116 protein-coding genes, 1 tRNA gene and 4 pseudogenes are annotated in these 112,534 nt (G+C 51.4%); 62 read left to right on the top strand and 59 right to left on the bottom strand.

Annotation, left to right across the window (positions count from 1 at the left end):
- Positions 1–15: 15 nt before the first annotated feature.
- The 3 genes from K5E19_RS15545 to K5E19_RS15535 all read right to left on the bottom strand — a co-directional run bounded on the left by K5E19_RS15545 (position 16) and on the right by K5E19_RS15535 (position 2,782).
- Positions 16–375 (bottom strand): copper resistance protein, encoded by a 360-nt coding sequence (locus K5E19_RS15545; RefSeq protein ID WP_221552006.1) that lies wholly within the window; start codon positions 373–375, stop codon positions 16–18.
- A gap of 125 nt (positions 376–500) precedes the next feature.
- On the bottom strand, positions 501–1,934 hold the full coding sequence (bglA, locus tag K5E19_RS15540; RefSeq protein ID WP_221552005.1) for a 6-phospho-beta-glucosidase BglA: 1,434 nt from the start codon (positions 1,932–1,934) through the stop codon (positions 501–503).
- A 116-nt stretch (positions 1,935–2,050) separates the two neighbouring features.
- Entirely contained in the window at positions 2,051–2,782 is a 732-nt protein-coding gene (locus K5E19_RS15535; protein ID WP_221552023.1) for a MurR/RpiR family transcriptional regulator, read from the bottom strand.
- Positions 2,783–3,048: 266 nt separating this feature from the next.
- Between K5E19_RS15535 and trhA the strand changes: the two genes are divergently transcribed.
- Positions 3,049–3,708, top strand: a complete 660-nt coding sequence (gene trhA, locus K5E19_RS15530) for a PAQR family membrane homeostasis protein TrhA (RefSeq protein WP_003863433.1) — start codon at positions 3,049–3,051, stop codon at positions 3,706–3,708.
- An 84-nt stretch (positions 3,709–3,792) separates the two neighbouring features.
- Here trhA and ygfZ read toward each other — a convergent pair whose 3' ends face one another.
- Entirely contained in the window at positions 3,793–4,773 is a 981-nt protein-coding gene (gene ygfZ, locus K5E19_RS15525) for a tRNA-modifying protein YgfZ (RefSeq protein ID WP_221552004.1), read from the bottom strand.
- A gap of 294 nt (positions 4,774–5,067) precedes the next feature.
- On the opposite strand from ygfZ, the gene sdhE reads away from it, so the two are divergent.
- A complete protein-coding gene (gene sdhE, locus K5E19_RS15520) occupies positions 5,068–5,334 on the top strand; it encodes an FAD assembly factor SdhE (RefSeq protein ID WP_010435322.1) in 267 nt (88 codons plus the stop codon).
- Positions 5,315–5,725: a protein YgfX gene (locus K5E19_RS15515; RefSeq protein WP_010435320.1), complete on the top strand. Its 411-nt coding sequence runs from the start codon at positions 5,315–5,317 to the stop codon at positions 5,723–5,725. Before sdhE ends, K5E19_RS15515 begins: the two co-directional genes overlap by 20 nt.
- A 7-nt stretch (positions 5,726–5,732) precedes the next feature.
- On the opposite strand, the gene fldB is transcribed toward K5E19_RS15515, so the two are convergent.
- Positions 5,733–6,254 (bottom strand): flavodoxin FldB, encoded by a 522-nt coding sequence (gene fldB, locus K5E19_RS15510; protein ID WP_042716099.1) that lies wholly within the window; start codon positions 6,252–6,254, stop codon positions 5,733–5,735.
- A 101-nt stretch (positions 6,255–6,355) separates the two neighbouring features.
- Between fldB and xerD the strand changes: the two genes are divergently transcribed.
- From xerD to lysS, 5 genes are all read left to right on the top strand, one after another.
- Entirely contained in the window at positions 6,356–7,252 is an 897-nt protein-coding gene (gene xerD / locus K5E19_RS15505) for a site-specific tyrosine recombinase XerD (RefSeq protein WP_221552003.1), read from the top strand.
- Between the two features lie 28 nt (positions 7,253–7,280).
- Positions 7,281–7,994, top strand: a complete 714-nt coding sequence (gene dsbC, locus K5E19_RS15500) for a bifunctional protein-disulfide isomerase/oxidoreductase DsbC (protein ID WP_010435313.1) — start codon at positions 7,281–7,283, stop codon at positions 7,992–7,994.
- Between the two features lie 5 nt (positions 7,995–7,999).
- The gene (gene recJ / locus K5E19_RS15495; RefSeq protein ID WP_221552001.1) at positions 8,000–9,733 is read left to right on the top strand and encodes a single-stranded-DNA-specific exonuclease RecJ; all 1,734 of its coding nucleotides are present in this window, start codon (positions 8,000–8,002) and stop codon (positions 9,731–9,733) included.
- Between the two features lie 89 nt (positions 9,734–9,822).
- Positions 9,823–10,921 (top strand): peptide chain release factor 2 gene (gene prfB, locus K5E19_RS15490; RefSeq protein WP_100166356.1). Its coding sequence is split into 2 segments (ribosomal slippage): positions 9,823–9,897 and positions 9,899–10,921, totalling 1,098 coding nucleotides; the frame shifts between segments, so codons are not numbered across the junction.
- A 9-nt stretch (positions 10,922–10,930) separates the two neighbouring features.
- Positions 10,931–12,448 carry a lysine--tRNA ligase gene (gene lysS, locus K5E19_RS15485; protein WP_010435299.1) on the top strand — a complete coding sequence of 506 codons (1,518 nt, stop codon included), beginning with the start codon at positions 10,931–10,933 and terminating at the stop codon, positions 12,446–12,448.
- 38 nt (positions 12,449–12,486) lie between these two features.
- Here lysS and idi read toward each other — a convergent pair whose 3' ends face one another.
- Positions 12,487–13,029, bottom strand: coding sequence for an isopentenyl-diphosphate Delta-isomerase (gene idi / locus K5E19_RS15480; protein ID WP_221551999.1), 543 nt, complete (start codon positions 13,027–13,029; stop codon positions 12,487–12,489).
- Positions 13,030–13,189: 160 nt separating this feature from the next.
- Here idi and actS point away from each other — a divergent pair, with 160 nt between their 5' ends.
- The 3 genes from actS to K5E19_RS15465 all read left to right on the top strand — a co-directional run bounded on the left by actS (position 13,190) and on the right by K5E19_RS15465 (position 15,403).
- Positions 13,190–13,915 carry an amidase activator ActS gene (gene actS / locus K5E19_RS15475; protein WP_221551997.1) on the top strand — a complete coding sequence of 242 codons (726 nt, stop codon included), beginning with the start codon at positions 13,190–13,192 and terminating at the stop codon, positions 13,913–13,915.
- An 80-nt stretch (positions 13,916–13,995) separates the two neighbouring features.
- A tRNA-Gly gene (locus tag K5E19_RS15470) sits at positions 13,996–14,069 on the top strand.
- 164 nt (positions 14,070–14,233) lie between these two features.
- Entirely contained in the window at positions 14,234–15,403 is a 1,170-nt protein-coding gene (locus tag K5E19_RS15465) for a phage integrase central domain-containing protein (RefSeq protein ID WP_166465542.1), read from the top strand.
- 111 nt (positions 15,404–15,514) lie between these two features.
- Here K5E19_RS15465 and K5E19_RS15460 read toward each other — a convergent pair whose 3' ends face one another.
- From K5E19_RS15460 to K5E19_RS15440, 5 genes are all read right to left on the bottom strand, one after another.
- Positions 15,515–16,645 carry a hypothetical protein gene (locus tag K5E19_RS15460; RefSeq protein WP_014839501.1) on the bottom strand — a complete coding sequence of 377 codons (1,131 nt, stop codon included), beginning with the start codon at positions 16,643–16,645 and terminating at the stop codon, positions 15,515–15,517.
- Complete coding sequence (locus K5E19_RS15455) at positions 16,635–17,555, bottom strand: hypothetical protein (RefSeq protein WP_221551996.1); 921 nt, start codon at positions 17,553–17,555, stop codon at positions 16,635–16,637. Before K5E19_RS15455 ends, K5E19_RS15460 begins: the two co-directional genes overlap by 11 nt.
- 346 nt (positions 17,556–17,901) lie before the next feature.
- Positions 17,902–18,270: a helix-turn-helix domain-containing protein gene (locus K5E19_RS15450; protein ID WP_166465535.1), complete on the bottom strand. Its 369-nt coding sequence runs from the start codon at positions 18,268–18,270 to the stop codon at positions 17,902–17,904.
- 55 nt (positions 18,271–18,325) lie between these two features.
- Positions 18,326–18,577: a DUF1471 domain-containing protein gene (locus tag K5E19_RS15445; protein ID WP_166465499.1), complete on the bottom strand. Its 252-nt coding sequence runs from the start codon at positions 18,575–18,577 to the stop codon at positions 18,326–18,328.
- A gap of 141 nt (positions 18,578–18,718) precedes the next feature.
- The gene (locus tag K5E19_RS15440) at positions 18,719–19,492 is read right to left on the bottom strand and encodes an SDR family oxidoreductase (protein WP_166465500.1); all 774 of its coding nucleotides are present in this window, start codon (positions 19,490–19,492) and stop codon (positions 18,719–18,721) included.
- Positions 19,493–19,640: 148 nt separating this feature from the next.
- Here K5E19_RS15440 and K5E19_RS15435 point away from each other — a divergent pair, with 148 nt between their 5' ends.
- Positions 19,641–20,534, top strand: a complete 894-nt coding sequence (locus tag K5E19_RS15435; RefSeq protein ID WP_048991850.1) for a LysR family transcriptional regulator — start codon at positions 19,641–19,643, stop codon at positions 20,532–20,534.
- 34 nt (positions 20,535–20,568) lie between these two features.
- Here the strand turns inward: K5E19_RS15435 and K5E19_RS15430 are convergent, their stop codons facing one another.
- Together K5E19_RS15430 and K5E19_RS15425 are read right to left on the bottom strand one after the other, a co-directional pair.
- The gene (locus tag K5E19_RS15430) at positions 20,569–21,558 is read right to left on the bottom strand and encodes an aldo/keto reductase (RefSeq protein ID WP_221551995.1); all 990 of its coding nucleotides are present in this window, start codon (positions 21,556–21,558) and stop codon (positions 20,569–20,571) included.
- Between the two features lie 26 nt (positions 21,559–21,584).
- On the bottom strand, positions 21,585–22,436 hold the full coding sequence (locus K5E19_RS15425; protein ID WP_221551994.1) for an aldo/keto reductase: 852 nt from the start codon (positions 22,434–22,436) through the stop codon (positions 21,585–21,587).
- Between the two features lie 165 nt (positions 22,437–22,601).
- Between K5E19_RS15425 and K5E19_RS15420 the strand changes: the two are divergent.
- A pseudogene (locus K5E19_RS15420) lies at positions 22,602–22,813 on the top strand (hypothetical protein).
- Positions 22,814–23,098: 285 nt separating this feature from the next.
- Here the strand turns inward: K5E19_RS15420 and K5E19_RS15415 are convergent.
- Together K5E19_RS15415 and arsH are read right to left on the bottom strand one after the other, a co-directional pair.
- Positions 23,099–23,317 carry a hypothetical protein gene (locus K5E19_RS15415; protein ID WP_023329307.1) on the bottom strand — a complete coding sequence of 73 codons (219 nt, stop codon included), beginning with the start codon at positions 23,315–23,317 and terminating at the stop codon, positions 23,099–23,101.
- 300 nt (positions 23,318–23,617) lie between these two features.
- Positions 23,618–24,316 carry an arsenical resistance protein ArsH gene (gene arsH / locus K5E19_RS15410; protein ID WP_043017493.1) on the bottom strand — a complete coding sequence of 233 codons (699 nt, stop codon included), beginning with the start codon at positions 24,314–24,316 and terminating at the stop codon, positions 23,618–23,620.
- 85 nt (positions 24,317–24,401) lie between these two features.
- Here arsH and K5E19_RS15405 point away from each other — a divergent pair, with 85 nt between their 5' ends.
- The 3 genes from K5E19_RS15405 to arsC are packed head-to-tail and all read left to right on the top strand — an operon-like array spanning position 24,402 to position 26,493.
- Entirely contained in the window at positions 24,402–24,722 is a 321-nt protein-coding gene (locus K5E19_RS15405; protein ID WP_043017492.1) for a transcriptional regulator, read from the top strand.
- Between the two features lie 43 nt (positions 24,723–24,765).
- The gene (locus K5E19_RS15400; protein WP_023329310.1) at positions 24,766–26,055 is read left to right on the top strand and encodes an arsenic transporter; all 1,290 of its coding nucleotides are present in this window, start codon (positions 24,766–24,768) and stop codon (positions 26,053–26,055) included.
- A 12-nt stretch (positions 26,056–26,067) separates the two neighbouring features.
- Positions 26,068–26,493 (top strand): glutaredoxin-dependent arsenate reductase, encoded by a 426-nt coding sequence (gene arsC / locus K5E19_RS15395; protein WP_023329311.1) that lies wholly within the window; start codon positions 26,068–26,070, stop codon positions 26,491–26,493.
- Between the two features lie 303 nt (positions 26,494–26,796).
- Here the strand turns inward: arsC and K5E19_RS15390 are convergent, their stop codons facing one another.
- The 3 genes from K5E19_RS15390 to K5E19_RS15380 form a co-directional block, all read right to left on the bottom strand.
- Complete coding sequence (locus K5E19_RS15390) at positions 26,797–27,201, bottom strand: H-NS family nucleoid-associated regulatory protein (protein ID WP_043017490.1); 405 nt, start codon at positions 27,199–27,201, stop codon at positions 26,797–26,799.
- 563 nt (positions 27,202–27,764) lie between these two features.
- Entirely contained in the window at positions 27,765–27,992 is a 228-nt protein-coding gene (locus K5E19_RS15385) for a hypothetical protein (protein ID WP_010434226.1), read from the bottom strand.
- Between the two features lie 268 nt (positions 27,993–28,260).
- Positions 28,261–28,479, bottom strand: a complete 219-nt coding sequence (locus K5E19_RS15380) for a cold shock domain-containing protein (RefSeq protein ID WP_012543040.1) — start codon at positions 28,477–28,479, stop codon at positions 28,261–28,263.
- Between the two features lie 278 nt (positions 28,480–28,757).
- Between K5E19_RS15380 and cspF the strand changes: the two are divergent.
- The 3 genes and pseudogenes from cspF (at position 28,758) to K5E19_RS15365 (ending at position 37,954) form a co-directional block, all read left to right on the top strand.
- Positions 28,758–28,970, top strand: a pseudogene (gene cspF, locus K5E19_RS15375) (cold shock-like protein CspF).
- Between the two features lie 75 nt (positions 28,971–29,045).
- Entirely contained in the window at positions 29,046–29,216 is a 171-nt protein-coding gene (locus K5E19_RS15370) for a YnfU family zinc-binding protein (RefSeq protein ID WP_305955329.1), read from the top strand.
- Between the two features lie 155 nt (positions 29,217–29,371).
- Positions 29,372–37,954, top strand: coding sequence for a GH36-type glycosyl hydrolase domain-containing protein (locus K5E19_RS15365; RefSeq protein WP_221551993.1), 8,583 nt, complete (start codon positions 29,372–29,374; stop codon positions 37,952–37,954).
- 19 nt (positions 37,955–37,973) lie between these two features.
- Here the strand turns inward: K5E19_RS15365 and K5E19_RS15360 are convergent, their stop codons facing one another.
- A complete protein-coding gene (locus tag K5E19_RS15360) occupies positions 37,974–38,207 on the bottom strand; it encodes a hypothetical protein (RefSeq protein WP_004132711.1) in 234 nt (77 codons plus the stop codon).
- Positions 38,208–38,300: 93 nt separating this feature from the next.
- Here K5E19_RS15360 and K5E19_RS24400 point away from each other — a divergent pair, with 93 nt between their 5' ends.
- The 3 genes from K5E19_RS24400 to lpxP all read left to right on the top strand — a co-directional run bounded on the left by K5E19_RS24400 (position 38,301) and on the right by lpxP (position 40,000).
- On the top strand, positions 38,301–38,537 hold the full coding sequence (locus K5E19_RS24400) for a YnfU family zinc-binding protein (protein ID WP_350308983.1): 237 nt from the start codon (positions 38,301–38,303) through the stop codon (positions 38,535–38,537).
- 79 nt (positions 38,538–38,616) lie between these two features.
- Positions 38,617–38,889, top strand: coding sequence for a hypothetical protein (locus K5E19_RS15350; RefSeq protein ID WP_016239704.1), 273 nt, complete (start codon positions 38,617–38,619; stop codon positions 38,887–38,889).
- Positions 38,890–39,091: 202 nt separating this feature from the next.
- Positions 39,092–40,000 carry a kdo(2)-lipid IV(A) palmitoleoyltransferase gene (gene lpxP, locus K5E19_RS15345; RefSeq protein WP_043017487.1) on the top strand — a complete coding sequence of 303 codons (909 nt, stop codon included), beginning with the start codon at positions 39,092–39,094 and terminating at the stop codon, positions 39,998–40,000.
- A 253-nt stretch (positions 40,001–40,253) separates the two neighbouring features.
- Here the strand turns inward: lpxP and K5E19_RS15340 are convergent, their stop codons facing one another.
- From K5E19_RS15340 to K5E19_RS15310, 7 genes are all read right to left on the bottom strand, one after another.
- Positions 40,254–41,318 carry an alpha/beta fold hydrolase gene (locus K5E19_RS15340; RefSeq protein WP_221551992.1) on the bottom strand — a complete coding sequence of 355 codons (1,065 nt, stop codon included), beginning with the start codon at positions 41,316–41,318 and terminating at the stop codon, positions 40,254–40,256.
- Positions 41,319–41,425: 107 nt separating this feature from the next.
- On the bottom strand, positions 41,426–42,010 hold the full coding sequence (locus K5E19_RS15335; RefSeq protein WP_221551991.1) for a flavodoxin: 585 nt from the start codon (positions 42,008–42,010) through the stop codon (positions 41,426–41,428).
- A gap of 9 nt (positions 42,011–42,019) precedes the next feature.
- Entirely contained in the window at positions 42,020–42,781 is a 762-nt protein-coding gene (locus K5E19_RS15330) for a carboxymuconolactone decarboxylase family protein (RefSeq protein WP_221551990.1), read from the bottom strand.
- A complete protein-coding gene (locus K5E19_RS15325; RefSeq protein ID WP_221551989.1) occupies positions 42,759–43,238 on the bottom strand; it encodes a cupin domain-containing protein in 480 nt (159 codons plus the stop codon). Before K5E19_RS15325 ends, K5E19_RS15330 begins: the two co-directional genes overlap by 23 nt.
- Before the next feature lie 64 nt (positions 43,239–43,302).
- Positions 43,303–44,760: a heavy metal sensor histidine kinase gene (locus K5E19_RS15320; protein ID WP_221551988.1), complete on the bottom strand. Its 1,458-nt coding sequence runs from the start codon at positions 44,758–44,760 to the stop codon at positions 43,303–43,305.
- A 14-nt stretch (positions 44,761–44,774) separates the two neighbouring features.
- The gene (locus K5E19_RS15315; protein WP_208442691.1) at positions 44,775–45,455 is read right to left on the bottom strand and encodes a heavy metal response regulator transcription factor; all 681 of its coding nucleotides are present in this window, start codon (positions 45,453–45,455) and stop codon (positions 44,775–44,777) included.
- A gap of 14 nt (positions 45,456–45,469) precedes the next feature.
- Entirely contained in the window at positions 45,470–46,636 is a 1,167-nt protein-coding gene (locus K5E19_RS15310; RefSeq protein ID WP_221551986.1) for an aldo/keto reductase, read from the bottom strand.
- 250 nt (positions 46,637–46,886) lie between these two features.
- Between K5E19_RS15310 and K5E19_RS15305 the strand changes: the two genes are divergently transcribed.
- Positions 46,887–47,936, top strand: coding sequence for an alpha/beta hydrolase (locus tag K5E19_RS15305; protein ID WP_221551984.1), 1,050 nt, complete (start codon positions 46,887–46,889; stop codon positions 47,934–47,936).
- A 259-nt stretch (positions 47,937–48,195) separates the two neighbouring features.
- Positions 48,196–48,876, top strand: a complete 681-nt coding sequence (locus K5E19_RS15300) for a nitroreductase (RefSeq protein ID WP_166465514.1) — start codon at positions 48,196–48,198, stop codon at positions 48,874–48,876.
- Positions 48,877–48,883: 7 nt separating this feature from the next.
- On the opposite strand, the gene K5E19_RS15295 is transcribed toward K5E19_RS15300, so the two are convergent.
- The 12 genes from K5E19_RS15295 to K5E19_RS15240 all read right to left on the bottom strand — a co-directional run bounded on the left by K5E19_RS15295 (position 48,884) and on the right by K5E19_RS15240 (position 58,018).
- On the bottom strand, positions 48,884–50,086 hold the full coding sequence (locus K5E19_RS15295) for a multidrug effflux MFS transporter (RefSeq protein ID WP_221551982.1): 1,203 nt from the start codon (positions 50,084–50,086) through the stop codon (positions 48,884–48,886).
- 151 nt (positions 50,087–50,237) lie between these two features.
- Positions 50,238–50,615, bottom strand: coding sequence for a putative zinc ribbon protein (locus tag K5E19_RS15290; RefSeq protein ID WP_409334608.1), 378 nt, complete (start codon positions 50,613–50,615; stop codon positions 50,238–50,240).
- A 245-nt stretch (positions 50,616–50,860) separates the two neighbouring features.
- Positions 50,861–51,082 (bottom strand): hypothetical protein, encoded by a 222-nt coding sequence (locus tag K5E19_RS15285; RefSeq protein WP_221551981.1) that lies wholly within the window; start codon positions 51,080–51,082, stop codon positions 50,861–50,863.
- 64 nt (positions 51,083–51,146) lie between these two features.
- Positions 51,147–51,398, bottom strand: a complete 252-nt coding sequence (locus tag K5E19_RS15280) for a zinc ribbon domain-containing protein (protein ID WP_063444322.1) — start codon at positions 51,396–51,398, stop codon at positions 51,147–51,149.
- Between the two features lie 127 nt (positions 51,399–51,525).
- A complete protein-coding gene (locus K5E19_RS15275) occupies positions 51,526–53,163 on the bottom strand; it encodes a class I SAM-dependent methyltransferase (RefSeq protein WP_166465540.1) in 1,638 nt (545 codons plus the stop codon).
- Positions 53,164–53,173: 10 nt separating this feature from the next.
- Positions 53,174–53,431: a YjhX family toxin gene (locus tag K5E19_RS15270; RefSeq protein ID WP_072420586.1), complete on the bottom strand. Its 258-nt coding sequence runs from the start codon at positions 53,429–53,431 to the stop codon at positions 53,174–53,176.
- A 339-nt stretch (positions 53,432–53,770) separates the two neighbouring features.
- Positions 53,771–54,247, bottom strand: coding sequence for a GNAT family N-acetyltransferase (locus tag K5E19_RS15265; protein ID WP_221551980.1), 477 nt, complete (start codon positions 54,245–54,247; stop codon positions 53,771–53,773).
- A 132-nt stretch (positions 54,248–54,379) separates the two neighbouring features.
- Positions 54,380–54,772 (bottom strand): VOC family protein, encoded by a 393-nt coding sequence (locus K5E19_RS15260; protein ID WP_072420584.1) that lies wholly within the window; start codon positions 54,770–54,772, stop codon positions 54,380–54,382.
- Between the two features lie 24 nt (positions 54,773–54,796).
- A complete protein-coding gene (locus K5E19_RS15255; RefSeq protein WP_221551979.1) occupies positions 54,797–56,053 on the bottom strand; it encodes an MFS transporter in 1,257 nt (418 codons plus the stop codon).
- A gap of 37 nt (positions 56,054–56,090) precedes the next feature.
- Entirely contained in the window at positions 56,091–56,663 is a 573-nt protein-coding gene (locus K5E19_RS15250; protein WP_221552022.1) for a DUF1349 domain-containing protein, read from the bottom strand.
- Positions 56,664–56,703: 40 nt separating this feature from the next.
- The gene (locus K5E19_RS15245) at positions 56,704–57,522 is read right to left on the bottom strand and encodes a GNAT family N-acetyltransferase (RefSeq protein ID WP_221551978.1); all 819 of its coding nucleotides are present in this window, start codon (positions 57,520–57,522) and stop codon (positions 56,704–56,706) included.
- A 61-nt stretch (positions 57,523–57,583) separates the two neighbouring features.
- Positions 57,584–58,018, bottom strand: a complete 435-nt coding sequence (locus K5E19_RS15240) for a VOC family protein (protein ID WP_059356762.1) — start codon at positions 58,016–58,018, stop codon at positions 57,584–57,586.
- Between the two features lie 959 nt (positions 58,019–58,977).
- On the opposite strand from K5E19_RS15240, the gene K5E19_RS15235 reads away from it, so the two are divergent.
- Positions 58,978–59,586 (top strand): DUF1062 domain-containing protein, encoded by a 609-nt coding sequence (locus K5E19_RS15235; RefSeq protein ID WP_221551977.1) that lies wholly within the window; start codon positions 58,978–58,980, stop codon positions 59,584–59,586.
- A 266-nt stretch (positions 59,587–59,852) separates the two neighbouring features.
- Here K5E19_RS15235 and K5E19_RS15230 read toward each other — a convergent pair whose 3' ends face one another.
- A complete protein-coding gene (locus K5E19_RS15230) occupies positions 59,853–60,848 on the bottom strand; it encodes a LacI family DNA-binding transcriptional regulator (protein WP_221551976.1) in 996 nt (331 codons plus the stop codon).
- Between the two features lie 262 nt (positions 60,849–61,110).
- Here K5E19_RS15230 and K5E19_RS15225 point away from each other — a divergent pair, with 262 nt between their 5' ends.
- From K5E19_RS15225 to K5E19_RS15195, 7 genes are all read left to right on the top strand, one after another.
- Positions 61,111–62,352 (top strand): MFS transporter, encoded by a 1,242-nt coding sequence (locus K5E19_RS15225; protein WP_221551975.1) that lies wholly within the window; start codon positions 61,111–61,113, stop codon positions 62,350–62,352.
- 19 nt (positions 62,353–62,371) lie between these two features.
- Positions 62,372–63,808 (top strand): glycoside hydrolase family 32 protein, encoded by a 1,437-nt coding sequence (locus K5E19_RS15220; protein ID WP_059356143.1) that lies wholly within the window; start codon positions 62,372–62,374, stop codon positions 63,806–63,808.
- Positions 63,809–63,904: 96 nt separating this feature from the next.
- On the top strand, positions 63,905–65,182 hold the full coding sequence (locus K5E19_RS15215) for an OmpG porin family protein (RefSeq protein WP_032681795.1): 1,278 nt from the start codon (positions 63,905–63,907) through the stop codon (positions 65,180–65,182).
- A gap of 14 nt (positions 65,183–65,196) precedes the next feature.
- Positions 65,197–66,690 carry a glycoside hydrolase family 32 protein gene (locus K5E19_RS15210; RefSeq protein ID WP_221551973.1) on the top strand — a complete coding sequence of 498 codons (1,494 nt, stop codon included), beginning with the start codon at positions 65,197–65,199 and terminating at the stop codon, positions 66,688–66,690.
- 12 nt (positions 66,691–66,702) lie between these two features.
- Positions 66,703–67,716 (top strand): OmpG porin family protein, encoded by a 1,014-nt coding sequence (locus K5E19_RS15205; protein WP_032681794.1) that lies wholly within the window; start codon positions 66,703–66,705, stop codon positions 67,714–67,716.
- A 115-nt stretch (positions 67,717–67,831) separates the two neighbouring features.
- Positions 67,832–68,782 (top strand): aminoimidazole riboside kinase, encoded by a 951-nt coding sequence (locus K5E19_RS15200; RefSeq protein WP_063444313.1) that lies wholly within the window; start codon positions 67,832–67,834, stop codon positions 68,780–68,782.
- Positions 68,783–68,942: 160 nt separating this feature from the next.
- Positions 68,943–69,245, top strand: coding sequence for a hypothetical protein (locus K5E19_RS15195; RefSeq protein ID WP_040018513.1), 303 nt, complete (start codon positions 68,943–68,945; stop codon positions 69,243–69,245).
- Positions 69,246–69,517: 272 nt separating this feature from the next.
- On the opposite strand, the gene K5E19_RS15190 is transcribed toward K5E19_RS15195, so the two are convergent.
- Complete coding sequence (locus K5E19_RS15190; protein ID WP_226862755.1) at positions 69,518–69,844, bottom strand: GNAT family N-acetyltransferase; 327 nt, start codon at positions 69,842–69,844, stop codon at positions 69,518–69,520.
- 5 nt (positions 69,845–69,849) lie between these two features.
- Here K5E19_RS15190 and K5E19_RS15185 point away from each other — a divergent pair, with 5 nt between their 5' ends.
- Positions 69,850–70,326: an NAD(P)(+) transhydrogenase (Re/Si-specific) subunit beta gene (locus K5E19_RS15185; RefSeq protein ID WP_260411817.1), complete on the top strand. Its 477-nt coding sequence runs from the start codon at positions 69,850–69,852 to the stop codon at positions 70,324–70,326.
- 371 nt (positions 70,327–70,697) lie between these two features.
- Here the strand turns inward: K5E19_RS15185 and K5E19_RS15180 are convergent, their stop codons facing one another.
- Positions 70,698–70,922: an AlpA family transcriptional regulator gene (locus K5E19_RS15180; RefSeq protein ID WP_249418089.1), complete on the bottom strand. Its 225-nt coding sequence runs from the start codon at positions 70,920–70,922 to the stop codon at positions 70,698–70,700.
- Positions 70,923–71,014: 92 nt separating this feature from the next.
- The gene (locus K5E19_RS15175; protein WP_221551972.1) at positions 71,015–71,593 is read right to left on the bottom strand and encodes an inovirus-type Gp2 protein; all 579 of its coding nucleotides are present in this window, start codon (positions 71,591–71,593) and stop codon (positions 71,015–71,017) included.
- A gap of 415 nt (positions 71,594–72,008) precedes the next feature.
- Here K5E19_RS15175 and K5E19_RS15170 point away from each other — a divergent pair, with 415 nt between their 5' ends.
- The 13 genes and pseudogenes from K5E19_RS15170 to K5E19_RS15110 all read left to right on the top strand — a co-directional run bounded on the left by K5E19_RS15170 (position 72,009) and on the right by K5E19_RS15110 (position 82,224).
- The gene (locus tag K5E19_RS15170) at positions 72,009–72,926 is read left to right on the top strand and encodes a hypothetical protein (protein ID WP_221551971.1); all 918 of its coding nucleotides are present in this window, start codon (positions 72,009–72,011) and stop codon (positions 72,924–72,926) included.
- Positions 72,927–73,333: 407 nt separating this feature from the next.
- Positions 73,334–75,313: an alkyl/aryl-sulfatase gene (locus tag K5E19_RS15165; protein WP_180236879.1), complete on the top strand. Its 1,980-nt coding sequence runs from the start codon at positions 73,334–73,336 to the stop codon at positions 75,311–75,313.
- A gap of 51 nt (positions 75,314–75,364) precedes the next feature.
- Positions 75,365–76,156, top strand: a complete 792-nt coding sequence (locus tag K5E19_RS15160; protein ID WP_072420592.1) for a hypothetical protein — start codon at positions 75,365–75,367, stop codon at positions 76,154–76,156.
- Between the two features lie 284 nt (positions 76,157–76,440).
- On the top strand, positions 76,441–77,316 hold the full coding sequence (locus tag K5E19_RS15155; RefSeq protein ID WP_221551970.1) for a GTPase family protein: 876 nt from the start codon (positions 76,441–76,443) through the stop codon (positions 77,314–77,316).
- Positions 77,317–77,559: 243 nt separating this feature from the next.
- Positions 77,560–78,276 carry a YafY family protein gene (locus K5E19_RS15150; RefSeq protein WP_221551969.1) on the top strand — a complete coding sequence of 239 codons (717 nt, stop codon included), beginning with the start codon at positions 77,560–77,562 and terminating at the stop codon, positions 78,274–78,276.
- Between the two features lie 35 nt (positions 78,277–78,311).
- Positions 78,312–78,764, top strand: a complete 453-nt coding sequence (locus K5E19_RS15145; protein ID WP_221551968.1) for a hypothetical protein — start codon at positions 78,312–78,314, stop codon at positions 78,762–78,764.
- 71 nt (positions 78,765–78,835) lie between these two features.
- Positions 78,836–79,309, top strand: coding sequence for a hypothetical protein (locus K5E19_RS15140; protein ID WP_137379968.1), 474 nt, complete (start codon positions 78,836–78,838; stop codon positions 79,307–79,309).
- Positions 79,310–79,428: 119 nt separating this feature from the next.
- The gene (locus tag K5E19_RS15135) at positions 79,429–80,250 is read left to right on the top strand and encodes a DUF932 domain-containing protein (protein WP_021571974.1); all 822 of its coding nucleotides are present in this window, start codon (positions 79,429–79,431) and stop codon (positions 80,248–80,250) included.
- Between the two features lie 30 nt (positions 80,251–80,280).
- Positions 80,281–80,724, top strand: coding sequence for an antirestriction protein (locus tag K5E19_RS15130; protein WP_063444302.1), 444 nt, complete (start codon positions 80,281–80,283; stop codon positions 80,722–80,724).
- A 12-nt stretch (positions 80,725–80,736) separates the two neighbouring features.
- Entirely contained in the window at positions 80,737–81,279 is a 543-nt protein-coding gene (gene radC / locus K5E19_RS15125; protein ID WP_221551967.1) for a RadC family protein, read from the top strand.
- Entirely contained in the window at positions 81,276–81,497 is a 222-nt protein-coding gene (locus tag K5E19_RS15120; RefSeq protein ID WP_221551965.1) for a DUF987 domain-containing protein, read from the top strand. The genes radC and K5E19_RS15120 overlap by 4 nt, the downstream gene beginning before the upstream one ends.
- 25 nt (positions 81,498–81,522) lie before the next feature.
- Positions 81,523–81,880 (top strand): annotated as a pseudogene (locus K5E19_RS15115) (type IV toxin-antitoxin system YeeU family antitoxin).
- A gap of 20 nt (positions 81,881–81,900) precedes the next feature.
- The gene (locus tag K5E19_RS15110) at positions 81,901–82,224 is read left to right on the top strand and encodes a TA system toxin CbtA family protein (RefSeq protein WP_014226745.1); all 324 of its coding nucleotides are present in this window, start codon (positions 81,901–81,903) and stop codon (positions 82,222–82,224) included.
- Positions 82,225–82,875: 651 nt separating this feature from the next.
- On the opposite strand, the gene K5E19_RS15105 is transcribed toward K5E19_RS15110, so the two are convergent.
- Positions 82,876–84,003: a PAAR domain-containing protein gene (locus K5E19_RS15105; RefSeq protein WP_221551964.1), complete on the bottom strand. Its 1,128-nt coding sequence runs from the start codon at positions 84,001–84,003 to the stop codon at positions 82,876–82,878.
- 10 nt (positions 84,004–84,013) lie between these two features.
- Positions 84,014–84,421, bottom strand: coding sequence for a hypothetical protein (locus K5E19_RS15100; protein ID WP_221551963.1), 408 nt, complete (start codon positions 84,419–84,421; stop codon positions 84,014–84,016).
- A gap of 366 nt (positions 84,422–84,787) precedes the next feature.
- Here K5E19_RS15100 and K5E19_RS15095 point away from each other — a divergent pair, with 366 nt between their 5' ends.
- From K5E19_RS15095 to K5E19_RS15085, 3 genes are all read left to right on the top strand, one after another.
- Positions 84,788–85,963 (top strand): OmpP1/FadL family transporter, encoded by a 1,176-nt coding sequence (locus K5E19_RS15095; RefSeq protein ID WP_221551962.1) that lies wholly within the window; start codon positions 84,788–84,790, stop codon positions 85,961–85,963.
- Positions 85,964–86,026: 63 nt separating this feature from the next.
- Positions 86,027–86,656 (top strand): winged helix-turn-helix transcriptional regulator, encoded by a 630-nt coding sequence (locus tag K5E19_RS15090; protein WP_221551961.1) that lies wholly within the window; start codon positions 86,027–86,029, stop codon positions 86,654–86,656.
- A 100-nt stretch (positions 86,657–86,756) separates the two neighbouring features.
- Entirely contained in the window at positions 86,757–87,371 is a 615-nt protein-coding gene (locus K5E19_RS15085) for an outer membrane beta-barrel protein (RefSeq protein ID WP_221551960.1), read from the top strand.
- Positions 87,372–87,433: 62 nt separating this feature from the next.
- Here the strand turns inward: K5E19_RS15085 and K5E19_RS15080 are convergent, their stop codons facing one another.
- The gene (locus K5E19_RS15080; protein ID WP_221551959.1) at positions 87,434–87,832 is read right to left on the bottom strand and encodes a hypothetical protein; all 399 of its coding nucleotides are present in this window, start codon (positions 87,830–87,832) and stop codon (positions 87,434–87,436) included.
- A gap of 171 nt (positions 87,833–88,003) precedes the next feature.
- On the opposite strand from K5E19_RS15080, the gene K5E19_RS15075 reads away from it, so the two are divergent.
- Complete coding sequence (locus tag K5E19_RS15075) at positions 88,004–89,986, top strand: alkyl/aryl-sulfatase (RefSeq protein ID WP_221551958.1); 1,983 nt, start codon at positions 88,004–88,006, stop codon at positions 89,984–89,986.
- 46 nt (positions 89,987–90,032) lie between these two features.
- Here the strand turns inward: K5E19_RS15075 and K5E19_RS15070 are convergent, their stop codons facing one another.
- Positions 90,033–90,917 carry an SDR family oxidoreductase gene (locus K5E19_RS15070; protein ID WP_221551957.1) on the bottom strand — a complete coding sequence of 295 codons (885 nt, stop codon included), beginning with the start codon at positions 90,915–90,917 and terminating at the stop codon, positions 90,033–90,035.
- A gap of 67 nt (positions 90,918–90,984) precedes the next feature.
- Complete coding sequence (locus tag K5E19_RS15065) at positions 90,985–91,374, bottom strand: YdeI family stress tolerance OB fold protein (protein ID WP_042714533.1); 390 nt, start codon at positions 91,372–91,374, stop codon at positions 90,985–90,987.
- Between the two features lie 139 nt (positions 91,375–91,513).
- Here K5E19_RS15065 and K5E19_RS15060 point away from each other — a divergent pair, with 139 nt between their 5' ends.
- Genes K5E19_RS15060 through K5E19_RS15045 form a run of 4 tightly spaced genes read left to right on the top strand, consistent with a single transcriptional unit; the run spans position 91,514 to position 93,997 of the window.
- Complete coding sequence (locus tag K5E19_RS15060) at positions 91,514–92,017, top strand: hypothetical protein (protein ID WP_221551956.1); 504 nt, start codon at positions 91,514–91,516, stop codon at positions 92,015–92,017.
- A gap of 9 nt (positions 92,018–92,026) precedes the next feature.
- Positions 92,027–92,473, top strand: coding sequence for a DUF421 domain-containing protein (locus K5E19_RS15055; RefSeq protein WP_221551955.1), 447 nt, complete (start codon positions 92,027–92,029; stop codon positions 92,471–92,473).
- An 11-nt stretch (positions 92,474–92,484) separates the two neighbouring features.
- Positions 92,485–92,997: a 2-oxo-tetronate isomerase gene (locus K5E19_RS15050; protein ID WP_126815930.1), complete on the top strand. Its 513-nt coding sequence runs from the start codon at positions 92,485–92,487 to the stop codon at positions 92,995–92,997.
- A gap of 13 nt (positions 92,998–93,010) precedes the next feature.
- Entirely contained in the window at positions 93,011–93,997 is a 987-nt protein-coding gene (locus K5E19_RS15045) for an SDR family oxidoreductase (protein ID WP_221551954.1), read from the top strand.
- On the opposite strand, the gene K5E19_RS15040 is transcribed toward K5E19_RS15045, so the two are convergent.
- The 8 genes from K5E19_RS15040 to K5E19_RS15005 all read right to left on the bottom strand — a co-directional run bounded on the left by K5E19_RS15040 (position 93,998) and on the right by K5E19_RS15005 (position 100,535).
- A complete protein-coding gene (locus K5E19_RS15040) occupies positions 93,998–95,623 on the bottom strand; it encodes an alpha-amylase family protein (RefSeq protein WP_221551953.1) in 1,626 nt (541 codons plus the stop codon).
- 8 nt (positions 95,624–95,631) lie between these two features.
- Complete coding sequence (cydB, locus tag K5E19_RS15035) at positions 95,632–96,642, bottom strand: cytochrome d ubiquinol oxidase subunit II (protein ID WP_221551952.1); 1,011 nt, start codon at positions 96,640–96,642, stop codon at positions 95,632–95,634.
- Positions 96,642–98,045, bottom strand: coding sequence for a cytochrome ubiquinol oxidase subunit I (locus K5E19_RS15030; RefSeq protein ID WP_010435240.1), 1,404 nt, complete (start codon positions 98,043–98,045; stop codon positions 96,642–96,644). The genes cydB and K5E19_RS15030 overlap by 1 nt, the downstream gene beginning before the upstream one ends.
- 69 nt (positions 98,046–98,114) lie before the next feature.
- Entirely contained in the window at positions 98,115–98,987 is an 873-nt protein-coding gene (locus K5E19_RS15025; protein WP_221551951.1) for a manganese catalase family protein, read from the bottom strand.
- A 17-nt stretch (positions 98,988–99,004) separates the two neighbouring features.
- Positions 99,005–99,511 carry a ferritin-like domain-containing protein gene (locus tag K5E19_RS15020; RefSeq protein WP_010435238.1) on the bottom strand — a complete coding sequence of 169 codons (507 nt, stop codon included), beginning with the start codon at positions 99,509–99,511 and terminating at the stop codon, positions 99,005–99,007.
- Between the two features lie 25 nt (positions 99,512–99,536).
- Positions 99,537–99,740, bottom strand: a complete 204-nt coding sequence (locus tag K5E19_RS15015) for a hypothetical protein (RefSeq protein WP_221551950.1) — start codon at positions 99,738–99,740, stop codon at positions 99,537–99,539.
- 23 nt (positions 99,741–99,763) lie between these two features.
- Complete coding sequence (locus tag K5E19_RS15010; RefSeq protein WP_221551949.1) at positions 99,764–100,258, bottom strand: ferritin-like domain-containing protein; 495 nt, start codon at positions 100,256–100,258, stop codon at positions 99,764–99,766.
- A 91-nt stretch (positions 100,259–100,349) separates the two neighbouring features.
- Positions 100,350–100,535 (bottom strand): general stress protein, encoded by a 186-nt coding sequence (locus K5E19_RS15005; protein ID WP_004136767.1) that lies wholly within the window; start codon positions 100,533–100,535, stop codon positions 100,350–100,352.
- Between the two features lie 754 nt (positions 100,536–101,289).
- Between K5E19_RS15005 and yjdI the strand changes: the two genes are divergently transcribed.
- Together yjdI and K5E19_RS14995 are read left to right on the top strand one after the other, a co-directional pair.
- Positions 101,290–101,520, top strand: coding sequence for a 4Fe-4S mono-cluster protein YjdI (yjdI, locus tag K5E19_RS15000; RefSeq protein ID WP_221551948.1), 231 nt, complete (start codon positions 101,290–101,292; stop codon positions 101,518–101,520).
- 10 nt (positions 101,521–101,530) lie between these two features.
- Entirely contained in the window at positions 101,531–101,803 is a 273-nt protein-coding gene (locus tag K5E19_RS14995) for a GNAT family N-acetyltransferase (protein WP_010435212.1), read from the top strand.
- Between the two features lie 35 nt (positions 101,804–101,838).
- Here K5E19_RS14995 and K5E19_RS14990 read toward each other — a convergent pair whose 3' ends face one another.
- Together K5E19_RS14990 and K5E19_RS14985 are read right to left on the bottom strand one after the other, a co-directional pair.
- Positions 101,839–103,068 (bottom strand): amino acid permease, encoded by a 1,230-nt coding sequence (locus K5E19_RS14990; protein ID WP_221551947.1) that lies wholly within the window; start codon positions 103,066–103,068, stop codon positions 101,839–101,841.
- A gap of 119 nt (positions 103,069–103,187) precedes the next feature.
- Positions 103,188–103,649 carry a multidrug/biocide efflux PACE transporter gene (locus K5E19_RS14985; RefSeq protein ID WP_042718447.1) on the bottom strand — a complete coding sequence of 154 codons (462 nt, stop codon included), beginning with the start codon at positions 103,647–103,649 and terminating at the stop codon, positions 103,188–103,190.
- A 101-nt stretch (positions 103,650–103,750) separates the two neighbouring features.
- Here K5E19_RS14985 and K5E19_RS14980 point away from each other — a divergent pair, with 101 nt between their 5' ends.
- The 3 genes from K5E19_RS14980 (at position 103,751) to K5E19_RS14970 (ending at position 106,891) form a co-directional block, all read left to right on the top strand.
- Complete coding sequence (locus K5E19_RS14980; RefSeq protein ID WP_221551946.1) at positions 103,751–104,617, top strand: LysR family transcriptional regulator; 867 nt, start codon at positions 103,751–103,753, stop codon at positions 104,615–104,617.
- Between the two features lie 93 nt (positions 104,618–104,710).
- A complete protein-coding gene (locus tag K5E19_RS14975) occupies positions 104,711–105,889 on the top strand; it encodes an acetyl-CoA C-acetyltransferase (RefSeq protein ID WP_089600353.1) in 1,179 nt (392 codons plus the stop codon).
- 318 nt (positions 105,890–106,207) lie between these two features.
- The gene (locus tag K5E19_RS14970) at positions 106,208–106,891 is read left to right on the top strand and encodes an oligogalacturonate-specific porin KdgM family protein (protein ID WP_221551945.1); all 684 of its coding nucleotides are present in this window, start codon (positions 106,208–106,210) and stop codon (positions 106,889–106,891) included.
- Between the two features lie 145 nt (positions 106,892–107,036).
- Here K5E19_RS14970 and K5E19_RS14965 read toward each other — a convergent pair whose 3' ends face one another.
- On the bottom strand, positions 107,037–108,212 hold the full coding sequence (locus K5E19_RS14965; protein ID WP_221551944.1) for an oligogalacturonate lyase family protein: 1,176 nt from the start codon (positions 108,210–108,212) through the stop codon (positions 107,037–107,039).
- A gap of 297 nt (positions 108,213–108,509) precedes the next feature.
- Here K5E19_RS14965 and kduI point away from each other — a divergent pair, with 297 nt between their 5' ends.
- From kduI to K5E19_RS14950, 3 genes are all read left to right on the top strand, one after another.
- A complete protein-coding gene (kduI, locus tag K5E19_RS14960) occupies positions 108,510–109,346 on the top strand; it encodes a 5-dehydro-4-deoxy-D-glucuronate isomerase (protein WP_221551943.1) in 837 nt (278 codons plus the stop codon).
- Between the two features lie 63 nt (positions 109,347–109,409).
- Entirely contained in the window at positions 109,410–110,171 is a 762-nt protein-coding gene (gene kduD, locus K5E19_RS14955; protein WP_221551942.1) for a 2-dehydro-3-deoxy-D-gluconate 5-dehydrogenase KduD, read from the top strand.
- A gap of 313 nt (positions 110,172–110,484) precedes the next feature.
- Entirely contained in the window at positions 110,485–111,900 is a 1,416-nt protein-coding gene (locus K5E19_RS14950; RefSeq protein WP_221551941.1) for a sugar porter family MFS transporter, read from the top strand.
- Between the two features lie 93 nt (positions 111,901–111,993).
- On the opposite strand, the pseudogene K5E19_RS14945 reads toward K5E19_RS14950, so the two are convergent.
- Positions 111,994–112,534, bottom strand: a pseudogene (locus tag K5E19_RS14945) (ABC transporter substrate-binding protein); the annotation flags it as partial.

Below are 112,534 nucleotides of genomic sequence, written 5' to 3'. Positions count from 1 at the left end.
GTGTCAGGCGAATGCTCATTCACGGAAGACGCAGAGTCTTAGATGTACCCGTAATCGGGGCGGGGAGATAACGCGGGGAGGCCACAGCCGCTCGCGGCGCGGCGGATTGGCGGCCAGCAGCGCAAGAAGCAGGGTGACGGCAAAGAGAGCGCCTTCAAACAGTATTGGCGGAACGGCCATCAGCGATTTAGCGCTGAGTTCACAGGGCGTCACCGGTGCGTCGATGCTCTCCTGCCCCTGCTGGACAGACTGGCTTACGGCGGTGACGTTCATGACAAGCGCGTGCATCCCGGCCATCCGCTGAGCGGTGCATATCAGCACCACCAGACAGGCCAGGGCAACAAGCAGGATAGCGTTGCGTTGTCGTTTGATCATCTTTGCCTCAAATATTCACGAGGCTTATCTTATAGGGCGCAGGTTTTTTGGCAACGCTTAAGCTGTAAAGAAGTGTCTGGGGGATAAGAGGTTAGCCCTCTCCTGTGCGAGGAGAGGGCGATGTATTACAGCGTTTCGCCGTTGCTGGCGATAACAGTTTTATACCATTCAAAGCTCTTCTTACGGGAACGGGACATGTCGCCGGTGCCGTCGTCGTGCTTGTTCACGTAGATAAAGCCATAGCGCTTGCTGTACTGACCGGTGGTGAAGGAGACGCAGTCGATGCAGCCCCACGGGGTGTAGCCCATCAGATCCACGCCGTCGTACGTCACGGCCTTCTTCATCTCTTCCACGTGGGCGCGCAGGTAGTCGATGCGGTAGTCGTCGTTGATGCTGCCGTCTTCTTCCACTTTGTCGTAGGCGCCGAAGCCGTTTTCCACGATAAACAGCGGCTTCTGATAGCGCTCGTACAGTTCGCACAGCGCATAGCGCAGGCCAACCGGGTCAATCTGCCAGCCCCAGTCGGAGGCTTTGACGTGCGGGTTCGGCACGCTGCCTTCGAAGCCGGAAATCGCATCGCCGGTGCCGCCTTCCGCTTTGACCGCGTTGGTCATGTAGTAGCTGAACCCTAAATAGTCGCAGGTACCCTCGCGCAGTATCTGTTCGTCGCCTGCTTCCATCTTGATGGCGAAACCGCGGCGCTCCCACTCGTTCAGCACGTAGGACGGGTAATAGCCGCGCAGCTGGACGTCGGTAAAGACGTAGCGCTCGCGCATGGATTCCTGGGCGAACATCACGTCTTCTGGTTTGCAGGAGAACGGATAGAGAGCCACCATCGCCAGCATGCAGCCGACTTTCATCTCCGGGTTGATGCGACGGGCAGCTTTCACCGCCAGCGCGCTGGCCACAAACTGGTGGTGGAGCACCTGGTACATGGTCTCTTCCGGATTGTCGTGTTCGGTATAGACCACGCCGGAGCAGCAGTAGCCGAACAGCGGCGCGCGCCAGTTACGCTGGTTGTTGATTTCGTTGAAGGTCATCCAGTATTTGACCTTATTTTTGTAGCGCTCAAACACGACTTCAGAGAAGCGCACAAAGAAATCGACCACTTTGCGGTTGGTCCAGCCGCCGTACTCCTGCACCAGATGAAGCGGCATTTCGAAGTGGGAGAGGGTGATGACCGGCTCGATGTTGTACTTCAGCAGTTCGTCGAACATGTCGTCGTAGAACTGCAGCCCTTCCTCGTTGGGCTGGGTTTCGTCACCTTTCGGGAAGATGCGCGTCCAGGCGATGGAGGTACGGAAGCACCTGAAGCCCATTTCGGCAAACAGCTTGATGTCTTCTTTGTAGTGGCCGTGAAAATCAACGGCTTCGTGATTTGGGTAGTATTTACCCGGCACCACTTCCTGGGTGATTTCGCGCGGTACGCCGTGGGCGCCGCCGGTCAGCACGTCGCAAATACTCGGCCCTTTGCCGCCTTTATTCCAGCCGCCTTCAACCTGGTGAGCCGCAACCGCGCCGCCCCATAAAAAATCTTTCGGTAAGGTTAGTTTTTTCATCTTTGCTATTCTCAATTCAGGACTCATTGAAATCGAGTCTAGCAAAGCGAAATTAAATGTCACGATATAACAATTTGCGCGTAATGTGATTTGTCACACCAAAAAAACAGGGTGTTTTATTCTGCTAATTTCTTCGCCAGCTTACGCCCAAGTGATTCCAGAATATAGATGACGGGAATTTGGGTGGTAATATCGTACACGCCGGCAATACGCATTTGAGGTACATGCCAGGAGAGGTTAAAGTCCGCCAGCTTTGCCAGGCGAGAATGTTCGTGGCTGGTGATAGAGAGCACCTTGCAATGGTGCAGGCTGAACTGGCTGGCAAAGCGCAGGATCTCCTCGGTTTCACCCGAGACGGAGAGCACGATAGCCAGCGCATTTTTTGCCATATCATTGGTGACGGGAAAATAAGGATCGTCGATATGGTTGCTGAATTTTCCGATATTTGAAAAAAAGCGTGCGCCATATTTTGCCAGTGAACCGGATGTGCCCGCGCCGACAAATATAATGCGTTCCGAAGATAAAATAATATCTACTGCGTCATCTAATAAGGCATCAAACTCTTCATTGTTGACGCTTTTAAAGAAGCTGATAATTTCACTGGCACCAAAATTGGCCTGCTGCGGTTCATTTTGCTCTAAATAGAGCTTAAAGCGCACGCGGAATTCAGAGTAGCCCTCGCAGTTGAGCTTGCGGCAGAAGCGCAGGATAGTGGTGGTGGAGACGCCAGCCGCGTCCGCCAGTTCGCGGATGGTCATGTACATCACCTTGTCACGGTTTTTAATGACGTAGTTGTAGACCATCATCTCAAGATTGTTGAGACTGGCAACGGCGGAATGGGTGAACATACTCACGGTAGCAAAACTCTCATTCAGACAGCATTTTCTCATCATAACATGCCGTCAGACGGCATAACTCTATTTTATGCCCTTGATTCGTAATAACTAATTTTAAATGTGAGCAAATGTTAGGTGAGTTATTGTTTTAAGATGTTGATTTGTGTTGGTATTTTTCAAAACTGTAATTATTTTAGCTAACAGGTGTTCACTGGAATCATTCTCAGTTAGCATAGTCTGGCGATGAATAATCATCTTTTGTTTTCCCGGAGTTAAGTATGGTAAGCAGACCATTAATCGCACAGGGATATTCGCTGGCTGAGGAAGTAGCCAACAGCATAAGCCACGGCATTGGCCTGGTTTTTGGGATTGTCGGTTTAGTATTACTGCTGGTGCAGGCGGTGGACACCAACGCCAGCGCGATGGCGATTACAAGCTACAGCTTGTATGGCGGGAGTATGATCCTGCTCTTCCTGGCCTCGACGCTGTACCACGCTATTCCCCATCAACGGGCTAAGATCTGGCTCAAAAAATTTGACCACTGCGCTATCTACCTTCTTATCGCAGGCACCTACACGCCGTTTTTGCTGGTGGGATTAAACTCGCCGCTGTCGCGTGGCCTGATGATTGTTATCTGGAGCCTGGCCCTGCTGGGGATCCTGTTTAAGCTGACCATCGCACACCGTTTTAAGGTGCTGTCGCTGGTGACCTATCTGACGATGGGCTGGCTGTCGCTGATTGTGGTATATCAATTGGCGATTAAGCTGGCGGTTGGAGGCGTAACGCTTCTGGCGGTGGGCGGTGTGGTCTACTCGCTGGGCGTGATTTTCTACGTCTGCAAGCGCATTCCATATAACCACGCTATCTGGCACGGCTTTGTGCTGGGCGGCAGCGTGTGCCACTTCCTTGCGATTTATTTGTATGTGGGGCAGGTGTAGTTTGTTGTCGGGTGGCGGCTTCGCCCTACCCGACCTACGGGATCAGTAGGCCCGGTAAGCGCAGCGCCACCGGGCGATACAGCATCACTCTTCCAGTGAATACGGCAGCGGTTCAATGCTTAACGTATTGGCATCGTCCCGCACGCGGAACACGCTGTCGGCTTCCATATCGTTATTCATAACGACCTGCACCAGCAGACGACCATCATCCAGCTGAACGGCGGCGAGTACCGTGCCGGTACGGCGCCAGTTTTCACCCATTTTCAACTCTAAATCTTCACCGGCTTCCGGAACGCGGCTGGCGCGGCCCGCCAGAGTCCACAGGGCGCGTTTGTTAGCACCGCGGAATTTTGCACGAGCCACCATCTCCTGACCGGTGTAACAGCCTTTCTTAAAGCTGATTCCACCCAACGCCTGGATGTTTGTCGCCTGCGGAATAAACTGTGCGCTGTTCACCGCGTCAATGACGGGCAAACCCGCTTCGATGTTCAGCGCCAGCCACTGTTGGCTGTTGTTCAACTGCGCTTCACCGCGCAGGGCCTCGGTCACGCGCTCAGCAGTGGCAACATCCGTCACCAGCAGGAAACGCTCGGCAGGATGCTCAAACCATAAAATAGAGGTTTCACCTTCGCTGACCACCTGTTTTTCCGCATCCGGCAGTTCGCTGAACAGATTTTTGAGCGCTGCCCGCGCCTGGAAACCCGCCACACCCAGCAAAACATGCTCGTCGTCAGACGCGATGGTGACTTTGGAAAACACAGCATATTTTTTCAGTTCGGTAAGCTGGGCATCACGCAGGCTGCGGCGTTCAATTAAGGCAAACCCATCCTGGCGGCGGAACAGACGCAGATTGCTCCACATTTTCCCTTTTGGATCGCAGTGCGCCGCCAGCAGGTGCTGGTGTTCAGTCAGCTGCGCAACGTCTGCCGTCACCTGCCCCTGCAGGTATTTTTCGGCGTCGGCACCGGTAAGCGTCGCCAGCGCCCAGTCATCAAGAGTCATTAGCGTCAGCGGCAGACGCGCAGAGGCGGCGGGCTGGCGAGGAGTAAATGGAGTAAATGCCATAGTGATATCCTGAATTGCTTAACGCTTTGATAATGCCTAATGGTAAAAGAGACTACAGCCATTGCAAGCGCTTTCAGCACGCCATTCGTGCCATAACGCGGTTACGCGTAGCGTCACGCAAAATAATGTAATCTACTGTCTTTTGGAGGGTTATTCTGGAATCCGGCTCGGCGATTGCAATATTCCAGTAAAGAAACGGTCAAAAACACGTTACACTAGCATCTGTTCCCGGAAAGAAATAAAGAACACCTAACGGGATCCCGACTGTGCCAAACGTAATGCAGGAAACAGAACATGGATATTAACAACAAGGCCCGTATTCACTGGGCGTGCCGTCGCGGCATGCGCGAACTTGATATCTCCATCATGCCGTTCTTTGAATATGAGTATGACAGCTTAAGCGATGACGATAAGCGGCTGTTTGTTCGCCTTCTTGAGTCTGACGATCCGGATTTATTCAACTGGCTGATGAATCACGGCAAACCCGCCGACACCGAGTTGCAACGGATGGTGCAATTAATTCAAACACGGAATCGGGAACGTGGTCCTGTGGCAATCTGATCTTCGCGTCTCATGGCGCTCGCAGTGGATGTCGTTACTGCTCCACGGCCTGGTTGCGGCCTTTGTTTTGCTGATGCCGTGGCCGCTAAGCTATACGCCTCTGTGGTTATTGCTGCTGTCGTTTGTGGTCTTTGACAGCGTGCGCAGCCAGCGCCGGATCAACGCCCGTCAGGGTGAAATCAAACTGCTGATGGATTCCCGTCTGCGCTGGCAGGGGAAAGAGTGGGAGATCGTCGGTACGCCGTGGATGCTTAGCGTTGGCATGATGCTGAGACTGCGTCAGCCTGAAGGTGGTCGTCGCCAGCATTTGTGGCTGGCTGCCGACAGTATGGATGCTGCGGAGTGGCGAGATCTGCGCCGGATGATGTTACAGCAACCGACGCAGGACTAAGCTCGCGTTAGCTGAACTTCTCGGCCATTTCACCCAGAATCTGCTCGCACCAGTTTTCCAGGCGCTCGTCGCTGAGGTCATACTGGTTGGTTTCATCCAGTGCAAGCCCGACAAACAGCTGGCCATCCGCGATAATCGGTTTTTTGCTGGTGAACTCATAGCCTTCTGTTGGCCAGTAGCCGATAAACGTCGCGCCTTTGGGCGCCAGCTTATCGTGCAGCATGCCGAGCGCATCCAGGAACCACTCGCCGTAGCCTAGCTGGTCGCCCATGCCGTACATCGCAATGATTTTGCCGTCGAGGTTGAGCGAATCGAGCTGATCCCAGATGGCTTCCCAGTCTTCCTGTATTTCGCCAAAGTCCCAGGTCGGGATGCCGAGGATCAGCACGTCGTACTGTTCCATCAGCGCGACGGCGTCATCTTTCAGGTTATGCAACGTCACCAGTTCCGGGCCGATGATGTCGCGAATTTTTTCCGCTGCCATTTCGGTATAGCAGGTGCTGGAACCATAGAAAAGACCAATATTCATCGCGTAACGTTCTCAATTCTTACTATGACTTTGCGCGTAGTGTACCAGAAACCGATGGCAATCAGGCATAATGCCCGGATGGCAGAATCAAAGAGGTTGATGTGGAAAAGGATCTCGCACTCATCGAACAGTTTCTTGACGCGCTGTGGCTGGAGAAAAACCTGGCCGAAAACACGCTCAGTGCCTATCGGCGCGATCTCACCATGCTGGTGGAATGGCTGGCACACCGGGAATTGACGCTTGAGAGTGTCCAACACGATGACCTTCAGGCGCTGCTGGGCGAGCGGATGGACGGCGGCTACAAGGCCACCAGCTCCGCACGCCTGCTTAGCGCAATGCGTCGTCTGTTCCAGCATCTCTACCGTGAGAAGATCCGTGCGGACGATCCCAGTGCGCTGCTGGCATCGCCTAAACTTCCGCAGCGGCTGCCGAAAGATCTCAGTGAAGCGCAAGTTGAGAGATTATTACAGTCACCCGCTGTTGACCTGCCGCTGGAGTTACGCGATAAAGCGATGCTTGAACTATTGTATGCTACCGGCTTGCGCGTTTCAGAACTGGTTGGCTTGACAATGAGCGATATCAGCCTGCGTCAGGGCGTGGTTCGCGTGATAGGTAAAGGGAACAAAGAGCGGCTCGTCCCGCTGGGGGAAGAGGCGGTGTACTGGCTGGAGACGTATCTGGAGCACGGCAGACCGTGGCTTCTGAATGGCGTTTCTATCGATGTGCTGTTCCCAAGCCAGCGCGCGCAGCAGATGACGCGACAAACCTTCTGGCATCGCATCAAGCATTACGCCACACTGGCAGGCATTGACAGCGAAAAACTGTCGCCGCACGTTTTGCGTCATGCTTTCGCGACGCATCTGCTAAACCACGGCGCTGATTTGCGCGTGGTGCAGATGCTGTTGGGACACAGCGATCTCTCAACGACGCAAATTTATACCCATGTCGCGACGGAACGCCTGCGGCAGCTACACCAACAGCACCACCCACGCGCGTGAGTGCCGACGAATTGTTACAGGATTAAATATGAAAAAGTCTTTTGCGCTGTTCACCCTGCTGGCAGCCTCATTTACCGGTTTTGCTCATGCTGACGACGCCGCCATCAAACAGTCACTGACGAAACTGGGCGTCACCAGCAGCGACATTCAGCCCGCGCCCGTTGCGGGCATGAAAACCGTCTTAACCAACAGCGGTGTGCTGTACGTGACCGAAGACGGAAAGCACATCATTCAGGGGCCGATGTATGACGTGAGCGGCGCGCAGCCGGTTAACGTGACCAACCAGCTGCTGATGAAAAACCTGAACGCGCTTGAAAAAGAGATGATCGTTTATAAAGCGGCGCAGGAAAAACACGTGATTACCGTCTTCACCGACATCACCTGCGGCTACTGCCACAAGCTGCATGAAGAGATGAAAGACTACAACGCGCTGGGCATCACCGTGCGTTACCTGGCCTTCCCACGCGCAGGCGTGCAGAGCCAGCCAGAGCAGGACATGAAGGCTATCTGGTGTGCGAAAGACCGCAACAAGGCCTTTGATGATGCCATGAACGGCAAAGGCGTTAAGCCCGCTTCCTGCGACATTGATATCGCGAACCACTACGCGCTGGGCGTGCAGTTTGGCGTGACCGGTACGCCAGCCATCGTGCTGAGCAACGGCTACGTGGTGCCGGGCTATCAGGGACCAAAAGAGATGAAAGAGTTCCTCGACGCGCACCAGAAACAGACTGCGGGTAAATAATCCGCGTGAAAGCTCCGATAAAACTGCGCCGCCGCGAAGCGGCTGACACGGCTGATTTACCTGACGATCTTTCGCCGCTGCTGAAGCGGCTCTATGCCAGCCGCGGCGTGCAAACGGCGGCCGATCTTGAGCGTAGCGTCAAAGGTATGCTGCCCTGGCAGCAGCTGAGCGGCGTCGAAAAGGCCACTGACATGCTCTACAACGCGTTCCGGGAAGGGACGCGGATTGTGGTGGTGGGCGATTTCGATGCCGATGGCGCAACCAGTACCGCACTGAGCGTGCTCAGCCTGCGCGCGCTGGGCTGTGATAACGTTACCTATCTGGTGCCGAACCGCTTTGAAGACGGCTACGGCCTTAGCCCGGAAGTGGTCGATCAGGCTCACGCGCGCGGTGCGCAGATGATCCTGACCGTTGATAACGGGATCTCTTCCCATGCGGGTGTCGATCACGCGCATGCCCTGGGGATCCCGGTGCTGGTTACCGATCACCACCTTCCAGGTGAAACGCTGCCTGCAGCCGAAGCCATCATTAACCCCAACCTGCGCGACTGCGATTTCCCGTCGAAATCCCTTGCCGGTGTCGGCGTGGCGTTTTATCTGATGCTGGCGCTGCGAACGCTGCTGCGCGATAAGGGCTGGTTTGAGTCGCGCGGGATTGCCGTGCCGAACCTGGCGGAATATCTCGATCTGGTGGCGCTGGGTACCGTGGCGGACGTGGTGCCGCTCGATACCAACAACCGTATTTTGACCTGGCAGGGCTTAAGCCGCATTCGGGCGGGCAAGTGCCGCCCGGGAATTAAGGCGCTGCTGGAAATTTCAAACCGCGATCCGCTCAAGCTGGCGGCAAGCGATCTCGGCTTTGCCCTCGGGCCGCGTCTTAACGCTGCCGGAAGGCTGGACGATATGTCCGTCGGCGTCGCGCTGCTGCTGTGCGACAACATCGGCGAGGCGCGCGTGCTGGCGAACGAGCTGGACGCCCTGAACCAGACCCGTAAAGAGATCGAGCAGGGGATGCAGGCAGAAGCGCTGACCCTGTGTGAAAAGCTGGAGCGCAGCGGCGACACGCTGCCGGGCGGCCTGGCGATGTACCATCCCGAGTGGCATCAGGGCGTGGTCGGCATCCTGGCGTCGCGCATCAAAGAGCGCTTCCACCGCCCGGTGATTGCATTTGCCCCCGCGGGCGACGGCACGCTGAAAGGCTCCGGTCGTTCGATTCAGGGGCTGCACATGCGCGATGCGCTGGAGCGCCTGGATACGCTTTATCCGGGTCTGATGATCAAGTTTGGCGGTCACGCAATGGCGGCAGGCCTGTCGCTGGAAGAGGCGAAGTTCGACGAGTTTCAACGGCTCTTTGGCGAACTGGTGACAGACTGGATTGACCCTGCGCTGTTGCAGGGCGAAGTGGTCTCCGACGGTGAACTTTCACCGGCTGAAATGACCATGGAGGTGGCCCAGATGCTGCGTGACGCGGGGCCGTGGGGGCAGATGTTCCCGGAGCCGCTGTTCGACGGCCGCTTCCGCCTGCTGCAACAGCGAATTGTTGGCGAACGTCACCTCAAAGTGATGGTTGAGCCAGCCGGTGGCGGCCCGCTGCTGGACGGCATCGCCTTCAACGTTGATACTTCCATTTGGCCGGACAACGGCGTGCGCGAGGTTGAGCTGGCCTATAAGCTTGATATCAACGAGTTTCGCGGCAACCGCTCCCTTCAGATCATCATCGACAATATCTGGCCAATTTAGCGTCAGTAAAGCTACAAAAAAGGGCGTGGATTCGGTACAATCCCGCTCTTATCACCGCATTTTGACAAGCCCATAAAAGAAAACAGACCATGTTTGAAATTAATCCGGTAAAAAACCGCATTCAGGACCTCACGGAGCGCTCTGACGTTCTTAGGGGGTATCTTTGACTACGATGCCAAGAAAGAGCGTCTTGAAGAAGTAAACGCCGAGCTGGAACAGCCGGACGTCTGGAACGAACCTGAACGCGCGCAGGCGCTGGGTAAAGAGCGTTCCTCTCTCGAAGCGATTGTCGATACCCTGGACCAAATGTCTCAGGGGCTGGAAGATGTCTCTGGTCTGTTGGAACTGGCTGTAGAAGCCGACGACGAAGAAACCTTTAACGAAGCTGTGGCAGAACTCGACGTTCTGGAAGAGAAGCTGGCACAGCTCGAATTCCGTCGTATGTTCTCCGGCGAATACGACAGCGCTGATTGCTACCTTGATATTCAGGCAGGTTCTGGCGGTACGGAAGCGCAGGACTGGGCCAGCATGCTGACGCGTATGTACCTGCGTTGGGCTGAAGCGCGCGGTTTCAAAACTGAAATTATCGAAGAGTCTGAAGGTGAAGTGGCGGGGCTGAAATCCGTGACCATCAAAATCATTGGTGATTACGCCTACGGCTGGCTGCGTACCGAAACCGGCGTTCACCGCCTGGTGCGTAAGAGCCCGTTCGACTCAGGCGGCCGTCGCCACACCTCCTTTAGCTCCGCGTTTGTCTACCCGGAAGTTGACGACGATATCGATATCGAAATTAACCCGGCCGACCTGCGTATTGACGTTTACCGCGCATCCGGCGCGGGTGGTCAGCACGTTAACCGTACGGAATCTGCGGTGCGTATTACCCACATTCCAACCGGGCTGGTAACGCAATGCCAGAACGACCGTTCCCAGCATAAGAACAAAGACCAGGCCATGAAGCAGATGAAAGCGAAGCTTTATGAGCTGGAAATGCAGAAGAAAAATGCTGAGAAACAGGCGATGGAAGACAACAAGTCCGACATCGGCTGGGGCAGCCAGATCCGTTCTTACGTCCTTGATGACTCCCGCATCAAAGACCTGCGTACCGGGGTTGAAACCCGTAACACGCAGGCGGTGCTGGACGGCAGCCTGGACCAATTTATCGAAGCAAGTTTGAAAGCAGGGTTATGAGGAACCAACATGTCTGAACAACAAGCACAGGGCGCTGACGCGGTAGTCGATCTTAACAACGAACTGAAAACCCGCCGCGAGAAGCTGGCAGCGCTGCGTGAGCAGGGCGTGCCGTTCCCGAACGATTTTCGTCGTGACCACACCTCAGACCAACTGCACGCAGACTTCGACGGTAAAGAGAACGAAGAGCTGGAAGCGCTGAACATCGAAGTGTCTGTGGCTGGCCGTATGATGACCCGTCGTATCATGGGTAAAGCGTCCTTCGTGACGCTGCAGGACGTTGGCGGCCGTATTCAGCTGTACGTTTCCCGTGACGACCTGCCGGAAGGCATCTACAACGAGCAGTTCAAGAAGTGGGACCTGGGCGATATCCTGGGCGCGAAAGGTAAGCTGTTCAAAACCAAGACCGGTGAACTCTCTATCCACTGCACCGAGCTGCGTCTGCTGACCAAAGCCCTGCGCCCGCTGCCGGACAAATTCCACGGCCTGCAGGATCAGGAAGCGCGCTACCGTCAGCGTTATCTGGACCTCATCTCTAACGATGAATCCCGCAAGACCTTCAAAATTCGCTCTCAGATCATGGCCGGTATCCGCCAGTTCATGGTCAACCGCGACTTTATGGAAGTAGAAACCCCGATGATGCAGGTGATCCCTGGCGGTGCGTCTGCGCGTCCGTTCATCACCCATCACAACGCCCTGGACCTGGACATGTACCTGCGTATCGCGCCGGAACTGTACCTGAAGCGTCTGGTGGTCGGTGGTTTCGACCGCGTGTTTGAAATCAACCGTAACTTCCGTAACGAAGGCATCTCCGTGCGTCATAACCCAGAGTTCACCATGATGGAACTCTATATGGCGTATGCGGATTACAAAGATCTGATCGAGCTGACCGAATCCCTGTTCCGCACCCTGGCGCAGGACATTCTGGGCACCACCGAAGTGCCTTACGGTGAAGAAGTCTTCGACTTCGGCAAGCCGTTCGTCAAGCTGACCATGCGCGAAGCGATCAAGAAATACCGTCCGGAAACCGAGATGGCCGATCTGGATAACTTCGACTCAGCGAAAGCCATCGCGGAAAGCATCGGTATCAAGGTTGAGAAGAGCTGGGGTCTGGGCCGCATCGTGACCGAGATCTTCGAAGAAGTGGCCGAAGCGCACCTGATTCAGCCGACCTTCATCACCGAATACCCGGCAGAAGTCTCTCCGCTGGCGCGTCGTAATGACGTGAACCCGGAAATCACTGACCGCTTCGAATTCTTTATCGGTGGCCGCGAAATCGGTAACGGCTTTAGCGAGCTGAACGATGCAGAAGATCAGGCGCAGCGCTTCCAGGATCAGGTTGATGCGAAAGCGGCAGGCGATGACGAAGCCATGTTCTTCGACGAAGACTATGTGACCGCGCTGGAACACGGCCTGCCGCCAACAGCAGGTCTGGGCATCGGTATCGACCGTATGGTGATGCTGTTCACCAACAGCCACACCATCCGTGACGTCATCCTGTTCCCGGCGATGCGTCCGGTGAAATAAGACGTTAAGATGTAAAAAAAGCCCCGAAAGGGGCTTTTTTATTGCACCGCGAAGGCTTTGAGTTTATCGCGGGCGGTTGTCGCTTCCATGACCATCCACGGGCTAAAGGCCCAGGGCGTCGCGTCCAGCGCGCGTAATAACGCGTCCAGCTCAACCCACTGATAGTCCATCACTTCATCTTCGTTTATCGTCACGTCATTGGTGATGCGGGCGGCAAATACCGGGCAAATTTCATTTTCCACGATCCCGGACGGGTCGGCTTCCCGATAGCGAAACTCGGGGGCCACGGCGGTGATATCGGCCAGTTCTGCGCCCACTTCAAAGCGGCAGCGGCGGATAATTGCCTGTTCCATCTCTTCGCCTGACTGAGGGTGGCCGCAGACCGAGTTGGTCCAGACGCCGGGCCAGGCTTTTTTGCTTAAGGCGCGTCGGGTAATCAGACATTCGCCGCGGGCATTAAAAAGCCAGGAAGAGAAGGCCAGATGCAGCGGGGTGTGCGAGGTGTGCGCGGCATATTTTTCCTGAGTGCCAATCACCTTTCCCTGGTCATTTACCAAAATAACGTGTTCTTGAATACTCATTGATGCTCCGGTACCAGATCAGCCGGATCATTATACGGCATTCTTATACGAACGGTTTGGCACCCGGAGCGGAAAAGGGCATGACCCCTGTTCGTTTTGGCTGCTATCATAGTGCGCCATTTACGCTGACCGAGGATCTGTTTTGTTTGCAGGAAGCCTGATGAGAAACCCCATCACTGCCATTTTTTGCCTGACGCTGACGCTATTTCTGGCGGGATGCTCGGGAAGCAAATCGTCGGATATGGGCAGCTATTCCGGTGCGGTCTACACCGTTAAGCGCGGGGATACCCTGTATCGCATTTCACGCGCAACGGGAACCAGCGTAAAGGATCTCGCGCGTCTGAATAACATCTCACCCCCCTATACCATTGAGGTGGGGCAGAAACTGAAGGTCAATGGCGGTTCCTCTTCAGCCAAAAAATTCTCCTCAAAAGGCAAAACGGCCAAAGTGACGCCGTCGTACCAGGTTCCGAAATCGTCCTGGCCGCCGGTCGGGCAGCGCTGCTGGATTTGGCCAGCCAGCGGTAAAGTTGTGGTGCCTTATTCACTTTCTGAGGGCGGTAACAAAGGCATTGATATTGCTGCTGCGCGCGGCACGCCGGTCTATGCCTCCGGCGCCGGGAAGGTGGTCTACGTCGGCAACCAGCTGCGTGGGTACGGGAATCTGATCATGATTAAGCACGGCGAAGATTACATCACCGCTTATGCTCACAACGACACGATGCTGGTCAATAACGGACAAAACGTGAAGGCGGGGCAAAAGATAGCCACCATGGGCAATACCGGGACGGACTCGGTGAAGCTGCATTTCCAGATTCGCTATAAGGCGACGGCCATCGATCCGCAGCGCTATCTTCCGGCGCAGGGCAGCAAACCGAAGTGCTAAGTGGTTATTTAATCGCCACTTAGTGGTGATGACACTTGTATGAAAAAGCGTAAGGTCTATAATGCCTTACGCACCTCAAAGCGGGCGTAGTTCAATGGTAGAACGAGAGCTTCCCAAGCTCTATACGAGGGTTCGATTCCCTTCGCCCGCTCCAAACTCAAGTCTCCTGAAGTCTACCAAACTCAATTTTCCCTTGATAAATCAGCAGTTATAGCATTCTATTAGTCTATTGAACTCAATTGTACTCCCCCAGGGTCAAGCTCAATGTGGGGGTATGGATGGGGGTATAATTGTACCCCCTGCTGAGAGGTACCCCCAATGAAGCTGACTGCTCGTCAGGTTGAAACTGCAAAACCTAAAGAGAAGCCCTACAAACTGGCCGATGGTGGTGGTCTTTACCTGCTGGTTAATCCCAACGGCAAAAGATACTGGCGTCTCAAATACCGTTCACTAGGTAAAGAGAAGCTGCTCGCTATTGGCGTTTACCCTGATGTTTCTTTAGCTGAAGCTCGAAGTAAGCGTGAGGATGCAAAAAGGACATTAGCGGCTGGCAACGATCCTTCTCTTGAACGGAAAATCAAGAAACTTAGTCGTCAACAAGACGCAGAAAATTCTTTTGAGGCTATCACGAGGGAGTGGTATCAGCGTCGCTATGACCGCTGGTCTGTCTCCTACCGCGAAGAAATGCTGAGAACCTTTGAAAAGGATGTGTTCCCTTATATCGGTCACCGGCCAATCAAAGATATCAAGCCGATGGAGTTGCTTGCAGTTCTTTCAAAGATAGAAGCTCGAGGGGCAACAGAGAAAGTCCGTAAGGTTCGCCAGCGTTGTGGAGAAGTCTGGAAGTATGCCGTTGTGACTGGCAGGGCCGAGTACAATCCGGCACCTGATCTAGCCAGTGCCGTGACTCCTCATGAAAAAGAGCACTATGCTTTTTTAACCCAGGATGAATTGCCAGAGTTTCTTCGGACTCTGAACACCTATGCCGGTAGTGTGCTTGTTAAGATTGCGATGCAATTACTTATTCTGACAGGAGTAAGGCCTGGGGAGTTGAGGCAAGCGGAGTGGCAGGAATTTGATTTTGAGAAAAAGGTTTGGAATGTACCAGCGGAACGCATGAAAATGCGTCGCCCTCATTTGGTTCCATTATCAAGTCAGGCTATTGACCTGCTTAATCAGCTTAAACCCATGACGGGAGCAGGAGCGTTGCTGTTCCCAGGACGTAATGATCCTAAGAAACCGTTGAGTGACATGGCATTGACTGTGTTGGTCAGGCGTATCGGCTATGCCGGGCGCGTTACAGGGCATGGATTCCGCCACACGATGAGTACCATTTTGCATGAGCAGGGATTCAACTCGGCCTGGATTGAGTTACAGCTGGCTCACGTTGATAAGAACTCAATTCGTGGGACGTATAACCACGCTCAATACCTGGAAGGGAGAAGGGAAATGATGCAGTGGTATAGTGATTATTTAAAACTGTTATGAATAATATTTCTTACTAATGATTCTTTCTGGAACTTTTCATTTAATAAAATACAGCCATTTTTAATATTTATATAACCCCATCTCTGATAAATTAGTGATGGGGTTTCATGATTATGATTTTTTGTACTTACGGAGTAATTCAGCTTTTCTTGTCTCGATTTGTCGCATTATTAAGTCTTGTATTTCATTCAATCTCTCTTGTGAGGCCCCTTTCATTTTTATGTTTACAACAGTAATGCATAATTCTGGATTGAGAGAGTTTTTACGCCCGTAATCGCTAAATTCATATGAGACTTTACAATCGCCCTCATATTTCCCATGTGCAATTGTATAACTAGCTAATACTTTAGTTACTTTAACGTATGGGTGAATATGTTTCCATTTTATTGATATGATTTTATCAAGATCCCCTTTAACTCGATATTGCTCAATATCTTTTTCAAGGAAATTGGTTACTAATTGAGGTTGTGTAGAGTAATCTGCATCTTTATCTGGATTGAAATGAACATCATCAATTTTTTTATAGTAAAATTCATACCCAATATGCTGTTTAGCAAGTTCGCTTAAAAATGATACACGATATTCATTTTCAAAATCGTTAAAGAGTACTTTCCCGCCATGAGGGGAGTCTTTGATGATTTGATCTTTAAGGAGTTTACTTTCAACTAACGACACAATTCGTTCAGATATTTCTTTTGTTTCTGGCGATGTATGATTCAATTTAACATTCATTAATAGTTGGGCACGTTCGCCATCATAATCTTTCTTAATTTCTACAGAACCTCTGAAAAATTTCTCGGTGATATACCAATCATCTAATATATCCTTACGACATAACTCGAACTCCATTATTATAGAATTATTTGATTTACCATCTAATGATGTAAAATCGTTAAAATCAGAAATTTCAATGTTAGTATATTCATTACTTATTAAATCATCAACATCGATACATCCACTAAGTTCTTCTAAAAGTTCAGCGTCATTATCAATCTCAAAATTACGAAAATTAACTTTATCTAATTTTTCTTTTGTTTTAATGCTTTGGAGTAATTCATAGGATTCTTCAGGACTCAAAAAAGAAGTTATTAGATTGGGAACCGTTATGGTCTTTTCTGAAGAAGAGCAGAAAACCCCTCTCTCCCGCAATATGTTATTAATTATTGTGGCTGTGCAATTCATTTGTCCAACTAGATTCTTTAATTCGTCGCCAGATGGAATAAAGTCAATTTTATTTCTCATTTTTGATATTCCTGAAGTTGGAATTATAAGATGAGATTTGTACATCTATGCTCTCTAAGATGTCATCATCTTCATTTATTTGTGACATTTTAACTTCATCTATTACAGGATCATCGGTGAGCGCGTTATATTGTTTAAAGTATATTTCATAGTGACTTGAAAAGTCAGAGCATAGTTTCCTGGCTAAATTGAAAACAAGAATTAGGGACTCTTTGCTAAAATCGAAATCGCAAAGTAAAATAAATCTTCGACCATTTTCAGATGCAACAGATATAGGGATTATTGGTGATGTGATATATTCTACTGGCATGATTTTTGTGTGTGTTTTTGAAGACGCTATATTTAATGTTGTATTGTTGCAAAAAAAATCACAATCTTTATATTTTTTTCTAATGAAGTTTAATGATTCAAATAAGAATTTAGCTCTTGCATTATCAATGACATGAATTGTATTAAATTTTAATGTGTTATCTATTCTGGTATTTGCTATGGTACCTTTAATGTTATCTTTTTCTTCATTCTCATCATTGTTTAAATAAAATAATACACCAATATCTTCTTTTCGAGAGCTGCCTTTAAAGTTTTTTGTAATGTTCCTCTTTAGTTGTGATTTATTGTAGCATTCAATTGTGTTGGCAATATCTTTAAAATGATCTCTAAAGGTTGATTTGACACTGGTGTAAGATGATGCAGAATATTTAGCAGAAACAACAACACTAACTAATGTCTGTTTTTGAAGTAGAGAATCATATACGTATAAAGCATCGACACCATGTGTTATTTTTTCATGTGTTGAAACACAGCAATCTACTTTTTTATTATTGCACATGTTTCGCCAACCAAATAGAGTTAGAAAATCATTGACAATATCTTCGCCTACTTCACCAACGTATTTTGAAAATTCACCCATAATAGTCATCACTAAGTTTGAAATAACAATATTTTACATTAATTGAACAATGAGTGCTATGCATAATTTTCGTGATCTATATCACAATTGATGATTTTTATTCTATGCGATGAGGCACTTACTGACTTGAGTGGCTTATGCGTTAACTTTTTAAGACTTGGGAAATCACAACAAGTGTATCGAAAATAGGGAATTAATGATTAACGTTGATGGAACCTTTGTGTTTTTTATTAATTCAATTAATTTTTTTCTTAAATGGCTGTGTTGAAATTATGTTCTCAATTTTTTATTGGTAATTAGAAAGTATTTCAGTAAATGTAATAAAGGTTATGGTATCTACGTGAATTTATAAAGGTAAAGATTTGGACCTATCTTTAGTAATGATCAATTTATTGATTTTCCGATACATCATGGGTGGAGATTTATAAGTTTTGGAAAAGACCCTCGTAAATGTCTGTTGGGAATCGAATCCATACTTATAAGCGATCTCCATAATTGATTCATTAGTATCAATAAGATCTTTTGCTGCAAGTCTAAGTTTCGTATCTCTTATGTACTTCCCAAGACTAACTTCTTTTACCTGTACAAAAATCCGCTGAAGATGCCACCTGGAGTATCCTGCCCGCGCAGCAACATCCTCTATCTTCAGCGGTTTATGTAAGTTTGAATCAATCCATTGAGTTATCTCGTCGATGATGTCTTCTGTTCTAAACATAGAACGACGCTCACTATAAACGGGCTGTGACACATCTTGTCGGGATGCTAATAATTTACTTATAGATTTCAGCAACACCGTGCAGCCGGTTATTCCCCGTGGTTGACAGAATTTTGAACGATGTTGCTCCTTGCTCATCAGCCTTACGAGAGAGCGCATTCGATAAATCATCAAGCGTATAGGCATTGCTGGTTGAGACTACACCCATCTTTTCTTTCCCATCTGCATGGTTAATTTCCTGAGCTGCAGAGGCGGCATTCACTGATATAAAACCCATGACCAATGAAGTAATAAGTAGTGCTTTCATATTTAATACCTCTTTTAAAATCTATGTTTAAAACTGGATTCGTATCAGGGGAACTATCCCCGTCTGTATATGTAAATATACAGACATAAGCTGACATGAGGCTGACCGCTATATGACAAAATTGTCAGGGTTGTAGATTGGTTAATTTTTTGAATACAAATTCAGCTCGTTAATAATGCACTCAGGTTCTTCACGCAGAGGCATATTGTCTATGTCCATAACCCCATCATTTTTATGTGGATCATCAGCCAGCAGATCTGCAAACAGTGGGGTAAGATCCTGCTGTGCTTCACCTCGTTCAGCCACCAGCTCGAACGTTTTATTTTTTGCCTCGTCGTGGGTCAGGGCACTGACCAGAACCTGGGCGATTTGCTCCCGGGATATCACACCATCTTCCGGTGTTCCTGCATGGCGACGATCTCCCTGAAACATAACGATTCGGTGTTCATCATTATTGTTGTAATCAAACCAGCCGGGCCTGACGATGGAATAGGGATGACCACTGGCCCTGACCAGACGCTCGGCACGCCTTTTCCAGTCATGAACCTCAGTGCGTTGATTCCAGGTGCTGAGCCGTTCAGTTACGCCAATCGTGGTCATTAAGCCGATGCGAACAGGCGTATCCCTGAATATTCGTAAAATATTGCGCACTCCGCCGTAATCTATCGCCCTGGCACCAATACGACCCTGACCATCGGAACCGAGCGTGAAGATGATGGCATCAATATTTTTCGGTAATTCGGTGAGTGTTTCAGGCATTGAAACATCGCCGTAAAAGACATCCGTTCCTCGAGGGAGCAATTTTACTTTGCGTTTATTTCTGACCAGCGCCACGGGCTGATGGCCCATTTCAAAAGCGCTATTCACGACATGAAGACCAATACTTCCTGTTGCCCCTACAACGAGTATTCTCATGATAAACCTACTGATAATTCAGACTTATTTTCGATACAGTCAGAATATCAATTATCATCAATGTCAGTAATGGGGCTAAAATGATTGTGTCTATGAACACCCTTCATGAGTGTGCGATGAAGGGAATGCTTCCATAAGGAAATCGCCGATGCTCAAAGAAAATTTCAACGAACTGCAAATCTTTCTTGTGGTGGCAAGGGAGCGAAGTTTTACCAAAGCGGCGGGTAAACTGGGCGTTTCTCAGTCTGCACTCAGCCACGCGATGAAGGCCCTGGAGGAAAGGCTAAATATCCGCCTCTTGACCCGCACGACCCGAAGCGTTGCCCCTACGGAAGCCGGTGAGAGAATTATTGCCTGCCTTGAACCCCGTATTGCCGATCTTGAGCAGGAGCTGGAATCGTTGGTTCAGCTGAACGGCACTGCCTCCGGCAATATCCGTTTATCTGCCGGGGAGCATGCCGCGCGAAGTCTGGTATGGCCGAAGCTAAAACCCTTCCTCAGGGAATACCCGGAAATTAATCTCGAACTGGTGGTTGATAACGGCTTTGTCGATATTGTTGAGGGGCGTTTTGATGCCGGGATCCGCCTGGGCGAAAGCGTGGATAAGGACATGATTGCGGTAAGAATTGGGCCGGACATGAGAATGGCTGTGGTAGGAGCGCCGTCTTATTTCGCTGCAAATCCTGCACCTGAAACGCCGCACGAGCTACAAAATCATCGGTGTATCAATATGCGCCTGCCGACAGCCGGTGGGCTTTACCACTGGGAGTTTGAGAAGGATGGGAAACCGTTACGGGTCAGAGTGGAAGGGCAGCTAACGTTTAATCTGCAGGCAGAAAGGATTGATGCGGCGTTATCGGGTTTTGGCCTCGCCTGCATACCTGAAGACAGGGTGCAGGATTATATAAAGTCAGGAGAGCTTATTCAGGTTTTGCAGGACTGGTGCCCATCTTTCCCCGGATATTATCTTTACTACCCGAGCCGTAAGCAGCATCCGCCTGCTTTTGCGCTGATGATCGATGCACTTCGCTACCAGGAATAACGGGTCCGCCAATCTCAGCGGACCCGTCCGGATATTAACGGCCTACGCGGGCCTGGTGCTCAGGAGAGTAACGTTCGCCGACGATTTTAATCGTTTCAAGCGCCTGGGTTATCTTTCGCACGTCATCCTGAGAAAGGATGATGTCGGCGGCCCCAAGGTTTTCTTCCAGCCGTTGCAGTTTCGTGGTGCCAGGGATAGGAATAATCCACGGCTTTTTTGCCAGCAGCCATGCCAGTGCGATTTGTGCAGACGTCACGCCTTTCTCTGCCGCCAGTTCACCCAGCAATGAGACCAGCTTTTCATTGGCTTCAATCGCCTGCTCGGCGAAACGCGGCACGGTGCTGCGGTAATCATCCTTCCCAAAAGTAGTTCCTGGCTTAATCGATCCCGTCAGGAAGCCTTTGCCTAATGGGCTGAAGGGAACGAAACCAATACCCAGTTCTTCCAGTAACGGCAGGATCTCCTGCTCAGGCTCGCGCCACCACATAGAGTATTCGCTTTGCAACGCAGTGACCGGTTGTACGGCATGCGCACGACGAATGGTTTGCGCACCCGCTTCGGACAGACCGAAATGTTTAACTTTGCCTTCAGCGATCAGGTCTTTTACCGTACCCGCAACATCTTCAATCGGGACATTCGGATCGACACGGTGTTGATATAGCAGGTCAATGACATCAGTCTTAAGACGGCGTAATGATCCTTCCACCGCTTCACGGATATGCTCCGGACGGCTGTTTAAAATCTGCTGCTTGTTGTCGTCGCCAAAAGTAAAACCAAACTTAGTGGCGATGACCACGCGGTCACGAACTGGTTTTAAGGCTTCGCCAACAACCTCTTCATTGAGGAAGGGTCCATACACTTCAGCGGTATCGAAGAAGGTGACGCCACGTTCAACCGCTGCGCGAATGAGCTCGATAGCCTGTCGGGGCTCGGTCGCCGGGCCGTAGCCGTGGCTTAAGCCCATGCAACCGAGCCCAAGCGCGGAGACTTCGAGTCGGGATTTACCCAGATAACGTTTTTGCATTGAATGAATACCTCTATTATCGCGACTTAAACATCAAGTTTGCGGCCAGTCAGCCATTCCACCATCGCTGGGTCGCGGTGAGAGAAGAAGGCGCTGGTTGCGGTGTCGAGGGCGGCAATTTGCAGCATATCCTCAGCGCTGAGTTCAAAATCGAGAATGTTGATGTTTTCTGCCATGCGTTCTTTGCGCACCGATTTCGCCAGTGAAATGATGCCTCGCTGGAAGGTCCAACGCAGCACAACCTGGCCCACGCTTTTGCCGTACTTCTGACCAACTGCCGTTAACACAGGATGCTGGAACAGGCCATTTTTACCCTCAGCAAAAGGTGCCCAGGCTTCCGGCTGAATGCCATGGCTCTGGTTCCATGGAACCGCATGTAGTTGCTGGTTGAAGGGGTTAACTTCAATCTGGTTCACCGCAGGGGCAACTTTGTTGAAGGCGGTAAGATCGGCCAGACGGTCAGGATGGAAATTGCTGACACCAATGGCGCGAATTTTGCCTGCCTGTTGCAGTTCTTCCATGGCACGCCATGCCCCATGGACATCGCCATAAGGCTGGTGAATCAGATACAGGTCGACGTAATCAAGTTGCAGCCGGTTCAGGGACCGTTCGAACTGTGCTTTAGCGCCTTCGTAATTGGTATCCTGTAGCCACAGTTTGGTCGTTACAAAAAGTTCGTTACGTGCGATACCGGTTTGTTTCAGTGCGTTCCCCACTTGTGTTTCATTCTGGTAAGACGCGGCGGTATCGATTAGGCGGTATCCCGTATCGATGGCATCAATAACGGCTCTTTCGCATTCAGCGGCATCAGACATCTGAAACACACCAAAGCCCAGTAGGGGCATTTCAATACCGTTGTTCAGTTTTACAGTTTGCATGGCGTTATCCTTTAGCTGTTGTGTTGGAAAAGCATAACGCAAAGTGATTTATTCGATTAGGTGGGGTAATTAGCTAGGGTTTATTAGATGTGTTCATTAATTTAAAGGGAGGGCTGAAGGTCGGCTTTGTGCCAGGAGCAGACGTTGTCTTCTCCCTGGTTCGCTATTAAACAGTATACGTGTGACCGGGTTGTCCCCCCGGATTTCGAACTGACAGGGTTAGATACGTTTATAGATAGCCCATCAAAAATGGGGAACGTTTAATGAAGGGGCGCTCGATCTGGGAAACCATTCGTTTTTTGTTAGGTCAACCGCGTAGTTGCCATATAAGTAGCATCTACTTTGAAAGTCCCACTCGCGAAAAACTGGGAGGTTAAGGCTCCATTTGGCGACGTTGAGCAGAGTGTTCAACTTCCATTCCTCGCTCATAGCGGACAGTTTCATCCCTCTGTGCTCCCATTAGCCTTCATTGGCTCATATGTGGCTTTCGAGAGCTCCGCTGGTGCCGGCCTGTCAGCGATACTTGCGCAGCAAACGCGCCGCGCATATACGGTTTGGGCTTACCTTTTATCAAACGCTTAGACTACTATTCGCCTGCGAAATTTTTTGGATAAAAGTCATCATCACCAATGCAACATCGAAAAATGCTTAATTAAAAGTGCTCACGCCTGCATTCCCTTACCCCGTGCCAGGTTAATTCTTTCAACGCATTCCTTAAACGCTTTGAGTTGCTCCGTAGAGAGTTCAGATTCATCGATTTTGACCAGAAGAACGTTGAGAGAGCGTTCAATATCATTTTTAATTAACCGTAAGCAGATAACCTTAACCCAACGTGGAGAGAACTTACTGAGGCCAATTGCTCTTGTGATTTGAAATTTCATGCGATGCCTCTCAAGCGCCAGTGTGCCGGTTTTCAACCTCGGTTATAACACGCAATGGACAGGACGTCTGTAATTCCTTCGCCTAAAATTTAGCATGAAGCGCTTAGCTTGGGTGCAACCAGGATTTCATTAAACATCAAAATTAGTTTCGCATCATGACGCGCAAGCGCCACGTCATAAACAGAGTTACTAGCTCACCTTAAGGTAGTTTTTCATATTCTGACACAGGATGGGATATCTCCTTTATGCCATAGCGGATGTTATTAATCTCATGCAGAATGGATTCATGAAAAACATACGTTAAATTTTGTCCTGATTGACACGGGATGAAAGCTCCTGATAGCTCTCTTTTCTCTCGCTGTAACGATCTGCAAGATAACCAGTTTGTCCCTTAAGCAGCACAGTGATTTTAAACAGCTCCTCGGCTAGATCGACGATACGGTCATACCATGACGAAGGTTTCATTCGGCCGTTTTCGTCGAACTCTTGCCATGCCTTAGCAATGGATGACTGGTTGGGGATAGTGAACATCCTCATCCATCGGCCCAGAATGCGCATTTGGTTCACCGCATTAAAGGACTGCGAACCACCGCAGACCTGCATCACTGCAAGTGTTTTGCCCTGTGAAGGACGAACCGCGCCTTCACTTAAGGGTATCCAGTCGATCTGCGCCTTCATAACTGCGCTCATAGCCCCGTGCCGTTCCGGAGAACTCCACACCATCCCGTCACACCATCTGACCAGACCGCGTAGCTCGGTGACTTTAGGATGCGTGTCCGGAGCATCATCCGGCAGGGGTAAACCGGAGGGGTTAAAGAGTTTTACCTCCGCGCCCATCGCCGTCAGCAGGCGACCAGCTTCTTCCGCGGCAAAGCGGCTGTACGAACGCTCTCTTACTGAGCCATACAGGATTAGAATCCGTGGCGGCTCCTGCAGGTGCAGGCGTTCAGCGATGTGTAGATCAAAGCATTCGGTGTTCAGGGCAGGAAATTGTTCCATTTTTCTCCTTCGGAGAGAACAGATGATTTCAAAGTCAATATATATGATTTAACATATGTATATTCTAAAGGGAATGGAGTGATAAATGCTACAACCTGTTCAGCTTTTCAAAATCCTGTCGGATGAAACACGGCTTGCCATCGTCATGCTTCTCCGGGAGTCCGGTGAACTGTGCGTCTGCGATATCTGCGCGGCCACCTCCCAATCACAGCCCAAAATTTCGCGACATATGGCTATCCTTCGCGAGGCTGAACTGGTTCTTGACCGTCGGGAAGGCAAATGGATCCACTATCGTCTGTCACCCCATATACCGGCGTGGGCAGCAGAGACAATCACGACGACTTGGCAGTGTCTGCGCGAGGACGTACGTGAATGGCTGAACAAATCAGCCTGCACCTCCTGCTGAGACAGTAAACATATTTACATAATCATATATAACGGAGTCTGAGATGCTTTTGGCAGGGAGTATATTTTTACTGACGCTGGTACTGGTGATCTGGCAACCCAGAGGCCTGAGTATTGGCTGGAGCGCGAGTATCGGGGCAGTGCTGGCGCTTGGAACCGGTGTCATCCATATCGCTGATATTCCCGTTGTCTGGAATATCGTCTGGAACGCGACAGCGGCATTTATTGCGGTCATCATCATCAGCCTGCTGCTCGATGAGTCCGGCTTCTTTGAATGGGCCGCACTGCACGTCTCCCGCTGGGGTAACGGACGTGGCCGCCTGCTTTTCACCTGGATAGTCTTGCTCGGTGCCGCTGTTGCTGCGTTGTTTGCCAATGACGGCGCCGCGCTGATCCTGACGCCGATTGTGATTGCGATGCTGCTCGCACTGGGGTTCAGCCAGGGCACGACACTGGCCTTTGTCATGGCTGCAGGGTTTATTGCAGATACGGCCAGCCTGCCGCTCATTGTTTCTAACCTGGTTAATATCGTCTCGGCGGACTTCTTCGGTCTGGGCTTTACGCAGTACGCCTCAGTTATGATCCCCGTGGATGCGGCAGCGATTGCGGCCACGCTGATCATGCTGCATCTCTTCTTCCGCAGGGATATTCCGGCAACGTATGACGTTTCGCTGCTGAAGACGCCTGCAAGTGCGATCAAGGATCCGGCAACCTTCAGGGCGGGCTGGATTGTCCTGTTATTGCTGCTTGTTGGTTTCTTTGTTCTGGAGCCGCAGGGGATCCCGGTCAGTGCGATAGCGGCGGCTGGCGCAGCAGTGCTGTTTGTGGTGGCGAAAAGAGGCCATGCCATCAACACCGGGAAAGTCCTGCGCGGAGCGCCATGGCAGATAGTTATTTTCTCGCTGGGCATGTACCTCGTGGTCTATGGCCTGCGCAATGCAGGGCTCACGGAGTACCTGTCTGGCATGCTGAATCTGCTGGCAGACAAGGGGTTATGGGCAGCGACGTTCGGCACTGGCTTCCTGACGGCATTTCTCTCATCGGTGATGAACAATATGCCGACGGTACTGATTGGCGCGTTGTCGATTGACGGGAGTACGGCGACCGGCGTCGTCAAAGAGGCAATGATTTATGCCAATGTGATTGGCTGCGATTTAGGCCCGAAAATCACCCCGATTGGCAGTCTGGCAACACTGCTGTGGCTGCATGTGCTTGCCCAGAAAAATATTACTATCACCTGGGGATATTACTTCCGTACCGGCGTTGTCATGACTGTACCGGTGCTGTTTGTCACTCTGGCCGCGCTGGCGTGGCGGCTCTCTGTCACTTTGTAATGAGAAACTGATATGAGCAACATTACCATCTATCACAACCCGGCCTGTGGCACCTCACGCAACACGCTGGAGATGATCCGTAACAGCGGCAACGAACCGACGATAATTTATTATCTCGATACGCCACCGACCCGTGATGAGCTAATTAAACTTATTTCAGATATGGGAATTACGGTGCGTGCATTACTGCGTAAGAATGTTGAGCCTTATGAACATCTGGGTCTTGATGAAGAGAAATTTAGTGATGAGCAGTTGATTGATTTCATGCTTCAACATCCGATCCTGATTAATCGGCCGATTGTAGTTACGCCGCTTGGCACTCGTCTTTGCCGTCCTTCAGAAATAGTGCTCGATATTCTACCGGAAGGTCAGAAAGGAGCGTTTACCAAAGAGGATGGCGAGAAGGTCATTGACGAAATGGGGACGCGGGTTAGGTAATCTGTCCACTTCAAGATATCGGACGCCTGTTTAATCTACGAGGGCGTCCGCTTGCCGTTCACTAAAGACCTCCAGCCTACTAACCCCGTCCGCATCATGCTATGAGAGGAAAGACTGTGGTGTTGGCTGCATTACAACTGCGTAATGCCACCATTAACACCTTCTTTATCCAGTTTATAGCGCAACATAAACTCTTCATGAAACACCTTGTTGAAGCCAGTTACGAACCCGCTGCTTCTCGACGATCCTCTAAGGATGGTTGTGGACTATCCGTAAAAAGAACCGGGTATGCCCGGCTCTTTTTTAGCTGATTTCGAAATCTTTTAATTCCCCACCTTCAGCAATCAGATTTGAGATCCGCTTCGGCATTCGCCCCTGACCTGACCATGTTTTTGACTCTCCAGTTTCGTCAGTATACCGATACTTCGCGGGGCGGGGGGAGCGCGTTCTTTTAGCCTTACCCGGAGAGCCAATAGCAGCCATAAGTTCGGATGGGTCGATACCCTCATCAAGCATCATCTGACGAAGTGATTCCAGTTTATCGCGGCGCTGACTTTCATTTGCAAGACGTAATGTCTCTTCTTCTCGTCGTTCTATAAGAATAAGTTTAAACTTTTCCAGAACATCTTCCAGCACATCTAAGGACATTTCACGAGTCTGGGAACGTAAGGTACGGATATTGTTCAACTGCGTGAGAGCATCTGACATAAAGAGACCTCTTAAAATTTCAGCAAATACCAATGTCGACGGTTGCTCATCAACCCGATTTTTTTAATGAGCATTTTAATCCGATTGGTACATATTGTTATTAACGAGGTTTAGACTACTGATATAAATCTCTTATCGCAAGACAAAATTAAGAGGAATGTGCAAGAACTAAATTACAACTCCTAGGAAATGTCCCTGCATTTTTGAAGGTACTTAAAACTATGATGCCAGGAGCCATCCGGAGAGCCTTTTTATACCCTCACAGCTATTGCTTCAGTCATACCTGATGAGCTTTAAATCAGGAGAGGCATTTAGTGAATTAGCGCGGCCACTTAGTAAGATTTTTCACAACTGGCAAGATGGCACGCAGGTGAGAGACACCTGCATTTTGTCAGAGGGTAGCGAATTACTCTCTCTTTATAGAGGTGTTTCTAAAAAAGTGTAATGTTAAAAAAAAGCCTGCTGTTAGCAGGCCATAAATGTTTTTAACTCATTTTTTGTTCGATTCTGATAAATAGGGTAAGCATGCAATTAAACGTGGAGCAGAGAGCATGACAAAAATTCTATAAATATTTCCTGGCCGCATCAAGTATCTCCTGTGACGTTAACTCCCTGTCAGTAGCCACGTAAACAATACCATGATCGCCAGTTAAGGAAGGAAAACCTGCAGACATAATCCGAAGATGTGTTTCTTCACCGTTTGGATATTCCTGCCTGATTGAGGATATACCTTCAAGAACGGTCATGACTTTACAGGATTCAGCATTAAAGAAAACAAGGACTTTAATCATATTCTATTACCCTGTTCTCTCGTGGATATTAACTGGCAGATGCCATTAAGGTCAAAGCCTATACGCACTTCTTATTTAACATGTGGTTAGCTTGTGCTTTTAGACTTTTTATGCAGTAGTACTGCACTTCATCACATCGGTTAGCATACTCATAATTTTGAAAAATATGCTGATCAGATATTAAGAATAAACGACTTTCATCTGATTTAAGTTATGGATCTGTCTACTCAGGAATAATCCTTCATCGTTATCGCAGACCCACAATGATTTATTTATCGCAAAGTGTTACGTTTGCAGCAGCAGGACCCTTGTCTCCGCGGTGAATGGCGAATTCAACTTTCTGACCTTCAAATAAAGTTTTAAAGTTGTCGCCATTAAGTGCAGACAAATGGACAAAGATATCTTTGCTGCCATCAAGAGGAGAGATGAAACCAAAACCTTTGTCTTCATTAAACCATTTAACCAGGCCCATAATTCTAGAGGTCATACTGACTCCGTTATACATGATTGTATTGATAGTAAACGTATAAGATTAAACGTATGTACTCAAAAGAGGGGATATCAACGATAGCGCCTGGTAATGAGAACTGCCCGGAAAATTTCTAACTTTCATTAGTACATCGAACTGATGGGATTCATTAAGGCACAGGGAATCGATATAAGCAAATTATCTTTTAGCCGTCCAGAGGTCCTGTAGGGAAAATAAAAGTGGCTGAATGCCATTTTCAATGTATAGTCTTTAAGTGTTTTCAATAAGGAATTGACTTGTCCCATAAAATGACAGGAATTGTCAAAAGCTTTGATATTCTTAGTGGTAAAGGCCTCATCATCCCATCTGATGGACGAAAAGACGTTCTGCTTCACATTTCAGCCGTTAACTCTCGCTAATCAGAATTACTCATCCCTGGAAGCCGCATAGAGTCTTGCCGGATAAACGGTCTCAGGGGGCCTGTGGCTGCGAACATTTATCTTTCCTGATTTTCAGTATGTCAAAATAGATAGATTAAAACTTAACCACATGTGGTACGGTGAAGCTCATTCATTGAAAGGTTAATGGTTATGTCTGTTATCAATTACGCAATGAAATTCTTCAGCAGTGCGTCTACTGCCACTGCTGCCTGTCCTGTTTGTGGCTTAAAATCAGTACAACCGTTGTCAAAAATCCGGCTCAACCAAACCATGCTTTGCCCCGGATGTAAGGCTCTGTTTATCTCCCGACGCTAGCTCGACCAAAATCGCAGAACAGAGCTCATGTCCTATACTTATGTTAGATTCCGGCAGCTGTTAAATCCCTGATGCCTGACGCCCATCCTGAGAGAACGTTTCTGAACTGATTTCGCAACTGCTCCTGCGCGCTAACGTCGCATCAGAGCAATGCTATGAAAATGATCCCCAGAGCGTGGTTTAACCGCTCCCGTATTCTGATGAATGCTGCCGAAAACATAACGTTTTCGGCGAACGATCCTGCCGGTGAAAGCTCGCCGCGGTCAGAACTCTTTTCGACCGTCCAGATGGAACGCTACGGCCAGAAGCTGGCGCGGACTCATAAAGTATCACCGGATAGGCATCCTTATTATCTTCTGAAACGGCTTGGCGACAATGAGGCCGTCATTACCCAAAACTGCTATGAGCTTAACGCGGGTAAAAAGACCAGTATCATGCCCGCCGGTGAATGGCTGCTGGACAATTATTATCTGATTGAGGAACAAATCCGCACTGTCCGCCAGCATCTGCCGAAAAGCTTTGGCAAAGGTCTTCCGTCGCTTGTATCGCCGTTGAATTGCCCACGAATTTATCATATTGCATCAGAGGCCATTGCTCACGGCGATGGCCGCTGGGATGCCGCCAGCCTGACCAGCTATCTCACTGCCTATCAACAGGTGACGCCGCTGACGCTGGGTGAAGTCTGGGCGTTACCGGGAATGCTGCGCCTTGCGCTGATTGAAAATCTTCGTCGTATCAGTATGGAAGTGATAAAAGCGCAGCAGGACAGAAACCTTGCTGATACGTGGATAACAAGGATTGTCGAATGTGCAGAGAGTGCGCCTGGTGATTTAATCATGGTGGTTGCCGATATGGCGCGCTCCCGACCTCCGTTAACCAGTGCGTTTGTCGCAGAGCTGGTGCGGCGCCTGCAGGGGCATGGCAACGCGCTATCGTTACCTCTAACCTGGGTTGATCAGTGCCTTCGGGAACAGGGGATCACCACTGACGTTCTCATACATAGTTTCAATCAGCAGCTTGCCGCCAGCCAGCTGTCCGTCAGTAACAGCATCGCGGGCCTGCGTTTATTGAGTGAAACGGACTGGGCTGATTTCGCCGAAACGATAAGCGTTGTCGAACAGGCATTACGCAATGATCCTGCCGGCATCTATCCCCGGATGCATTTCAATACCCGGGATCATTACCGGCACGTAGTTGAGGTTCTGGCCAGAGACAGCGGTCTCAGCGAGCCTGAGGTTGCTGAGAAGGCGCTGGCGTTTTCAGAGGAAAAAGCGCCTGATACACCGGAACATCATGTTGGTTATTATCTTGCGGGCGAAGGTCGACAGGCGCTGGATATTCATCTCCTGGCAGACGCCTCAAGGCTCATACGCTTGCGGCACAGTTTCAACAGAATAACCCTGCTGTCATGGCTTGGAAGCCTGGCGTTGCTGACAACCGCAGCGACCGCAGCAATATTGCACGAAACCGCCATGCAGGGCGCAGACTGGCTATTGATCGCGGTGATATTACCTCTGATTATCGCATTAACTCAGTTAATGAGCGATTTGCTCAGTGATGCAACCACCCGTTTTCGCGTTCCTCGACCCTTGCCTGGGATGGATTTTTCAGCCGGTATTCCCGCTGACAGTGCCACCATGTTAGTCATTCCCTGCATGTTGACCAGCCACGAAAGTTTCAGCCAGCTCCTCACCAGTCTTGAAGTCTGCTGGTTGGGGAATGAAAACGAAAATCTCAGGTTCGCGCTGCTCACTGATTTTGCTGATTCTGAAAATGAACCCTCGCCGGAAAGTCACGCACTGCTCAGACAGGCTATCGCCGATACGCAGGCGCTTAATCGCCGCTACCCCTCCGGCCGACCACGTTTTTATCTGTTACATCGCCAGCCTGAATGGAACCCCTCGGAAGGCGCGTGGATGGGCTATGAACGCAAGCGGGGAAAACTGGCGTTACTGAACAGCTGGTTGCGCCATCCCGGAACGCAATTCGTCAGCGTTGCAGAGATGCCTGCCCACCTTTTACCGGGTCACATAAAATACGTCATTACCCTGGACAGCGATACGGTGCTCCCGCGCGATACGGCACACAAACTCGTCGCGACGATGGCGCATCCGCTGAATACGCCTGAGTATGATCCGGTACGCCAGAGGGTTGTCAAAGGATTCGGTATTTTACAGCCCGGTCTTGCGGAGGAGATACCACGCAACGGTCAGGGGCGTTACGCAGCCCTGCGCAGCAGCGTACCGGGCAATAACCCTTATTCGATGATGTCTTCGGATATTTATCAGGATCTCTTTGGGGAAGGCTCGTTTGTGGGCAAAGGGATTTACGATGTTGATATTTTTATGCAGGCCACTACGAACATCTGCCCGGAAAATCTGGTACTCAGCCACGATCTGCTTGAAGGATGCTATGCACGTTCGGGTCTGCTGAGCGAGGTGTTACTGTACGAACAGTACCCTAATAATTATCTGTCGGATGTTGCACGACGTTCACGCTGGATCCGGGGTGACTGGCAACTGCTTAACTGGCTAAAACCACGCGTCAGAAAAGCCGATGGAACCCGGGTCAGGAATCCGCTGACCGCGCTTTCTTACTGGAAATTACTCGATAATCTACGTCGCAGTCTGGTCGCCCCCTCCTTACTGATATTGCTGTTCTTCACTCTGCTTTGGGTACCCAATCAGGTTTACTGGCTGGGCATACTGTTGCTGATATGGTTGTTGCCAGCCATCCTCTGCATTAGCCACGACCTTCTGCATAAACCTCTGCGTCGCCGCGTGAAGTCGCATCTGTTACTGGTGGGGGCGGGCGCGCTAAAGCGTCTGTCAGGTATCAGCCTTAATTTTGCGATACTGCCGCACGAAGCCGGATATTCGCTGAAAGCGATCGCCGTGACGCTATGGCGACTGGGGATAAGCAGGCGTCACCTCAGCCAGTGGGTCAGCCACAGCCAGGACAGCAGTCAGGCCAGACCCACTGTTGCACGTTTTTATCAGGCGATGTGGCTGAACGCTGCCGGTGGCGTGGCGCTGACAATACTGACCGGACAATTTGCCCCACAGCTGCTGGGGATTGCGTTACCGATCGGTTTGGTATGGTGTGTGGCACCGCTGCTGATGAGCTGGCTGAGTCGCCAGCCCGTGCGAAAGGTTTTTTCGCCTAATCAGGAACAAAAACAGCTGTTACGCCAGACAAGCCGTGAAATCTGGGCTTTTTTTGAAACATTTGCCACAGCAAAAGAGAACTGGCTTCCGCCTGATAATTATCAGGAAATACCACAACCGACGGTGGCACACCGAACTTCTCCTACCAATATTGGTCTTTCACTTATGGCTAACCTGACGGCATGGGACTTTGGCTACCTGCCTGGCGGAGAGGTGCTCCGGCGCGTGTCGCTCACGCTCGACACGATGGATAAAATGGAGCACTACCGGGGCCATCTCTACAACTGGTATGACACCCGTACGCTGGTCCCCCTCAGTCCACGCTATATCTCCAGCGTCGACAGCGGCAATATGGCCGGGCATTTATTGACCCTGCGTGCAGGCCTGTCCGCCATGCGTCATCAGCCTGTTTTAAGCAACCAACAGATACTGGCAGGACTGAACGATACGCTGGATATTCTGGAAAAACAGTGGGGTAAGAACCCACCTGACAGCCTGAGACTGCTGCGCAAGCATTGCCTGAACGCGGTGTCGCTCTCTCCGCAGGCGCTTTTCAGCGAACTGAAAAGCATGCGCACCCAGTGCAACCATCTGACCAGCGCATGTCATCAGGGATCTCCTCTTCAGATGCGCTGGGCTGGACATCTGGAGCATCAACTGGTTCAGCTTTGCCATGAGTGGTCTCTGTTGCTTGGCTGGTTGCCTGCATCCTGGAATGAACAGACGCTGCCGACGCTGAGCGAGCTTGCCCGTCCGACATTAACCGGTACAGGAACGCCTCCGGCGTCAGTGGCGGAGCAGGCCCGAATGCGACTCAATATTATCACCGAGCTGGAACAGCGGCTGGATGAGCATGCCCGGATGGATTTCGCATTTCTGTACAGTGAAGCAACCAGTCTGCTCAGCGTCGGTTATAACTGTGACACCAATATGCCTGACAAGAGCCACTACGATCTCCTGCCGTCTGAAATCCGCCTGACCAGTTTTCTTGCCATTGCGACTAATCAGCTGCCTCTTAAAAGCTGGTACGCGCTGGGTCGATTGTTTACCACAATTGATAATGAAACTGCCCTGATGTCATGGAGCGGATCCATGTTTGAATATCTGATGCCGAATCTGGTGATGCCCACCTGGCCCGGCAGCCTGCTCGATGAAATGAGTCAGTCGGCGGTTATGCGCCAGATTCACTGGGGGAAAGAACGCGGGGTACCATGGGGTGTTTCAGAGTCTGGCTATCATGCTTTTGATGTTCAGCATAATTATCAGTATCAGGCATTTGGCGTACCGGGGCTCGGTCTGCGCAGGGGACTTGCCGATGACATGGTTGTCGCTCCTTACGCCACGCTGCTGGCGCTGATGGTTTCCCCGCAGAAAGCTTGTGAGAACCTGTTCAGGCTGCAAAAAAATGGTGCATGCGGAGAATACGGTTTTTATGAAGCGCTGGACTATACCCCCTCACGTCTTGCAACCGGTCAGCTCTATGCGGTGGTACAGTCCTGGATGGCGCATCACCAGGGTATGGCATTTCAGGCGCTGGCTCATGTGCTGCTTGATGCCCCCATGACTGAACGCTTTATGTCCAGTACGGTATTCCGGTCAGCGAGTCTGCTGTTACAGGAGCGCGTGCCGGATGCGGTCGATCTGTACAGTCCGCGCCGTCATTTTGAATCTCATGAGGGCATGGTCAAACCCGTTCGCTATGAACCCCGTATTTTCTATAGCGTGGATACCCCCGCCCCGGATATTCAACTCCTGTCCAACGGCCATTATCATCTGATGTTGACCGCGGGCGGCGGCGGTTACAGTCGCTGGAATGATATTGCACTAACGCGCTGGCGCAGTGATACCACCCGTGATAACTGGGGAGCATTCTGCTACATCCGCGATACCCAGACGGGAGATGTGTGGAGCAATACCTGGCAACCAACAGGCTACACCAGCGGACAAGACGAGGAAGTGTTGTTCACCGATGCGGGGGCAGAATTCAGACGCAGCTTAGGGGGACTCAGCGTCAAAACTCAGGTGGTGATCTCTCCGGAGGATGATGTTGAATTGCGACGGCTCACACTGATTCATCGTGGTCGCAAACCTCGCTCTCTGGAGCTGACAACCTATGCTGAAGTGGTACTGGCACCTGATGTCAGCGATCTGGCACACCCGGCATTCAGCAATTTGTTTATTCAGACTGAGCTGGCTCCTGAGCGTGACGCTATTCTTTGCCACCGGCGCCCGCGCTCACCGGATGAACCGGGCCCTTGCCTGTTTCACATGATGGTGGTGCATGGCGATAACCGACATAACGTGTCGTTTGAAACGGACAGGGCAAGATTTATTGGACGTGGCAGAAACCCTGCGAATGCCCAGGCAATAGAGACGGGAGGGATGCTAAGCAACACGTCGGGCTCGGTGCTGGATCCGATACTGGCAATTCGCAACGCCATCATTCTGCAGCCGGGGCAGCCGGTTACGATTGATATCATTTATGGCATCAGCGAGACCCGTCAGCAGAGCCTGGCGTTGCTGGAGAAATATCGCGATTACCCTATCGCCGATCGCGTCTTTGAACTGGCCTGGTCTCACAGTCTGGTGGTATTGCGCCAGATGAACGCCAGTGAAGATGATGCCACGTTGTTCAATTGTCTCGCCAGCGCTGTGCTTTACCCTGTCCAGGAGCTGCGCGCCGAAGGCCAGGCGATCGGCCGCAACCGGCGTGGCCAGTCCGGACTGTGGGGCTGGGCAATTTCAGGGGATCTGCCGATAGTGCTGCTGAGTATAACCAGCGAGGAAAGTATCACCTCAGTGACCACACTGATTCAGGCACACCGTTACTGGAGACAGAAAGGGCTGAATGTTGATTTGGTTATCCTGAATAACAGCCCCGGCGGCTACCAGCAGGGATTACAAAATCAGATTATGGAGTTAATTTATGCCGGGTCTGAAGCCAGTCTGCTGGATAAAAAGGGCGGGCTTTTTGTCCGCAACGGTGAGCATCTCTCTGCTGAGGATAAGTTGCTTTTGATGAGCGTGGCCTGTCTTTATCTTGATGACCGCGCAGGGGGTATTATTGAGCAGCTTAACCAGCGTATTCATACCCTGAAATCGCCGGCAAGGGCATTCATTCCGCGTGCTGTGCGCGAGCGTAATCAACATACGGACTGGAGCCCTGATACCAGTCAGTTATGCCATTTCAATGGGTACGGTGGATTTTCTCAGGATGGGCGGGAGTATCAGATCGTCCTTCGGGAAAATGCGCTTACACCGGCTCCCTGGTCGAACATACTGGCAAATTCCCGTTTTGGCAGCGTGATCTCAGAGGCAGGGCAGGCCTATACCTGGTATGAGAATGCCCATGAATACCGGTTGACACCGTGGGAGAACGATCCGGTGAGCGATCGCAGCGGCGAGGCATTTTACCTGCGCGATGAAGAGAGTGGGGAGTGCTGGTCGCCGACGGCTTTACCTGTTCGCGGACACGGTGATTACCTGACCCGCCATGGTTTTGGCTACAGCGTTTTTGCCCATCGTGAGAGTGGTATAGACAGCGAGTTGACGGTCCTGGTTGCCGAAGCGGATCCGGTTAAACTGGTGCTCCTGACACTCAGTAACTCTTCGGGACGGACACGTCAACTTTCCGTCACAGGCTATGTAGAGTGGACGCTCGGAGAAACACGAACGCGCTCAGCCCCTCACATTGTGACACATGTGGCCAGAACGCCCGGCGGCTGCGGGGTGCTTGCGAATAACTTTTATGGTGATAATGGTGGCGGCCGAACTGCATTTTTTGCCGTCAGCGGTAATGACTGTTCTCTGACAGGGGACCGCCGGGAGTTTATTGGTCGTAATGGTTCCCTTCACGCCCCTTCGGCCATGAAACTGCAAAAGCTTTCTGGTAAGACGGGGGCCGGTCTGGATCCCTGCGGAGCGGTGCAATCGGCGGTTACATTAATTGACGGGGACCAGAGGACGTTTATTTTTATCCTCGGCACAGAGGAGAATGATGTTTGTGCTCAGGAGACGCTGGCCCGCTACATGAACGAGGATACGGTCCGCCAGGAGCTGAACCGGATTCATAATCACTGGCACAATGTTCTCGATAAAATCGTAGTTAACACCCCCGACACGTCCGTAAATTTACTGGTTAATGGCTGGCTGTTGTATCAGACGGTCGCCTGCCGTCTTATGGCCCGGAGTGGCTACTATCAGTCTGGCGGTGCATTTGGTTTTCGCGATCAGCTGCAGGATACGCTGGCTCTGAGCCACGCTGCTCCGGACCGGATGCGTGAACAGATAATACTCTGTGCATCACGGCAGTTTATCGAGGGGGATGTGCAACACTGGTGGCACCCGCCACACGGCAACGGTGTGCGTACCCGCTGTTCCGATGACTATCTTTGGCTGCCGCTTGCTGTTTGCCACTATGTTGAAACGACGGGGGATATGGATGCACTGGAAATACGCATTCCTTATCTGGAGGGACGCTCGCTTCAGCCTGGTGAAGAGTCTGTCTATGACACGCCGGTCATCAGCGGCACCGAAGAGACACTCTGGTTACACTGCGTCAAAGCTATTCACTATGGACTTCGCTTCGGGGAGCATGGCCTGCCGCTGATGGGGGCTGGTGACTGGAATGACGGGATGAACCGGGTGGGTATCGAAGGCAAAGGTGAAAGCGTCTGGCTGGGCTTCTTCCTGTACGACATTTTGCAGCGGTTTGCAGCGCTGGCGGAGCGCAGGCTGGATGAAAGCGTCGCCGCGATGTGCCGTTCACAGGCTCTGCGCCTGCAAAGTAATCTCGAAGCCCACGCCTGGGATGGGGAATGGTACCGGCGCGGGTATTTTGACGATGGTACTCCCCTGGGATCGAAAACCTCACAGGACTGCCGGATTGATGCGATTGCGCAGAGCTGGTCTGTATTGTCCGGCGCCGCGAGCCCGGGACGGTGCGCAAAGGCCATGCAGGCGCTGGATAAGCACCTTGTGGATAACGAAGGAGGGCTGATCAAACTGTTAACGCCTCCTTTCGACGGACACGGCCCAAATCCGGGCTACATACAGGGGTACCTGCCCGGTGTGCGGGAAAATGGAGGGCAGTATACGCATGGCGCCATCTGGGCAGTAATGGCCTTTGCCCGAATGGGGAATGCCGAACGAGCCTGGCAACTCTGGTCAATGCTCAACCCTATAAATCATACCCTGAATGCGGACTCTGTCGGGATTTATAAAGCTGAGCCTTATGTCATGAGTGCTGATGTCTACAGCGTCGCTCCCCATACCGGACGTGCAGGGTGGAGCTGGTATACCGGTTCCGCAGGCTGGGCCTGGCGTTTACTTACCGAGGAATTACTGGGGATAAAACGTTCCGGCACTGACTTTAGTGTTCATGCCAGGTTACCGGATGAGTGGTCGTCTTTTTCTATGGCATATCAATATGGTGAAAGCCATTATCAGATTAGTGTTTCACGCGGCGATGCAGAATATTGCGTGACGCTGGATGGTGTTCTCCTCCCTGATGACAGAATACCGCTGAAGGATGATGGACAAAACCATACGGTTGAGATCATTCAGAACTGACACTGATCCCGGAGGTGCATTAACGTCTGCCGTTAATGCGCTGATTATCCCTGAGAACATCAATCGCAGTCTGCATGGCGATTTTGTCATCCCGCCTTTTTTGTTTGTCCTGCATGACCTGAAGGTATTCCAGCAAGGTGCGGGTATTAATCGGTCGGCCCTGTTTACCCACAGCCAGCACGGCTTCGCCAAGAATAATTTTCACAGGCGGTAGTTGTGCCGGATACCAGTCAAGGGTGTCTTCTGATTTCATCTTAAATTTCTCACGGAAGGGTAGTGTACCATAAATCAGACGTTCAATTTTCAATATCTGATAACCTCATTCAGACACAACTTAACATAACTTATGCCAGTTATTTTTATATTAAAGCGTATAATAATTACTGTGTTCCTCAGAGAATTATTTATGTCTTATACAAATGGGCTCAGGTATTTTAAAGAAAGACCGGTTCATGTTGCCTGCCCGGTATGCGCACACAGAGCCGATCAGAAAGCAGGTAAACTAAGAAAAGATGCGGTTCTTGAGTGCCCTGCCTGCGGACTGTTGTTCAGACCTTCAGAATGCTGGTGTATCGGCGGCTGATCAGCTTCTGCCACTTAACGTCAGTGATGTCGGAAAATGACAACGTTCCTCGTGTACTGCAGTTGTCGAGGGTATTATAATGAAATCTAAAAAATCTGTTTTTATTGAAGGACATATCCTGTCGAACAGCTGTCACGGACAGGCTGGCCAACCTTTCTGTATTCACCGGGTCAGGTTTAGTAATGGTAAATATGCGATTATTCGGGTGGCATCCGGGATATGTTTCAAACCAGGCGAAATTATTCAACGAAACGATTGTGAGTGGTTTTATAAACTTACCAAAATTCGGCTTCTTTCTTTTGAGTACCTTGATGATGATGAATCAAGAAGACAATTTCTTGAGTATCAATGATAAAACATGAATTTATAACAGAATAACTTTGCTGGCTTACAATTCACTCCTGACTCTTTAAATCCTTTGCCAGTCATTGCAAAAATATTTTTTCCTGAATTTAGATGAATTTAAATTATCTAAAACAAAATGTATCGCTAAAGACGAATTGCCTCATTGTTTTCCTTTTGCGTTATAACCTTCATTAGCATTAAGGAAATTTATGGCACAGACTTTTACTCATAATTTACTTCATCCTCGTCACTGGCTTACCTGGTCTGGTTTGGGTCTGCTGTGGCTTCTCGTTCAACTTCCTTACCCGGTTTTACATATTCTGGGCTCTGGCCTTGGAAAAATATCCAGACCCTTTCTGAAGCGCCGGGAACGGATTGCGATTAGAAATATCGAACTGTGCTTTCCCGAGATGACACCGTTTGCCCGGCGCCAGATGGTCGATAAGAACTTTGTTTCTCTCGGGCTGGGATTGATGGAAACAGGAATGGCCTGGTTCTGGAGCGATGCGAGAGTCAAAAAATGGTTTGATGTCGAAGGGCTTGAAAATCTGACCGGTGCGACAAGGGGAGTAATGGTTGTCGGGATTCATTTTATGTCCCTTGAGTTGTGTGGAAGAGTAATGGGGTTATGCCATCCTATGATGGCAACGTATCGCCCACACAATGATCCATTAATGGAATGGGTACAGACAAAAGGGCGTATGCGTTCAAATAAAGCTATGATTAATCGACGTAATTTATCTGGTTTTGTTCATGCGCTAAAAGCTGGTGAAGCCGTTTGGTTTGCACCAGACCAGGATTATGGGTCTAAAGGAAGCGTTTTCGCACCTTTTTTCTCGGTAAAAAAAGCAGCCACGACGAACGGAACGTATGCTCTGTCAAAACTCGCTGGTGCACCCTTGATCACACTTAGCATGGTTCGACGTAGCGATAAAAAAGGTTATCACATGTATATCAGCAATCCGTTGGCAGGCTATCCTGGGGAAGACAAGGTCGCCGCAGCGGCTTATATGAACAAGATCATCGAGCGTGAAATTCTCCGTGCCCCTGAGCAATACCTGTGGATGCATCGCAGGTTCAAAACGCGTCCTGAAGGCGAAGTCTCTTTATACAAATGAACCACTCTGCTTGTCATGAGCCAGAATCTATCTTTCTTGCCACTGCGTATTTGTAAAAAATTTGATAAGGAATTTCCGATCGGATTCATGTTAACGATGGCTTAACTGACAACCAAGGTTAATCAATTGAACCGGTTCGGATTTGAAGGTCCGCTCTTCGCTCAAAGCCGATCGTCACGTTCCCATTTTATTTTTTTATAAAACTGATGTTTGTTTTGAGCCTTCATTAATGAAGGCTCGCTATTATCTCGTCCTACTGCAGATCTTTTTCCTTCAGGAATTTACTCACCAAATCAGCAATCTGCACATTATTTAAATCAGAGAACGGGAAGTGGGTATTTCCTTTGATTCCCACTTCAGGCAGATGTGTCACCGTCACATCACCGCCATGCTTGTTCACCACGTCACGCCACTCCCGAGCCATTGCCAGGCGTACGCGCCAGCTGTCCTGCGCAGGCATGGTGACAGGCTTATCCGGTATATTATCGCCGTAAATAATCAGAATCGGGATTTTGGTCAGTGCCATAAACTGTTCCATTGGCTCAGGCTCACCCTTCAGCGTGTCAAACGCGCTTGGCATAGGGGCAGGGAGTTCTTTTTCCGGGAAGACAAAGCTGCTGCCTGGCTCGAAGGCGACAATGGCTTTGACCTTGTCATTTTTCATCGCAGTGTACCAGCCTGGTCCGCCCCCCTGAGAGTGGGTGAAGAGGATAGCGGGGCCGGATTTATCCACGACAGCGGACATCGCATCAGAGATCACATTGATATCAAACGGCCCGGTGTTCGGGGTCATCTGACGGAAATACTGGTTCAACGCTTCTTTGTCATGAGAAAACTGAACACCTTTAAAATACTCTGGCCACACGCCAACTCGGAACTGGTTAAACCACATTTGTTCATCCGGTTTAGGCGTAACAGTACCTTCTACAGTCGTGCGCCCGGCGCTGCCCCGGCGTGGTTGATCGACAAGATAAGTTGAGAACCCGCGACGCAGGAATATGTTCTGGAACCCTTCGCGACCATCCGGGGTACTTTCCCAGGTACGGGAGAACTGACCAGCGCCGTGCAGCATGACGATAGGATATTTATGCGGATTCTCCGGGATTTGGTAGAACACAGACGCATGATCGCCATGCCAGGTTTGGCCAGTTGAATCCAGCGGCTTTTTCGCATCAAATGTTCCTGGGGCGGTAATGATGGTGCCACCAGCAGAAAAGCTTCCTTGTTCCTGAATGACCAGCGGCTCGGCATAGACCGACTGAGCCACCAGGCCACCCGCCATTACGCAGATGGCCAGCGTTTTTAAGATTGTCTTCAAGATGACATCCTCTGTTATGTTTGCCGTTCAATCATATCTGAGTTGTCCGCGTTAATTATTTAGCACCCCTGATTGCCCTTATTTGGCAGACTCATGAATGCGGACGATTAACTGCGTATTGTCTCTAACCAGCTGGTGACCGTTTCAGTGGTTCTTCGCTCCTGGTCGCATTCAATGACCAGCGGTTTTTCCCGACGCGCAGTTGGGGCGAGACGGGCAAGGATGTCGTCGCTGTCTCCTTTACCGTAGCCACCGTGAGTAATGAAGGGGATGAGTAATTTGCCCCCAAGGTTGTGGCTGCTGAGAAATGCTTGCACGACAGGCGGCACGCTGGTCCCCCAGATCGGAAAGCCTAAATACACGGTCTCGTAGCGTGAGATATCTGCAACGCTATTTTTTAATGCGGGTTTGACTCCCCGCTCACGCTCATTTTTCGCCTGTTCAACGGTCTGAAAATAGTCTTCCGGATAAGGCGTAGCCGGTTCGACTTCAAACAGATTGGTATTCAGGCTGCGGTGAATGACGCCCGCAATGACTCGTGTATTTCCGCTGCGGGAAAAGTACGCCACCAGAACACGGCTTTTACCCTGCACGTTTGTGGTTTCGGTCGCAGCTGATGCCAAAGAAACGTTCGCCAGCGTCAGCCCGGCAAGTGCGGTGATTAACATTCTGCGGTTGGGATCATGCTCCATAACCCACTCCTAATTGTTTGCGAGCGCCTGCTGCAGCGCCTTTTCAGCTCGCGTTGCGGCATCACTTTCGCCATGTTCACGCAGAACCTGTGCCAGCTGGCGCAGCTGCGACGCCGTCAGGCCGACCCGCATGCTTGCTCGCGTATGCGACAGCAGTTGTGATTCGACGCCCGGCGTGGCCGCTAATGCGCCAACCGTTGCCAGCTCACGGCTTTGCCAGTCGAGGTTATCACGGGCGAAAATGTCGCCGAAAAGGTGCGTTTGCAGGAACTGGTTAATCACCGGGGCAAAATCAAACAGTGGGCCCTGGACGGGAGCGCCTGAGATTTTTGTCTGGTTTGCGGTACCGACACGGCGAAGCTCATCCCCGACAGGGATCGGGGCAATCGGTTCTTTACCCTCAACGTCTTTGATACCACGTTGTTTACGTGCTTCGACGACCTTCATCAGTTCACTAAGCGCATTCAGGCTACGGGGGAAGCCCGTATAGGCATAAAGCTGGACGAGAATCTCTTTGGCTTCGTTTATCGTGAGTCCGGCGTCAAGACCCTGATTCAGGGCTGCATTCAGCTTATCCATCTGGCTGCTGGCCATCGATGCCGCAATCAACGGGATGGCCTGTTGGCGGGCTGACAGCGTATCTGAAACCTTTTGTTCGTGGTTCATTTCTGAGGCTCCTTTATTGACGGGCGCAGCATGTGCCGCGAGACCAAAACCAAAGGTCAGCAGTACCGCTGCCGTTAATGCTTTAATGGGTGTGGTATTGTTCATCTGTCACTTTCTCCATCCAGTTAACGCTTTTGCCATCCACAATCCCGGTTATCGCCAGATGCGTCATCGCGCTGCCGGGGGCCGCCCCGTGCCAGTGTTTGACGCCCGCCGGGCAAGAGACAACGTCACCGGCGCGGATAACCTGCACCGGCTGGCCTTCTTGCTGGGTGAGCCCAACACCCGAGGTCACAATCAGCCGCTGACCTGCCGGATGCGTATGCCAGGCGGAACGAGCGCCGGGTTCAAACGTGACATAAGCCCCGGAAACAGGGATGTCATTATCCGGTTTGAAGAGAGGATCAACCCTGACACGACCGGTAAAGTTCTCGGCTGGCCCGAACACCGCATTCTGACTTCCTGCGGGGGCGATATGGACAGCGGGATTTTGTTCCGCTGCCCAGGATGAAAATGTGAAGAAGGGCAGTAACAGCCCGAGGTAACGTAAATGTCCAATCATGCAAAGCGTCCTTATCAATGAAGAGGGGATTGCCTGCGATGATTTTATCGGGAGGGTAATGACGTCAGGCTGACGCCCCCCTGACAATCCTGTCAGCTAACCCGGGTCCCGGCTCAGCGCCGGATTGAGCATTATCTGCCGCTTTATCCGCTTGTAGCGCAAAGGTGAGGCCAAAAGTATTGATGCCTCCTTCACTACGGGCAAAGACATCTCCCCGGTGCATAATGGCGACGGCACGTACGATCGACAGGCCCAGTCCATGATGGGTATCACTCCTGGCCCGGGAGGTGTCAACGCGATAGAACCGCTCGAAAAGCCGGTGTAAGTGCTCTGGTGCTATTGGATAGCCCGGGTTTGACACTTCAACACAGGCTTGATGACCGGTTTCGCTTAACCGTACCGTAACCGTACTGTTGGAGGGGGAGTGTCTTGCGCTGTTTTCCAGTAAATTGGCCAGTGAACGGTGGAACAGTCGTCGGTCGATGTCCGCGGTGACGTCGCCCTGAACATCGAGAGAGAGCTGTTTTTCAGCAAAAGAGGGTTCCACATACTCCGCTGTTTTTAGGGTTTCTTCGCGCAGGGACACCTGCGTAAGCTGGGATGCATGTTCACCCGCATGGGCATGGGAAAGGAACAGCATGTCGTTAACGATAGACGTCATGCGTTCAAGTTCTTCCAGATTGGAACCCAGTAACTCTTCCAGTTCATCATATGAACGGCGGCGCGAAAGCCCCAGCTGCGTCTGGCCGATCAGGTTAGTCAGCGGAGTCCGGAGTTCATGCGCAACATCGGCATTAAAGCTTTCGAGCTGCCGCCAGGCGACCTCCTGCCGTTCCAACACGCCATTAAAAGATGATGCTAATTGCTGTAATTCGTCAGGTAATGCTTCGGTATTCAGGCGCTGACCATGGTCCCCGGGAGCGAGTTGCCGAGCCTGTTTACTGAGCGCCCCAACGGGACGAAGACCGATCCTTGACACGACGTATCCCAGTAAGGCGACAATCACGACGCCCAGTGCGGTAATGATCAGCAATGTCCGCGTGAACGCATCGAGTGTGCCCATATACGGCGTGGAGTCGATGGCAACCACATAGCGCAGCTCAGGCCTTTCACCGTTGGCGGGGATCGTTTTCACTAACAGAAACAGCGAGCATGCACCTTCTGATGCACCTGGTACTTTATTAAAGCCTTCCTGTAAAGAAGACCACTGAACACCCACCGGTGGTGTTCCCCCCATGCTAAAGCGTGGGTTATCGCTTACTATCCAGTAGCGAACGCGCTCACCTTCAGAATTGGTTAATACGGTAAATTTATTGGCAAGCAGTGACCAGCCGTCAGCCGAGGTTCGTGCGGTGATCCACGGACTCATTAATGATTCCCGGAACAACAGCTCGTTGTGCATCTGCTTTTGCAAAGAGTCATGCAAAGAGCCTCTGAGCAGGATACCGATAACGGAAACAATCAGTAGCGCGGATAAGGCAAACATCAGCGCCAGGTGAACGGAGATGGAACGCTTAAGCATACATATCCCCTTCATTATTCTGACCGGACTTCTAGGACATACCCCATGCCTCGAACGGTATGCAGCAGTTTGATATCGAACGGCGCATCCACTTTGGCCCGAAGTCGTTTAATGGCCACTTCAACCACGTTGGCATCGCTATCAAAATTCATGTCCCATATCTGCTCCGCAATCATCATCTTTGACAGAATCTCCCCCTGATGCCGGGCCAGAAGGCTCAATAGGGAAAACTCTTTCGCGGTCAGCTCCAGCCGTGTTCCGGCACGAAATACGCGGCGAGCCAGCAGGTCGAGATGCAGATCGTGAATTTGCAGTTGGGTGATGTCCGCACCATCCGTAGAACGACGACGTACCAGTGCCTGTATACGCGCCACCAGCTCAATCAGCGAGAAGGGCTTGGGCAGATAATCATCCGCGCCAAGACGAAGCCCTTTAACGCGTTCATCGACCGAGCCGCGAGCCGAAAGCATCAGCACCGGCGTCTGTTTGGCAGCTCGCACACCCTCAAGTACCCGGTAACCATCCATCCCCGGCAGCATCACATCCAGTATTATCGCGTCGTAGTCGAACTCCAGCGCGTAATGAAGACCTTCAGCTCCGTCTGCAGAGACATCTACCGTAAATCCGGACTCACTCAACGCACGGTTGAGATAGGTTGACGTTTTTTCTTCATCTTCGACTAACAACAGACGCATAACGGGACTTCCTCTTAACTTTTCATCGGTGCTTCAACATCGGAATAAACCTGCACGGCATCCGGCAGACGTTGCCCCTGGATAGTGATCGCATCCAGTGAGCGGGTGAGCTCGGTCATCTCAGCAGAAGTCAGCGACACGCCGGTAGCCGCTGTGTTTTGCAGCATATGGTCTTTATTGGTGGTGCCAGGAATGGGAACAATCCAGGGTTTACGGGCCAGGAGCCATGCCAGCGCAATCTGTCCCGGTGCCGCATTTTTTCGTATTGCCCAGGATTTCAGTAGCTCAACCAGCTGTAAGTTGTGTGGCAAGTTTTGAGGCGAGAAACGCGTTTCTGTCGCGCGGAAATCACCGGCAGCGAACCGGGTATTCTCATCAATCCAGCCCGTTAAAAACTGCACGCCGAGTGGGCTCCATGGCACGAACCCAATGCCCAGTTCTTCACATACCGGAAGCACCTGCTTTTCAGGGCCACGCCAGAGCATGGAGTATTCACTTTGTACGGCGGTAACGGGTAATGCTGCATGAGCGCGTCTCAACGTGTTGATGCCCATTTCAGACAGACCCCAGTGCAGGACTTTTCCTTGATCCATTAAATCTTTCACCACACCGGCGACATCTTCGATCGGGATCTGTGGATCAACCCGGTGTTGGTACAGTAAATCGATACGATCGGTACGCAGGCGTTTGAGCATGTTTTCGACGACCTGCCTGATATGCTCCGGCCTGCTGTTAAGGCCCGGCAGACGCTTTCCCGTCTGTTGGTCAATGTTCCAGCCAAACTTGGTGGCGATAACGATTTTGTCCCTGAACGGGGCGACGCCTTCCCCGAGAATTTTTTCGACTTCAAACGGGCCGTAGGCTTCAGCTGCGTCGAAGAACGTTACCCCTTCATCAAATGCCCGACGGATAACATTGATCATCTCAGGACGCCAGGGAACGGAGGTGTCGTATTTGCGACTCATGTTCTGCACGCCCAGACCGACGGCAGAAACTTCCAGCCTCCCGAGTTTACGCTTGCCCTGAGCAGTATTGCGTTGGCTGGGTGGTCTGGATGAATCTACCTGAGAGGATTGGCTCGCCGCCGATACGTGGGGAATCAGCGAGGCGGCGGCAATACCCGCCCCGGCGGCTAATAGCTTGCGTCGCTCTGGCATTGTAGGGTCATTCTGGTTTTTCATTGATCGCTCCTTTTCTCAGAAAACTGAACATGAATCGCATTTAAGCGAGACCATTCTGCCTTCTGATTGCCAACATAAAGCTGACGGTTACCTGACAGCGTTGTCAGAAACACTTATCTATCCCAGCCCGTTCCCTGACAAAAATGTTATTTCCCTGTCACGATGCTGACAGCCCTCTCCGCCTACTCTGAGCCTGCAAATTTGATTCCGCGAGCCTGTATAACCAGGCCAATACTCATCGGGAGAGATCATGAAATTCACGCTTATCAGTGCAATGCTACTCACGGCAATGGCCGGAGTGACCTCAGCCAATGCGGCTGATTACAAAAAAAATCCATTCACACTCGTCTATGACGGTGCCATAACTGAGAATGTCAAAGGTAAGGTCAACATTCATCCGGTGAAATACGATCTGCATGGCATCCAGATTGCTGCGAATGTCTATACCCCTGCTAACTACGATCCCGCCAAAAAATACCCTGCTGTAGTGGTGGCACATCCTAATGGCGGCGTAAAAGAACAGGTCGCCGGGTTGTATGCTCAGCGTCTCGCCGAGCAGGGATACATCACGATTACCGCCGATGCGGCGTATCAGGGCGCTAGCGGTGGGATGCCGCGCAGCGTGGATAAACCTGCTAATCGTATCGAGGACATTCACGGCATGGCTGACTACATCAGTCAGTATCCTGGTGTCGATACCGCCCGCCTTGGTCTGCTGGGTATTTGTGGAGGCGGCGGGTATTCACTTGTTGCGGCTGAAACTGACAAGCGGTTCAAATCGATAGCAACTATCAGCATGTTTAATTCAGGCCTTGTGCGCCGCAACGGTATGCAGGATTCACAGCTGGATACTATCCAGCAGCGTCTTCAGCAGGCTTCTGACGCACGTGCTCAGGAAGCAGCCGGAGGAGAAGTGCTTTACTCCGGCGATGCCAACCTGACTGATGAACAGATTGCTAAATTACCTTTTGCCTTGTATCGCCAGGGCTACGAGTACTACTGGAAAACCCACGCGCACCCGAATTCCACGTTTAAATACACCACCAGCAGTCTTCTGGATTTGATGAGCTTTGACGTAACGGACCATATCAATCTCATCAATAAACCGCTGCTGATGATTGCCGGTACAAAAGCGGATACGCTCTACATGACTGAAGACGCGTTCGCGAAAGCCACCGGTACGAAGGACAAAGAACTTTTCCTGATCGATGGCGCTACCCATATCGAGACGTATTGGGTGCCCAAATACGTTAACCAGGCAATGCAAAAGTTAGACGTCTTCTTCGATAAAAATATTTAGTTAGCCTCCGATGACGCCCCAGCCGCGCAGGCTGGGGTATGTCCATCAGCTGTAGCCATTTTCCGCTTGCGTGTTCACGCGATAGACCCAGATTAACGAAGTTGCGGTTAAAGATAATTACGCTGCTTAAATAGACGCTATGAATGGAATTCATAGACCTAATCTGGAACCGGGAATGAAAACGATGAGCCTGATGTGACAGGATGGTTCGGGAGAGAGTGAATCATTCACTTCAAATTACTTTCAGGCGGAGAAGCAAATGAGTACGCAAGAGCCAACATTTAGTGAGGTAGTAAAAAACAGATACTCGGCTAGAGCCTTTCTTCCATCTCCCATCCCCAGCGATATCCTCAAAGACATTTTGCTCGAAGCGCAATGCGCACCATCCAACTGCAATACTCAACCCTGGACCCTGCATATTGTTGCAGGAGATAAACTTCGTGAATTAAGCCACGCACTGACGGAAGATCTGAGGGCTGGGAACTACAGCCTTGATTTTACGTTTGATAAAGAAGCTTATCCCGAGCCATTCAGGCAACGGGCTTCGGAGCAGGGGCGCTCATACTATCTGGCACTGGGCGTGGCGCGGGGGGATTGCTTAAGTCGCTCAGAAGTGGTCGAGCGTAATGTGAGGTTTTTCGGCGCGCCTCATGTTGCCCTGCTGTTCATTCCTGCTGTAGGGGACAATGTTCGCGTAGCCTCGGATGCCGGTATGTATGCCCAGACATTCCTGCTTTCCCTGGCAGCTCGCGGTTACGCAGGCGTTCCACAGGCAGTGCTGAGTTATTTTGCCCAAACGGTGCGTCGAATATTAAATGTTCCTGAGGGTTTCAGGCTGCTTTACGGTATTTCTTTTGGGATCCCAGATAAAACGCATCCCTCCCTGAGTTACAGGGAAGGGCGGGTATCTCTGGACGAAAGTGTCGTCTGGCATCAATAACGACGTTTTATTTCTTTATCTGAACGGTCAGTGCCATCAGGGCGCTGGCTGCTGTAAACAACGCAATTATCCAGCCCATCGTCCAGGGTGTGCCATCACTGAACAAGGCAAGAAGCAGTGAAGAGATGATGCCGCTGCCGTATTGTAACGCGCCCATTAGCGCCGACGCGGAGCCAGCCACATTAGGCACTGCGTCCAGAGCGCAAGCCGTGGATGTCGCCGCGATGATGCCATTCATAGAGAAGAACACGAACACAGCGCCGACAATCACGATAATCCCACCTACGCCCAGGCCGGTGGTGACCGCCAGCACTATCGCCGCAATAGCGGCGATGAATACGGCATTCCGGAGCAACGCTTCCAGTGGATAGCGGTGAACCAGGCGTCTGTTGACCATGCTCACTGCCATAAGTCCAACAATGTTTACTGCAAACAGCCAACCGTAATGCTGCGGGTCAACCCCGAAGTACGTGATGTACACAAACGGAGAACCGGTGATAAAGGCGTAGGCTGCAACGTAGTAGAACGTCAGGCACAGAGTAAACCGCATGTATCTGGCGTTGGTGAGCAAGGCATAGTAGTTGTGAAAGGCTCTGGTTACGGAGGCTTGCGAGCGTTTTTCAGCAGGTAATGTCTCCGGTAGCCAGAATAAAGACATTAGCATTAATGTTCCGATAATCGCCAGCAGCCAGAAAATGGCATGCCACGAGGTGACTTTAATCATCTGCCCGCCGATCAGGGGCCCGGCAATCGGCGCGATGGCCATGATGATCATCAGAGTCGAAAGCATTTGTGCTGCACGAGTACGGCTAAACAGGTCACGGATCATTGCTCGAGCCAGCATCGGCCCGGTACAGGCACCTAACGCCTGAAAAACGCGCCAGAAGACTATTTGCACGATATCTGTTGATAACGCGCAGCCCACCGAGCCGACGATGAATAGACCTAAACCGATAAACAGCGGCAGTCGACGCCCATAACGATCGCTAATCGGTCCCCATATCAGTTGTGCGATGCAAAAGCCGATAAGAAACCCTGTGATTGTCAGCTCAGCATCACCCTGTAAATCTTTCGCCATGACGGGCATGGCGGGAAGATAGATGTCGGTTGATAAGGAGGTAACAGCCATCAGGGCGCTAAGAATGAGCAAAAATGATAGACCAGTTTTTTTTACTGTAGTTGAGTGAGTTCGTGCCTGTTGATTAAGCATGGTGATCCGTTGAGCATGAAGAGATAGGGGGATGTTAACGGGTTTGTGCTCGCTGATAATCACAGGCAGGAGGATTGGGACTATGAGTGATATTCATTAATCGAAAAGATCAGTGCAGGTTTTGTGAAGTCAACGATAAGCAGTATTCTCATCATGAGGCCTCTTTCGGCATATGGCTCAAGTCGCCAGTACCACATGACACGCAATAACGTTCACCGTGGTAATTGTTGCCGCAGTCGCTACAGTGCCAGTCAGTCCTGAGTATCACGGGTTGAGCATCCGCCACGTAACGGCGCAACTTAAGAATTCGTCTCACTTCCTTTTCCACAGGATTTACATACGGGCAGTGCTGTCGCCCGTTCTCCGTTAGATCGTCGGGCCGGTGTGCAAACCACGGGCGTTCGGTGATGTATTCAGGATGGTATTGCGGCTTACTGCCGCAGAAGTGGCAGGTGTAGCTGTCGTAAGGGGAGCTCTGCGCTGTACGGGAACCGGTTAGACGATCTTTACCATCGGGGCGAAAAAGGATTTGGTAAACATGTTTTCAGTCTTCTGCCAGACAACACGCAGGCTAAGCCGCCCTTGAAGGGCACACAGAAGCCATGTGGTTGAATAATGTAAAGGGGATGAGAGGGGGATAGTGCTGCGGTTGTCATACTATGAAGTTCTGGCATAAAAACAGTCAGACATCTCGGCATTTATCAACTCGTTCAATGCTTCTCTGAAATCTGCAGGATGGGTTCAGTTTTAGATGGGGGCGCGAAGGCCCCCGAATTATCGTTCTAAGAATTGTGCGGTGTAATTTACGGATGCTAGCTTGTTGCCATCGTGGCCTTTGACGTAAGCGCTGTAGAAACCCTCGCCGAAATGCGGACGCAGGCCTAGTGCTCCCTCGTCCGTGCCGCCGCGAGGATATGCCAGCATATCCATCAGCGGATCGTAAAATGTAATGGCGCGTGACAGGTCATTCGTCCCAGGCATAATGTAAGAAAACATCTGCTCTCCTTTATGGAATTAGGGGAGTGAAGATAGCCAGCCTAAATCACTCAGGCTTTGTTTTTCATTCATCTGCTTTATGAGCCCAGGCTGGCATTGCCGTCAGGTAACGTTTTGCTCGCTTCTGTGCTTCTTCCGGGCCGACTTTTTGCCAGGAATCAAGGAAGCTGGCCAGGCCTGATACCGCCTCTTCCCAAGGTTTAAGATTGCCGTTGCTGTCGCTGCAGTACGCGCAATATTGATTACTGGCACTGTGTGCATCGGGTGCGGACATCGGCATTCCGCAAGCCTGACAGAACTGTTCATGTTGTGACATATGATGCTCCTTATGGTGATGTCCTGATTGATAAATATACAGAATATGTATTGTGCAGGTGATGCATCAGATCAAAGCAAAGGCGAAGCCCCCGGTATCTCCGGTCAGAAATACCGGGAACCTGTTGTTACCTGGCGATGAGCGCGAACACGCCCCAGCCAAAGTATTCCCGCGCGTAAGTTACGTGGCGTTTTGGCGCGATGTTTAACTCGGCCCTGACTTCGGCGGCGAAGTCGTCGTCAGGATTGGCCTCCAGCCAGCGGCGCATGGTCAGCCATTTCGCGGCTTCATACCGGTCCCAGCCTTCCTGGTCTGCAAGTACCATTTCCACCACGTCGTAGCCGAGTTCATCGAAAGCACTCACAAGCCCTGGTAGCGTCAGAAAATCGGTCGTCGAGCTGACGCCACAGGCCTTGGCTATCTCGTCCGTTGCGGGGAGCTGACGCCAATAGGGTTCACCGATGAGCATGATCCCACCCGGTTTAAGGCTCTGCGCCAGCAGTTCGACCGTCCCGGCAAAGCCACCGGCAATCCATGTCGCGCCGACGCAGGCTGCCACGTCACATTTCTCATTGGCGACGTAACCGGCCGCATCGTTATGAATAAAATGTACGCGTTCGCTGACGCCGAGTTCTTCCGCGCGTCGCTTTGCCTGCGCGGTGAAGAGCGAACTCATGTCGATGCCAGTCCCCGTAATGCCATGATCCCTGGCCCAGGTGCAGAGCATCTCGCCCGAGCCGCTGCCGAGGTCAAGAATGCGGGTCTCCGGTTTCATGCGCAGCACACGGCCCAGCGTGGCGTACTTCTCTTCGGTGAACGGGTTGTGGATGCGGTGTTCGCTTTCACTGATGGTAAAAATACGTGGGATATCCAATGTGGAATTCCTTTTATTGCGTTGAGTATTAAGAGGACGTTCCTCTGAGGTTTTTGCTTTTTCGGCTAGCAGAGCAAACAGCTTTCCTTCAAATGTCTCGCTGACTGGCCAGTCGTGGCTTTCAGGAGGAGGAAGCAGGGTAAATCCGGCATTGTCGAGCAGGCTGACGTACTCATCATCGCGCCAGGCCGTCATCTGGCTGCCGAAACGGGTGGTTTGACCGTTTGCTTCTATGGCCCAGAACTGCGTTGAGCTGGTTTGTGCTTCTTCATCCCAGCCATGTTCCGTCAGCAGCAGATGAGGGACGCCGAGAAACAGCCCGTCCGGACAGCGTTGCCAGCTCGCTTCCGCCATTCCCTGACGCTTAACTTCGTCGAAAGTATGGACTTCAGCGAGCAGCCTGCCACCCAGCTCCAGCCACAGCGCGCAGCGGCTGACGAGCGAGCGCGCATCTGCCGTGCTGAACACATTCAGTTCCCCGAACGTCATCATGATGAAATCGAACGATTTATCCGGCCAGTATGCGCGGACATCCTGCTGTACATAGTCGATGTTCAAATCAGCATCTTGCGCCTGCTGACGTGCCCAGCTCACAGATGCCGGTGAGAAATCCACGCCGGTGCAGTGAAATCCACGCTCCGCTAAGCGGTGGGTATAAAACCCGGGGCCGCAGCCAAGATCGAGGATATGTGCGCCAGGGGATAACTGACTGGCGATCCACTCGACCTGCTGCTCAATGACCTCCTGCCTGCGGCTGGCCCAGTCGTGATCCTGCGACAAATGGTTCGCCAGCATGCGCTGGCTGAAGGCCGGTTCGTCCCAGGGGATTTTGCTTTCCTCCGCCGACAGCTGGATGTGTCGGGATGCGGAAATAAGGGTGCTGATATCCATCAAGCTCTCCTTAGCGGTTATCAAGCTGTGCGCGAACGTTATTCAGCCCGGTGGTGTTGATGCGGTAGGGCTGACCGTTGACGGACTTGATCAGTTTTTTGGTTTTGAGTTTTTTGAAGGTGGCGAGGGTGCAGTCGGTGAGCAACAGCCCTTCGCGGGTGTAGCATTCAACGGCGGTGACGCGGCCAGACGTATCACGAACGTACTCAATACGACCACCTTTGGCGAGAACGTGTAAGGTACGTTGTTCCTGACGGGATAAATTCATACTGGAAAACCTGTTTAATCATCATGTGCAAAACGTGCAAACACACAGCGGTGTCCGCATTCGATTTCGGCGCATTGATAATCAGTCCGGCCTGAAAAGGTCGGGGAGCTGATTATCGGATGATTACATTCTCCAGCATCAAAGCCTCGGGTAGAGTTGAAAGGTATTTACGGAGCGAATAGTAACACGTAGTTTTAGCAGGGATATGCTTCAGTAGAAAAAGTGTGATGTACTTCGGAAATCGAACGCCAGCCCATTTACTGAAAAAGGCAGATGAAACTGACAAATGCATGTTGAAGTACGCCAGAAATGACCTCATCGGCTTTTCCACTCGGGAGGTTATTCTCCTTTTGTTAAATCCAGAGCATAAATATGCTCCCCCTCTTCGATGCCTGAAAAATTGAAGCCAGCCCTGATAAGTAATTTTATTGAAGGGGTATTTTCCGGATCCACACCGGCTTTGATGAGTGAAAAACCGTTCTCTTTTATCCAGCCGATCGTGGCGGTAATGGCTTCAAATGCATATCCCTGGCGAGCATAAGCGGGGCTAATGGTATAGCCGAGCCAAAATACATCGCATTGCTGACGTAAATAGATATCACCCATCAAAACCAGCGTCCGCTTGTTGACGATGGCCAATTGAATGCCCTGAGTCAGTGTAAGAACGCCCAGCAATGCTGATTCATAGTCCTCTTTTGTTAGCCCCTTAAATCCCTGATATTTCATCCACTCAGCATCATTGCGATACACCATAAAACTATCAATTTCGTGTGGCTGAAATGGTCGAATGATGCATCTTGACGATATTATTTGCATAAGACTTCCTGTTTAATGATTCTCCTGCCCCAGTTTCAGCGACCACAAAAGTCACCGCCAGACGGCTACTCTCTGACTATGTCCGGTGCGTCGCCGCTTTCATACACAACACGAAAACTGTCAGTTTGATGTTCAACCCTCATCGGCATAGAACACAAACGCCAGCTTATTCCCGTCCGGATCGCGTACATAGGCACTATGGAATCCCTGTCCGTATTGTGGCCTGTGCCCCGGTGTACCTTCATCCCTGGCGCCCAGACTGATAGCAAGTTCGTACAACTGCTGGATGTGTTCAAACGAGCGGGTATTCAGTGCGACCATCGTGCCATTACCAACGCCCGCTTGTTGTTGGTTAAAGGGTCTGCCGACGCACAATCCGATGGTATGGTTATTGCTGAACGTCCCCCAGGATGCGCCTTCTTCATTCCGGCCTGCCTTAGGATGCCCAAGCAATTCCATCAACGGATCGTAGAATCGGATGGCACGTGGTAGATCGTTAGTACCCAGCATCACATAAGAAAACATAACCCCTCCTTACTTACATTTGTATTATTGTTCCTGACAGCCTGCCGGTGATACTGACTGGCTTTGATGCTGCCCACGCAATTTAAGCAGGCGGGCAACTGATATGATGACGGCTATACCGGCCAGCAGCGCCGCGCCGTGGATAGCAATCCTGCCGCCGGCATGGAAGTAAACCCAGCGGGTTATTTCAATGCTAAGGGCAATTATGCCGAGCGCCAGAATATTTAGCGTGGCAGAAACGGTGCCCTTTGGCAGGTTATGAGAAAAGAGCGTAAAGCGAAACAGCACCGGATAGAGCAGTCCAATACCCAGGGCATAAAAGCTCGTTCCCAGTACTGACCATAGCCAGACGTGTGGCCATAGCAGGTTGCCGACCAGCAAAGCCAGCAAGCCCGCAAGCTGTATCGGGACTGTACCCCAGATAAAACGCGGTGAAGTCGGGTCTTTGATAAAATTCGCTACGATCGCACTGGCGATAATGATCCCACTAAACACGGGCACCTGTGTCCAGGCATAGGTACCGGGAGACATACCCCCGTGCTCAATCAGGATCACGGGGGAGAGCGCTACCCAGGTGATGATGGGCAGGTTACCAAAAGCGACTGCCAGTGAGCCGGCCAGCACCACTGGATGGCGAAATGCCGCGATGAAATCTGACAGCACTACACCCGGTTTGAATTCTCTTCCCTGAGATATAACTGTTTCCGGCATTTTGAACAGTAGTAAGAACCATGCTACCAGACCAAACACTCCGATGATGGCAAAGAGCAGTTTCCAGTGAATGAACGCCATCAGCGCAGCACCGGCCACCGGCCCGATAACTGGGGCGAGCAGAACAATAGAGGTCAGCGCAGCCATGATCCTGATGGAATCCTTTTCATCAAAGGCCTCCTGTATTGATACATAACCAACGGTGGAGATGAAGCAGATACTGGTTCCCTGTATAAAACGGGCAATAAAGTACTGTTCGATCGAGGTGACAAACAGCATGCTCAGGCATGCCAGGGCAAAGATCAATGCACCAGTGAGCAGGACGGGGCGGCGACCAATTCGGTCGGAGAGAGGACCCAGGAGCCACTGGAGCGCCAGTCCGCCTGCCATATACAAACTGACTGATACTGGAGCCAGCGTAACATCCGCCTGTAACTCATTTATAATGTTAATGACGCCCGGCTGAATAAGGTCCGTTGTCAGGTAGGCTGAAAAATCGTAAATGATCATCGCCAGTGGAAATAATAGCACGCTGCCATACCTGCTAAGGCGTCCCGAAAATGGCTTCATAAACGGATTCTCCGTTTTTTTTATTGAATGGTTATTATCAACTTAGATCGTGCAGTTCCTTATCCATCGCAGGAGTCAGTCTGAGATCAAGAAATTCTACCTCCAACCCCTTGCGCTGAGGTGTACAACACATGATGCCCGTTTTTACTGGGCCCGTGGGAAAATGACATAAGCGAAGTAATGGCCAGTGCTGTCCATCTGAGGAATACTGCAATCGTAACGCATCTTTCTTACGGGTCAGACGCAGCCAGAATTCCTTCGGATCCCCAGGAAAGAGTCCTGTGGCCCAGTCCGAATTTCCCCGCGTGAGTACACTCCCGACTGCAGGTGCTCCATCGTTAAATTCGATGCCAGCTTTGAGCCAGTGCTGTTCGTCAGAGAGCATCATAATTCCGGCCTGGTCATAGAGTGTGGTGAAGTCTGCGCGGATCCTGACCTGAAAAGTAAAATCACCTGTTACATCAGTAGCGTAGATGTGGCCGGTAAAACGCTCAAACCCGTACCAGGTACGGCACCAGAAATCAGTATGCTCATCTGTGATTACCGACAGGGCGTTATTTTCGTAGCACCATACGGCGGGCTCATTGATCCATTCAAACCTGCAACTCATCATTGTTCTCCTGTCATGCGGAACGCAGCATAACGATAGTTTAAAATGTCAGTTCCATTTCAAACTGGCATAACGGTTCAGCCTGATAACCCGCCGCAGTAAATAATGGTGCCAGCGTTTCTGGGATCGCGGCTGATGTACCTATGCCAGGCCATCTGGCATTGATTTTCTTAAGCATTGTTTTAGCCCGTCCCTGGTAACGATACGCCGGTTCCACAAACAAACAGCGGAGCTGAGGTTGCCCCATGAACTCGGCGACAGCACACCATGCATGTTCGTTATCCCTGAGGATGTCGCAGGGAATAGACAAGAGCTGCAGGGGACTGGCCAGCCAGGGAAGATCATCATCTGGTGCAGACCAGACGGTACGCAGGAAGTCATCAACAGACTTGGATTCCATAGCCCCTGAAGATATTTCCAGATGAGACTGTGGATCTCCCCGGTATTTGCACAGATGTCGGCGAACCTGAAAACCGAGCGCGTGATAGAGAGCGATGGCCCGGGTATTTTCGCGCATCACTTCCAGCCTCACGCTGGAAAACTTTTTCTCTTTTAAGGAGGTAAACAAAGGAGTAAGCATCTGTTTTGCCAGTCCCTGGCTCCGGTACTCGGGTAACACACCAAATGCGGCCAGACGCGCTTTGTCCATTCTGCGGGTTACGATGGCTATTGCCGCCGGGTTATCATTGACCAGCCAGACAAACGAGTCTTCAAGACTGAGTCCTTCGGAAATGAAACGTAAGGCAAATATTTCTGGTGGCAACGCAAACGGTGTCAATGATTCACTAAAGCTGTCTGCAAGAATACGGCTCAACTCCGTAATGCTGCATTCAAGGGCTGATACCGGAATAACGGTCATAGATAAAGCTCTCCATTGCGGTTACCGGGAGCTACAGGGGGAAAATATGCTCCCTGTTTTCTCAGACAGTGAAGCTGATTTCTACAGAGCGGGCACTGCGATCGCCCTCACCATGGTAAACAGCTTCGATGTTGTTACCGTCCGGATCCAGAACAAAAGCGGCATAGTATCCGGGATGATAGGTTCGTTCGGCAGGTGCGCCGTTATCACGTCCGCCATGATTTAGTGCTGCATGGTAAAACGCGTTCACTGATTCACGGTCTGTGGCCTGAAAGGCCAGATGGTGCCGTCCTGTAGGCACCCCTCCAGACTCCGAACTTTTTACGGACGAAATGACCAGTTCGTCAGCCCAGATATAATCGTCATCGGTGATAACCACGGGGATCTTAAGTTCCGCCAGAACAGCAGTGTAAAACGCTTTGCTTGCGTCAAAGTTGTTTACCACGAGCTGGATATGGTCGATAAGTCTGCCACGATGTAGCGTATAGTTATCCATGATTCATTTCCTTTTTCAGACTCCGTCAGTCAGGTCTATGCCTGTGAAACTCAACAGATGCACAACTCTACGTAATGCTTGTGTTGTTGAAAAAAAGTACGTTAAGTTTTGTGCGCTGCACCCGACAGGTATCAGAAAATCATTCCAGATTTGGTCTTGTACAGGAATTGCTATTCGCTTATGACCAGGCTCTCAATTGCCAGTTGAAAGATAAATAGCAGGGATGAGATAAGAGCAAGCCATTTTACGGGGCGTAGTTTACGTTCAGGTATAGAGAGCGTGTGGAGTATGGCATGACGCTTCATTTTATTTAGTGGCATGCTGCCTCCTGAAAAAGAGCCGCCTGCTCAGGCTGCTAAACAATGAAAAAAGAATTATTCCACAAACAGGGCACTTATGAGCAAGGTTAGTTGCCATGGAGCTAACGTAACGGTTAAGGCGGTAAGAACAAGCCACAAGCGGCTAAACGTTTTCCTTCCGAGTTGACAGTTTCCTGCTGGGGAGCTGTTCGTTTGTTAGCCAGAACAGGTTAACGAATAAAATCAGTATATCCATATTAAATAAATGGTTGTTTAGCGTTTATTTAAATAATGCCATTCGAATAATACACACTCAAATAATAAACAATGTGGAACTATCCAGTACCGCTAATTGACAGGCGCTCATGAGAACTGGAGAGATAATTGCTTCTGATGAGCCATAAATGCAATTACATCCCGGTCAGGGAATTCCCGGGTTTAAGTAGCGTGATTAACCACCATAAATATTGATTGAACTCATTTACCCGATTAGCGCCATTTTGATAGTCTCGACTTATCTCGTTGACTATCTATAGGATTTTTGCGTTGGAAATCTTTTTTTAACCCACTGAAAAATATCTCTTAAATATTTTTCATACATAAACATTCATGGTCCGTTCAGTACGGATCCGGTTTTGTATGGGTTAAAAAAGGTACGTTATGAAAGTTACATGGACTGTCACGCCTGTGGGGCATCAGCGCATCGCGAAGCGATGCCCTTCATGCAACATTAAACGGGACTTCACGCCATCAGGTGCATTTTGGATTAATTCGCAAAAGAAGGTGCTGGACGTGTGGAGTATCTATAAATGCACACACTGTGATTACACCTGGAATATTTCCCTGTTTTCTCGTCTGCACGTCAGCAAAATTGACCGCCAGCTTTATCATCGGCTGATGAGCAACGATGCCGCCACGGTTCAACATTTTGCCTGTGATATCGCGACGCTGAAGCGGAACAACGCCGAGCTATCGGGTCGGCCTGATTTTACCGTTCAGGAGCGCTGGCCGGTAAGCATCACTGCCCACCAGCGGGTCCGCGTTAGTGTCAGGATTTCCCGTTCATTTCAGGTCAGCTTGTTGTCGATTTTGAAGCAGCAGCTCATGCTGAGCGCTGGTGAAATTCAGAGAAGGGTTGCAGCAGGGCATATAAGTGGCGTTACGCTGAAGTTGCTTAAATCGAGAAAGCTGAAGGCCGCGGAATATAAATTCCAGCTGTCTGCGGAAACGCTGTTCGCACGGCGCAAGATCGTTCTGACGCGTCGTTAAAAATAAGAGTCTCACCCCAGGGTTACCTGCGCCAGTATGGTAACGGCTTAAGGGATTAATGGGCATACCAGGGAAAGGTGAGCCTCTGCTTTTCATGCCCCGAGCCAAGAACCGGCTCGGGCAGGAGTGATAAAAATATCGTGCGGAGGGTATGAGCGTCCGTCTGGCGTGTATTGGAGTGGGGAGCCAAGAGTGAGGCGGCCTGGTTTACCTGGCCGCGGGCATAGGGAGGGAGCAGCGTAAATGACGATTGCTTAACCGCTAGCTCAAAATGATTCTCGCAGCAGCCGGGGACTATCGACCAAAACTTTCTCACGGTGGCTTTCGCCGTTAATAATGTGCAGCGTACTTAAGCGCCCAATCTCATAGTGCGGAAGCTGGACCGTGGATAGCGGAGGTAAAAACAAATTACCGATCCCTACGAGGTTGTCGTACCCAAGAACCGCAATATCCTGTGGGATGCGGATCCCTCGCGTCAACAGCGTCTGATAGACCATAAACGCAATGCGGTCATTACCACAGATCACCGAATCAAACTGCGGCTGCCCCCGCTCCAGATACGCCAGCAAAATGTCAGGAATATCACGGTAGTGCTCATCGCCATACTGCATATAGCAGTGCTCAAGCGTATCGGGATTGATATTGGCTTCCCGGCAGGCGCGGTCCAGCCCCTTACGGCGGCGAAGCGTCGCCAGATGATTGATAGGTAAATGCAGGCAAAGGGGGCGGCGGTATCCCGCCGCTAACAGCGCCTGTACAGCGGTATACTGCCCTTGTTCATCGTCAGGAATATAGCTGGCAACCGGTTCTCCCGTGTTCTCGCAGTTGGCCAGCACGCAGGGGTGCTCCAGTAATCTGGGCGAGATGTTCACCTCGCGCAGTCCCATGGTGGTGAAAATGATCCCCCCGGGCCGGTGCGCGAGCAGCAGGTCGACAATATCGTCAGGATTATCATCGGTAAACATGTTAACCACGAAGCTATTCCAGCCATACGCGCGGGCCGTTTCCTCGATAGACAGCGTTATCTCAACCGAAAACGGGGTAGTGACGGTATCCAGCGCAAGCACGCCAATCGTTTTATTCCTGGAGCCGACGCGACGAACCTGCCGGGCAGAGAGGTCCGGCACATAGTTTAGCTGTAAGATAGCCTCCTGCACCCTGGACAGGGTTTCAGGCTTCACGCGTTTCGGATCGTTAAGCACCCGCGACACGGTCATTAGCGATACGTTGGCCACTCTGGCCACATCTTTTAAAGACGCCATAGCCTTCCATTAATCAAACTAAGTATCCAATCCTGATTTGCACGCAATCCACCGCTTAGCGGGCTGTGAGCACCTGTAAAAATTCTATTCTAGGCGTTGAACCCCGGGGAGTTGCAAGCCACGAAATTAAATTTGATCTTGATCTCAATGCATATATGTTAACGTTAACTTTTGTGATTAACATCGAATATCAACGCGAAATCAAGTGTAGAATAAAAATGTTAACGTTACCATCTCAGCATATCATTCCTCTGAGATTACGTTGATGAAAAAAAGGCCTTCCCAAAGCTATCTGCTGCTTAGCGCTCTGCTGTTCTTTTTCTTTGTGACCTGGTCCTCATCAAGCTCACTCCTTTCCATCTGGCTGCATCAGGAAGTGGGGCTGAAAGCGTCGGAAACCGGCATTATCTTTTCCGTGTTATCCGTATCCGCGCTCTTCGCTCAGGTTTGCTACGGCTTTATTCAGGACCGGCTTGGCCTGCGTAAACATTTGCTCTGGTGCATTACGGGGCTGCTCATTCTCTCCGGCCCCGCCTACCTGCTTTTTAGCTATTTGCTGAGCATTAATATTCTGCTGGGCAGCGTATTCGGCGGCTTGTTTATCGGGCTGACCTTTAACGGCGGCATCGGCGTTCTGGAGTCCTATACCGAGCGCGTTGCGCGGCAGAGTACCTTTGAGTTTGGTCGGGCCCGCATGTGGGGGTCGCTGGGCTGGGCTGTCGCCACGTTTTTTGCCGGGCTGCTGTTTAATATCAACCCTGACCTTAACTTTCTGGTGGCCTCTTGCTCAGGGGGCATCTTCTTCTGCCTGCTGGCCCGCTTAAAGATCGCGGCTCCGGCAAGCATGGAAAAGCTTGAGATAGGCGCTAAAAAGGTCTCCTTGGATGATGCCCTGCGTCTGCTCACTCTGCCGCGCTTCTGGGCGCTAATATTCTTCGTGGTCGGCACCTGTATTTACGGCGTCTACGATCAGCAATTCCCGGTCTACTTCTCTTCACAGTTCCCGACGCTGAAAGAAGGCAACGAGATGTTCGGCTACCTGAACTCCTTCCAGGTCTTTCTGGAGGCCGCGGGCATGTTTTGCGCGCCCTGGCTGGTTAACCGCGTTGGCGCCAAAAATGGCCTGATATTCGCAGGGATGGTAATGGCGCTGCGCATGATCGCTTCCGGGCTGGTGGAAGGGCCACTGCTCATTTCGATTACCAAGCTGCTCCACGCCGTCGAACTGCCGATACTGCTGGTCGCCATTTTTAAATACAACAGCCTGAACTTCGACAAGCGCCTGTCCTCCACCATTTATCTGGTGGGATTCGCCTGCACCAGCTCAATTATTGGCACCGTATTATCCCCGCTGGCGGGCTTTAGCTATGAGAAGTTTGGCTTCGCCCAGTCCTATCTGATCATGGGCATTATGGTGTTCTGCACCACGTTTATTTCCATTTTCCTATTGCGCTCAAATAAGTCCTCATCTGAGCCAACCTTTCTGCAGCAAAAAGCTGTGTAATGTACCGAGAGTAAAGACGATGACATCCTTATTAGAACTGGCTGAACGGACGCTTGAAAAAGCACAATCCGCTATTAATTCGCGCTGGTATCCGCGCTATCACCTTGCCGCTCGCGCAGGCTGGATGAACGATCCTAACGGCCTGGTATGGTTTGACGGTTGGTATCACGCGTTTTATCAACATCACCCTTATTCCCCTGAATGGGGGCCGATGCACTGGGGGCATGCCCGCAGCAAGGATCTGGTGCACTGGGAACATCTGCCGGTCGCGCTGGCTCCCGAAGGCCCGGCGGATAAAGACGGCTGCTTCTCCGGCTCCGCCGTGGTGGACGGCGATACCCTGGCGCTGATTTATACCGGACATAAGTTTCACGGTTCGCCAGACACCGACGACAATCTCTACCAGGTGCAGTGTCTGGCAACCAGCCGTGACGGCATCCATTTTGAACGGCATGGCCTGGTGATTGATACCCCGCCAGGGCTGCACCATTTTCGCGATCCGAAGGTGTGGCGCGAAGGTGAGTTCTGGTACATGGTTGTCGGTTCCCGCGTGGAGAATACCGGCCAGGTGCGCCTGTACCGCTCCACCGATCTCCGCGAATGGCACGACGAAGGCGTGTTTGCCGAGGCCGAAGACGGCAAGGGTTTTATGTGGGAATGCCCGGATTTCTTTACCCTGGGAGGGAAGCGCGTCCTGATGTTCTCCCCACAGGGCATGGCGACGGAAGGGTATCACCATCGCAACCTCTTCCAGAGTGGCTACCTGCTCGGGGAGTGGCAGCCAGGCCAACCGTTTAGCCATAACGGACAGTTTATTGAGCTGGACCACGGCCACGACTTTTATGCTCCGCAAAGTTTCCTGACCCCGGATGGTCGCCGCATCGTCATCGGCTGGCTGGATATGTGGGAATCGCCGATGCCAGAACGGCAGGATGGCTGGGCCGGTATGCTCTCTCTGCCGCGCGAATTAAGCCTTACCGACGATCGTCGTCTGAGGATGAAGCCCGCCGAGGAGGTCACCGCCCTGCGCGGCAGCTATTATCCGATGCCGGTTCGCTGCCTGAATAATCAGCAAGTCCCCGTCGCGGCAGATGCCGAAGCGGTCGAAGTGCAGCTGGTATGGGATCTGAGCGCCTCTACGGCCGAACGGTTTGGCATGGCATTGGGCGACGGGCTGAGAATATATGTCGACGATCAGGCGAGGCGTCTGGTGCTGGAGCGTCGCTATCCGGAGTATTCGCTTGAAGGCACGCGCAGCATTCCGCTGCCAGCGGATAACCTACTGTCACTGCGCATCTTTATTGACCGCTCATCAGTGGAGGTTTTTGTTAACGATGGCGAAGCTTGCTTAAGCAGCCGAATTTATCCGCAGCCGGGCCAGCGCGATATTTCACTGTTTGCCAGTCATGGCGCCGCCTCATTACATGACGCCGGATACTGGTCTCTGGAGAGATAATTTCGCCGGGATCGGCTTTGCTTCTTACCCTATGAGATTTTTATTTCTGCCAGTCTCTGGCTGGCATTTTATTATCTGGAATAATGAGAGAGCGAAATGGATAAAATATTAACGCCTCACTGTCGCATTAAAGCAATAAATAAAAATATATTCGCTTCTGGAAAACAAACGTTGGCATTGATGCTGTCATTATCCGCATTTTCTGCCGTCGCTGAAGAAACCAACGGCCAGCCAGGAAGCTATACGGGCAGCTATCAAAGCTATTTCCAGGATGAACCTGACGTTCAGGAAAAGCCTTCATCGCCTGTAAAAAAGGGAAATGCGCAATCGTCCCTTAGTGCTTCTTCGTCCCCTGTTGCTGCGGGAGCAGCGGCTGAATCTATGAAGTCGACAACGCTACCCGAGGTAACGCAGAGTAAATCGGCCGGGGTAACAAAAAATCGTAAAGCGGATAATCCTGAGGACGTCAGCCTACTGCGCTTAAGGCAGGAAGATCCGCCCGTTCACTGGAACAGTATCGGCCGTAACATGGAGGCTGGCGGCCTGCACGGCAACATCGGCACGCAAATAGAAATTGACGATGTGCGCTGGAGTAATAATAAGAAAAATAGCGGTAAATTCAAACTCGCTACCATTCAGGCATTTTTAAGACACGATGAGCTGCCCAACTGGTATTTTGGCTTCTGGAACGCGAGGGAAGACAGCTATAAAGGTCAATTCAGCAATCAGGACTACGGCGGCACCAATACGATCAATGAGTTTTTTGTTGGCCATATCTTTGAAACCTGGCGGGGTAATATCGGGACGGAAGTTATGGTCGGCTCCGAAACGGCAACTAAACGCTGGAAAAACCGCTTCAAAGTCTGGCAGGACATCCGCCTGACCAACAAATGGAGCCTGGCCGGGTACGCTTACGGCGAATTCCAGCCCCAGGGGAATGAGCCGGGAAATGGCGATCTTGAACAGTACATTTTCGAAATTGAGCCAGCCATTCAATACCGCGTGAATCCGGATCTCGGCCTGTATTTACGACCATATTATTACTATAACCGTCAGGAGCGTCAAAGCTGGGGCGATATTGTTGAAGAAGAATGGAAAATCACCGCTGGGCTGTGGCGCAACTGGTATCCGCTGTTAACCTCCCTGTATTTTGGCGTCGGGCAGGACAAAATAGATAATGCCAGCAATGCCAAAGAAGTTTTTTATGACGGCCGATATAAATTTATTGGCGGCACCCTTAGCTATCCGATTTATGGCGAAGTTCGACTATATGGTGAATTCAAAGCGCAGTTCACTAAAGAAACCGGACTCTGGACATCTACCGGACACTCATGGAATCCCTTTACCGTGGTTGGCGTGAATTATAACTTCTAACATTCAGGTGTATCATGAAAAAATTAACGCTAGCGGCATCGGTCGCTCTGCTGGTGCTTTCGTTTGCAAATATGCCAGCCTGGTCGCAGCCGTCTAAAGAAACATTACAAAATAAAAGCATTAGCCATATTAAAGATTTTTTCCCACGGGTCGAAGGCTCCTTTGTTGGCGACCCGATGCCGGTCTATAACGACGGTGAATTTGATATTTTTTATCTGAACGATATCCGCGGCGGCAGCGACCTCGGGGTACACGCCATACATCTGCTGTCGAGCAGCAACTTATATGATTATCAAAACCATTCGGAAGTGATTCCCTACGTTAACGACGTGGACGATCCTGAACTGCTGCTGGGAACCGGTTCAATGATTAAAGTCGGCGATACCTGGCATGCCTGGTACACCGCACACAATGAAAACGTGTTCCCGGTTGAATCGATAATGCATGCCACCAGTAAAGATCGCCTTCACTGGGTAAAACATCCGCAGAATACTATTCTGCCGGGCGCTAGCTACCGGGGGAATGACTTCCGGGATCCGCATGTCGTTTGGGTTGAAGAAAAGAAAGAATACTGGATGTTAATTACCACCCGCAGCAACGGGCGCGGGGTGATTGCCCGCTACAGCTCAACCGATTTGGAAAACTGGCAGGACCGCGGCATATTTTTTGATAACGACACCATTACCAGCAATGCCAATCTCGAATGCCCGACGCTAGTCTTCTTCAACGGACGCTGGTATCTCAGCTTTAGCGACCAATGGCCGTTGCGCCTGACCCAGTACCGGGTCGCCGACAATCCGGAAGGACCGTGGCAAAAAATGGATAACTATGTGGTCGATGGATCGGGTTTTTACGCGGGAAAACTGGCGCTTAAAAACGATCGCCTGTTTGTCTTCGGCTGGATCCCGACCAAAGCGGGCACCCGCGACGGCGGCAAGATTGACTGGGCAGGAAATCTGGTTGCCCATGAGCTCACCTCAGATAGCAACGGGCGGCTCAACAGCATCCTTCCCCAGGAGCTTCGCACGGTGATCAATAACAACCCTGGTCCGGTAACCCCCTTAACGAGCAGTAAAACGCTAAACATAGCAACGCAGTTCGGCCCGCTGCAGTCATCTGTCTATCCGCCATTGCCCAAAAAAGGAGAGCTAAGCGCGACGATAGACGTTCCCTCTGCCGGAATGGTGATGAGCTTTGGTCTGACCGACGACAGGGTGGCTGACGCAACGCTCAACGTTGTGTTCAACAGGAGCAAGGGGAAGGTTTATTTTTTCAACGCTCCGCTGGCGTCGATTCACCAGGCCAACGCTGAATCCTGGGTGGATGTTCCGCTCGATGAAAAACTTGAGCTACGCGTCCTGATCCAGGACTCGATTGCCGTCTTTTATATCAACGATAAGGCGGCATTCAGCACCCGGATGTATTCCTTGCAGAACAAGCCATGGAGCATTAGCCTGCCTCAAAGCGATAATTTTCACGCGACGCTGAAAATAAAAGAAATGATTTAACGGGATATTATTATGAAAAACCATCATGCCCTGACTGTTATTTTTGCTCTTCTGTTTCCGGCGCTGGCGAATGCAAGTATGAGCATCATGAAGGATTTGTCGGGAAAGGTTGTTGCCGTGGATCCGTGGTCATATCTGGATGAGGATGTGATGTGGACCTCAGCCCGCTCCTCTAATCCTACCGGTGGCCGCGTTCACGGACAGCTGAAAATGAAATATGCCATCGAGGATAATAACTGGCGTAACAGCCATTTCCACAGCGGGAAGGATTCACTGACTTTTGTGCAGGGGGTTATGCATCACGATGCGTTACCCGGCTGGTATCTGGCTTTCTCTGAGGGCAGAACCACCAACTATAACGGGACGTGGGAAGATCAGACTTACCTCAGCCAGAATCAGTGGACCCAGCTGATTATCGGCCATGAATATTTCTACAAACGGCTGCGCTACGGCTGGGATGTTATGGGCGGAAGCTCGTCAATTGAGGACCGCTGGCAGGGGCGCATCAAGCTGTTTACCGATCTGCGCGTCACGGACAGCCTCTCCTTCTTTAACTACCTGTACCAGCAGGTTGACCACCGCCGCAGCGGCGGTTCACAAAATGACCGTGACGTGCGTTCATTTCAGATTGAACCCGGTGTTCAATACATTATCAACAACACCACCGGGGTCTGGTTCCGCCAACAGTTCGCTTCCGCCATTTTAGACCGGGCGCAGTGGGGCGATATCGACGAAAAAAGCTGGAGCACCTCATTCGGCGTCTGGCACAACTGGGGGAGGCTATCCACAACGCTCAGCGGCGGGTACGGGCATTATAAGAAAGATAATGCCCAGCCCGAGGATGGCGAAGTATTCCAGAATACCCGCAATCGCTACCTGAAGGTGTCAGCGAATTATCCTTTGACCTCCCGCTTCACGGTGTCCGGGGAAGTTACCGGCTCGTTGATAAAGCAGAGCGGAAGCTGGGTCACTAACGGCGATGCCATCGCTACCGATTATAAGGTGATGCTGGATTATAACTTTTAACAGATAGGTTTGAATGACCGGCGGGGCATGGATACGGTTAGGCTATAGCGCAAAACCTGACGTGCCCGCAGGTCGTGTATGTATAAAATTAGTTAATTATTATTGAGGAAAAGTCATGAATATCTGGACGCTTGGCGATGCGGTGGTCGATCTTCTACCCCTTTCAGACATGCAGTATCAGGCCTGTGCAGGAGGAGCCCCGTTCAACGTTGCGGTCGGTACCGCACGCTTACGCAGCCAGAGCGGTTTTATCGGCCGGGTCGGTGACGACGACTTTGGTCATTTTTTAAAAACAACGCTGTCTGATTCAGGCGTCTCAACCGCAGGCCTTCAGCTGGATAGCCAGTACAGAACCAGCACGGTGCTGGTCTCGCTCAACGGTGATGGAGAGCGCGGGTTTACGTTTTTAACCAATCCTTCCGCGGATCAGTTTTTAACGCCCGACGGACTTCCAGAATTTAACGACGATATTCTGCACTTTTGCTCGCTGGCGCTGGTCGCCGAAGTTTGCCGCACTACGTTAGCCACCGCTATCGGCAAAGTTAAGCAGCGTGGGGGATTGCTGAGTTTTGATGTGAATTTACGCGAGCAAATGTGGCTCGATAAGCGTCAAATGCTCGATACTGTGCGCCAATTTTCCTCACAGGCCGACATTCTTAAACTCTCGGAGGAAGAATGGTACTGGATGACGGGCACGCACGATTTTACCCGAGCTCTTGACGCCCTTAAGGCATTCCCCGCGCAGCTAAAGTTAGTGACCTACGGCGCGCAGGGTGCCATGGTGCTCTGGCGCGACGGCGTCATCCATTTTAACGGTTATACCGTCGACAGTGTTGATACCACCGGGGCTGGCGACGCTTTTGTCGCCGGTTTGCTGGCCTGGATTGCACAAAACGGGATGCCGGAGAGCTTTGAACAGCTCCACCAGGCCGTTGCTCAGGCCGGTGCCTGCGGTGCCCTCGCGACAACCCGCAAAGGTGCGCTGACCGCTCTGCCGGATACCGACGCGCTTGATGCTTTTATTAGCCAATTTTCTCTGCCCGACTACGAGGTTAAAAACGTCTAAATACCATAGCTGCACGATCTCCATCCAGAAAACAGGGCCGGGCTAAGCTGGAATATTCGGCCTTTTTTCCACTTTATCCTGGGAGCCGCACTCACAGGAAAATCACAGTCCGGCGTCTGCCGATGCATGGTTGTATTTTTCACTGGAAGAGGAAAGGGGAATGATAGTCAGAACAGGACACGGCTGTGTTCCGCTAAAACATGCGCAAGGTTTTGCAAAACACCTTGAGAACACGGGTGTGGAGCACATACCGGGAAACAGAGGTGCATTCGTGCGCAGTGAAACCCAGGGCGACTGGCCGCATTTCTTTCTGGCAAAACGGTGGCAGGATCTGCAGTCGATCAAAGAATTTGCCGGAGAAAACTATCACATGGCGGTGACCTACCCGGACGATGAAGAGTTTGAGCTACTTTCCGAGCCTTACGTCTTTCAACATGTTGTGGAGACCGTTTCACCCCTTTAGGCTTATTTCTTGGGTAATCTCCCGGTTACCCGATTTGCTACAGCATCCTTGTTATCGTAAAGGCTACACTTTCGCTCCCTGCGGTGGGTTTAGCGGGCCGACGCCACGCTATCCATTATCAAGGGGGCATGACGGGCTTCGACCTGAACACTGGGCTAGCGTTTATTCAGATAATTTTGCGCTTCTCTAATCGAACGTCAGCATCATCAATATCCGTTTCATTACCCCAGCCGAGGTGCCTGTAAAACTGCACCGCACGGCTGTTTTTAGCGCTAGGCAATTTGATGATGTTTAAACAGCTCTGTTTCCGCGGCGCTGACCAGCCCACGTCCTATCCCCTTATTCTCATAATCAGGAACTACACATGCGGAAAACAGACAGCCTTCATCCGTTAAAATCATTGAAAACCCAACGATTTTCCCGTTATCAACCGCCACCCAGGCGCAGGGGCCTTGCGCTATCATAGCGGCTATCGTGGCCTCGGTGATCCCCATCTGCTGCATCTCTTTACGGCTGAGATGATTCTCGGTCACCGAGGTTCTGACGTCGAAAATAGCTTCCACGTCTGAGGCATGGGCAAGTCTAAACTGAATTCCCATTAGGTTTGCTTCCTGCAGGATTGAAATGGTGTGTAAGGGCCTACGCGAGTGTATTTTGTCAGCCCCGCTTACAGGAATTGACCAGTCGGCTGATTGCGCTAGGCGTAAAGGTACGATTCGGTATCCATCCAGTAGCCGGGCGTTTACCGGGACATATGAACATGCTGCTGGCGGAAGCAAAAGTCTCCTACGATATAGTGCTGGAGATGGAGGAGATTAATGACGACTTCAGTGATACCGACGTGGTGCTGGTCATCGGCGCCAACGACACCGTTAACCCTGCTGCACAGGAAGATCCCGGAAGCCCCATCGCAGGTATGCCGGTACTGGAAGTGTGGAAAGCACAGCAGGTGGTGGTGTTCAAACGTTCGATGAATACTGGCTGCGCAGGCGTACAGAACCCCCTGTTCTTTAAAGAAAACACCACCATGCTTTTTGGTGATGCAAAAGCGAGCGTAGAGGCGATACTTGCGCAGCTCTAATTAATTGATTAGACGTACCGGATGAATTGCAGAGGGTGATGGAAGAGTACATCACCTCCTGAAATTTTGCTCGAGTCAGAATCAGAGTATTACATTGAGTATCAACACTGTTCGCTCAGCGCAGGATAATTCTGGCACATTGTTAAAAAATAAGAAGCTCACCCCGAGGTAATATATGTCGGTATGACAGATCTTTAACATAGTAATGGATAGGCCAGGGATAAGGTGGGCTCCTGCTTTTCAGATTCTGAACTGAGAGCCGTCGCGATTATGTTATTATAAATAATATCGCGTGAATTATTTTAGGACTGAACTCTACTTTAAACGATGGGGATATTGGGAAAGGAGTAGCTCAGAAAGAGTAGGCTATATCAGTGGCCACGTGAATCGGCAATGCGTTGCTGTAACCATAATTCGACTTCACTTTTCTTCCAGCGGGAACTGCGACCTAGTTTAATGGGCTTTGGGAATTGGCCATCTTTTATAAGCTTGTAAAACCACTTATCTGTCAGCCCTGTAAGCTTCGTGATGAAGCGCATATCCACCAGTTGGTCATCGAGTAAAGAAATATGTTCTGTCATGATGCTGTCTTCCATTGTGGGATTATCCTGAGCTGGTGGGTGATTGCTCGTTACCACCAGCCCTTCCACATCAATGGATTGATACGTAAAAAAGTGCATAAAGTGAGTTACAGCGTGCGAGGACGCCCCAGTCCGCTGGGCGGCGGTACTTCACTGGCTCCGTAGTGATAGTGACCGTGTTTTTGCTCTTCTTTGGCAAGGTAGCTGATGATGTAGCGCAGGTTATGGATGGCTTCGGTATCATCGTAGTTCACTGGCCTATCAATACTGACTTCATAAGTGGACTTGTATTCGCAGCGGTTGTAATAGCCTTCTCGTTGCGTTATTTCCCGCCATATTGTTCCAACTCTCTCAGCTATTGGGTAGGTAGCCTGGTTAAGGTGCCTGTCGAGATAGAACACGATATGGGCATGGCAGCCGTGGTCTATAGAGTTCTCGAGTACCCAGAAATACCCTGACAGATTTGTGTGCTGCAGAGTGCGTTCAACCAGCATGCGTACCTCTTGCTCAGTTTCGTTCCATGAATGACGTTTATAACGCTCTGTACCTTTCTGATAGAACAGGTCGAGTCTGTGTGCCTGTATTCGGGAGTATCGGTTCAGTAGCTGATTCAGATGGTCATTGAGTAGAGACAGTAGAAACCAGTTCATCGTGTATCTGGAATTAAAAGGGTAAGGTGTGTGCATTGATTTATCCTTTGTCAGGTGGAGTACAAAGGATTGGGATGAGATGTAATTTTTAAGAGAAGCAGGGATACGGCAGATACAGGGAACTGCGTATCCAGGGGAATACAGGCAGGGTTGCTTGTTGGGGGAAGGGGCTATGAACATAGTGGTATAGAAACAGGGAGTGCCCCTTAATTATACTAAAAACCCAAATGTTCATATCTGCTGGTGAACGATTCTAATGAGGTGAACAGAGGAGGATCCTAGAGTAAAAATCACAGGAATAACGCAGTAAAACGTCAGAGTATTATCACAATAAAATCAGTAATATATCAGTTAAAAATCAGTCATCCTTCAGGTCTGTGACCCGACTCCACCAACCAAAAAGGTACTCATGCTAATCTGTTTTTGGGAGTCAGAAACAGAGGGAAAGGCGATGTTGCATTACGATATGATCCGCTGCGAGATAATGTACCTAAAAATGTTGGATAGCTTTTTCAATACAGATCACTCGTTACTGTGCAGTACTTATGATACGCCGGATCAGTTTCGACATTTGATCTCTCAGATCCTTGAACGACATTTCCTAGGCGATCAGGACAGGATCAAAGTTGGCCGGAAAACGCTTAAAGAATGGGCTGAGCTGCTACTAATTGATAAAGATTATTTTGATTGTTTCAAAGGTACACCAAGAGCATCGTGGTTTGCTCACCATTATATTTTTGAATATCCAGTATTACCTGCAAGGCTGACACTTGGTGGGTTGGGGAATGACTTCGATTGTTCAGGTGGTTTTAATTCTCTTTTACTGGACGATAATATCTTCACAAATCTTGATTTCGCTAATTTGAATATTGACCTGGGCGATATAGATTGGGATCTGATAACAGATCCACAGGCCACAGCTTCGAAAAAAACGAAACGTGTTTTCTCCCGATTTTATCTGAACGCGGGAGCAAGTACCGATCTGTACAACCCCACTCCGGTAACTGAGCGTGAACTCATCAATGGTGTTATGAGGTACATTGATGAAGCTCCATGCTCACTTGGAGATAAGATCTCTTATTTTAAAAAACTACATGAGCGCTGGCTTGAACAATATGATTTTTTTCTGTCAGACTTTGACTGGATGTCCCGGGATAATGAAACTCAACTAGTATATCTCTGGGACTATCTCAAGGGAAAAGGACGAATAGCGGGCTATCTTCGCCCTTATAATACATCTATACGTTATGACATGATTATTGCGGCTATAGATGTGTGGAACGTCCAACCTGAAGAGAAGTTAGAGTTTATTGAGAAGATGAAACATGCCTGGCAGGCGGCAAAATCTTATCGGCGATCCGCTAAATAGCGTTGTGTTCTCAGTGGTCATTTCATCTGATTTCTCAGTGCTGTTATGAATCTGAATCGAGCAGGGTTCTCTAACTACTCCCTCTTGTCCCGTTACGTACAGAGTACATAGCTGAGGTATGAAAATTAGAACGTTTACTTCTGGCTCGAAGCGTGCAGGCTAGCTGATCTGAAGGTCCGCAATGAGCGAGCAGCGGACGTATTTCACTTGCTAAAAGAGTTAGAAACCTACAGTCGTACAAACATAATTTATTTGTATCCATAAGTGGCGAAATGTAACTCCTTGGTTATATTTAAAAAATGAAAATGGTAAGCGGCCATTTTAATTATTTGAATTAATGAATGATTTCCAGAGGTAATTATTCGAAAAGACTGAGTCGTTAGAAGGTTTACACATGAGGGGTACAAATGAGACTTAAGTTGATCGTCAAAAGTCTTGCACTGGCAGGGTTACTTTCCTCCACTGCACTGACACCTTTGTTCGCGCAGGAAGCACCAAAAGGTGCCACCGCATCAACAAAGCAAGCCAACGATGCACTTTATAACCAGCTTCCTTTTTCTGATAACACCGATTTCACGAATGCTCACAAAGGCTTTATCGCCGCTTTACCTCAGGACGTGATTAAAGGCGAGCAGGGAAATGTTATCTGGAACCCGCAACAGTATGCATTTATCAAAGAAGGGGAAAAATCCCCTGACACTGTAAACCCGAGCCTCTGGCGACAGTCTCAGTTGATCAACATCAGCGGTCTGTTTGAAGTGACTGAGGGCGTTTACCAGATCCGTAACCTCGACTTATCCAACATGACCATCATTGAGGGTAAAGAAGGTATTACCGTCGTTGACCCGCTGGTTTCAGCGGAAACAGCAAAAGTCGGCATGGATTTGTACTTCAAAAATCGCGGCAATAAACCTGTTGTCGCCATCATTTACACTCACAGCCATGTTGACCACTACGGCGGCGTGCGTGGTGTGGTTGATGAAGCGGATGTGAAATCCGGGAAGGTAAAAGTTTATGCGCCAGCAGGCTTCATGGAAGCAGCGGTCGCGGAAAACATTATGGCGGGCAATGTCATGAGCCGCCGTGCCAGCTATATGTATGGCAACCTCCTGAAACCTGAAGCCACCGGCCAGGTCGGCGCGGGTCTGGGCACCACCACCTCAGCGGGTACCGTGACGCTGATTGCCCCCACCAACATCATTGAAAAAGATGGTCAGAAGGAAGTCATTGATGGTCTGACTTATGACTTCATGCTGGCACCGGGTTCAGAAGCCCCGTCTGAAATGCTGTGGTATATCGAAGAGAAGAAACTCATCGAAGCCGCAGAGGATGTGACTCACACTCTGCACAATACTTATTCCCTGCGCGGCGCGAAAATTCGTGAACCGCTGCCCTGGTCGAAATACATCAACGAAGCCATTGTGCGTTGGGGTGACAAAGCCGAAATCATTATGGCTCAGCACCACTGGCCGACCTGGGGTAACGAAAACGTGGTTGGCCTGCTGAAAAGCCAGCGTGACCTGTATCGTTATATCAACGACCAGACCCTGCGCATGGCCAACGAAGGCCTGACACGCGATGAAATTGCAGCCAACTTCAAACTACCGGACAGCCTGGCAAAAACCTGGGCTAACCGCGGCTATTACGGCTCCATCAGCCACGATGTGAAAGCGACCTATGTGCTGTATCTCGGCTGGTACGATGGCAACCCGGCAACGCTTGATGAATTACCACCGGAAGAAGCGGCTAAGAAATTTGTTGAATACATGGGCGGTGCCGATGCGATTCTTCAGAAAGCGAAAACCGACTTTGACCAGGGTAACTACCGTTGGGTTGCTCAGGTGGTAAGTAAGGTGGTGTTTGCCGATCCAAATAACCAGAATGCGCGTAACCTGGAAGCGGACGCACTGGAGCAACTGGGTTATCAGGCTGAGTCCGGCCCATGGCGTAACTTCTACCTGACCGGTGCTCAGGAGCTGCGCAATGGTGTGGTTAAAGGCCCGACGCCGAATACTGCAAGCCCGGATACCGTTCGTGCGATGACGCCTGAAATGTTCTTCGATTTCCTGGCGGTACATATCAACGGTGAAAAAGCCGGTAATGCCAAAGCGGTATTTAATATCGATCTCGGCAGCGACGGCGGCAAGTACAAGCTGGAGCTGGAAAACGGCGTACTGAATCATACGGCGAATGCTGAAGCTAAAGACGCCGATGCCACGATTGCTCTGAACCGTGACACGCTAAATAAAATCATCCTGAAAGAAGAAACTCTGAAGCAGGCTGAAGATAAAGGCGAGGTTAAGGTCACAGGGAATGGTGCGAAGCTCGATGAGATGTTGGGCTATATGGACAAGTTTGAGTTCTGGTTCAATATCGTCACACCATAAATAAATCCCCTGCGGCGTCACGGCTGCAGGGGACTTACTTCAGGTAATCCTATGCGTCTTTCATACTCGATTTTGCCTTCATTTTTATGCCTTGCCTCATCTTATGCCTATGCTGCCCAAGAGCATGCCCCGGATGCGGCGCAGGCAAACAACCCTCTGGCGAATATGACAGCATTCAATATGCAGAACTATTACATCGGAGATGTCAGCGGTACGGATCAGGATGCCAATCAGTTCTGGTTCCGTTATGCGCAACCTTTTTCACTAGGTGACAGCAAATGGCTGCTGCGTGGTTCATTACCAATTAATACCTATCCGGTTGCACCGACCGGGGGGCATAAAACAGGCTTAGGTGATCTGAACTTATTTGCATCATGGCTTATTGATACCGGTAATCCGGCAGTGAGTTTTGGTTTCGGTCCACAAATCACGGCGCCGACTGCTACTGAAGATGCTCTGGGAACAGAAAAATGGTCTGCGGGTCTGGTCAACGTACTCTTCGATGCCAGTTCGCCAAAATTCCAGTACGGTTATCTGGCCTCATGGCAGCATAGCTTTGCCGGAGAAGACAACCGAAACGATGTGAATCTCGGTACTTTTCAGCCATTTTTATTCTATCAGTTGGGTGGCGGCACTTATCTGCGAGCAGCACCTATCTGGGTCTATAACTTCCAGAATGACAGCTACAGCGTTCCGCTGGGTTTAGGTATTGGACAGGTTATCAAGCAGGATAAAACCGTCTACAACTTCTTTGTGGAGCCTCAAGGGTCGGTTGCGGACCGTGGTCCAGGACAACCTCACTGGCAGATTTTCTTTGGGTTAAACCTACAGTTCCTGAATTAAACCGTTTACGGTTAATTCTTTTTTTTCGTACATAATTGGGTCACTGCCAAATGAATGGCGGCGATTCCCGCTGCTAATAGAAAGTGGTGGTGACCTGAGACGCCATATAACTTAGCAACGTCCGCTCCTGGCACTCAGCGGACATCTTTTAGTTCTGCGCTGCACAATTTCCTTTACGTGTTAATCTAAAATTCCAAATAATTTCAGATAGATATTATCTCCGTGAATCCCCCGCTTTCCTGACTGGAAAGCGGTTTTTTTATTTTTCACGCTGAGACTACTGTATGAATAAACCTGACGGCCTTCAGGCCTTTGAACAACCGCTCGCGTCGCTTCCGCGCACGCTTCGCCAGCTTATTCTTGAACGTATCCAGAACCTGACTCATTACGAGCCGGTGATTGGCATCATGGGCAAAAGTGGTGCTGGTAAATCCTCTCTCTGCAACGAACTTTTCCGGGGCGAGGTGTCCCCGGTGAGTGACGTGAACTCCTGTACTCGCGACGTACTGCGCTTCCGATTGCGCAGCGATCGTCACAGTCTGGTGATTGTCGATTTACCGGGGGTAGGTGAAAACGGGCGGCGGGATCATGAATACCGTGCCCTGTACCGTCGAATCCTGCCGGAGTTGGACCTGGTGCTGTGGGTCATTAAGGCCGATGATCGGGCACTGACCGTGGACGAGCAGTTCTGGCACGGTGTGATGCAACCTTACAGGCAAAAGGTACTGTTTGTGATTAACCAGGCCGACAAAATCGAACCCTGTCATGAATGGGATACCCTCACTAGCAAACCTTCACCGCACCAACAGGGAAATCTTAAAGCGAAGCAGGCTGCGATTATGGCGATGTTTAAACCGCATCATCTGGTCTGCGTGGTGTCCGCCTGCACTGGATGGGGCATTGAGGAGATGGTGGCAACCATGATGCGCTGTCTGCCTGACCGCGCCACCAGCCCGGTGGTGACACAACTGCAAGGGAGACTCTGCACAGAGCCGGTAAAGTCGCAGGCCCGTGACAGTTTCGGTGAAGCTGTGGGCCGGGTTTTCGATACCGCAGAATCATCTTCGTTCCTGTCGGCATCGCTGAAAACGGTGATTCGTACCGTGCGTGATGCGGTGGTGTCGGTCGCACGGGCCGTCTGGGACTGGATATTCTTCTGATATCGCAATTTTCTCTGCGAATGATGAACTGGTTGTTAATGATGTGTTGATTGTGGACACGTCCTTTCCACTGCGTTTTATCATCAATTAAATCAGGCGAAGCATCATTATCTGTCAGACGAGCGCCCACAAGGCTGGACTGCTCATAAAAAATAGTTCCGATGTTGTCCATACCCTGTCCACTCCTTCCTTTAAAGTAATCATTATTAATTCAGAGAGTTAACTTCTCAGGAGAAATCTTTCATGACGCTTCAGGAGCGGCGACATGACCGGCTTGCCGTCAGGTTGTCGTTGATTATCAGCCGTCTGGTGTCCGGTGAAACTCTGTTTATTCGCAAACTGGCAACTGAATTCGGGGTGTCAGAGCGCACGTTACGTCGTGACTTTCGGGAACGTCTGATGTATCTCGACCTGGATTATTACCAGGGGCAGTGCAGTTTGCGCTCGGATATTCACAGTACGCGGCAGGAAATAGATATTCTGACCTTTGCTCACCGCACGGGGTTGGCCGGGGTTTTCCCGGGCTTTGACCGGCGACTGGTCAGCAGCCTGCTGGACTGTGATGATCGACCTTGTCTGGTATGGCATCAGGACAGACCTCATCCCCCGGCAGGAAAACTCTGCTTCTACAGGCTGGTCAGAGCTATTTCGGGATGTCAGCGCATCACCGTTCTGACTGAAGGGGAGCGTCATGAGGCCGTTGCACCTTACCGGCTAATCGCTCTGGACGGTTACTGGTATCTGGTCGCTGAACATAACAGGCAATTACGTGTCTTCCGGCTGGATGAGATTCATCTGGTAAGGCCATCCCGGGAAACATTTATTCGCAGTGAGCTTCTCCATCAGCTGTCGGAAGATAAACATTTTATCTCTGCCTTACCTCATTTCCGTTTTATTCAGCAGTCGCTGAATTCATTTTCTCCATCAGAAAGTCGGGGGCAATCCGGACACACTGATTAGAGATTGTCTCCATAATTGAATGTAAGGTTAATGTAATGAAAAAATTGAAATTATTGTCTTTACTGCCAGTCATGTTGTTCCCCTTACTTATCGCAGGTAATGCTTACGCAGCACGTCCTTATAGCGGGTTCCTGCCTGCGGCAGTGAATGATAAGAGTGGGAATATATTCTGGTGTGATGCCCACCGACAGGTCAGAAAACTGTGTACAGCGACGGAAGTGGATTCAATGGGATGGTTTATTGTTGTTCGCTCGAAACCTTCCAGAGATTGTCCGGGTGGCATTTGGGGATGGATTACTCCCAGTAAAGACGATGTGTCAACAGGGTATACCATTACGCCAGGTAAAGAATTCAATCTGACCATGAAGGATATGTGCAGTCCGGATATGAAAGTAACGTTCAGCCCAAATAAAAAGGACCCTCGTTATGACGATCTCATTGGGATTTATGCCGGGAAAGAAGCGTTTCGCTACAAACAAATAAAATAATCCAACTGTTTATTCATTACTTTGTTGTTTTGAATAACAAAAGCTTTATTACATGATTTGAGGACAACATTATGCGATTGCCTTACGTAATATTTACAGCAGCTATACTGGCTTCTGCATCAACAGCACATGCTATTCCCAATATGTGGTCGAGTGGTTTTGGAATGGGGGTGACGGAATACATTATCAGTAGTCCTGAGAAGGTGATTTTTAACCTCAACTGCACTGGTAATCCGGATGAACAGAACATTCTGCAGCATGGCGTATTAGTAACCCTGCCCAATGGTACGATGCTGGATTCTCATGACGACGGGACGGAAATAACGGTCGTCATGGATAACAGTCAGTTCTCATTACCTTCATCCCTCGGCTGGAGGAATGGCGATAATGCCTGGGTGTCATTTATTGACGCACTGGGTCAGTCGTCTAATTTCGATGTTTATGTCAGCGATAAAAAAGTAGGCACTTTCAGTCCGGGTCTGAAGAATACGCAAAAAGAGCTGTCTGACCTCAGTGAGTGCCGGACCACACACTACAGCGATTAGTTACTTACATTTCAGACCTCTCCACCCCGCAACACACCAACACCAGATACCAACAGGCCATGTTCCTTCGGGGACATGGCCTTTTTGTTTTCATTTCATTATCAGATAAGGAGTTAGCTATGCGATTAGCCAGCCGCTTTGGCCGTATAAACCAGATACGCCGTGACCGGCCTCTGACCCACGAAGAGCTGATGAGCCATGTTCCCAGCGTGTTCGGGAGTGACAAGCATGAATCTCGTTCAGACAGGTACACCTACATCCCGACCATCACCATCCTCGAAAGCCTGCAGCGTGAAGGCTTTGAGCCGTTCTTTGCCTGCCAGACGAAGGTCCGGGACCAGAGCAAGCGGGAGCACACCAAGCATATGCTGCGTCTGCGTCGAGCCGGGCAACTTACCGGGCATCAGGTGCCGGAAATCATTCTACTTAACAGCCATGACGGCTCATCAAGCTACCAGATGCTGCCGGGGTTATTTCGCGGCGTCTGTACCAATGGCTTGGTCTGCGGTCAGTCATTCGGAGAAGTGCGGGTACCGCATAAAGGGAATGTTGTTGAGAAGGTGATTGAAGGGGCTTACGAAGTGCTCGGTGTGTTTGACCGGGTGGAGGAGAAGCGCGATGCAATGCAGTCACTGGCACTGCCAGAACCAGCCCGTAACGCCCTGGCGAATGCCGCGCTGAAGTATCGCTTTGGTGAAGACCACCAGCCGGTCACGGTATCGCAGTTGCTGACCCCACGTCGCCGGGAGGACTACAGCGATGACCTGTGGACCGTATACCAGCGCGTGCAGGAGAACCTGATGAAAGGTGGATTGTCAGGGCGAACCGCTCAGGGGAAAAGCAGCCGCACCCGTGCTGTTACCGGTATTGATGGCGATGTGAAGCTCAATCGTGCTCTTTGGGTGATGGCAGAAAACATGCTCGATTTTTTCGGGCGTTAAACAACGGTTCCGGCATAAGGAGATAGTTTAATGAATACACAAAATCATCAGGTTGCGGAGCATACCGCAATTACTGCCTCAGTGGTCCCGGACGAGTTACGCATCGGCTTCTGGCCGCAGCACTTTGGCTCCATCCCACAATGGATAACCCTTGAACCTCGTATTTTCGCCTGGATGGAGCGGCTGTGTGCCGATTACCAAGGTGGTATCTGGCGCTTTTCGACACTCAGCAACGGCGGCGCTTTTATGGCTCCCGAGTCAGATCACGATGAGAAGTGGACATTGTTCAACAGCATGAATGGCAATGGCGCAGAGCTTACCAGTGAAGCTGCAGGGATGGTCGCCTGTCTGATGGCTTACAACCACCACGCCTGTCGCACCGAGTGTGACGCGATGACTGAGCATTATTATCGCTTACGCGACTACGCGCTGAACCATCCAGAGTGCAGCGCCATTATGCATCTCATCGACTGAGGGATACCGAACATGAATACCGCATTATCCCCGCTGTCATCTCAGCCTGAACTCTTTCCACTGGCGATTATGGCCCAGCATGGTTGTTTGCTCCCCGCGACCTCCGGATTAACCCCCTATGCCCAACGCACCATTCGTTGTGCCATCAACCTGCTGGATAAATATCTGCGCCAGCCCGGTATATCCTTTACCTCTAGTACTGCTGCCCGTGATTGGCTCCGGTTACAGCTGGCAGGACAAGAACGGGAAGTGTTTATGGTGCTCTATCTCGATAACCAGCACCGTTTACTGGAGAGTGAAACGCTGTTTGCCGGTTCGATTAACCATTTCCAGGTCCATCCCCGTGAGGTGGTGAAGTCAGCGCTTCGCTTCAATGCTGCTGCTGTTGTGCTGGCACATAACCATCCCTCCGGCGATCCGGAGCCCAGCAAAGCCGATCGCCAGATGACTGACAGGCTAAAGGAGGTACTGGAGCTGGTTGATGTGAAGACGCTCGATCATCTGGTTGTCGGCCAGGATGGCATTGTGTCGTTCGCTGAGCGAGGCTGGATATGAAAATCATCAGTAAGCGCCAGGCCATGGCTCTGTACCGACAGCATCCTGACTCCCGCCTGTTTCGCTTCTGTACCGGCAAATATAAATGGTCAGGCAGTATCTGCCATTATGCTGGCCGGGAAGTTCAGGACATACACGGCTTTCTGGCCGTGTTTGCTGAACGTCGTCAGGACCGCAATGGTCCCTATGTCATTCTTCGAAGCGTTACTCTCAATTAATCCTTCACTTTAATCAGGAACAATAATGAACAATCGCTCAGAATCCGGTGCCATACCGGAGAATCCCGCCTGCCAGCAATGGGGGCTGAAACGTGCTATGACCCCCCTGTTTTGGAGCACGTCTGGTGCAGGAAGGCGACCGCCTGCATTTTCTCGCGGACCGCGCCGGGTTTAACGGTGCTTTCAGCGACGAGCATGCGTTGCGCCTCGACCAGGCCTTTCCGTTGATACTCAAGCAGCTGGAGCTGATACTCACCAGCGGAGAACTCTCCCCCCGCCATCAGCACTGTGTCACCCTCTATCACAACGGACTCACCTGTGAAGCCGATACGCTTGGTAGTTGTGGCTACGTATACATCACCATTTATCCCACTCAACGTTAATTACTATCACGAGAGAAAAAATGAAATTTCTACCTGCAACAAATATGCGGGCGGCGAAGCCATGCCTGTCGCCCGTGACTATCTGGCAAATGCTACTTAGTCGTCTGCTGGAACAGCATTATGGCCTGACACTAAACGATACACCTTTCTGTGATGAAACCGTCATACAGGAACATATCGATGCCGGTATCACTCTCGCTAATGCCATTAACTTTCTAGTGGAAAAGTACGAACTGGTTCGTATCGATCGCAGAGGGTTTAGCTGGCAAGAACAAACGCCATATCTCACGATTATTGATATCATGAGGGCCCGTCGCGATCTGGGTTTAATGAATCGTAATTAGTCTGATGCTAACGGTATCGCTGCTTTCGAGTATGCCTGCCATTTGCTATCATCTCGCTTCCTGTTGATTTATCGACAAAGGTAATTACTTGAATTCAAAGCCTCTGTGCTTTGGGGGTATCTTTGGGGGTATAAGTTAAGATATAACTTGAAAATTCTATATTTTTCAAATTATTGAACAGCTTGTTCTAATCCCTTCGCCCGCTCCAGATTTCCCGGCTTGTGGCAAAACTTCAATAAAGTCGCTTTGTTTTCAAAAGCTATTCAACATAAGCTGTCATTATCGTTCTACCAATGAACGGCAAACTATCACCACAAGATACGCTGTTAGTTATCACAATTGTCTAAAACTAGGGTGAAGGGGAAAGGCTGGGGAGAGCCAGCCTTTGGCGGTCATCTCACTTTCTTGAAAATGAGCAGAATCAATACGGTAGAAATGAAGTAACCGTAGAGCGAAACATCAATCAGCCTGTCGTAGTACTGATCAAATTCAGCAACCACAGCATTACAGGCTTCAATAGTGATCGTCTTTTCGATAAGTATGTCAGTGTATTTTCTCGTTATCCCATAATCTAGTACATTGACCAGAATAGAAGCTATATAGATGAAAGAGATTGTGATTATGCTTCCCCATCGAATGAAGCATTTTGTTCTACTCTTCAAGGTCATATGAGCCCCCCAAGAATCCTCCAACCGTACCGCCAGAATAGCCAGAAGCTGAACCTAATGTGGAGGCTCCCGCTGCAAGGTTTTTCTCCATAGTGTTTTCTTCACCAAGTGTATAATTCTCCATGTTTGGATACTGCTCTTTGAATTCATTAGTGACTTCAGTTACTTGCATTGAGCTTATGCTGCTGCTTTTGCGTATAAGATAATTTTGCAGAGATAAAGGCACTGCAAAATCTTCCTCGCCTTCAATCGGTAATTGCGTTGTAGTCGATGTGTAGCTTGTTTCGAAAATGTTTGATCCAGATTTACGTATTACCTGAACAGTATGAGTTGTACAATTGCTACCAGTCAGATCATAGACGTCTATTACTCTCCCCCTGCGTTTGGTTCTTTCACCCATTTTCTCCGTAGGGATTAGTTTCGCTCCTGAGTTCCAAAGGTTTTCAAACATTGAGCGTGTCTCCAGTATGGATGCATCATCAATCCTGAATACTCGAGCATTAACTTTATAAAGTTCTTCACGGTAGTAGCTACGAGCATCCTCTCCAGTAAAGAAGTTAAGTATTCCATCGCCTGTAAAGTTAGCTGGCCCTCTTCGACCAAAGCGTCCGTAGGTGTAAACATAAATTGAGTTGTTTTCATGTACGGAAACGAAAGCATGTCCTGCGTCTGTGATTTCAGTCCAGATGTAAACGCCATTCAATAACGGGTTATCATCTGGCTGGCAGGTATCAGCAAAGCTGTTTTGCTTCTTCGCTGCCTGTGCATGTTGCACTGGATTTACAGGTGCTGTCGCCCAGGAAGGGGTATAGACTTCAACAGTGTCTGGGGCAATGAGGAAGTTTGTTCCCCTTGGACATCCACAATGAATCTCTGAACCGTCAACTGCCACGCCTTCTTCGTTTGATACGCGATGATCACCGCTGACTATTACCCCCACCTCACCACATTTAGGGCATGGCGTGGTTTCGTCACCGATATAGAGTTTGAGCTTTCCCATGACAGTAAAGCCGGGGCGGGTGGCGATACATTCTGAGCCTGTAGAAGTTTTATCTCCATGTAGGCCAACATTCTTACCGTGAATGATGCAACCTCTGTGTTCCGATGCCATAGTGACCGGCTTATTTCAGAAAGTTTTCTGGCAACGATTCCCCGGCACGAACTGCTCTTCTTACACTTCTCTGAGGGCTAGTGATAATTTCGTCGCCGTTGTCGAGTAAGCTACCGACAAGAATGGCGGAGTCACCAGAGGTATTACCTATTCCAGTGCTGATTTTCGCGGTGGTTCCATAAGGATAACGAGTTTTATCACCCACAATAGATACATTTAGCCGTCTTCCGTCTTCAATTTCGATCTGCTGCCCGTTGTATTCACTGATAACCGTTGCCCCGCCGCGGGTTAAGCTACCCTCTGTAGCGATCAGATTACGGGCTTCTTCGTTCATTTTCTCGAGCTGTTCGGCTGCAAATTGTGACTGGTCAAATGCTGCCAGCATTTCAGGGGTAAGATCGTTGTTGTACTGCTTCATAAGTCCCTCTACTTGTTATGGAAATAATCTTCGTGGTCATTTTACAAACACTCACAACATGCGCAATAAGTACTAGACTTAAGCGAAATTGTTTTTGGTAACAACCAGTAAGGGGGGTACTCCTCCTCGAATGTCCTGCTATATCGGTACTGTTCGGACGGTCTGATCTTCATTGTCTCTATATAATTTGCGTTGCTGTAGGCGCATATTTCGCGTTGTCTGTCTCCTGTTCTTCTGTAGGAGCTAAGGTGAATCGCCACGGATTTAACAAATACCCCAAGTTTAAAATTAAACCCACTTTCTTTTTACGTGTATTGATCCCCCTGTTATACCTGTCGGCAAATTCTTTATTCAACAGGTTCGCAGATGAAAACCCGAATACTCCTCTGCACTGGCTTATTGGCCGCCTCATGCGCCCACGCCAGTGCCCTCTATTTTTATGAAGCAGGCACCGAAGATACCGCGCTGGCTGGCGCAGGGCAGGCAGCCCGCGCGCAGGATGCCTCCACCATAATGACCAACCCGGCAGGCATGACGCGATTACCCGATCATATGATCACCGGTGGGCTACAGGTGATGGACGGCTCCATCGACTACCAGCTGAATAACGATGCGCAGAGAAGCCCCGGCGATGTGATGAAAACCGTTCCCAATGCCAGTGCCTTCTATAGCCAGAAAATGACCGACGATCTCTATGCCGGTATTGGGCTTTACGGCAATTATGGCCTGGGGATCGATTACGGTAACTGGGTGGGCGACCGGCTGATCAAAAAGAGCACCATGGTAGCCATGACGCTCAGTCCGTCCGTGGCGTACAAACTCAACGATCGCCTCTCAATCGGGGCTTCCGCCAACGTTAACTACGGTTATTTTTCATTGACCCGCAATGTGAATGATGACGACCGCCAGCAGCATGACCATGACTGGGCGATGAGCTATCGTCTGGGGCTGTTGATGCAGCTGACTGAACAGACGCGAGCCGGTATCACCTGGAACAGCAAGACGGACTATCACTACAGTATCGACGGCAAAGCACGTTTGCCGAGTGGCGCATACGATCTGCCGGTGACGGCACAGGTGAGCGCGCCGCAGCAAATTATGCTCAGCGTTGTGCACGATGTTAACCAGCAGTGGTCGGTGATGGGCGATCTCGGCTGGCAGGACTGGAGCCAGTTCGGTGCGCCGCAAATCACGGTGAGCGGGCAGACGCTTAATAACGTCAGCCGCATGAAAGATACCTGGCATGGTGCGCTCGGCGTGCAGTATCGCCCAACAGAACAGTGGCGGTTGAATGCAGGTGTTGCCTTTGACAGCACGCCTTATCACAGCCAGAGTGATGTGGCGATGACGTTACCGACCGGCGACGAATGGCGGTTCGGTACGGGGGCGCAGTATCAGATCACGCCGGCCAGCAATATTGGTGTTGCCGTAGAGTATCTTCACATGCAGTCATCGCATGTGAAATCACCGTCTGTCTTTGCGGGAAGCTATGATAGCCCCCATCTTTGGTTTGCCAGCGTAAACTATAGCTATCAGTTTTAATTCGGTAACTGCTTAAATTATATGGTCTATACTGGCAGTTACCCGATGTTATAAGGTTGTGCCATGCATATTTTACCGCCCGTTCGCCCTGAACAATCGATTGAACGACTGACCGCGATCCTTGAGCCGATAGCGGAGAAAATGAAAGTTGTGCCGCGCAAGCGCATGACGTGGAAGCATAAAGGTCGACAGCAAATGTATCTCTTTTTAGAGGGCGGATTGTCTCTGCTGCGCGCTTCCGACGGCCTGCTGCTGGTCACGGTTTACGAACCTCATCTCTTCGGGATTGCAGAAATGATCCAGCCGACGCAGGGGCATATTTTGCGGGTGGAAACCGAGTCGACAATTTTACGTGTGGATGCCGAACGTGCGGCGGAACGTTTCCGCGAGCAGGGCGTGTGGGAAGAGGTGGCTGCACTTCTCTCCTATCATACTGCCTATCTGATTTATCGTGATGCCCAGGTTCTGCAGCAACGGACTTATTCCGTTATTCGCAACCATCTTCAGGAGATGATCTTATTACCTGAGGAAGCACGAATGCGTACGACGATCCTCGAATATATTCAGGACCGCACGCTCTTGTCGCGTAGCAGTATTCTCAACGTATTATCGGCCCTTAAGCAAGGTGAATATATCTCGTTCAAAAGAGGTGGGTATCTCCTTGAAATCAAAAATTTACCGGAGTCGTTTTAATGTAAGTTTAAAATTAAATTAAAAACGAATTAACGATATTCTCGTTTTTGTTTATTGTTTGCTCACCGAAATGAATTTTGACGAAGCAAACAGGATACGTATGAAAAAGACATTGGTAGCTTTAATTCTGGTAAATGCATTTACCGCCACTACCGCTTTTGCTGCCGCAGATGCAGGCACCTGGTATAGCGGGGCGAAATTTGGCTGGTCACATTATTTTGACACCAATACCGGCTCTAAAGCACTCGAGAGTAATAACAGCTCTAACCATTTCGATATCGACCACGATAATGTTGGTGGCGGTATCTATACGGGTTACCAAATTACGCCATGGCTTGCGGTTGAAGGCGGTTATGATTATCTGGGCAATATGCAGATAAAAGGCCAGCATAGCGCGGGTGGACAAATGAAAGCCCAGGGCCTGCAGATGTCTCTGAAAGCCAGCTATGCCGTGACGAACAATTGGGATATCTATGGCCGTGCGGGTGCGATGGGCTACCGTGCTGAATCTGATGTAAGTGGTCACAATCGTTTTGAGACCGGTGTGCGCCCGCTTGCGGCAGTCGGTACGGAATACGCATTCAATAAAAACTGGGCTGGCCGCGTGGAGTACCAGTGGGTCAGCAACGTGGGCAATGCCAACCAGATTGGCGTCAGCAGCGATATTAGCTCCGTTACGGCCGGGTTGACCTACCGCTTTGGTCAACACGATTAGTCTCTGTGTTCTTCTTGACGATAAAAAAGCCCGGCTACTGTGTAGCCGGGCTTTTTTATCGTTTAACCCGTGACTAAGGGCTTAAGGACAAGATTGATATTTCTCAGGCCAGCTTCATTTTTATCTTTCAGGTATTGCTGGTTCACCATATCTAACTGTTCCAGCTTGGTGAGTGAGGCGTAAACGCGTTGTACCGGGCTGTCTTCTTTAAAAATATCTTTCTCTGAGGCATCCTGAAGATACTGTGATTTAAGGCTGTTGGTTAATAAATCAATTTTCTGTTTATTCTCCTGGTAGAGCGACGCAATATGTGACGTTTGTACAGCGGGTGGTTTCTCACCGGGTAAAATTAAAGGAACCTGCAAATGGTTAATCTGTTCGACCTTATCGGGTGGGGCAGAGCGGCAAGCGGTTAAGGTGCTCAGGCTAAATATAACGAAAAAAATCGGCGTTATCTTCATCGGTTATCCTGGAGTGAATAAATGGAGTGAACATTATCCTGACCAGCAATAACGGCGACAGATTAAATTTGTTTATTTTTAAATGTTATTTGAATGGGGAAAGAAATAATTGGCTGGTAACCTTATTTCCTAAACACATATCCGAACGTAATTATGACGTGTGGAGGATTTATGAAACTGAAAACCCTCGTTAACGCAATGACCATTGCCGGTCTGTTATCCACATCGCTGGTGGCTGCGCCTGCCATGGCGCAGTCAACGGCAAAAGAAGCTACCGCCCAAACGAAAGCAAAAAATGATGCGCTGTATGGCCAACTGCCTTTTTTTGATAAAACCGATTTCAGCAACGCCCATAAAGGCTTTATTGCTCCGCTGCCACAGGATGTCATTAAGGGTGAGAAGGGCAATATTATCTGGAACCCGCAGCAATACGCTTTTATCAAAGAAGGGCAAAAAGCGCCGGATACGGTTAACCCAAGTCTGTGGCGTCAGGCGCAGCTGATTAACATCAGCGGCCTGTTCGAAGTGACGGACGGTGTTTACCAGATCCGTAACCTCGACCTGTCAAACATGACCATCATGGAAGGCAAAGAGGGGATCACGGTTATCGATCCGCTGGTCTCTGCCGAAACCGCCAAAGTGGGGATGGATCTCTATTATAAAAACCGCGGTAAACGTCCGGTGGTGGCGGTGATTTATACCCATAGCCACGTTGACCACTATGGCGGCGTGCGCGGCGTGGTCGACGAAGCCGATGTAAAATCGGGAAAAGTGAAAGTCTATGCCCCGGCGGGCTTTATGAAAGAAGCGGTCTCCGAGAACATCATGGCAGGGAATGCAATGAGCCGCCGCGCCAGCTATATGTACGGCAACCTGCTGAAGCCGGACGCAAAAGGCCAGGTTGGCGCGGGTCTTGGGACGACCACGTCTGCCGGGACGGTGACGCTGATCGAGCCGACTCATTACATCACCGAAGATGGTCAGAAAGAGGTTATCGACGGTCTGACGTATGACTTTATGATGGCACCGGGGTCAGAAGCGCCGTCTGAAATGCTGTGGTACGTTGAAGAGAAGAAGATGATTGAAGCGGCGGAAGATGTGACCCACACGCTGCATAACACTTACTCCTTACGCGGGGCGAAGATCCGCGACCCGCTGGCCTGGTCGAAATACATTAACAGCGCCATTGAGCGTTGGGGCGATAAGGCTGAAATCATCATGGCGCAGCACCACTGGCCGACGTGGGGCAACGACAACGTGGTGAAGCTGATGAAAAGCCAGCGCGATATGTACCGTTATATTAATGACCAGACGCTGCGGCTGGCGAACAAAGGGCTGACGCGTGATGAAATCGCGGCCAGCTTTGCGCTGCCGGACGGATTAGCCAAATCCTGGTCGGGCCGCGGCTACTACGGCTCGGTAAGCCATGACGTGAAAGCGACCTATGTGTTTTACCTTGGCTGGTTCAACGGGAATCCGGCAACGCTCGACGAACTCCCGCCCGCCGAGGCCGCGAAGAAATATGTTCACTATATGGGCGGCGCCAGCGCCATCCTCGAAAAAGCCAAAGCCGACTATGCGCAGGGTAACTACCGCTGGGTCGCGCAGGTTGTAAGTCAGGTTGTGTTTGCCGATCCCACAAACAAAGCGGCGCGTAATCTGGAAGCTGACGCGCTCGAACAGCTGGGCTATCAGGCGGAGTCGGGCCCGTGGCGTAACTTCTATCTGACCGGCGCGCAGGAGCTTCGTAACGGCGTTCAGAAGCTGCCGACGCCGAATACCGCCAGCCCGGATACGGTTCGCGCCATGTCCCCGGAGATGTTCTTTGATTTCCTCGGGGTGCACATCAACGGCATGAGAGCGGCGAACGCAAAAGGGGTGTTCAACGTTGACCTGGGTAAAGATGGCGGTCATTACAAGCTGGAGCTTGAGAACGGCGTGCTGAATCACAGCGCGAATGCGGTCGCAAAAGAGGCGGATGCCTCAATCACGCTCAGCCGCGATACGCTGAACAAAATCATCCTCAAGGAGACCACGCTTAAACAGGCGCAGGAGAAGGGGGATGTAACGGTGACGGGCAATCAGGCGAAGCTTGATGAACTGCTGAGCTATATGGATAGCTTTGATTTCTGGTTCAACATCGTCACCCCGTAGACGAAGAAAGATGAAGAAAAGGCTGCTTACGCAGCCTTTTTTATTTTTAGATAGTCCCATCGCCCCCGTCCGAGCACCACACTTGCCCGGAGGTAAACGAACATTCGTCAGAGGCTAACGTCACGTACAGCGGCGCGATTTCAACGGGCTGGCCCGGACGTCCCAGCGGGGAGCTCTCACCAAAGTGTTTTACTTTCTCCATCGGCTGCCCGCCGCTGGACTGAAGGACCGTCCAGTAAGGCCCCGGCGCAACGGCGTTGACGCGGATCCCTTTAGGTCCCAGCTGTTTCGCTAAGGCCTTGGTAAACACCGCCAGACAGGCTTTCGTCTGCGCGTAATCGAGCAGCACGGCGCTCGGCTGTACCGCCTGCACGGAGGAGGTATTGATGATCGACGCAGGTGCTTTCAGGTGACGCAGTGCCGCTTTGGTGATCCAGAAGGGCGCGTAGACGTTGGTTTTGAAGGTGGCGTCAAAATCTTCGGTGGTGAGTTCTTCCAGCGTTTCGCGATACTGCTGGCGACCGGCGTTATTGACCAGAATATCCAGCCCGCCAAGTTTAGCTACGGCCTCTTCCACCAGGTTCTGGCAAAAGGTCTCGTCACGCACGTCGCCGGGAAGCGCGACGGCTTTCCGCCCTTCGGCTTCGATCAGCGCAATCACCTCAGCGGCGTCCTGCTCCTCTTCGGGCAGATAGTTAATAGCGACATCGGCGCCTTCGCGGGCATAGGCAATCGCCACGGCGCGGCCAATACCTGAATCACCGCCGGTGATCAGCGCCTTCTTCCCGGCCAGTCGGCCATGCCCTTTATAGCTCTTTTCCCCGTGATCGGGTACGGGCTGCATCTCGGACGCCAGACCCGGCGGCGTTTGCGGCTGCTCCGGGAACGGCGGTTTTGGGTAAGCGTTGGTACGTTGTGTGGTATCACTCATTGCTGACTCCTTACAGGCCAAGGGGTGAGATTTGATGGATAGTGACAGCGTTAACGCTTCGCTGAATTTATTTCTGCAGATGATCGACGCGCACCACCGGAGGTGATGATTTCTTATCCAGTGAGCCGTTAATACTGATCATCTGATCGGGTTTGACGGTTCTGTCGTCAAATACCGCTTTAGGGATGATGACGTCTATTTTTCCTGTTTTATCCTGGAAAACATATTTGTCGCCGCTTCCGTCGATCAGGTTTCCACGCAGCGAGATGGTTGCGCCGTCATGCATTCCTTTTGCCTGATTAATGGTCATAATCCGCGCGTCATCCGTGCCCCGATAACCGTCGTCCAGCGCATGAGGCGGAGGGGGCGCTTCGCCTTTTTGTAACCCGCCGTTATTATCTGCCCAGGCAGCGGGAACCAGTAATATTAATAAGGCTGAAATGACTGATAATTTCATCCGATATCCTTCATTTTGGCTGTCTTGACTTATTAAGTATTGTTGCTATTCCTTTATGTGGCAAATGTGATAAGTCCTAAAAGCATTTGCTTATAGAAATCATAAATTTCGATAAATAAGCGGAGCGGTGAGGGCGACGATGAATCGTAAAAATGAAAAGCTGCCCGGGATAAATGAAAGTTATCGTTTGCTGAGGTTCGAGTATGCATTTCGGCAGCTGGGTTTTATCCTGCTGCTGGCTATTATTATCGCGGCGATTGCCGGTCTGTTTTCGAGCGGAGCGGTCAGTGATACTGAGAAAATCAATTCGGCAAAAACGCTCACCCTCAACTACGAGCGTTTTGGACGCCGGGAAACAGAGTTTCCGCTACAGATCACCTTCCCGGTAAAAACCCAGGGGGAATACGTTATCAGCATGGCGAGCGAGAGCGATGATGTCTATGAACCGGGCAGCATCTGGCCACAGCCTGACAGCATGTACAGTCGGGGAGACACGCTGTTTTTTGTCTATAACCGCCTAACCCATAATGAAAAATTTACCATCAGGCTATTTCTGACGCCGTCGAAAGCGGGGAAGTGGGCAAATGTCATTCGTGTAAACAACGAGCCAGAAATTCGCTTCTGGCAGTTCATTTACCCTTAGGAGGCGAATATGGATATGGTCTTTCGAGCCCTGGCCATTTATCTTTTCCTGGTCGTGGTATTCAAAGTGGCTGGGCGGCGCGCGCTTCTGCAAATGACCAGCTTCGACCTGATCCTGCTGCTCATAATCAGTGAAGCGACGCAGCAGGCGCTGTTGGGACAAGATTTTTCGGTAACCGGTGCGATGATTACCATCACCACGCTGGTGGTGGTAGATATTATATTTGGCTTAATGAAAAAGTATTTTTCTCCCGTTGAAAATATTCTGGATGGCACGCCGGTTATATTGGTGGAGAACGGTATTCCACTAATGGATAAGCTTAAAAAAGTGGATGTTTCTTGCGATGATATTCTGGTTTCAGCGCGTCAAAATAACGGCGTGACGGATTTAAAGGAAATTAAATACGCTATTCTGGAAAGGAATGGTCATATTTCAATCATTCCTTTTGAAAATTAAGAGGCACCGGTATGCATAATCTGGAGCATGACAAAAATGAAACCGTTGGGGAGTTAACGAAAAAGCTAGCGACTAAACTCACGGATTTAGGGCTGCGTTTGACCACGGCGGAATCCTGCACGGGCGGCAATCTGGCGGTTGCGCTCTGCGCCGAGGAGAACACGGCGGAATTCTATGATGTCGGGATGGTGGTGTTCAGCGATGAGGCGAAAGAGAGGATCCTGGGCGTTCGTCATGAAACCCTCGCGCGCTTCACCGCCGTCAGTGAACAAACGGTCACCGAAATGGCAGCGAAAATTCGCGACATTGCGCAGGCCGATATCAGTATCGCCATCAGCGGCTATGCGGGGCCAGAAGGCGGGGATGACGGTACGGCCGCCGGAACCGTCTGCTTCGCCTGGAATTTAGGCGAGCGTACGGAAACGAGCACCGTGCACTTTTCCGGTGAATGCCAGGATGTGGTGGAAAAAGCGGTCCGTTATGCCTTATCTGAACTGATCGAGAAACTATCTGGCTTGAAATAATAGCGGAGGTTGTATGGCTGTAGTTGTCATTACCGGCGGTACGGCAGGGGTGGGGAAAGCGACGGCGCTGCACTTTGCAAAAGCGGGTTACGATGTGGGTATTATTGCCCGCGAGGAAGAGAGCCTGCACTCCACGCAAGAGGAGCTGCGTCGCTTTGGCGTCAATGCGTATGCCGTGCAGGCCGACGTGGCTGACAGTCAGGCCGTGGTCGATGCCGCCAACGACATTGAGTATCGCCTCGGTGCCATTGACGTATGGGTCAATAACGCGATGGGGGCCGTGCTGGCTCCGTTTCGCACGATGACGCCCGACGAATTTCGTCGCGTCACGGAGGTCACCTATCTGGGTTACGTGAACGGCACCCGCGCCGCGCTGGAACTGATGGTGCCTCGCGATCGCGGGGTGATTATTCAGGTCGGCTCCGCGTTGGCCTACCGCTCCATCCCTTTGCAGTCGGCCTACTGCGGCGCAAAAGCCGCAATCCGCGGATTCACCGACGCGGTGCGTACCGAACTGATGCACGAAAACAGCCGGGTTCACCTGTCGATGGTGCAGATGCCGGGTCTCAATACGCCGCAGTTTGACTGGGCAAGAAACAAATTTGCCTGGGCGATGCGCCCCGTTCCGCCCGTCTTCCAGCCCGAAGTGGCGGCCAGCGCCATTTTTAAGGTTGCGCAGAAACCGGTGCGTGAACTCTGGGTGGGCAGCAGTACCGTTCAGTCGATTGTCGGGCAGTTTCTCTTCCCCGGTTTTCTTGACAGGCTGATAGTCAAAAAAGCCTGGGAAGGGCAGATGACCGATAAACTGAACGCCGAAGACCGCCGGGACTATCTGGATCAGCCGGTCAACGATCTGCACAAAATCCATGGACGTTTTTCTGCCGAAGCGAAGGATCGCGCCACGACCGTCTCCTCCGGCATGCCGGGGAAAGTGTTGCTCGGTTCGCTTGCGGTCGCGGGGCTGGTCATGGCTCGCCTGCTGACGACCCGGAAAAAATAGTCAGCGCAGCGCGGTGCGGTTGGTCCAGAACCAGCGGTAGCCGTACCCGCCGATGCTCAGCTCAACTGTTTTACCGGGCACGAGCGCATCCTCGTACCGTTTGTCTGCCAGACAGGCGGTCCAGGTGGCGTGCCGGATCCCCTTCGCGGTGAACTGAACCGCCTCGTCGCTGAAGTTCACGAAGGTCAGAATGCTGCGCTCGTCGGTTTCATAATAGAGCCCCAGGACTGCATCGTTGTCGATGTTGATGAGTCGAAACGGTGCCATGCCAATTTCCGGGAACTCTGAACGCGTATTGGCAATATCAATGATGCGATGCAGAAGCGAGTTGCGGTGTAGAAGGGAATCCGCCACGTTGATTTTTTGATAGCGAAAAGGACCGCGATCGATAATAGGGGCGATAAAGGTGTCGGGGTCGGCATCCGAAAAGCCGCCGCCCTGCGAGCCCGCCCACTGCATGGGGGTGCGGACGGCGTAGCGCTCTTCCAGCTCCAGATCGTCACCCATGCCGATTTCATCCCCGTAGCGCATCACCGGTACGCCCGGCAGCGAGAACAGTACCGCGTGACAGAACGCCAGCCGTTTTTGATCGCCATTCACCATCGGCGCCAGACGGCGGCGAATACCGCGCTGGTACACGTTCATGTTGTCATCCGGGGCAAAGGTATCGAGAACGGTCTGCTTCTCCTTTTTGCCGATCCCCTCCAGATCCAGCTCGTCATGATTGCGCAGCCAGTTGGCGAAACAGCAGGAATCCGGCGGCACGATCATTTTCTTCACCGCCTTGCACAGCGGGTGGGCGCTTTTCTCGGCCAGGCTGACGTAAAAATACTTGTTGAGCCAGAAGTTCAGCACCAGATTCAGGCGATCGTTATCACCAAAGTAGTCTTTATATTCCTCGACCTCGACGTCCACTTCCCCGAGCAGGATCGCATCCGGGTTGTGTTGCTCAATCAACTGACGCATATGTTCGAGGATCCACAACCCCTTTTTCTCATCCCCTCGCCCCGCCTGCTTTGTCAGATGAGACGCCGCATCCAGGCGAAAGCCCGATACGCCAAGCTTGAGCCAGAAGAGGATGATGTTGTCGATCTCTTTGAGTACGGCAGGCGAGGCCAGATTCAGGTCCGGCTCATGGCGATAGAACATATGCCGGTAGTATTGTCCGGCTTCCTCGTCCCATGACCAGATGCTTTTCTCCACGCCGGGAAACATGGGCGGCGTGTCGTCATCGTCGTTATCGGACCACAGGTAATAGTCGCGAAAAGGGGAGTGCGGGTTGCGGCGGGCCTCCTGAAACCAGGGATGCGCGTCCGAGGTATGCTGGATCAGCAGCTCGATAATCACCTGCATACCCAGCTCGCGCGCCTGCTCGATAAAGGCGATGATATCCTTCAGTTTGCCAAAGCGCGGGTCGACCTGCAGGTGATCGCTGACGTCGTAGCCCTCATCGAGAAACGGCGTCAGATAAAACGGGGTGATCCAGATAACCGTTGCCCCCATCCGGCGGATGTAGCGCAGCTTGGCCCCAATTCCGGCGATGTCCCCGCAGCCATCGCCGTTGAGATCGTAAAACAGGGCGGTATCAATCTGATAAATAATCGCTCGTGTATGCCAGCCAGCCATAACGTCCCTCAGTGATAGCCTTCCGTATCAGACACTTTGCCCCGGAAGACGTAGTAGCTCCAGGCGGTGTACACCAGAATCACCGGAATAATCAGCAGCGTTCCGACCAGCATAAACAGCTGGCTGGCAGGCGGCGCGGCGGCCTCCCACAGGGTAATACGCGGCGGAATGATATGCGGCCACAGGCTGATGCCCAGCCCGCTAAACCCGAGGAAGATGAGTCCCAGGGTGAGCAGGAACGGGCGGGCGTGGCTGTCTGGATTACGGGTCAGCCGCCAGATCCACAGGCTAAACGCCGCCACCAGAAGGGGAACCGGCAGGAACCAGAAGAAGTTCGGCAGGGTGAACCAGCGGTCGGCCACATACTGCCAGCCAAGGGGCGTCCAGATGCTGACCACCGCGATAACCCCAACCAGCGCCAGCAGCACGCGGCGGGTCAGTTCGCGCATGCGGTTTTGCAGCGCGCCTTCGCTTTTCATGATGAGCCAGGTCGTCGCCAGCAGGGTATAGGCGACGATCAGCCCCAGCCCGCAGAACAGGTTAAACGGCGTCAGCCAGTCCAGCGATGAGCCCACGAAGCGGCGGCCTTCCACGTCGAAGCCGTTGATCATTGCGCCCACGACGATACCCTGGCTGAAGGTGGCGAGCAGCGATCCGCCTGCAAAGGAGTAGTCCCAGAATTTGCGGTGCGACGGCGTCGCCTTGAAGCGAAATTCGAATGCCACGCCGCGAAAGATGAGGCCAATCAGCATGGCGGTAAGCGGAATGGTCAGCGCATCAACGATCACCGCATAGGCCAGCGGAAACGCGCCAAAAAGCCCCGCACCGCCCAGCACCAGCCAGGTTTCATTTCCGTCCCAGACCGGGGCCACGCTGTTTACCATCACGTCGCGCTCTTTCGCATCACCCACAAAGGTGAAGAGCATCCCAATCCCGAGATCGAAGCCGTCCATGATGATGTACATCAGCGTGGCGAAGACGATGATCGCAAACCAGATAATTGAGATATCAACGCCCATCAGCTTCTCTCCTCTTCGGGAACCGATTCAGCGGCAGACAGCGGACGGGCAGGGGTGCCCGAGGTGTTAGAGGTCAGCGTGCCAACAGGCTGCGGCCCTTTCTTAATTAGCCGAACGAGATAGACATAGCCCACGCCAAATACCGAACAGTAGACCACGATAAACGCCAGCAGGCTGATGCTCATCTGCAGCGTGCTGTGCAGCGATACCGCGTCGATGGTGCGGAGGTAGCCGTAGACCACCCACGGCTGACGGCCCACTTCGGTGGTCACCCAGCCGGCCAACAGTGCGAGCAGCCCGGCAGGTCCCATGCAGAGGGCAAACCAGTGGAACGGACGCGAGTGGTACAGCCGGTGCCGATAGCGCAGCCACACGCTGAGCGCGCCAAGCGCAATCATCAGCAGCCCCATCCCGACCATGACGCGGAACGACCAGAAGACAATCAGGGAGTTCGGGCGATCCTCTTTCGGGAAGTCCTTCAGGGCGGGAACCTGTTTATCGAGGCTGTGCGTCAGGATCAGGCTGCCGAGCGCGGGGATCTCCAGCCCGTATTTGGTGCGCTCCTCGTCCATATCCGGCACGCCAAACAGCAGCAGCGGCGTCGCTTCGCCCGGCGGGTTCTCCCAGTGGCCTTCGATGGCGGCAATTTTGGCGGGCTGGTGCTCCAGCGTGTTCAGGCCGTGCATGTCGCCGACCACCGCCTGGATGGGGGCGACCAGCAGCGCCATCCACATCGCCATCGAGAACATTTTGCGCACGGCGGGCGTGTCGTTGCCGCGCAGCAGATGCCACGCGCCGGACGCGCCCACAAACAGCGCGCTGCTCAGGAAGGCGGCGATAGACATGTGGATCAGCCGATAGGGGAAGGAGGGGTTAAAGATGATTGCCAGCCAGTCCTCGGGGATCACCTGGCCGTTCTGTATGCTGAAGCCCTGCGGGGTGTGCATCCAGCTGTTGGAAGCGAGGATCCAGAAGGTGGACATTAACGTACCCAGCGCCACCATGCAGGTCGCGAAGAAGTGCAGGCCAGGGCCGACCTTGTTCCAGCCGAACAGCATCACGCCCAAAAAACCAGCTTCGAGGAAGAAGGCGGTGAGCACCTCATAGGTGAGTAGCGGGCCGGTAATACTGCCTGCAAACTGCGAGAACCCGCTCCAGTTGGTTCCGAACTGGTAAGCCATCACCAGCCCGGACACCACGCCCATGCCAAAGTTGACGGCAAAAATCTTCAGCCAGAAATGGTACAGCGAGCGCCAGACGTCGTTTTTGGTGCGCAGCCACATGCCTTCGAGCACCACCAGATAGCTGGCAAGCCCGATGGTGATGGCAGGAAAAAGGATGTGAAACGAGACGGTAAAGGCGAACTGTATTCTGGCCAGATGAAATGCATCGAGTTCGAACATGGGCCGTACCTCTGGAAAGGAGGGCTAACGAGAATTGCCAGGCAGCGTCAGGCTACCTGGCAAAACCGATTACGGTTTTTTCTTCCCTGCGCCAAGCTCGGCGCCGGTTAGCGGATCGGCGTTCGGATCGGACTTCGTGCGTGCAGACATCGCTTTAACCAGCGTAGCCTGCTCTTTCGTCAGCGTTACGCTTGCACTGCCGTCTCCTCCGTCAACCGCTGGCTGGGGAGATTCGACGTAGTCGAAATGCTTATCGCTGTTCCAGCTTCCGCGAACTTCTCCACCTTCAGACATATTGTAGTACTTGTTGGTGTACTCCTCGATTGGCGGCAGTTTTCCGGGTGGAAAATTATTGCGGATGGACTGCAGCGCCTTCTCAAACGAGAGCTGATGCGCCGCCTCACGCGTCATCAGAAACGCCAGCGCATCCTTAACCCCCGGATCGTCCGTCACGTTGATCAGCCGTTCATAAATGATCTTGGCTCTGGCTTCCGCCGCCACGTTAGAGCGCAGGTCGGCGGTCGGTTCGCCAATGGTGTCGATGTAGGCTGCGGTCCACGGCACGCCCGCCGAATTGGTCAGCGGCGTGCCGCCCCCGTAAAGCAGCGACGTAATGTGGCTGTCGTTGCCGTTTTCGGTCATTGACCGATACAGTTCCGCTTCGCTTTCAACGCCTTCCGCCAGCTCGCCTTTGGCCCCTTTGTTAAGCATACCGACCAGAGTGCCGATAATTTCGAGGTGGCTTAACTCTTCAGTGGCGATATCCATCAGCATATCTTTGCGGCCAGGATCGTCATCGCTCAAACCCTGAGTGAAGTAGCGGCAGGCGGCGGCAAGCTCGCCCTGCGGCCCGCCGAACTGCTCCAGCAAAAGATTGGCCAGGCCCGGATTGGGTTCGGCAACGCGAACCGTATACTGCAGCTGTTTTACGTGTCGGAACATAGACTCTCCCTCTCCAGTTATTTTTTCGCTTCAACGCCGTCCGCGTCAGAGCGCAGCAGGAACTGTTCCGTCGTTTGCGGAATATGGCGAATCAGCCAGTCGGCCATTTCGCGCTCTTCCGCCAGGATGGTCTCAATGGCGGGTATCGAGGCGGTATCACCCGCTTTTTTGGCGGCCGCCAGCAGGGAGGTGTAGCAGGCAATTTCGAACTGCTCGAAAACATAGCCGCTGATAGATCCTTTTACGATCTCATCGGAAGGGAACATGCCGCCAATGGACTGTCCAAGGGCTGCCATTTTACTCATTGAATCTTTTAAAACCGAACGTGAAATATCATTGCGGTCGAGTATTTCTTCCAGCAATGTGATTTGGCGTTTTGTCTCATTAATATGTTGTTCAATACGAGCACGTAAATCGGGATAATTTTCAATACGGCTGGCCATGGATTCCAGCATAGATTCGGCTTGCTTTTCCATCGCATGGGCATCGCGTAGCCAGTCATGGTAGTGTTCTACGTGATTCATCATTATTTCCTCTGCATTGGCGTGGTTATTTGGTCTCACTTTCAGCAGCCTGGTCGGCACGCGCGGCAGTATAGCCAGATAAGTGGCCGACTATATTTGCGTAAATACTGATGACAATGACCCAGAGCACGCTATTCTTCCACCAGATAATGGAGGGTATGGCGAGAATGAGCCATATTATAGCTGCCGCTAAATGGCACCGTTTAATTGTCCTGGGACTGATGCTCATTTTATTTAACCTGTATTAAAGCGTTATTTTTGCGCTTTTTGGTTAATATTCCCTACGGCCAGATCGGTGAGTTTAAGATCGGTTTCTTTCTCTTCTTCAAGCGTTTCGGCAAGAAGCTTAACGGCTTTTTTATAGCCCAGTTGCTCAGCTAATGTGGCAAGGGTACCGTAACTGGCAATTTCGTAGTGTTCCACTTTTTGCGCTGCGGCAATCAATGCGGCATCACGTACGTTGTCTTTCTCAGTGCTCTCAATGACTTCATTGGCCTCTTCAATCAGCCCTTCCATCGCCACGCACTTCATTCGCTTCAGCTTAAGACCGGATTCCTGCTCGATAATCTGGTCAATACGCTCAATCTGCCCCTGCGTTTCCTCAAGGTGAGCCGTAAATGCGGCGCTCAGCTTCTCACTGGATGCAGCACGGGCGAGCTTGCTGAGTGCTCGGGTGAGCTGCTTCTCTGCGCTATAGGTATCGGACAGAAGATGAATAAAAACGTCTTCGATACTTTTCATGTTCATATTTACGCTCCGGTTAAATAAGTAAAGGGTACTGCGAGCCTGCAGGCCCGCAGCATGCTCTCTGGTTTATTTATAAGAGACTTAAATAAGATCAGGAGTTATCAGATTTACGGCCCCCGCCGTGACTATTCTGTCCCCCTTTCTTACCTGCTTCAGACGCGCGTTGCGGATCGTTTTTGAAATTACCACCGCTGTGCTGGCCGCCTTTACGTCCAGCTTCAGATGCTTTATCACGGTCTTCAGCGAAATTACCGGAACCACCACGATGTTCTGCCATATATCAACCCTCTTGTTGCGTTTATGTCAGGAGATACGATTTTTTAATTCGTATCATTTGTCGTTCAGGAATTAACATTAGTCGTTATGCTGAAAGAGTCAAATTACAGTTTCGCTTTATTTTGGTGCAAGGTGGTTGCCTCTGTGGAATATACCGCTTCGTTATTTTACAGCTGTGTGGAGAATAAATGATTACGATATCCGTTGCTTACTGGTTCGATTCATCGGCGCCTGCTGCTTAGTGCGGGGTTTTTTTAGCGTAAACCAGCCGCGAAAATGAATTACATGAGTTTACAAATTGCGCGAAAGAGAATGAAACGGCAGCGTGCGCAATGAGAATGTTCTCAAGGTGGGAAATATAATGAGGTAATTATTTGGGGGTAGATGCAGGCTTTATTTATAAATAAAAGTGGTCATTATTGAAAGAGTCAGTGAAATAATGTTCACCTCTTATTAGTGCGCTATGTGACGAAATCGCAAGATAAGCGTATTGTCATAAGCTGGAAAAACGATGAGCACAGTGCAAAATCGCTCATTACCCGTTGTGGAATTCACCCGGTTGTAGGGCGATCCTTAACAGCGCAAAACCTTTCTTTAAAACCTGAAGTGCTGCCCGCGCTGGTGGCGGGAATTATGCAGACTATCCAGAAACTCGGCGACAGACTGGTACGATCGCTCGCTTACCGACGCTAACCGCCTCCCGCTTTCCTGTGCTATAACCCATTCACCAACATAATAACAACAGAGGCTATGTCGTGGATAAAGAGCTACTGGAAGCGGGATACCGGGCCTACACCGGTGAGAAGATCGACGTCTTCTTCAATACCGGGATCTGCAAACATTCAGGAAACTGCGTGCGCGGCAGCGCGAAGCTATTCAACCTGAAACGTAAGCCGTGGATCGTGCCGGATGAAGTAGACGTTGAGACCGTCATACGCGTGATTGATACCTGCCCGAGCGGCGCGCTGAAATATCGCCAAAAATAAGCGAGGAACCATGGATATTCTGGAAGGCCATAACAAATTTTACGTTAATGATGCAGACGGGAACCAGGTGGCGGAGATTGTCTTTGTTCCGACCGGTGAACACCTGAGCATCATTGAACATACCGACGTGGACGAGAGCCTGAAAGGGCAGGGCGTGGGTAAGCAGCTGGTGGCGAAAGTGGTGGAGAAGATGCGCGGTGAAAACCGTAAAATTATCCCGCTGTGCCCGTTTGCCAAACATGAATTTGATAATACGCGGGAATATGACGATATCCGGGCGTGAGAGAGGTGCCCGGCCTTGCGCCGGGCACCGCGGGCTTATCCGACAAACATCACCGACACGCAGAGCACGCCGACGATCAGCGTCAGCAGGTTGCCGATGGAACGATACGGCTTCAACGACGGGATCAGGTACGTCGACAGCGTCGGCATAATAAACAGGATCATGGCGATGAGCGGGCCGCTAATGGCATAAATCATCGAAATGGCGTTCGGATTGATGCAGCAGACCGCGAAGGTGATCAACGACACGCCCAGAATGGAAATCGCGCGGTTAAAGGCGCGGCTCTTTTTGACCCCCACCTGATTCAGCGACGATTTGACAATCTCCGTCGCCCCTTCAATCACCCCGAAATAGGTGCCGAGGAACGATTTCGACATCGCGATAATCGCCACAATAATCCCGGAAATGCCCAACCATGCAGGCGAAGAGGGCATCATCGACAGCGCTGACAGGATCGTGACCCCTTGCTCTTTCGCCGACACAATGTACGACGGCGGGATAGAGAGCAGGCAGCTAAACACGAAGAACAGCACGCTCAGGCAGATAATCAGATACGCCACCTTCATGATTTTCTTGCATTTACCCATGGCCTCGTCACCGAACTTCTCACGACGGTCAACCGCGAACGTCGAGATAATCGGGGTATGGCTAAAGGCGAAAACCATCACCGGGATCGAGATCCACACCTGATGCAACGTATGCCGATCGAACGCCATCTGGCTGGTGAGCAGCGAGGGCTGCCAGCTTCCCGTCAGGTACAGCGAGACAAACAGAAAATAGGCAATCAGCGGAAACACCAGGAATCCCATCACTTTGATGGTGATGTGCCGTCCCATCAGGAAGATCAGATTCAGGACCAGCACCACGCCAAAACTGACCAGCACGCGAACGGCGGTATCCACGGTCATCTGTTTTGCCAGCTGCTCGGTTAGCGAGTTGGTGATAGCCACGGAATAAATCTGCACCACCACAAAAAAGGCGATGAAATAGAGCGTGGTGATCAGATTCCCAATCTTTCTGCCGTAGTAGTGGGAAACGGCACCGGTGATCCCCTCATTACCTTTTGTCTTTGACGACAGAATAAACTGCGCCAGCGCTCTGTGCGGCCAGTAGGTTAATGGGTAGGCCACGAGGGCGGTAATAAACAGGACAATGGCGCCTGCGGAGCCCAGCTGAATGGGCAAGAACAGCGTTCCTGCGCCCACGGCCGTGCCATAGAGAGCGAAACTCCAGAGAGTCTCATCTTTTGACCAAATTTTCGACATTAGAGCAACGTTTCAACTATCAAACCATCAGAATGGCGTGCAATTTACCATAATTATGCGTGGAGAGCGCAGTTGCTTCGAAGGAGTTTGGCCGGAACGGGCGTCCGGCCAGAGGCCGTTTAGCCAGCCAGGGCGCGTCGCTGCTGGCGACGCTTAAGGAATTTTTCGCGCAGGGTATCGTACGCCCAGTTATAGAACATGGTGTACGGCAGGAAGAACAGGAAGAAACCTATTTCCAGCGTGAATGCCTGAAGCAAGGTCACGCCGAGAACGGCGGCGACAATGGACACGCCAATCACAATAAACCCGCATTCGAAGCCCAGGGCGTGCAGGGCGCGCACTTTCGCCGTGCGTTTGACCCGCTGAACGGGCCAGAACCGGTCGAAGCCAAAGTTATAGATAATGTTCCACAGCATCGCCGTGGTCGCCAGGATAATGGTTAACCCACCCATTTCCACCACGGAGCGCTGCATAAGCCAGGCTGCGGTTGGGGCAAGGATCGCCGTGGCAATCCCTTCAAAGCAGACGGCATGGAAGATCCGCTCCGGCAGTTTACGGTGGAGTGCATCTTGATGTTGCATAGTGACCTCATTCATTCGCCAGGATGGGCGTCGATGCGGCCTATTTTTATCGCTAAAGCTGATATATTAAAGATGGTATCCATCGATAAAGTAGATAGTTCATGCGCTATTCCCCTGAAGCCCTCACCGCGTTTGTCGAGACCGTTGCCGCAGGCTCCTTTTCCGCCGCCGCTCGCCGCCTGCGTAAAAGCCAGTCCACGATCAGCACGTCCATTGCCAACCTGGAAGCCGATCTCGGGTTTGATCTGTTTGACCGCTCGGCGCGCCAGCCGGTGTTAACCGCCCAGGGTGAGCAGGTGCTGGGCTATGTGCAGTCGATCCTGGCCGCCAGCGCGCGGCTCGACGAGCTGGCGGTGTCGTTAACCGCGCAGACCGAGGCGCGGCTGACGTTTGTGCTCTCCGATACGCTCAACCCGGACGTGCTTGAAAACCTGATGAAACAATTCGACCAGCGTTTTCCGCATACGGAATTCGAATGTCTGATTGGCGAAGAAGAGGATGTCATCGATCTGCTGCAGAAGGAGAGGGCGCAAATTGGCCTGACGGAAGCGCGCGGCAGTTATCCTACCGATATCGGCGTGACCCGGCTCCCCCTGCAGACCCGGATGGCGATTTACGTCAGCGCGGAACACCCGCTTGCCGGGCAACACGAAACCAGGGCTGATGAGCTACAGGGCTGGCGAGAGCTGCGCCTGAGCACCTATCTCGAACGCGAAGCCACCCTTGCCCGGGGGCCGGTCTGGTCAGCGCCGAATTACCTGTTACTCTTGAGTATGGCGGTTCAGGGATTTGGCTGGTGTGTACTGCCCTGTGCGCTGGTCGATGAATTTGCGGCGGCGAAATCACTGGTGCAGCTCAACGTCCCCGGCTGGCCGCGCGCGATTGGTGTCGATCTGCTCTGGAACAAACGATCTCCCCCTGGCGTCGCCGGAAGCTGGCTGCGGCAGTATTTGCAGGATGCGCGCTGATCCTTGTGATTTAACTCACTAATTTTAAACAATCGCGATAATTGTTGATAACAATACTCTACTATCGTCAGGTCATTTAACACTGAGGTCGTGATGAAAGATGTCGTTATAGTGGGTGCGTTGCGTACAGCTATCGGCTGTTTTCAGGGGGCATTAGCGCGCCACTCGGCTGTCGATCTGGGTAGCGTGGTGGTGAAAGCGCTGGTGGAACGCAGCGGGATTGCCGCCCATGAAGTCGATGAGGTGATCCTCGGCCAGGTGCTGACCGCCGGAGCCGGGCAAAATCCTGCCCGACAGGCGGCACTGAAAGGCGGGCTGCCCAACACGGTTTCCGCCATTACCATCAACGACGTATGTGGTTCCGGCTTAAAAGCGCTGCATCTCGCCACCCAGGCCATTCAGTGCGGCGAGGCGGATGTGGTGATTGCCGGCGGGCAGGAGAACATGAGTCGCGCGCCGCACGTTCTGACCGACAGCCGCACCGGCGCGCAGCTTGGAAACAGCCAGCTGCTCGACAGCCTGGTGCATGACGGCCTGTGGGATGCGTTCAACGATTATCATATGGGCGTCACGGCGGAAAACCTGGCGCGTGAATATGGCATCAGCCGCGAGCTTCAGGACGCCTACGCGCTCAGCTCGCAGCAAAAAGCCCGCGCCGCAATTGATTCCGGACGGTTTCGCGATGAGATCGTCCCGGTCAGCACCCAGCGTCAGAACGGTGAAGCCGTGATGGTGGATACCGACGAACAGCCGCGCACCGATGCCAGCGCGGAAGGGCTGGCGAAGCTCAACCCGGCCTTTGAAACGCTGGGGTCGGTGACCGCAGGGAATGCTTCTTCCATTAATGATGGCGCTGCGGCCGTGATGATGATGAGCGAAAGCAAAGCGCAGGAGCTGGATCTTCCCGTGCTCGCACGCATTAAAGCCTTTGCCAGCGTGGGAGTGGATCCGGCACTGATGGGGATCGCCCCCGTCTATGCGACACGGCGCTGTCTGGAGCGCGCGGGCTGGCAGCTTAGCGATGTGGATCTGATTGAAGTCAACGAAGCCTTTGCCGCGCAGGCGATCTCGGTGGGCAAAATGCTGGAGTGGGATCCGCTGCGGGTCAACGTCAACGGTGGCGCTATCGCGCTCGGGCATCCTATCGGCGCGTCCGGCTGCCGTATACTGGTCTCCTTAGTACATGAAATGAAAAAGCGTAACGCCCGTAAAGGCATTGCCACGCTCTGCATTGGCGGCGGGCAAGGGGTGGCGCTGGCGATTGAACGGTGATCCCTCCCTTACAAAAAGTAAACCTCCCCTCGGGAGGTTTTTTTTTACACATAGCCTGACGTTTTTACGATTATCAGTTCAATCTCAATGCAGACTGGAATAATAACGCGCTGTATTATTCTCCCCGCTAACGTCTTACTGTGATCTCTCCCCTGAAATTTAAGGTTAATAATCCCCTTTTGTTGACTGGCATCACGTCCATCTTTGCCAAAAAAAATGAAACAAATAATTACGATCTCGATCACTAAAATAACGTTTATTAAAAAATAAACTTCAGTTTCATAAAAACGAAACGCTATTTTATTTGAGGGTTTTTTCATGTTTAATAAATCTCTGGTCCTTGCCTCTCTTATTGGTGCGTCTTTTGCGGCTCAGGCGGTTACCGTCGATCTGCGCCATGAATATATTGATAACGGCGCGAACGCAGACCGCGTTTCGGTCTCGCACCGCTTTGCTAACGGCGTAGGCTTCTCCGTTGAAGCGAAATGGAAATCCGGTGGCGACAAGGCCGATCAGCCGTTTGCCGATGTCGTGGGTAACGGTCATGAAGACCAAATTAGCTGGCGCTGGAAAGCAACCGACAATATTGCGCTGACGCCTGCATTCACCATTGAGAGTAATGACAGCCGTACCATTTATAAACCGAACCTGCACCTGCAATACAGCTTCGATAATGGTTTTTACGTGGCGGCACGTTACCGTTACGAATATACCCGTTATCCATCCAGCTCAAATAAAGACGATGACAAAGTTAACCGTGGCGACGCCTGGGTGGGTTGGGTCATGGGGGACTGGCGTACCGAGCTGAATTACGTTTATGCGAAAAGTACCGAGGGTATGATTCGTAATAATAATAAAGATTATTCTAACGAATATAACGCCAAGCTGGCCTATAAATGGGATCAAAACTGGGCACCGTATGTTGAGGTGGGGAACGTGGGCGTAAAAGACACCGACGAGCGTCAGACCCGTTTCCGTTTAGGCGTGGCCTACTCCTTCTGATAATCCAGCTCCTTAGATAAAAAATGCCGGGTGGCGCTAGCGCTTACCCGGCCTGGTCATTCCCTCCATTCAGGCTGCCGCCACCAACCAAAAAAAAGCCCTCCGAAACGGAGGGCAAGGCCAGTTACAGAAACACTAACTCAAATCATGCATGCAACATTTCAGGTTGCTCGGGGAGTTTCGCGATATAGAGCGCCGGTTTGCCGTCTTTATCGGAACTGTACAGCACCGCTTTTTCATCCGGGGTAAAGGATGGGTGCGGGTGGGTGACCTGGCGGCTGTTTGCCACCGTCGCCCAGGAGGTGTCGTGACGCGCGATGCGGAACCAGGCTTTTTTTGCGACGTCGAAGGCATACAGGTACGGGTCGTTATCGATGGTATAACCCCCCGTGTCCTTCACGTCGACCGGCGTGCCGGAACCGTCGCCCACCAGCAGCGTGCCGTCAAAATTACTCATCAGATGCGAGCAGGCGGGCATCTGCATCACTTCCTCGTTAACGCCGGTTTCCGGGTTAAAACGGGAGATGGTGCGACCCTGCTGACCCTTCAGATACGATACGTACACCAGCGCAGATCCGTTCGGCACCCAGAATTCGTGCGTGCAGCTTTCGCCTTCTGCATGTGTTTTGACCTTGCGCACGTTGCTGCCGTCTTCGTTGACCAGCCACATCCGCGCGTCGACCAGATCGTGCGGGCCTTCGTGGCAGAAGGCGACCGTGTTGTCGTCGAACGGACGGTAAATAGGGTGACCCAGCCAGTTCTTCTCTTCATGGATAGTGGCGCTTGCACCCGTTTTCAGATCCACGCGCAGCAGGCGGCAGTGTGGCCCCTTGTGGAAGAAGTCGTGGAAAATCTTCCAGTCGTTCAGCGGCGTCCAGTCGCTTTTAGCGATCTCAATACCCACCAGTTTGGTGCAGTCGCTGTTGGCAACCCAGGTGCCGTAACCGACCCAGTCGTCAGAGACGCGATACACTTCGCGTTCTTCCAGCGTCTGCAAATCCACTTCCAGCAGGGTGCGATCGTTCTTCACGTAGTAGAAGGCGGTGTCATCCGGCGAAAGGAAACCACCAAACGTGTTATCCCCCGCGCCTTCCGTCAGCTGTACCGCTTCGGCCTTTTTCAGATCCAGCAGGTAGTAGTTCCAGTGGCCGTCGAACGCCCCTGCAAACAGCAGATGGCTGCCGTCGTTGAAGAAGCACTTCTGGTAAAAGTAGTTGCGATGACAGGTGACTTCCGGGGGGGTCAGGCGGGTGACTTCCACGCCTGTATCCGGATCGCGGCTGACCTCGTAGTTCAGCTTGACCCGCATACCTTTAGCCATAATGCACTCCTTTGGATGAGGTTGAGTTAAAAACTGGGTGTTAAATTATCAAAACATTGTTTCATTATGTGTGACTGGTGGCGCAATTCGTAAGAATCATCGGGATAGATAAGGATGTTCTGGCATTATCGTGATCGAAACATCATTTTCGGTATTAAGATGCAGAAAAAGTGAAACGTTGTTTTAAATGCAATTGAAAAGCCAAATCTCAGCGGATACTATGTGCTCATCAAGAAAACGGAACGTCGTTTCGTTAATCATCTTTGCCCTCGGGCACGATCATTTCTGGAGGTCAACGTGGACATCAGACAAAGCATCCACAGTGCGCATGCTAAGGCGCTGGATACGCAGGGATTGCGTAAAGAGTTTTTGGTGGAACAGGTATTTGAAGCCGACAAGTACACCATGGTCTACAGCCACATCGACCGCATCATTGTGGGCGGCATTATGCCCGTGGCGAAAACCGTCTCCGTGGGTGGAGAAGTGGGTAAACAGCTGGGCGTGAGCTATTTCCTTGAGCGTCGTGAACTGGGGGTGATCAACATCGGCGGGCCGGGCACCGTTACCGTCGACGGCCAGTGCTACGAGATTGGCCATCGCGACGCGCTGTACGTCGGTAAAGGGGCGAAGGAAGTGGTCTTTGCCAGCATTGACGGCGGTAAGCCAGCGAAGTTCTACTACAACTGCGCACCGGCGCATACCACCTACCCAACCAAAAAAGTGACGCCAGCGGACGTCGCGCCGGTCACGCTGGGCGATAACCTCACCAGCAACCGCCGCACCATCAATAAATACTTCGTTCCGGACGTGCTGGAAACCTGCCAGCTCAGCATGGGGCTGACCGAGCTCGCGCCGGGCAACCTGTGGAACACCATGCCGTGCCATACCCACGAGCGCCGCATGGAAGTCTATTTCTACTTCAACATGGATGAAGACGCCTGCGTATTCCACATGATGGGGCAGCCTCAGGAAACCCGCCATATCGTGATGCACAACGAGCAGGCGGTGATTTCGCCAAGCTGGTCCATTCACTCAGGCGTGGGGACGAAAGCCTATACCTTCATCTGGGGAATGGTCGGTGAAAACCAGGTCTTTGATGACATGGACCATGTCGCTGTTAAGGATCTGCGCTAGTCGCAGGCAGTGAAGCATAAACCTGCCTGTTGGTGACAGGCGCTGAACGATTAAGGAACAAACATGATTCTGGATGCATTTTCTCTGCAGGGTAAAGTGGCTGTGGTTTCCGGTTGTGACACCGGGCTGGGCCAGGGTATGGCGCTAGGCCTGGCGGAAGCGGGCTGCGACATTGTCGGTATCAACATTGTTGAGCCTACCGAAACCATCGAGCGCGTCACCGCGCTGGGCCGCCGCTTCCTGAGCCTGACCGCCGACCTGCGTAAAATCGACGCGATCCCTGAACTGCTGGATCGCGCGGTGGCGGAATTCGGACACATCGATATCCTGGTGAACAACGCGGGTTTGATCCGTCGTGAAGATGCGATCAACTTCAGCGAGCGCGACTGGGACGACGTCATGAACCTGAACATTAAGAGCGTGTTCTTTATGTCTCAGGCCGCGGCGAAGCACTTTATCGCCCAGGGCAAAGGCGGCAAGATCATCAACATCGCCTCCATGCTCTCCTTCCAGGGGGGCATCCGCGTGCCGTCTTACACCGCGTCGAAAAGCGCGGTGATGGGTGTCACCCGTCTGCTGGCCAACGAGTGGGCGCAGCAGAACATCAACGTTAACGCGATTGCGCCGGGCTACATGGCGACCAATAACACCCAGCAGCTGCGCGCGGATGAAGAGCGCAGCGCGGCAATCCTGGAGCGTATCCCTGCGGGACGCTGGGGTCTGCCGAGCGATCTGATGGGGCCGGTTGTCTTCCTGGCATCCCCGGCTTCTGACTACATCAACGGCTACACCGTGGCCGTCGACGGCGGGTGGCTGGCGCGTTAATCTTGCCTTCGTGACGAACCTCTGCCCTCGGGCGGAGGTTTTTTTTGGCTAAAAATTGCCATTATCCATATGACATAAGATGAAAAATCCATACTAAAAAATCATAAATGACGCGTATCACACTTTAATTGCTTAAATATTAGGTGATTAATAAAAAACGGTGCCATTTCAGCATTAATTGAAATTGTAATGTCCATCACAGATCGCGATGCCATAGCGAAATAATCCATATCTTCACGAGTTCCCGCCTGACACTTTTCTTCACTATCTCGTAATTTCACTTAACGAATTTTGCTGTTGAGGCAGGAAAAATATGACATCTATAAATGACTCTACCCTGATGCCCGCCGCGTTGCGCGATACCCGACGCATGAATCAGTTCGTCTCTATTGCGGCAGCCGTGGCCGGTTTGCTGTTTGGTCTGGATATCGGCGTGATTGCCGGGGCGCTACCGTTTATTACCGATCACTTTACGCTGAGTAACCGCCTGCAGGAGTGGGTAGTGAGCAGCATGATGCTCGGCGCGGCTATCGGCGCGCTGTTTAACGGCTGGCTGTCGTTTCGCCTCGGGCGCAAATACAGCCTGATGGTCGGGGCGATCCTGTTCGTCGCGGGCTCGATTGGCTCAGCGTTTGCCACGAATGTGGAAGTGCTGCTTCTCTCCCGCGTGCTGCTGGGCGTGGCGGTGGGGATTGCGTCTTATACCGCGCCGCTGTACCTCTCCGAAATGGCGAGCGAGAACGTGCGCGGCAAGATGATCAGCATGTACCAGCTGATGGTGACGCTCGGCATCGTGCTGGCGTTCCTGTCCGATACGTACTTCAGCTACAGCGGCAACTGGCGCGCGATGCTGGGCGTACTGGCGCTGCCTGCGCTGGTGCTGATCGTGCTGGTGATTTTCCTGCCGAACAGCCCGCGCTGGCTGGCGCAAAAGGGGCGTCACGTGGAGGCGGAAGAGGTGCTGCGCATGCTGCGCGATACCTCGGAAAAAGCGCGCGAAGAGCTGAACGAAATCCGCGAAAGCCTGAAGCTGAAGCAGGGCGGCTGGGCGCTGTTTAAGGTCAACCGCAACGTGCGCCGCGCGGTGTTCCTCGGCATGCTGCTCCAGGCGATGCAGCAGTTCACCGGGATGAACATCATCATGTATTACGCGCCGCGCATCTTCAAAATGGCCGGGTTTACGACCACCGAACAGCAGATGATTGCCACGCTGGTGGTGGGCCTGACCTTTATGTTTGCCACCTTTATTGCGGTATTCACCGTGGATAAAGCCGGACGCAAGCCGGCGCTGAAGATTGGCTTTAGCGTGATGGCCCTCGGTACGCTGATCCTCGGTTACTGCCTGATGCAGTTTGATAACGGCACCGCATCAAGCGGGCTGTCGTGGCTCTCCGTCGGCATGACCATGATGTGCATCGCCGGTTATGCGATGAGCGCCGCACCGGTGGTGTGGATCCTGTGCTCTGAAATTCAGCCGCTGAAGTGCCGTGATTTTGGTATCACCTGTTCCACCACCACCAACTGGGTGTCGAACATGATCATCGGCGCGACCTTCCTGACGCTGCTGGATGCGATTGGCGCAGCGGGAACCTTCTGGCTCTATACGGTGCTGAACGTGGCGTTTATTGGCGTGACGTTCTGGCTGATCCCTGAAACCAAAGGCGTGACGCTGGAGCACATTGAACGCAAGCTGATGGCGGGGGAGAAATTGCGGAACATCGGCGTGTGATTTTATCGCCCGGTGGCGCTACGCTTACCGGGCCTACACGATCCTGTAACCCATGAAGGCCGGGTAAGGCGTAGCCGCCACCCGGCTTGGTTTTTACCGCATCGCGCGTTTCAAAATACGCTCTGCCTGACGCTGGAAGTCAGCCGCCGTCTCTTCCACGGTTTTCTGACCGTAATCGATATACTGCAGTGACGTCCCGAACTGGGCCACAATCTGCGGGTCGTCAAAGTAAGGCGACACGGTAAGCTTCGCTGGCAGCGACTGCGCCAGGCGCAGGCCCGCAACAGACGGGTCGTTCTCCTTGATGGTGCCGTCTTCGGTCAGGAACTGTACCGCCGCTTTGCTCAATGGAACGCCGCGCTCCAGCCCCAGCGTATCCACTCCCTCTTTGCTGTTCAGCAGGAAGTTAATCAGCTTCGCCGCCGCTTCCGGGTTTTTGGTGGATTTACCAATCGACAGCATCTGCGCCGGTTTAAAGAACAGTCCCGCATCGGTGGCGCCCGGCAGCATAGGGTAGCTGCCCAGCTCCAGCTTCGCCGGTGGCTTCAGGTTGTCGGAATACTTGTTGATGGTCGAGTTCCACATGTAGGTGCCGCCCCATTCGCCCTGGATCCACGGCTTCATCTCGTACATG

The sequence above is a fragment of the Enterobacter sp. RIT637 genome, from assembly GCF_019718755.1.
Taxonomy (GTDB): Bacteria; Pseudomonadota; Gammaproteobacteria; order Enterobacterales; family Enterobacteriaceae; genus Enterobacter.
Note: the sequence above shows the minus strand (reverse complement) of the source record. Positions and strands in the feature narration are given on the sequence as shown.

What these genes read in the sequence shown, in the direction of transcription:
- K5E19_RS14985 (WP_042718447.1), bottom strand. Translation starts at nt 103,649, where the DNA reads ATGCAACATCAAGATGCACTCCACCGTAAACTGCCGGAGCGGATCTTC.
- sdhE (WP_010435322.1), top strand. Translation starts at nt 5,068, where the DNA reads ATGGATATTAACAACAAGGCCCGTATTCACTGGGCGTGCCGTCGCGGC.
- K5E19_RS15150 (WP_221551969.1), top strand. Translation starts at nt 77,560, where the DNA reads ATGACGCTTCAGGAGCGGCGACATGACCGGCTTGCCGTCAGGTTGTCG.
- K5E19_RS15200 (WP_063444313.1), top strand. Translation starts at nt 67,832, where the DNA reads ATGAATATCTGGACGCTTGGCGATGCGGTGGTCGATCTTCTACCCCTT.
- K5E19_RS15280 (WP_063444322.1), bottom strand. Translation starts at nt 51,398, where the DNA reads ATGTCACAACATGAACAGTTCTGTCAGGCTTGCGGAATGCCGATGTCC.
- K5E19_RS15255 (WP_221551979.1), bottom strand. Translation starts at nt 56,053, where the DNA reads ATGAAGCCATTTTCGGGACGCCTTAGCAGGTATGGCAGCGTGCTATTA.
- K5E19_RS15030 (WP_010435240.1), bottom strand. Translation starts at nt 98,045, where the DNA reads ATGTTCGAACTCGATGCATTTCATCTGGCCAGAATACAGTTCGCCTTT.
- K5E19_RS15220 (WP_059356143.1), top strand. Translation starts at nt 62,372, where the DNA reads ATGACATCCTTATTAGAACTGGCTGAACGGACGCTTGAAAAAGCACAA.
- K5E19_RS15045 (WP_221551954.1), top strand. Translation starts at nt 93,011, where the DNA reads ATGGCTGTAGTTGTCATTACCGGCGGTACGGCAGGGGTGGGGAAAGCG.
- K5E19_RS15235 (WP_221551977.1), top strand. Translation starts at nt 58,978, where the DNA reads ATGAAAGTTACATGGACTGTCACGCCTGTGGGGCATCAGCGCATCGCG.
- kduD (WP_221551942.1), top strand. Translation starts at nt 109,410, where the DNA reads ATGATTCTGGATGCATTTTCTCTGCAGGGTAAAGTGGCTGTGGTTTCC.
- K5E19_RS15390 (WP_043017490.1), bottom strand. Translation starts at nt 27,201, where the DNA reads ATGTCAGATGCTCTCACGCAGTTGAACAATATCCGTACCTTACGTTCC.
- K5E19_RS15330 (WP_221551990.1), bottom strand. Translation starts at nt 42,781, where the DNA reads ATGAACAATACCACACCCATTAAAGCATTAACGGCAGCGGTACTGCTG.
- ygfZ (WP_221552004.1), bottom strand. Translation starts at nt 4,773, where the DNA reads ATGGCATTTACTCCATTTACTCCTCGCCAGCCCGCCGCCTCTGCGCGT.
- K5E19_RS15095 (WP_221551962.1), top strand. Translation starts at nt 84,788, where the DNA reads ATGAAAACCCGAATACTCCTCTGCACTGGCTTATTGGCCGCCTCATGC.
- K5E19_RS15065 (WP_042714533.1), bottom strand. Translation starts at nt 91,374, where the DNA reads ATGAAATTATCAGTCATTTCAGCCTTATTAATATTACTGGTTCCCGCT.
- bglA (WP_221552005.1), bottom strand. Translation starts at nt 1,934, where the DNA reads ATGAAAAAACTAACCTTACCGAAAGATTTTTTATGGGGCGGCGCGGTT.
- K5E19_RS15135 (WP_021571974.1), top strand. Translation starts at nt 79,429, where the DNA reads ATGCGATTAGCCAGCCGCTTTGGCCGTATAAACCAGATACGCCGTGAC.
- K5E19_RS15055 (WP_221551955.1), top strand. Translation starts at nt 92,027, where the DNA reads ATGGATATGGTCTTTCGAGCCCTGGCCATTTATCTTTTCCTGGTCGTG.
- lpxP (WP_043017487.1), top strand. Translation starts at nt 39,092, where the DNA reads ATGGCACAGACTTTTACTCATAATTTACTTCATCCTCGTCACTGGCTT.
- K5E19_RS15365 (WP_221551993.1), top strand. Translation starts at nt 29,372, where the DNA reads ATGAAAATGATCCCCAGAGCGTGGTTTAACCGCTCCCGTATTCTGATG.
- K5E19_RS15240 (WP_059356762.1), bottom strand. Translation starts at nt 58,018, where the DNA reads ATGGATAACTATACGCTACATCGTGGCAGACTTATCGACCATATCCAG.
- K5E19_RS15015 (WP_221551950.1), bottom strand. Translation starts at nt 99,740, where the DNA reads ATGAGCATCAGTCCCAGGACAATTAAACGGTGCCATTTAGCGGCAGCT.
- K5E19_RS15145 (WP_221551968.1), top strand. Translation starts at nt 78,312, where the DNA reads ATGAAAAAATTGAAATTATTGTCTTTACTGCCAGTCATGTTGTTCCCC.
- arsC (WP_023329311.1), top strand. Translation starts at nt 26,068, where the DNA reads ATGAGCAACATTACCATCTATCACAACCCGGCCTGTGGCACCTCACGC.
- K5E19_RS14965 (WP_221551944.1), bottom strand. Translation starts at nt 108,212, where the DNA reads ATGGCTAAAGGTATGCGGGTCAAGCTGAACTACGAGGTCAGCCGCGAT.
- K5E19_RS15400 (WP_023329310.1), top strand. Translation starts at nt 24,766, where the DNA reads ATGCTTTTGGCAGGGAGTATATTTTTACTGACGCTGGTACTGGTGATC.
- K5E19_RS14980 (WP_221551946.1), top strand. Translation starts at nt 103,751, where the DNA reads ATGCGCTATTCCCCTGAAGCCCTCACCGCGTTTGTCGAGACCGTTGCC.
- K5E19_RS15050 (WP_126815930.1), top strand. Translation starts at nt 92,485, where the DNA reads ATGCATAATCTGGAGCATGACAAAAATGAAACCGTTGGGGAGTTAACG.
- K5E19_RS15250 (WP_221552022.1), bottom strand. Translation starts at nt 56,663, where the DNA reads ATGAGTTGCAGGTTTGAATGGATCAATGAGCCCGCCGTATGGTGCTAC.
- K5E19_RS15140 (WP_137379968.1), top strand. Translation starts at nt 78,836, where the DNA reads ATGCGATTGCCTTACGTAATATTTACAGCAGCTATACTGGCTTCTGCA.
- K5E19_RS14990 (WP_221551947.1), bottom strand. Translation starts at nt 103,068, where the DNA reads ATGTCGAAAATTTGGTCAAAAGATGAGACTCTCTGGAGTTTCGCTCTC.
- K5E19_RS15465 (WP_166465542.1), top strand. Translation starts at nt 14,234, where the DNA reads ATGAAGCTGACTGCTCGTCAGGTTGAAACTGCAAAACCTAAAGAGAAG.
- K5E19_RS15195 (WP_040018513.1), top strand. Translation starts at nt 68,943, where the DNA reads ATGATAGTCAGAACAGGACACGGCTGTGTTCCGCTAAAACATGCGCAA.
- K5E19_RS15165 (WP_180236879.1), top strand. Translation starts at nt 73,334, where the DNA reads ATGAGACTTAAGTTGATCGTCAAAAGTCTTGCACTGGCAGGGTTACTT.
- K5E19_RS15010 (WP_221551949.1), bottom strand. Translation starts at nt 100,258, where the DNA reads ATGAACATGAAAAGTATCGAAGACGTTTTTATTCATCTTCTGTCCGAT.
- K5E19_RS15450 (WP_166465535.1), bottom strand. Translation starts at nt 18,270, where the DNA reads ATGTTTAGAACAGAAGACATCATCGACGAGATAACTCAATGGATTGAT.
- K5E19_RS24400 (WP_350308983.1), top strand. Translation starts at nt 38,301, where the DNA reads ATGCCAGTTATTTTTATATTAAAGCGTATAATAATTACTGTGTTCCTC.
- actS (WP_221551997.1), top strand. Translation starts at nt 13,190, where the DNA reads ATGAGAAACCCCATCACTGCCATTTTTTGCCTGACGCTGACGCTATTT.
- K5E19_RS15090 (WP_221551961.1), top strand. Translation starts at nt 86,027, where the DNA reads ATGCATATTTTACCGCCCGTTCGCCCTGAACAATCGATTGAACGACTG.
- K5E19_RS15360 (WP_004132711.1), bottom strand. Translation starts at nt 38,207, where the DNA reads ATGAAATCAGAAGACACCCTTGACTGGTATCCGGCACAACTACCGCCT.
- K5E19_RS14950 (WP_221551941.1), top strand. Translation starts at nt 110,485, where the DNA reads ATGACATCTATAAATGACTCTACCCTGATGCCCGCCGCGTTGCGCGAT.
- arsH (WP_043017493.1), bottom strand. Translation starts at nt 24,316, where the DNA reads ATGGAACAATTTCCTGCCCTGAACACCGAATGCTTTGATCTACACATC.
- K5E19_RS15085 (WP_221551960.1), top strand. Translation starts at nt 86,757, where the DNA reads ATGAAAAAGACATTGGTAGCTTTAATTCTGGTAAATGCATTTACCGCC.
- K5E19_RS15425 (WP_221551994.1), bottom strand. Translation starts at nt 22,436, where the DNA reads ATGCAAACTGTAAAACTGAACAACGGTATTGAAATGCCCCTACTGGGC.
- K5E19_RS15405 (WP_043017492.1), top strand. Translation starts at nt 24,402, where the DNA reads ATGCTACAACCTGTTCAGCTTTTCAAAATCCTGTCGGATGAAACACGG.
- K5E19_RS15230 (WP_221551976.1), bottom strand. Translation starts at nt 60,848, where the DNA reads ATGGCGTCTTTAAAAGATGTGGCCAGAGTGGCCAACGTATCGCTAATG.
- K5E19_RS15005 (WP_004136767.1), bottom strand. Translation starts at nt 100,535, where the DNA reads ATGGCAGAACATCGTGGTGGTTCCGGTAATTTCGCTGAAGACCGTGAT.
- K5E19_RS15445 (WP_166465499.1), bottom strand. Translation starts at nt 18,577, where the DNA reads ATGAAAGCACTACTTATTACTTCATTGGTCATGGGTTTTATATCAGTG.
- K5E19_RS15110 (WP_014226745.1), top strand. Translation starts at nt 81,901, where the DNA reads ATGAAATTTCTACCTGCAACAAATATGCGGGCGGCGAAGCCATGCCTG.
- K5E19_RS15175 (WP_221551972.1), bottom strand. Translation starts at nt 71,593, where the DNA reads ATGCACACACCTTACCCTTTTAATTCCAGATACACGATGAACTGGTTT.
- K5E19_RS15215 (WP_032681795.1), top strand. Translation starts at nt 63,905, where the DNA reads ATGGATAAAATATTAACGCCTCACTGTCGCATTAAAGCAATAAATAAA.
- K5E19_RS15545 (WP_221552006.1), bottom strand. Translation starts at nt 375, where the DNA reads ATGATCAAACGACAACGCAACGCTATCCTGCTTGTTGCCCTGGCCTGT.
- K5E19_RS15130 (WP_063444302.1), top strand. Translation starts at nt 80,281, where the DNA reads ATGAATACACAAAATCATCAGGTTGCGGAGCATACCGCAATTACTGCC.
- K5E19_RS15160 (WP_072420592.1), top strand. Translation starts at nt 75,365, where the DNA reads ATGCGTCTTTCATACTCGATTTTGCCTTCATTTTTATGCCTTGCCTCA.
- K5E19_RS15315 (WP_208442691.1), bottom strand. Translation starts at nt 45,455, where the DNA reads ATGCGTCTGTTGTTAGTCGAAGATGAAGAAAAAACGTCAACCTATCTC.
- K5E19_RS15430 (WP_221551995.1), bottom strand. Translation starts at nt 21,558, where the DNA reads ATGCAAAAACGTTATCTGGGTAAATCCCGACTCGAAGTCTCCGCGCTT.
- K5E19_RS15295 (WP_221551982.1), bottom strand. Translation starts at nt 50,086, where the DNA reads ATGCTTAATCAACAGGCACGAACTCACTCAACTACAGTAAAAAAAACT.
- trhA (WP_003863433.1), top strand. Translation starts at nt 3,049, where the DNA reads ATGGTAAGCAGACCATTAATCGCACAGGGATATTCGCTGGCTGAGGAA.
- K5E19_RS15260 (WP_072420584.1), bottom strand. Translation starts at nt 54,772, where the DNA reads ATGTTTTCTTATGTGATGCTGGGTACTAACGATCTACCACGTGCCATC.
- K5E19_RS15305 (WP_221551984.1), top strand. Translation starts at nt 46,887, where the DNA reads ATGAAATTCACGCTTATCAGTGCAATGCTACTCACGGCAATGGCCGGA.
- K5E19_RS15105 (WP_221551964.1), bottom strand. Translation starts at nt 84,003, where the DNA reads ATGGCATCGGAACACAGAGGTTGCATCATTCACGGTAAGAATGTTGGC.
- K5E19_RS15155 (WP_221551970.1), top strand. Translation starts at nt 76,441, where the DNA reads ATGAATAAACCTGACGGCCTTCAGGCCTTTGAACAACCGCTCGCGTCG.
- K5E19_RS15380 (WP_012543040.1), bottom strand. Translation starts at nt 28,479, where the DNA reads ATGACCTCTAGAATTATGGGCCTGGTTAAATGGTTTAATGAAGACAAA.
- lysS (WP_010435299.1), top strand. Translation starts at nt 10,931, where the DNA reads ATGTCTGAACAACAAGCACAGGGCGCTGACGCGGTAGTCGATCTTAAC.
- K5E19_RS15180 (WP_249418089.1), bottom strand. Translation starts at nt 70,922, where the DNA reads ATGGAAGACAGCATCATGACAGAACATATTTCTTTACTCGATGACCAA.
- K5E19_RS15460 (WP_014839501.1), bottom strand. Translation starts at nt 16,645, where the DNA reads ATGAGAAATAAAATTGACTTTATTCCATCTGGCGACGAATTAAAGAAT.
- K5E19_RS15075 (WP_221551958.1), top strand. Translation starts at nt 88,004, where the DNA reads ATGAAACTGAAAACCCTCGTTAACGCAATGACCATTGCCGGTCTGTTA.
- K5E19_RS15325 (WP_221551989.1), bottom strand. Translation starts at nt 43,238, where the DNA reads ATGATTGGACATTTACGTTACCTCGGGCTGTTACTGCCCTTCTTCACA.
- K5E19_RS15535 (WP_221552023.1), bottom strand. Translation starts at nt 2,782, where the DNA reads ATGTTCACCCATTCCGCCGTTGCCAGTCTCAACAATCTTGAGATGATG.
- K5E19_RS15265 (WP_221551980.1), bottom strand. Translation starts at nt 54,247, where the DNA reads ATGCAAATAATATCGTCAAGATGCATCATTCGACCATTTCAGCCACAC.
- K5E19_RS15370 (WP_305955329.1), top strand. Translation starts at nt 29,046, where the DNA reads ATGGTTATGTCTGTTATCAATTACGCAATGAAATTCTTCAGCAGTGCG.
- K5E19_RS15025 (WP_221551951.1), bottom strand. Translation starts at nt 98,987, where the DNA reads ATGTTCCGACACGTAAAACAGCTGCAGTATACGGTTCGCGTTGCCGAA.
- dsbC (WP_010435313.1), top strand. Translation starts at nt 7,281, where the DNA reads ATGAAAAAGTCTTTTGCGCTGTTCACCCTGCTGGCAGCCTCATTTACC.
- K5E19_RS15455 (WP_221551996.1), bottom strand. Translation starts at nt 17,555, where the DNA reads ATGGGTGAATTTTCAAAATACGTTGGTGAAGTAGGCGAAGATATTGTC.
- K5E19_RS15020 (WP_010435238.1), bottom strand. Translation starts at nt 99,511, where the DNA reads ATGAATCACGTAGAACACTACCATGACTGGCTACGCGATGCCCATGCG.
- K5E19_RS15270 (WP_072420586.1), bottom strand. Translation starts at nt 53,431, where the DNA reads ATGAATTTATCCCGTCAGGAACAACGTACCTTACACGTTCTCGCCAAA.
- K5E19_RS15300 (WP_166465514.1), top strand. Translation starts at nt 48,196, where the DNA reads ATGAGTACGCAAGAGCCAACATTTAGTGAGGTAGTAAAAAACAGATAC.
- K5E19_RS14995 (WP_010435212.1), top strand. Translation starts at nt 101,531, where the DNA reads ATGGATATTCTGGAAGGCCATAACAAATTTTACGTTAATGATGCAGAC.
- K5E19_RS15210 (WP_221551973.1), top strand. Translation starts at nt 65,197, where the DNA reads ATGAAAAAATTAACGCTAGCGGCATCGGTCGCTCTGCTGGTGCTTTCG.
- K5E19_RS14975 (WP_089600353.1), top strand. Translation starts at nt 104,711, where the DNA reads ATGAAAGATGTCGTTATAGTGGGTGCGTTGCGTACAGCTATCGGCTGT.
- K5E19_RS15310 (WP_221551986.1), bottom strand. Translation starts at nt 46,636, where the DNA reads ATGAAAAACCAGAATGACCCTACAATGCCAGAGCGACGCAAGCTATTA.
- K5E19_RS15385 (WP_010434226.1), bottom strand. Translation starts at nt 27,992, where the DNA reads ATGATTAAAGTCCTTGTTTTCTTTAATGCTGAATCCTGTAAAGTCATG.
- radC (WP_221551967.1), top strand. Translation starts at nt 80,737, where the DNA reads ATGAATACCGCATTATCCCCGCTGTCATCTCAGCCTGAACTCTTTCCA.
- K5E19_RS15190 (WP_226862755.1), bottom strand. Translation starts at nt 69,844, where the DNA reads ATGGGAATTCAGTTTAGACTTGCCCATGCCTCAGACGTGGAAGCTATT.
- K5E19_RS15275 (WP_166465540.1), bottom strand. Translation starts at nt 53,163, where the DNA reads ATGGATATCAGCACCCTTATTTCCGCATCCCGACACATCCAGCTGTCG.
- K5E19_RS15415 (WP_023329307.1), bottom strand. Translation starts at nt 23,317, where the DNA reads ATGAAATTTCAAATCACAAGAGCAATTGGCCTCAGTAAGTTCTCTCCA.
- K5E19_RS15435 (WP_048991850.1), top strand. Translation starts at nt 19,641, where the DNA reads ATGCTCAAAGAAAATTTCAACGAACTGCAAATCTTTCTTGTGGTGGCA.
- K5E19_RS15320 (WP_221551988.1), bottom strand. Translation starts at nt 44,760, where the DNA reads ATGCTTAAGCGTTCCATCTCCGTTCACCTGGCGCTGATGTTTGCCTTA.
- K5E19_RS15070 (WP_221551957.1), bottom strand. Translation starts at nt 90,917, where the DNA reads ATGAGTGATACCACACAACGTACCAACGCTTACCCAAAACCGCCGTTC.
- K5E19_RS15205 (WP_032681794.1), top strand. Translation starts at nt 66,703, where the DNA reads ATGAAAAACCATCATGCCCTGACTGTTATTTTTGCTCTTCTGTTTCCG.
- K5E19_RS15350 (WP_016239704.1), top strand. Translation starts at nt 38,617, where the DNA reads ATGAAATCTAAAAAATCTGTTTTTATTGAAGGACATATCCTGTCGAAC.
- cydB (WP_221551952.1), bottom strand. Translation starts at nt 96,642, where the DNA reads ATGGGCGTTGATATCTCAATTATCTGGTTTGCGATCATCGTCTTCGCC.
- K5E19_RS14970 (WP_221551945.1), top strand. Translation starts at nt 106,208, where the DNA reads ATGTTTAATAAATCTCTGGTCCTTGCCTCTCTTATTGGTGCGTCTTTT.
- K5E19_RS15285 (WP_221551981.1), bottom strand. Translation starts at nt 51,082, where the DNA reads ATGTTTTCTTACATTATGCCTGGGACGAATGACCTGTCACGCGCCATT.
- K5E19_RS15335 (WP_221551991.1), bottom strand. Translation starts at nt 42,010, where the DNA reads ATGGAGCATGATCCCAACCGCAGAATGTTAATCACCGCACTTGCCGGG.
- idi (WP_221551999.1), bottom strand. Translation starts at nt 13,029, where the DNA reads ATGAGTATTCAAGAACACGTTATTTTGGTAAATGACCAGGGAAAGGTG.
- K5E19_RS15060 (WP_221551956.1), top strand. Translation starts at nt 91,514, where the DNA reads ATGAATCGTAAAAATGAAAAGCTGCCCGGGATAAATGAAAGTTATCGT.
- K5E19_RS15080 (WP_221551959.1), bottom strand. Translation starts at nt 87,832, where the DNA reads ATGAAGATAACGCCGATTTTTTTCGTTATATTTAGCCTGAGCACCTTA.
- K5E19_RS15170 (WP_221551971.1), top strand. Translation starts at nt 72,009, where the DNA reads ATGTTGCATTACGATATGATCCGCTGCGAGATAATGTACCTAAAAATG.
- K5E19_RS15440 (WP_166465500.1), bottom strand. Translation starts at nt 19,492, where the DNA reads ATGAGAATACTCGTTGTAGGGGCAACAGGAAGTATTGGTCTTCATGTC.
- K5E19_RS15040 (WP_221551953.1), bottom strand. Translation starts at nt 95,623, where the DNA reads ATGGCTGGCTGGCATACACGAGCGATTATTTATCAGATTGATACCGCC.
- fldB (WP_042716099.1), bottom strand. Translation starts at nt 6,254, where the DNA reads ATGAATATTGGTCTTTTCTATGGTTCCAGCACCTGCTATACCGAAATG.
- K5E19_RS15245 (WP_221551978.1), bottom strand. Translation starts at nt 57,522, where the DNA reads ATGACCGTTATTCCGGTATCAGCCCTTGAATGCAGCATTACGGAGTTG.
- K5E19_RS15100 (WP_221551963.1), bottom strand. Translation starts at nt 84,421, where the DNA reads ATGAAGCAGTACAACAACGATCTTACCCCTGAAATGCTGGCAGCATTT.
- K5E19_RS15120 (WP_221551965.1), top strand. Translation starts at nt 81,276, where the DNA reads ATGAAAATCATCAGTAAGCGCCAGGCCATGGCTCTGTACCGACAGCAT.